Here is a 115,022-nt window from a genome sequence, read left to right as displayed (position 1 = left end):
CCTCGACCGATCCTCCATGGGTGTCTCCTTGTGGGAGCAACTCATCGCCTCGCCTTCGACCCACGACGCACTGATCGACGATCTCTACGCCATGGAGCTGCAGCGCATCGCGCTGAACATGCAGATCAGCCTCACCCACAGCATTGCCCGCCAGGCCCTGGACTGTGCCGGGAAGATGAGACAGGCCGAAGCGGCCTATCAGCGGCGGACCCAGGGACACGCCATCACTACGGAGTCACACTCATGAGTACGCACTTCTACGGCGAGGGCAATATCGGCTCTGCGCCAGAATACCGGGCTTTCAACAACGGCAATGATGAACCCCGTCGGCTGCTGCGACTGAACGTCTATTTCGACAACCCCATTCCGGCCAAGGAGGGATTCGAGGATCGCGGTGGCTTCTGGGCGCCGGTGGAGCTGTGGCACCGTGATGCCGAACACTGGCAGACGTTGTACCAGAAGGGCATGCGCGTGCTGGTGGAAGGCCGGACGGTGCGTGACGAATGGGAGGACGCCGAGGAGAACGAACGCGTGACCTTCAAGATCGAGGCACGTCGCATCGGCATCCTGCCCTATCGCATCAAGCAAGTGACTCTGGTACCCAGGGAGCCATCCGCTGAATCACCGGCTGATGAGTAAGCAGGGCCGTGAGCGGCTGCACCAACCCTCAGCCGCTCATTTTGCGCCAGCGATGGCTATACCATTGGTATAGCGCCACCGAGGTCCATCGAGGTCCACTCATCCCACCCCGCATGTCGGATCATAAATCCGGAATTCAGCCATAACGGGTTATGTGCAGCCAAGCCATTCACCAGCCGTCATGCTGTCACCTATTTGATCACTGGGCCAACCCATGACACCCGAGGAGGAACAGCGTGCGGGTCTATCTGTGCGAGAAGCCTTCGCAGGGCAAGGACATCGCCCGTGTGTTGGGTGCCCAGCAACGCGGTAACGGATGCTTTACTGGATCAGGCATCACGGTGACCTGGTGCATCGGCCACCTGCTCGAAACCGCACCGCCGGAAGCCTATGGTGAGCAATACAAGCGCTGGTCAATAGAACAGTTGCCCATTATTCCCGAGCGCTGGCGCAACGAGGTCAAAGCCTCGACCCAGGCGCAGTTCCAGATCGTCAAGCGACTCATCGGCCAGGCGAGCGAACTGGTGATCGCCACCGACGCCGATCGCGAAGGCGAGATGATCGCCCGCGAGATCCTCGACCTGTGCGGCTACCGTGGGCCAATCCACCGGCTCTGGCTGTCGGCACTGAATGATGCGTCCATCCGCAAGGCGTTGGATGCCCTCAAACCGGGAGCGGAGACCTTGCCCCTGTACCACTCGGCACTGGCACGTTCACGGGCAGACTGGTTGATCGGTATGAACCTGAGTCGTCTGTTCACCCTGCTGGGCCAGCAGTCCGGTTATGGTGGTGTGCTCTCGGTCGGTCGGGTACAAACGCCTACGCTGAAACTGGTGGTGGATCGTGATCGGGCGATAGCGAGTTTCGTGGCCATGCCCTATTGGGACATCGAGGTGATGCTTGGCCACGACGGTCAATCCTTCAAGGCCAACTGGGCACCCCCAGATGGCAGTACGGACGACGCCGGTCGCTGCCTGCAGGAAACCGTGGCACAACATGCTGCCGCTGCACTACGCCAGACCCGTGACGCCACCGTGATCCACGTGAATACGGAGCGCATGCGTGAAGCGCCGCCACTGCCATTCGATCTGGGCACCCTGCAGGAAGTCTGCTCCCGGCAGCTTGGGTTTGACGTGCAGGAAACGCTGAATATCGCTCAGTCGCTCTACGAGACCCACAAGGCGACGACCTATCCTCGCAGTGACTCCGGCTACCTGCCTGAGAGCATGCTGCCCGAAGTGCCAACCGTGCTCGACGCGCTGCTGACCACCGATCCCAGTCTGCGACCATTGATCGAGCGGCTCGACAGGTCACAGCGCTCGCGTGTCTGGAACGACAGTAAGGTGACGGCACACCACGGCATCATTCCCACATTGGAGCCCACAAAGCTCTCGGCCATGTCGGAGAAGGAACGGGCGGTGTACGCGCTGATCCGGGCGCACTACCTGGCACAGTTCCTGCCGCACCATGAATTCGACCGCACCGAGGCCCAACTCACGGCGGCCAGTCAGTCACTTCACGCCGTGGGCAAACAGGTGATCCAACCCGGATGGCACCGGGCGATGCCCCGCCACGAGCAGGACGAGGAACAGAAGGATATTCAGAGCCAGCAACTGCCGTCGCTTGAAACCGGCACTGTGTGCACACTGGAACAGGTCGAGTTGAAGGCACTCAAGACCAAGCCGCCCCGGCCCTACACCCAGGGTGAACTGATCAAGGCCATGAAGGGTGTGGCCAAGCTGGTGACCGACCCACGGCTCAAACAGACACTGAAGGAGACCACCGGCATCGGCACCGAAGCGACCCGCGCCGGTATCATCAATGGCCTGCTGACACGTGGTTTCATCGCTCGCAAGGGCAAAGCGATTCGGGCTACCGAGGCAGCCTTTACGTTGATCGACGCCGTGCCTGGCGCGATTGCCAATCCGGGCACCACCGCGATCTGGGAACAGGCCTTGGATCGGATCGCATCGGGCCAGATGACGCTGGATGGCTTTATCGACAAGCAATCCGCCTGGGTGGCACAACTGGTGCAGCAGTACCGGGGCGCGTCCCTGGCGATCAGCCAACCGGAAGGACCTGCCTGTCCGCTATGCGGTGCCGTCACGCGACAACGACGTGGCAAGCACGGGGCGTTCTGGGCCTGTTCTCGGTATCCGGAGTGCAAGGGTGCCCAGCCGCTCAAGCAGGGAAAATCCCGTGCACGCGGCCGCAGGGCCAAAACCTGAAATCGCACGAACACCCGCACCCCGCGTGGTGCCCCAGCACGCCCTACCTTCTGTCACGGTGTGCGCGCCCGGCCATTCTGGCCGTCGGCGAGAAGGTCTTTGTTCATCGATTCCGGCATCTACGGATTCACCCCATCATCAGTATTCGCTGCTCGCGTAGGGTTTCCTGACGGTTTGTGGCAGGCCATGCCGATCATACGAACCGTCAGGAAACCCTACGGGGTCAGCCGTATTCGGTGCCGGTGCCCGCCGGCGAAACAACGGGCTCCCTTTGTGCGCGGATGTGTGCCAGAGGATACCGGCCCCAGCCACGACACGGGCCGGGTGTGCATGCTTAAACAGCGCCAGGTTCCACCCACGACCCGGCTCTGTGCAGCCCACGGGTGGTAGTTTCTTCCGCGCCGAAGGCAAGGACCTTCGGCTATTTTTCCCTTGCTGCACTACCCGCCACTTACCCTGAAAAACAGGGTGCTTTCCATTGCGGTTTTCCCGTCGCCGACACCTCTGAAACACCGGAACCTTACCCCATGCGTCGCTGATTCCGGTCAGCACCATGCCCAGGCAGCTCCGGTCCTCAAGGCTGCATCCTGGTATGCCAGGACGACCGATCCAGTCCGCTCCGCATCGCCTCGCGGACGATCGCCCCAACCGGGCGACGATGCTTCATCCATCTACGGGAATCCCCATGCCCCGTTGGGATGTGGCGCTTCCCACCAAGCCTTTCATCAACGTAGGGAGAGTTCCATGTCCATTCAAAACCTCATCGACAAGCCAGTCACAGAGGCCGGTGCCCTGGCACTGAACTACACCGGTAAGCGCCTGCCGCTTCAGGTACTGCACAGTGCCACCGGTTACTACCTCGGCACCTTTGACAACGGCACCGAAGGCGGCCCCGTTTCCCGCGAGTCCGTCGAATATTTCCCTTCTCACGAGGCTGCCAGCCATGCCTTACAAACCGGCGCATGGACACAGCGGCCCCAGCCATGATTCTCGGTCATCAGGAGCAACGAACATGCATACGATGAACAATCAGGCAATGCTGGAACAGATTGCCATCAATGAACACCACTTCTCGCAAGCCCCCGAGGCTTTCTTCCGGGCGTGGAAGAGTGGCGTCCAACTGCTCAGTCCGACGCTGTTTGGCTTGGGCACCAAGGCCCATGTCGATCAAGCAGAGGACAAGTGGGAGTTGTGCCCCAACCTGGAAGTCATCGACCAGGCCATCGGCGTGATGAGTTCCGGTGAGCGGGTCTTTCTGGCCGCCATGGTCAGCTTCTACAACGCCAACATTGGCGGTGTGCTGCTCAAACGGGTGGGCGTCCATGGTCTGTCCGACCTGGGAGGCCTGGATCTGGAGCACCGTCAAGTCATCGCAGACCTGGTCTTGAACTACACAGGCTGGTGACAGCCATTCGACCGAGCCCCGAGAAGGGGCTCATTTTTGCCAAGAAATTGGGTAAGACATGGATTCCGATTCCCGGTGGCAATCCGACACATTGGAATGCCACCCTGCCCACATGTTCCGCTGATGTATCAGCGACATGCCCAGGTAGCCACGGTCTTCAAGGCTACGGCGCGGTTCCGACCGCGTGACCCAACCCGTTCGCCCCAGCATCCCCAGCGCGAACGACCATCCCTCGGGATGGTGGATGCACAAGCACTACCAGGATCATCCGATCCATCAACCCACGCGGGGGTTATGCCTCCCGACAGGGTGGGTGTGTCTCCGCTCGTTCCTTTATCACGACAGGAGATTCACCATGAACCCTTCATCCGACCTTTCCTACTTCGACCTGCACATCACGGGTCTGGGTTATCTCAACCGCATTCGTGAAGTGCAGCCCCGCAAGGGCGACGCTTTCCTCGCTTGCGACATTGCTGCCTTGAATGGCCCGAGCGATTCACCGGATTACCGCCGTTTCGACGTGCGTGTGTCCGGTAGCGAGGCCCAGCATCTGATCCGCCGTTGCCAACAGGCCGTCGAGGCCGAACGCAAGGTGCTGATCGGTTTTCGCCTGGGTGACCTGTGGGCCGACACCTTCACCTACAGCAAGGGGAAGCGTGCCGGTGAACAGGGCGTCAGCCTGAAGGCGAGACTGCTGTTCGTCAGTTGGATCAAGGTCGACGGTCAGCTCGTCTACAAGGCTGAACCCAAGGCCACTGACGACACGTCGCCTGAGCCTGTATCAGCCGCTGCGGAGGATGCCCCTGCATCCAACGACGTAACCGTCGATTCAAACCAAGACGTGACCGCCTCGGCGAAATCCTTCTGAACTGCATGGCCCCCGACGGGGCCTTGCTTCCTTCTCTCACCATTCAGCACCAGGAGCTGACCATGATTACTCTCTCCGGCCAATTGGCCATCCGAACCATCCACGGCAGGAACGGCGACTTCAATGTTGGCCGCCTCGCCACTTCCATCGGTGAGTTCGTCATCAAGAACGCCGAGCTGGATCAATACCGCGAAGGCAAGTACGAGGGCGATTTCGTCATCACCGAAATTCGCCCGTCTACGTACAACACCAGCGGTCGCATGGTCATCGAGATTCGCGCCCATCTGGGCGGGATGACCCTGTCGAATATCGACCCCCTGAGCACGGACGAAGCCAACCGGCTGAGCCCGCAGGAAGTCGATCCCATCGACGAGGAAGCTCAGCCTCCTGTCCCCACCGCGACGGCAACCACCGACGCGAAGGACGACAAGGCGTCGAGCCATCCCCTGGTCGACACCACGCCGTTCGGCACCACCGCTCCTGGCACATCGGCCAAGCCGACAGTCCAGGACGATGATGCCACCTTGTTCGGCGCGCTGTGGCCGCTGGGTGATGTCGTGAAACTGGATGCCACCGTCGATCGTCGGCAGTTGCGCCAGCAACGCGACCGCCTCGGTGCCCTGGGTTACGAGTTCGCTCCGCTGTCCCAGGACTGGCATCGCATCATCGCTTGATCACACCGTCGCTCAACGCGACGTTCCCACCACCCGCCGGGGTCTCACCTCGCTGGGGAGAGCTCCGGCATTTTTTACAGGAGAACTCCCATGGGCTGGTATTTCTCGCGGCAAACCCGCGCTCAACTCATCCAGGAACTGATCCAACCACAAGAAGGTGAACGCGCCCACTATCACGTCATAGCACACGCTCTGCGTGGCAATGTCATGTGGTCAGTGGTTCGCATCACTGCCAAAGAAAGCGGCATCTTCGGTCTCGATGCAGGTGAGTCGACAGCGTTCATCCGCTGCGATTTGCTGCAAGGGTCTGGTGACGACTGGGGCTACAAGCCTCTGGAAGAAGCCATGCACCCGTACTACTACTCGTGCCCCTTGCGCTACCTCGACATGGCTCCCGAGCAATGTCGGGAATGGCGTGACGGCGTGCGGGCCTATCACGCACGGCGACGTGCGCCAAGGCCAATGGCCTGATCCAAGGAGGTGATGACATGGACCCGATCCTGGCTTTGCTTCCGGCAACACTGCTGCAGTTCGTCGAAGACCAGCTGTCCAACAACGACGTCGCTTCCGACGCGGAGTTGCTCGACGATTTCGTCAGTAGCGGCCTCACCGAAAAGCAGGCACAACAGGCCTTGCGCTATCGCAGTCAGTACCTGTGCAATTTCTATCTGGAAGGCTTTACGCCGATCCTCAAAGGCGCTCAGGCGCGTCACTTCAACCCTTACAGCCGTCAGTTCGAGTCGGACTGATATTGGTTTTCATCCACCCAACAGGGGCACTTGTTCGCCCCGCTGGGCGCTGGTGTCCCTTTTCAATCACGAGGACATCGACATGCCCACACATTCATCCACTCAACCGCTGTTTCGGATCGACGAATGCCCCGACCTGATGGCCGATGGCTGCGTCGCTGACGAACACGGCAATCTGGTCTTTTTGTCTCTCTGGGCGCGTGACACCGCCGTCCAGGAATTCCTGGCCCGCCTGACACTCGGCAGTGCGGAGCAGGGATTGGACCGATTCCATCTCATCACCGACCAGGGTGCATCGGTGCCGATTTTCGTCGGCAACGCCGATCACCTGGACAAGCGCTCCACACGTGCCTTCCGCCGAACCCTGTTCGGTTCCATGGTGCATCTGTGGTTGTTTGATCCACACTGTGTAAAGCCGGACAAGGCCAATGCCAGTGCACTGACCCTGCTGCCAAGGGACAAGTCCGACCACACCGACCGCCTGTGGGCGCTGGTGCGGGAGACCTGCCCCTTGCCTCTGCTCGATCACTGGCGCGACACCGTGCTGGCACTGCTGCAATCCCGGGAGATGCTGGCCCGTCTGCCATTCGCCCTCGGGCGACTGGAGGGCCACCGGCTGACCCTGGACGTCCCGGCGCTGACCACGGCACTGGGCGATTTGATTCGCAACGGCACCCTGGGTATCGAGCAAGACGAACTGGATGACGGCAAACCGCTGCGTCGGGTGGCCTGAACCACTCCCACACTGGGCATGTGCAGACATGCCCACGTTTTTCATATTAGCCAACAGGAGAAACCCATGGCTCTCATGTTTCCGCGCCTTGCGCGCAATTTCATCAAAAACGGCTACTTTCCAACGGACGAACCTACCCTGGAACGTGCCCTGTCCGCGCTGGCCCCCGCCAGCAGATCAATGTCCATTCTCGATCCCTGCGCTGGCGAAGGCGTGGCGATTGCCGAAGCCGCTCATGCCCTCGGGCGTGAACAGGTCAAGGCCTTCGCCGTCGAGTACGACGCAGAGCGCGCCACCCATGCGCGCAAGCTGGTCGACCGCTGTCTGCACGGGGACCTGATGGACACCCTGATCTCCCGGCAGTCCTTCGGTCTGCTGTGGCTCAACCCGCCCTATGGTGACCTGAGCCGTGGTGTCGATGGCAACATCGGCTACCAAGGCAAAGGCCGGGCCAGGCTGGAGAAGCTGTTCTATCAACGCACTCTGCCGCTGTTGCAGTATGACGGCGTGCTGGTGTTCATCATCCCCGGCTATGTACTCGACGCCGAACTGGTGGGCTGGCTGACGCGCCATTTTGCCGACCTGCGTATCTACCGTGCGGTGGATACACAGTTCAAGCAGGTGGTGATCTTCGGTCGGCGCATCCGTCAACGCGAACAGGACAGCGAAGAAGCCAGGGCCGTGCGCAGCCGAATGTTGCTAATCGGTCAAGGTGAGCTCGAAGCCGAGGAGCTGCCAGATGCCTGGCCGTTCCAGCCCTACAGCGTACCGGCCTCGCCCGGCGATCCGGAGCACTTCTATCGCGTCACGCTCGAACCTGAGCAGTTCGCGGACGAAGTGCAGCGCCTGCAGGGACTGTGGCCATCGCTCGACACTCATCTGGGTGCCGTGCATCAGGCACCACGGCCTCCGGCCCGTGCCTTGTCTCACTGGCATCTCGCCCTGGCTCTTGCAGCCGGTGCGATTTCCGGCGTCGTGACCTCCAGAACCGGCAAGGTGCTGGTGGTCAAGGGCGATACCCACAAGGAGAAATCCTTGACCACGGAGTACCAGGAACGGGATGACGGCTCGATTGCCGAGACACGTATCCTCACCGACCGCTTCGTACCCGTGATCCGCGCCTGGGATCTGACACCCGCCTCCGAAACATTGGGGCAGGTGCTGACCATCCGCTGATCGCGTTTCACCGACGGCTCGCCGTCAACTTCATCCATCTGTTTCATTCACCCACCGGGGTCCTGTCACCCCGTCGGGTGCCGTGGCCCCTTCATTTTGAGAGGAAAACACCATGGCACTCGTAACACTGTCCCAACCGCTGTTCCCAGCCGGTGACATCGTCATGACCCAGGGCGTGAGCGACCTGATTCAACGCGGTGCGCTCAATCCCAGTCCCTATCTCCAACGCCATCTGACTGGCGACTGGGGCGATCTGTGCGACGAGGATCGGCGTACCAACGACGCTGCTCTCAAGCACGACGACCGGCTGTTCTCGTCCTATCAGGTCACACCAGCCTTGAAGCTCTGGATCATTACCGAATGGAACCGCAGCGTCACCACGCTGCTGTTGCCAGACGAGTACTGATCCACTTTCTCCCAACCCTGGGGCATGTCATCGCCCCATCGGGGGAGGTGCATGCCCCAATGACATCTGGAGCATCACCATGACCCTCGAAACGTGTTCTGACACCATCTGTTCCGAAAGTACCGCGCAGGGCGACCTGCTCGATAACTCTTCATCCCTGCTCGACATCAGCCTGCAGGACTTCGTGTCCGAGTTCGGCGACGAGCTGCTCGACTCCCTCAACCGCGCCAACCCGCCGGTCTATACCGGTCAGGCAAAGGCGCATCGCCAGATCCTGCTGGCTGGTCTGAAGCGGCAGTTGTTTCCCGCCCAGGCCGATGTGGTCCACGCCGTCACCGAACTGCTGGTCGATCGTGGCGAACGCGCTGCCATCGTCAACGGTGAAATGGGCTGCGGCAAGACGACCGTCGGCATCGCCACGGCCGCCGTGCTCAACGCTGAAGGCTACCGCCGAACGCTGGTGCTCTCGCCACCCCACCTGGTCTATAAGTGGCGGCGGGAAATCCAGGAGACCGTGGCTGGTGCCAAGGTCTGGGTGCTCAACGGCCCGGACACCCTGGTCAAACTCATCAAACTGCGCGAGCAGTTGGGTGTGTCGCCCCAGGGGCAGGAGTTCTTCGTCCTCGGTCGCGTGCGTATGCGCATGGGCTTTCATTGGAAGCCGGTGTTCGTGCGCCGTCGTACCCGTCACGGTGAAGTGGGGGCCTGCCCGCATTGTGGTCAGGTCATCACCAACTTGGACGGCGAGCCGATCAACCCGGTGGAGCTGGAAGCGGAGGAATCCCGCCGCAAATGCAGCCACTGCGCCTCGGCGTTGTGGACGCTGATCCGGCCCAGAGGGCTATCGGCCAACGACCAGTCACAGGCCGTGCTCAAGGCGCTCAAGCGTATTCCCACCATCGGTGAAGTCACCGCCCGCAAGCTGATGAACAAGTTCGGCGAGTCGTTCCTAGCATCCATGCTCGGCGACAACCTGTACGAATTCATCAACCTGATGGACGACGACGGCGAGTTGGTGTTTTCCGACCGCCAGGCCCAGCGCATGGAGCGCGCCATGGCCTCGATGGAGTTCGGCTTCGGTGAAGGCGGTTACCAGCCGTCGGAGTTCGTGAAGCGTTACCTGCCGCAAGGCACGTTCGACCTGCTCATCGCCGACGAGGCGCACGAGTACAAGAACGCGAGCTCTGCCCAGGGGCAAGCCATGGGCGTTCTGGCGTCCAAGGTACGCAAGACGCTGCTGCTCACCGGCACCCTGATGGGTGGCTACGGCGATGATCTCTTTTATCTTCTGTTCCGAGCGTTACCCGGACGCATGATCGAAGACGGTTATCGGCCCAGCCAGCAAGGCAGTCTCACGCCAGCCGCAATGGCGTTCATGCGTGATCACGGCGTGCTCAAGGACATCTACTCCGAGAGCAATGGTTCGGCCCACAAGACCGCCAGGGGCAGCAAGATCACGGTGCGAACCGTGAAAGCCCCCGGTTTTGGTCCCAAAGGCGTGCTGCGCTGCGTATTACCGTTCACGGTGTTCCTGAAGTTGAAGGACATCGGTGGCAATGTGCTGCCGCCCTACGACGAGGAGTTCCGCGAAGTAGCCATGGCCGACGAGCAGGCGCGAGCCTACTCACGACTGGCGGGGCAGTTGACCGCCGAATTGAAGCAGGCCCTGGCGCGCCGCGATACGACCCTTCTGGGCGTGGTCCTCAACGTGCTCCTGGCCTGGCCGGACACATGCTTCCGTGCGGAAACGGTCAAGCATCCGCGAACCCGCAACCTGCTGGCGTTCACCCCTTCGCTGTTCTCCGATCTGGAGGTCATGCCGAAGGAACAGGAGTTGGTCGACATCTGCCGAGAGGAAAAGGCTGCCGGTCGCAAGGTGCTGGCCTACAGCGTCTACACCGGGACACGGGATACCACGTCTCGGCTGAAAGGGCTGCTGGAGCAGGAAGGCTTCAAGGTGGCGGTGCTGCGCGCAAGCGTGGATGCCTCCCGCCGGGAAGACTGGATCGCCGAACAGCTCGATCGCGGCATCGACGTGCTCATCACCAATCCCGAGCTGGTGAAAACCGGCCTGGACCTGTTGGAGTTCCCGACCATCGTGTTCATGCAATCGGGCTACAACGTCTACTCCCTGCAACAGGCCGCCCGTCGCTCCTGGCGTATCGGCCAAAGGCAGCCGGTCAGGGTGATCTACCTCGGCTACGCCGCCACCTCGCAGATGACCTGCCTGGGGCTGATGGCCAGGAAAATCACCGTGTCACAGAGTACGTCGGGAGACGTGCCGGAATCCGGGCTCGACGTCCTAAATCAAGATGGCGACTCGGTGGAAGTGGCGCTGGCGCGGCAGTTGGTGAATTGAGTATTGCTTGATCTTCGACGGCCCCTTAGGGGCCGTATTTTTCTCTACTACTCGTAAATCCAGCAATCATTACGGCGATGAATTGGAGAAAGTCAGCTTTGACTTGGGGTATGTCGTGACGCGATAAAACAGTCTTAACCAAACATGAGGTTCCATCCATGACAACTTCTCAGTCCATCCGCTATAAAGGCTATACCATTGAATCCGCTTGCTTCTTTGACACGGACATTAAGCAATGGCACGTTCGCTGCGTCATCATCAAACCTGATGGGGAACGTTCACAATCCATAGCATGCCCCCGCCCACCTTGGACGAAGACGAACGCGACGCCATAGAGGCAGCAGTGCAGTATGGAAGTTTCCATAGTCCAAAGCGGTGAGTGGTAATAACCTATATCGACTTTGGCACCCCATAGGCGGACGACAATGCTGCCGAGTCGCCCCACTCAAATACGGTAGCCTGGCAGTTCCCATTCTCCACTGAATACGATGGCCTTCCCCTGTGATGCTAGGAGCACACAGCTTCGGGGATGCCATCGTATGCCAACCATCCGCCTTCATGTTCCCGCCAAGAATCTCGCCCTCATAGCAGGTCTGATTCCCGCTATCCTTGGGGCGGGGTGCGCCTCGACCGTCCCTCCTGTTCCCGCTGAACCAGAGGTCGAAACCACACCACCACCAGTACCAAGCAACTGGGTGCCCATCGCTCGCTACGGTCGCTACACGCTGGTGGAACTGAAGCCCCAGGCGGCCCAACACAATCTCCTGTTGCAAGTGGTCGATGTGTCCATGCCGGGACTGCCTGATGTGACGGTAGGCGATGGTCTGCGACATGTGCTGCAACGCTCCAGCTACGCCCTGTGTGACAGCGATCCCCGAGTAGCAGCGCTCTACGATTTGCCCCTTCCGGCTGCCCATCTGCAACTTGGGCCAATGTTCCTCCATGATGCTTTACTGACCCTGGCGGGACCCGCCTGGGAGCTGCAGGTAGATGACCGAGCCCGGCAAGTGTGCTTCACACCGAGTCAGGAGACATCGCCATGACGCTTCGATCCGGCAGGAATTTCACTCGTGGGCAGTTACCGTGGGAGGCTACGGTGAAATCCTGTATACCCGTCGTGCTGCTGGTGCTGATCATTGCTCTTGTCCCGACGCTTACACTTGCCCAAAACGTTCCCGCCACCAGTTCTCGCATAGCCTCCAGCCAGGAGAGCCCGAGCAGTGACACGACACTTGATGAACACAGGGCAAGAGAGTGGGGGCTGCAACCCGAGGAGTGGGCACGGTACCGGCAACTGATGCAAGGATCACTGGGCATCCATTCACCCAACCTGGACCCACTCACAGCGCTGGGTATCGAGGCACGCACCGACGAGGAACGCCGCCACTATGCAGAACTCCAGGTACAGGCCGAAGCTCGCCGCGTCGAGAAAACGCTGGCCTATCAACGGGCCTATGACGCCGCCTGGCAGCGGCTCTACCCCACACTCCAGCGTGTCGATCTGGCGGGAACGAGCAGCACCGGCAACGGAGACCTGTCCTCCGTGCGGCTAGCCGTCTTCGTGAAGGAGGGCTGCCCGCCCTGTGAACAGCGAGTCCGACAGTTGCAGGCCGAAGGCGCGGCGTTCGACCTGTACATGGTCGGCAGCCGCCAGGAAGATGCCCGCATCCGGCAGTGGGCTACGCGGGTGGGAATCGACCCGGACAAGGTTCGGGAGCGCGCCATTACCCTGAACCACGACGGCGGACGCTGGTTGTCCATCGGCGTGCAGGGTGATCTGCCTGCCGTCGTTCGTGAGGTCAACGGACAATGGCTGCGCTTGTGAGACTTCGACATCTGGCTGCCATCTGCCTGTGCGGGCTGCTCGCATCGCCAGCAATGGCGGAGACGGTGAACAAATCGCTGATCCCGCCACCGGCCTACCAACTGGCCGCTCATCATGCCGATGTGCCATCCGCCGTGTTGTATGCCATCGCGCTTCAGGAAAGCGGCATCCACCTGAGAGGCCAGCGCGTTCCCTGGCCGTGGACACTGAATGTCGCTGGCCAGCCACGGCGATTCACGACACGGGCCGCTGCCTGTGGCGAACTGCAAGATGCTCTTGATACGCAGCCGAACCAGCGTATCGACGTAGGGCTCGGGCAGATCAATGTCGGCTACCACGCCCATCGCGTAGCGCACCCCTGTGACCTGCTCGACCCGTATCGCAATCTGCGCATCGCCGCCACCATCCTGCGCGAACAGTACCGACAGGGTGAAGATTGGCTACCGGCGATTGGCCGCTATCACCGTCCAGCCGGTGGCACGCCTGCCGCCCACTACCGCCGCAGCGTTCATCAACACCTGTCGCGTGTCCACGGTGGCCCGGCAATTCTGGCCGCGCCAGGGAGGTCACTACCTTGAAACATCACGTGCATGCACTGTGCTGGCTGTTGGGTATGGCAAGCCTGACTGTCTCTGCCGATGACACCCGACTCATCATCGTCGAGGACCGAGGCGGTGTCTCAGCTCTGCCGTACTACCAGGCACTGGACTTGCCGCCCAAGGGCACGCCCATTGCCCCACCTGCTCATATCGAGGTGCCAGAGGCGCCCTCACAGCCTTTCAGAGAGGCAGACATGCTGCCAGTGAAGTCGGCACTGCTGTCACCGGGCAGAGTGGAACGCCGCTCAATTCAGGCTCCAGGGTTACAGCCGATTTTTCTGGTGGGTGACGACGAACTCTCCCGTACATGGCTGCGCCAGCGTGCAGCCAGTTTGTTGGCACTGAATGCCATAGGTCTGGTGGTCAACGTCGATACCGCCCAGGGGCTGGCCCGGCTACGAGATCTGGCCCCTGGCTTGACCCTGTCACCAGTCTCCGGTGACGACCTGGCCCAACGACTTGGGGTTCGGCACTACCCGACGCTGATCACGCCCACGGGCATCGAGCAGTGACATGGCCCAGCCCCATGCCGTGGAGGTCATGTTGCGACCTGCCGTCGAGTTGTACAGCGTTGGCGTCAGTGTCGGTGCCGCTGCGCTCTGTCTGTTCGCGCCCTGGTCACTGGCCCTTAGCCCCTTGCTGGGACTGGGAGCCGCTGTAGGTTTCCTGACCTTTGCCGTCATCCGCTTTCACGACGCCAGGGTGATCCTGCGCTACCGCCGCAACATCCGCCGCATCCCTCGTTACGTGATGGCCAGCCGCAACGTGCCAGTGAGCCAGCAGCGCTTGTTCGTTGGCCGAGGGTTCCGCTGGGACCAGCGCCATACCCACCGGTTGATGCAAACCTACCGCCCGGAGTTTCGCCATTACGTCGAGCCGACACCGGCCTATCGGCTTGTCCGCCGCCTGGAGGAGCGACTGGAATTTGCGCCGTTTCCATTTCGATGCCTTGGCAGGGTAACCGTCTGGGATCATCCTCTGAATCTGCTCCGTCCGCTGCCACCTGTGGGAGGACTGCCTCGTCTGCACGGCATCGAGCCGCTGGAGACGGACGTATCCCTGCCGCTGGTGGAGCGGGTCGGCCATACCCTGGTACTCGGCACCACACGGGTCGGCAAAACCCGCTTGGCAGAGCTGTGCATCACCCAGGACATCCGCCGCAAGGTCAATGGCGAACACGAGGTGGTAATCGTGTTCGACCCCAAGGGCGATGCCGACCTGCTCAAGCGCATGTACGTGGAAGCCCGGCGTGCCGGGCGAGAGGGCGAGTTCTACGTGTTCCATCTCGGCTGGCCGGATATCTCTGCCCGCTACAACGCAGTGGGCCGCTTTGGACGTATCTCGGAGGTCGCCACGCGCATCGCGGGCCAGCTTTCCGGCGGGGGTAACAGCGCCGCCTTCCGCGAGTTCGCCTGGCGCTTCGTCAACATCATTGCCCGCGCTCTGGTGGAATTGGGACGACGTCCCGATTACCTCCAGATCCAGCGCCACGTCATCAACATCGACGCGCTGTTCATCGAGTACGCCCAGCACTTCTTCTCCAAAACCGAGCCGAAGGCCTGGGAAGTGATCGTGCAGCTCGAAGGGCGGCTGAACGACAAGAACATCCCCCGCCACATGGTCGGACGGGAAAAACGTGTGGTGGCCATCGAGCAGTACCTGTCCCAGGTGCGGGTCTACGATCCGGTGCTCGACGGGCTGCGCTCGGCGGTACGCTACGACCGTACCTACTTCGACAAGATCGTCGCCTCACTGCTACCGCTGCTGGAAAAACTCACCACCGGCAAGATCGCGCAGCTGCTGGCCCCGGATTACGCAGACCTGAACGACCCACGACCGATCTTCGACTGGATGCAGATCATCCGCAAACGCGCCGTGGTCTATGTCGGCCTGGATGCTTTATCGGATGCCGAGGTCGCGGCGGCCGTGGGCAATTCCATGTTCTCCGATCTGGTCTCCGTGGCCGGGCACATCTACAAATTCGGCATCGACGACGGTTTGCCCGATGCCTCCTCTTCTGCTCCAGGCAAAGTCGCCATCAACGTCCATGCTGACGAGTTCAACGAATTGATGGGTGACGAGTTCATCCCCATGGTCAACAAGGGTGGTGGCGCGGGGATTCAGGTGACCGCCTATACCCAGACCTTGAGCGACATCGAGGCCCGCATCGGCAACCGGGCCAAGGCGGGACAGGTGGTGGGCAACTTCAACAACCTGTTCATGCTGCGGGTGCGCGAGACTACCACCGCCGAGTTGCTCACCAAGCAGTTGCCCAAGGTCGAGGTCTACACTACCTCCATCGTCAGTGGGGCCACGGACACCTCCGACCCGCAGGGGCATACGGCCTTCACCTCCAACACCCAGGACCGCATCACCTCCACCAGCGTACCTCTGATCGAACCGGCTCACGTGGTCAACCTTCCCAAGGGCCAGGCCTTCGCACTGCTAGAAGGGGGAAACCTGTGGAAGCTGCGCATGCCGCTGCCCGCCCCTGATCCCGACGAGGCCATGCCGAAGGACTTGCAAGCACTGGCCGACTATATGCGTCAGCACTATCTGGACGCGGGCGAATGGTGGGAAAGCCAGGGCAGACCCGCGCTACAAAGCGAAGGCCTGCCCGATGACCTCTTGGATGACTTCAGGCAGATGACCACCGACGAGACCGATGGTGCCGAAGCATCATGAGCGACCCGGCAGCCACCGCCCAGCGGCAACAGACGCGGCAGCGTAACCTCGTCGGCACGGTGGTCACCCTGCCGTTTCGCCTCTTCGGCGTACTCTGTGGCTCACTGCTGCTCTGCATCCTGGTGGAATGGGTCGGCATGCACCTGTTCTGGCCGGAGGAAGAATGGCGTCATGCCCAGTCCATGGTGCATTACGAACTCGATCAACTCTCCACCCACTTCACCCGCAGCGTGGTAGTACAGGAGCCAGGCCGCACCGCCCATCGGCTGATCGACGGCGCCCATGAATGGATATTCGTCAAAACCGGGCTGATGGACTGGATACAGGGCGCGGCATCTCAGACTCGCTCTGGGGCCGATAGCCCAACCCGCGACTTCCGCTACTACCTGGGTGTGGTCTACGTCCATTTGGAGAGCTACCTGATCGCCGCCGCCTACATCTCGCTGGTCTTCCTGGTGCGTCTGCTGGTGCTGTGCCTGATGCTGCCGCTGTTCTGCATGACCGCCTTCGTGGGGCTGGTGGATGGCCTGGTGCGCCGGGACATCCGCCGGTTCGGCGCGGGACGGGAATCCGGTTTCGTCTACCACCGGGCGAAAGCCGCCGTGATGCCGCTGCTGGTGCTGCCCTGGGTGATCTATCTGGCTCTGCCGGTGAGCGTGAGCCCGTTACTGGTTCTGCTACCCAGTGCTGTGATGCTGGGCGTGGTGGTGGATATTGCGGCGGGGAGCTTCAAGAAGTATTTGTAAATTTGGACGCATACAGGGCAAGATCATCTTACTGCAACCAATATACGTATTGAGGAAAGTTTTGAGCGATAACTGGACTGAAGAAGAACTCCGCGCATCCGTCGATGCCTACATTGAAATGCATCGGCTCGAAAGCAGTGGCAAACCTTTCACCAAGAAACCCTATTACGAATCTCTCGCTAATAGGTTCGGCCGCACTGTAAAGTCATATGAATACCGAATGCAAAACATTTCTTACGTGTACTCGCTTCAAGGTCGCCGGTGGGTTTCCGGCCTGAAACCAGCTCGTAACGTTGGCTCCAACGTCATCCAGAAAATCGAAAAACTCATAGCCGCCAGTGAAGGACAGCAGTTCGGTTCAAATGCAGGCTTCGAGGCTGCAGTTGAAAAGCTCAGTAAAAATCCTCCGGCATCACCACCGAAGGGAAATAAAAAACCATCATCCATTCAATCATCCGTTACCCAATTTGTTAGAGATCCCGCCGTCGTCTCATGGGTCTTGGCTGAAGCGGCTGGCCGTTGCGAGTGCTGTGAAGCTCCTGCACCATTCGTACGTGAGGACGGCTCGCCTTTTTTGGAAGTTCACCACCTACAGCGCTTGGCAGATGGCGGCGAGGACACCACGAACAATGCTGTAGCACTTTGTCCAAATTGCCACCGAGAATTACATTACGGTTCTGAAAAACGGGAATTGGGAGAAAAACTGCGCGCGAAAGTAATCCGACTTCAAAAGGAAAGCGTAAAATAAGTGATCTATCAGATTTCAAAAAAGTCGCAAAATTAATTGGCGTGAATTCAATTTGTAAGTGCAACTCAGAGGGTCGGAACGAGAGGCGAGCTGCGGTAGCATCGGTGCTTTTCGTTCCGGCAAGAATGAGAAGCACTCATGAGACACTACACACAGCTCGCCCGAGAGCAACGATACCAAATTCACGCGCTTTTGAAAGCCGGCCACAACCAGTCTGAGATTGCCATGATTCTGGGTTGCCATAAATCGACGATCAGCCGCGAACTGCGCCGAAACCGCGGTTTGCGTGGCTATCGCCCCAAGCAAGCGGATCAGCTGGCGATGAATCGCCGTGCAGAGAAAGTTAGACCTCGCCTTCAATCTGAGCACTGGGCCTTGGTCAAACGGCTCTTGCGCGAGGACTGGAGCCCCGAGCAAATCAGCCTCTGGTTGGCTAAGGAACGGCGCCTGACTATCAGTCATGAATGGATATACCAGTATGTTCTGGCCGATAAACGCCAAGGCGGCGATCTGTACCGGCATCTGCGTTGCCAGAAGGCCCGCAAAAAGCGCTATGGGGCTTATGAGCGGCGCGGGCAGCTCTCAAACCGTGTCTCCATTGACGAGCGTCCCGCCATCGTTGAGCGACGCTCTCGCATCGGCGACTGGGAGCTCGATACTATTATCGGCAAAAATCATCGCCAGGCACTTGTCTCCCTGACAGAGCGCAAATCGCGATTGACCCTGATTGCCAAAGTGGCCAACAGGGCCGCCGATAGCGTCGAAGACGCCGTCATCTACCTGCTTGGCCCCTTGTCTAACCGTGTTCATACAATCACTTCTGACAATGGTAAAGAATTCGCCAATCACGAGTGCATTGCCGAGGCACTCCGAGCGGCCTTTTATTTCGCCCATCCCTATGCCTCTTGGGAACGCGGTCTCAATGAAAACACGAACGGCCTCATCCGGCAGTACTTCCCTAAGGGCAGCGAATTTGCGTCAATCTCAGAGGACGACTTACAAATGGTGATGGATAAACTCAACAATCGTCCCCGTAAATGCCTTGGCTTGAAAACACCGAATCAGGTATTTTTCGGGATCAACCCACCTGTTGCGCTAGCAAGTTGAATCCGCGACCCTATGCTACAATATATTCGACGAACTTTTGTTAAGGGACACTAGTGACATTCCTGATGAGGCCAAAGCGGTTGAATCAATTAGAAAACTCCTCAGCAATTTAGCAACCGTTGCAAATGGAGTGGCAGAGCTTAGGAACAAATATGGAACCGGTCATGGAAAAGCCGGACAAACGAAAGGGCTGACTCCTCGGCATGCAAAACTTGCTGTTGGAGCCGCATCTACTTTGGCAGTATTTTTGGTCGAAACACATCGGAGCCAGAACGACTGTTAATGAAAGTTTGAAAGAATCCAACTTGCGCTTTACACAGGCGATACTATTCTCGTATCGACCAGCGCACGCAAATGCTCGCCAAGCAGCCGCGGAATATGCCCTCCGGTATGAAGCAAGCCCGCCTCCATATTGCGCTCCATGGCGAAGCCCGTCAGGTTGGCACTGGTGATGAAGCAGGTGTGATCATCGGCGACGGCGACTTTCGCATGCACTCGTCCATTGGTGAAGGACTCGCCTTTGTCGCGCCAGGCATAGAGCTTGGCAGCAGGAACCAAGGCTTTCATCTGACTTATGGCGTCGAAACTTATGCTGCCTCCATGTTCCTCTGACAACTCCAACAACATGGAAATTTCAACACCTCTGTCGTTGGCTGCATTCAACCCTTTTACGATCGACGAGACCTCATAAGCCACGAAACTGGTGACGAACAAGGTGTGCTTCGCGGAGTTGATGACTTGTAGCAAGGCCTGTTCCGTACGGCGCGCCGAAACGTAAGGTGTGGTTGGCCCCGTCCAGACGAGCTCGGTGGATTGTGCAGCGGTATTCTTGGCGTGGACATGACTGGCAGTCAGCAACATCGAGGCAAGCTCATTGGAAGTGACATCGGTGCTTGCCCATGCTTCCAAAAGCTGTGTGAGGCTACTGGAACCAGCAGGGGTACCCACCACTCCCGCCAAGACCATGGGGGCCTTATCAGGCCCTACGTCGCGAATCCGAGCCGCGATGGCTCGGACCTTTTCAGGAGAGACCTGTCTGACCAATGTCGCTACTGCATCGATAATGGCCTCCACGTCACACGACTCCCTTGAAGAAAGCAGCGTCCGCGCGTTCCAGAGTCTGTATCAGCAGCGAGCGGTCCAAGTATCGGTTTCCCTTTTCACAGGAGGTCTCTGCGACCAGGCTGCACGCATGGCAGGCCGCTGCATGGAGAGATCGATCTTGCCGGGGGTCATGCTCCGAACAGAGAGGGTCTGATGAGCAAACCTTGGACCGATTCAGCGCCTGTTCCAGCAACCTTCCCAGGTTTTCTGGTCTGCCAAGGTCGACGAGCCCGCCGAGCGTGCCATCCGAATCTGCCGCTGCCGTGTAGATGAGGATACCTGCTTGAGGGCTATCACCAGAGGTATCGGCATAGATACGCTCGCGTATGCTTGCAGCGTTATACCCACATTCCAGCGCCAACTCCCGGATCAGGAGATGCGAAAGGGTATGGAGCATGGCATATCTGATGCCGGGGTAGCCTTCGTCCGGGTCCAAACGCCGCGAATTCCGCCACCCCTTATGGCCACCTCGAAGCATACCGTCCACTTCCTTGACCGCATCCAGGCTTTCCCATGTTTCGATTGCCTGTTCATCGAACTGGATGAAGATACCTTCCCCGTGTACCTCGCTGGCGGGCACCCAGTCCGGGTTACCTCGGGTCAGACTGGCTCTCTGGGGACGTTCTCCAGGTTCACCTGACTCTTCTGGTGCCTCCACACGAGTGAATCCCAGCAGTGCATTGACCTCCCTCAAACGCTCCAAGAGCAATACTCTGCCGATTTGATCGACAAACGACGAAGGCGCCGCCACTTTCTTACTCATGAAATGCGGATAATCGGTGGGAGGGTCTTTTTCCGTCAGGACGTCCCACTCCGGTGCCTTGATATCAGCCTCGGTCACTATCTCATCACCACCACCGGCACGATGGGATTCGATGGCAGCCCAGATGGCAGAAGCCGGATATTTGTCTATCCCGGGTAAGGCACCTGTCTTCTTGAGAGTCTTGACCGTAACGGCCACCTCTGCCTCCGACTCCAGGTCCTCGAAGAACTCCCAGCCATCCTGCACCAATTGCCCGAGAGGGTCTTTTGTCTGTGGAATGGCGAGTGCAGACAAGGTGATCGGGAACCAACTGTTCGTAGCACCTAGCAGAACCGCGCGGGGCTCTTCATCGCACCCATCCCCAAAGTGATCCAGGTGTGGGTGGCGTCCTCTACAGGCCGGCAAATTCTCTTGTCCTGCCTTCCCGAATGCATGCGCCATGCTGCGCGATGCCCCGCACTCATCGCATTTCACCCACAGGTTTTCGGTCTGAAGTGATGCGCCACTTTCGAAGAAGCGTAAGGTACCCTTACAAGTGCTATTTCCTCCATGCACGAAGTAATGCCACGGAAAATCATCCAGATGCCCATCGCGGCATGCCAACAGGAAACGAGCCGGTACGGCGTCCGCATCCTTGGCCGGGAGATCACCCTTCGATCCTCGACACCCCTTGTGGACGAAACGGGTACGTTCCGGTCTATAGCGATTCTCTTTGATTTCGAATAAGCCTGCGTCAAAGGGAGAGAGCAGGCCGCATTTCACACAACGCAGCCATCGCGGGAACGGTCGTACCGGAACACCAATGTTGGCTTCCGACGACCATGGGTCGACGAGTTCGCTCTTCTGGAAGGGAGGCATCCTCAAGCTTTCGACCTGTGCCCCCAGTTCTTTCCTGACGGCAGCCAGCAAGCGAGCCTCCTGAATCGGCTGACAACGATCCTTTTCCCACCGATCCGTACCAAGTGTCACCACGGAGAGATTCGGCAAATCAATCAGCGAGCCGGGGCCATAGGTCCAGAGCAACTGGCTGGGTCTCACTTCCCCTACGGGAGTCTTATCATTCATCATCACTGATCCTCACCGCCATCCGTACTACGAGGCTTCCATGGGTTCTCGTCTGACAGACGGGAGACATTCATGATCAAGCGAACACCAGGTTCGACCTCCCGCATCGACATGGGCACTGTCCAGTTGTCCCAGGCTTGGACACCGGGTGATTTGATCAATGGCGCAGTCCTGTCTTTATCTGGGCCTCGCTTTTCATAGGCAAGAATACGGCCACCCTTGCTGACTTCTTTGGCCCACTCGTCGGCTCGCTCCTTCAGCTCCTGTTCCGCCAGGTCCTTCGTTCCAGTGGACTCACTCACATTCCACGCTCGCTTTACGAGCACGTCCATGGCTTCGGTGATTTCCGACTGATCCGACTTTTCAAGCTTCCCGGCCCCCTCATTTGGGCTGAATTCATCATTCTCCAAACGCATCAGGCTCAATAGAGAGCCCGTGAGCCCCCTATCCATGGCACGGGGGGAGAATGGCGTCACCGATTGTGCTTCGACATGCTTGTAGAAGGTGGCGTGGTAGTGCTCGAACGTCTCATAGTGAGACAGATCGCGCGGCCTGGCCCAGGTGAGCACCGTACATACCAGCCCCGGGAAGGAACGCCCAACCCGGCTGGTCGCCTGAATGTATTCAGCAGTCCCCTTCGGCTGGCCATTCACCGCCATCAACCCCAGACGGTTGACGTCCACGCCCACCGAAAGCATGTTGGTGGCGAGCACCACATCAATGGCCCGGTCTTCCCCATCTTGCCATTTCGTCACGAACTTACCGGATGCCGGGTCGAATTCAGCCTTGAACCTGACCTCCAGGTTGTCGAGATACTTCGGGATATCCTGGCTGGATACACGAGAAGTCAACTCCCGGATATTGTTCACGCCACGCTGTGCCAGCGCGGGACGGTCGACCATGCTCATCTGGACTCGATAGGAACGCGTCTGCACGTCGTCTTCGGCCAACCGCTTCATTCCCCCTAGTTCACGCAGCGAATTGAAGTACCCCACCATGGTCATGTAAGGGTCGGCTGGTTCCCCGAAGCGATCGAACAGCGCCTGCGCTGCGGTGAGGAAGGCAGTGTAGACACGGATCAACATGGCCGGACGGGAGCTACCCGGAGAACAGACACCCAGATACCGGCGGCCTGGCTTGTCTTCGATGGAACGCTGTATCGAGAAATAGTTGTCTTCGACGTCCAATCCGTGTGGAGGGAACACCGAGACCTGACGCATGAAGACGTTGTTGACCTGCTCCTTGGCCTTACGCACCGTGGCGGTCGATGCGACGATCTTCGGCTTGATATTCTTTCCGTCCAGCTTCCAACCACACAGTTCGTCCACTGCCGATTCGTACAGGCCGACCATGGTGCCGAGTGGCCCACTGATCAAATGGAATTCGTCCTGGATGATCAAATCCGGCGGGCGTATCGGGGAAACGGGTTTGGTCTTAGTTGCTGGAAGCCCTTTACCTGCCTGATGAGTGCCATTGCACTCGGCCCCTTGCCACAGTAGGCCGTGCCGCTCACATTCCTGTCCTACACGACCGAATAGGGTCCGTACCTGACCGCGCCATGCCATCATGGCGAATTTGTCCACGGTGGCGATCATCATGGTCGGAGGGCGATGATAGATCTCTTCGTCGACAGTCAGAACTGGGATGCCGGGGTACGGTTGATTGCTCGACCGACCACGAGAGAATGTGCAACTACTTTTCTTATCGCCGCAGTAAACCACGGTGCGGCCACGCCCTCGATCCACCATCACATCTTTTCCAGGATCGATCTTGGAACCACACCAGGGGCAACTGGTGAGTTGAAGCGGGGAAGTCCGGCCGGCCTTGTTCTTGTTCGTATCCCGCATGTCTTGGACGGCATAGTGACTTTCTTCGGTTGTCCCCGGTGTCACCTTGTTACCCACCCATAGCCCGATGGTGAAAGGCTCCTCTCCGAGCGATTCATCACCTCGTATATGAGCATCCCGCCGAAGCTTTTCCATAGCGCATATCAACGCGGTGGCACGCTGAAACTGTTGTAATGTCAGAAGGCGAAGGGTGTAACGCATGATCACGGCAAGGCCACGGGAGCTATCGTAACCTCCGAGATCACCTTGCAACCGGCGAATGGCCATGGTGAAAGCGGCAACGCCCAGGTAGGCCTCCGTCTTACCGCCGCCCGTAGGGAACCACAGTAAATCGGCGTAGGCCTCGACAGGCCGCACCCTATCAGGGTGTGTGGGGTCGGCCAACGAAGGTATTGAGAGTAATAGAAACGCCAACTGAAACGGGCGCCAACTCCTGTTCTTTGGTACATCGAACTGATCGACAGAGACATTTAGGCCCCGTCGAGTCTCCAGGGCATACTGGCTCCTGATACGTTGAATGGCCATCGCTTGGTTGGCAAACCTGAATGCGGCCAATGCATTTTCATCCCGCTTCAACGCATCTATACCGTCTCGAAGGCGAGCCTGAATCTCCTGGCATCGAACCAATGCCTGTAGTGCCTGGTCATCATAGCCAGTCACATCTTTACGGATTCGGGAGCGTTGTTCCTCGATCCACTCCGCATAGTCATTGGTCAATACGCTCAATGCATCGACCAATGAACCTACGTCGAGAGTGGCGAGACGCTGCATGTCCAGCAGGCCACTAGCCACCATTTCGCGCATGGCGGGACGATCGGACTCATCCAGCCCAGGCGTCTCCGTGACCTGCACCTCATACTCGGGCATGACGGTGGTAGCGATCTCCGTCGCCAGCGTAACGTCCTCCGCCGTCACCGCATGGACAGCGACGCCATGTCCGACGGCGAATTCGACCCGGTTACGATAGATCATTTCCAGAGCTTCACGCTCAGGGTCCATGCCATCGGCATCCAGCACGGGACGACGCCGGAAAATGGCATGATCCACAGCCCCCTCAGCCGAGCGAACGACCAGTTCCGGCTGGAATACCCATGCCACGTCACGGTTGGTATCCGGTTCCTCTTGGGCATTTACCAAGAACAAGGTCACCAGGCGATCCCCATTGGCATTCTTCGGGCGCACCGAGCCCTGAATCCTGACCTCGGGATGCTCGCTATCCGGAGCACGATGAGAGATGGGGCCGTCGACCAGGGGAAGGGTCAACTTGCCGCCACAAGGAATACGTTGCCAGACTTTGACTTTCTGCCCATTCGGTTTGACCAGGTCATGTTCATCATTGGGCAAACGTTCATAACGCCCCCAGCGAGCTTCTACCTCGATGCGATCAGCCTCACCATTGACACAGAAGGTCATACCCAGGCTACTAGGAACCAGGGATTGATTACTGGAGGCGTCGATCTCGTCACTCGCATCCGCCTCAGGCTCGACACGCCCGGTCGACCTCCCAAACTCTGCACCAGGCTCGTGTTGCCCTGGTGCCTTGGGGTCGATGGGTTCTTCAGGTGCCTCATCGGCCATGGCTCCTTCAAGCCCTTCGAGTCCGCCTCGTTCCGCATCCCGGGGGGCCAGTTTGCCGACCAGATAGCGATCCCGAACACTCATGTCGACGATACGCTCATGGGGGCCACCAGCAGGACCGAGCAAGTCATCCATGACCGCCAATTGCAGTAGCTCCCGGATATACGATTGATCTTCGATCAGAGGAATGTCGGCGATCGTCTTTCCCGTGGCCTTGGGAAGAGACTCCACGAAATCGGTCCATTGGATACGACCGATACTTCCCGATGAAGGCGGAGAAAGCGGCATCTCCCCCGGTGAGACGGGCTCATCCAGCAGCAGTACATGGTCAAAATAGAGCCTGGTCTCAACGAGGCTGGACCGTACACCCGATACACGGCCTATACGTGAAATCTCGCCAGAAGTACTCAGTATGACGACCCAATCATTTTCGCCAATGGCCTGGTACAAGGATCGGTCGCCCTTCAAGACGAGCGTGTAAGAGGCTACCCTGCAATCGATAGCAAGGCCGTGGTCCATGGCAACCCATGCGTTGGGCTGGCTGGTCGTACCTGTGTTTGAATCATTATTCATTATCAGTCTCCATACAGGTCCGAGTGATCGACAGATGCCTTCGTACCGTAGGTAATGGGTCCAATGTCGCGATGGGGGACGACGCGAGCGATGTTCTCGGCATCTTCTGTCAACCCAAGCGCCACGGTCAGCCTGCCACCGGTATCGATACGCCGTGCACTTCCAAAAGTCGGACTCAATTCAATGAATCGGAAATGTCTCGACGACCCCGATCGCTTCTCTACTCGTAACTTCAGCTCCGCTTCCACTGCGACCATTGCCTGACGATAGAGGTCACAACTTGATCCGCCACCGGTGACAAATATCGGCAAACCCTCTCTCCAAGCACGACTGCGCGGATCTCCCCGACTGTTGATACGAGTACCATCGATGACACCGGTTATGCAGCGCTCGATTTGTTCTGCGAACTCTCCATCGACAGCAATGACATCTTCCGAAGCTTTACCGTTCCGTTCCCCAAACTCTCCGGCAGATTCAACAGGTGCCGCATCATTCCATGAGAGCTCAAGATCAAGTTTGGAATGACGGTTGTAGTGCAGATAGTGAGTTCCAAGTGGACGCACCGCAGAAAAAAAGATTGGAATACGTGGGGGAGATGTCTGTTCATTCTGCAGGACGACGTTGAACGTAGCGACGTCGAGTGTGGCCGCACCGATGTCGATCAGCGCATGTAGTCCTTCTTTAACCTGTGGAGAAGCCAGATAACCAGCGATATGAGCAACGAACTCTGGCACGACGCCTGGCTCTGTCTCCAGCCCGGTATCGCTTTCATCGGCCACCCACGCGGCCTTGATATCAGATTCCTGCAAGTTTATCCGCGTCGCCAATCTCCAGGCCGTCCGGGCAATGCGGCGAAACATATCAACGACTTCAGGTTTCTCATGCGGTTCCGTGGGACAACCAATATTCAATTCCCAGCGTAACGAGCGCCCCGCGAGTTTTCGCCCAACCTCCGTGTTCCGGTACAAGAAGGCTCTTGCGTACCGAATGACCAGCGCCAGATATGCCACTGTAGAGATAGGGCACTCATCCGATTCTGCCTTCTCGATGACCGAGAGTTTGAGATTCCCTTGGATATCACTCCCTTTTATTCGCTGCCAGCAGTATTCACCATCCGGAGAACGAACGACGAATCCGGGCACGATATAACGGCCCGTTTCAGAGTCGTCACCCGTCACTTCCGACCATTCAACGGGAACGAGGTCGGCACCTGCTCGAATTGCCACTTTCGTAAAAGCGGTCCCAAAATCGACCCCGACTCTGACGGTCATGGGAGGCGATCTTTCTCCTCGATGCTCTGGATGCTGCAATGACCTGCCAGCCGCACTCCACTCCGGCATGACCAATGATGATCCCCCGTTGACAAGGGGCTTGAAGATCGGCGGTGCCGTCCTGTCTGATCGGAGCGACGGCTTGTCGTCTGATGACCCGACAGTGCCTGAGACGGTGGCGCGCTGATCAGAATTTCGGGAAGTCGGGTCGCTTCGATGTTTTCTACCTATTTTCCGGTCATTCGCCTTTGGTGGAGTGATGCGGTCAGAATCGGTGTCCTTCCGTGGGCCACCACCCCCCTTCGGTATCGCCCGGTTGCCCGTCGACCAAGACTCGGGTGGTTCGAATTCAACAGCAGACGGCTTGTCCCCACCTTTTTTGTTTCCTCCTGACCCACGCAATGCGGTTTTGATACCCCGCAGTTGCTCTTTCCAACTCTTCATGAGCACCCTCCCATACTCACCACATCCACGAGCAAAGTGCAGATATCACGCGTTTCAGCCGAAAATCCCTGGCTCTTACGAGTCAGCATCGCTCGGCGGGTATCCATCCGCGCAAGAAAATCACTCATTTTCTTGCGCTCAGCATTCGCCAACCCCTTGCGTCGCTTGCCATCCGGACTACTACCATACAGGGACGCATAGGATTCATGGCTGGCAATCCGATTCTCGAATCCCTCTCGTTTCTTATGAATGTGGTCATCCAATAGCTGCAAAAGCACGTCGGTACGGTCACGGTTTTCTCGCCATTTTTCATCCTTGATCGACTTGTACCTATCCCTGAGGATTTCCTCGCTTCGCTCTGCCGCAGCCGACCCAATCTCCTGAGGCACATCGACAGCGACCGTCGGCCAGTCCCTACCCGACTTCCTGACCGAGTCGAGCAACATTTCCGCTGCTTGATCATCGAGAACGGTTTTACCATCGAGCGACACGGCGGCAACCAGAAGGTGCTCTTCCTCCTTTACCCCCGAAAAGCTTGCCAATCGAGTCGTCAATGCATACCGGCCCGATGCAATGCCCTCATTGGAGACTCTGGCCGAGTAGAGTGGGAAGTGATCATCGCGTCCATCTACCTTGCGCGACAGAAAGCGAATGATCGGATGGAAGCGATGGACTATCTCTTCACCAGGCTTGGGCTTGTCGGTAATTCTGTCAGTGAAACGACAGCGTCTAGTCTGCCCGGAAGCAAGACCAGTTTTCCCAACCAAGTTCTCCCGCCTGATGAACTCATCCAGCTCTGCGGCAAACCCAGGGCTCAGGCCTATGTCGAATGTATCGGCATCCCCATGCGCCGCGACGATCCTACAGCCGGGAATACGCCTCAGACACCCATCGACATAGTGAATCAAGTCATGACGCGTGACGACCTTTCCATCACCTCGCGCAGCTTCGATCTGTGCCAGTAACTGCTGGCCATGCGCCACCAGTTGAATCGCTTCTCGCTCCAGGTCCTCCTGTTTTCTTTTGGCATTTTCGATGGCTAGTGCGACTTCCTCGATCAGACGTGCTTCTTCATCTATGGTCAAATGTTTCGACAATAAAACATCCTCAAGCTTTCTGACCTGACCAAGGATTTCCTCAGTTTCCCCCAGGGCACTTTCGAACACTCCGATGCGCTTGGCCAATCTGCCAAGAATAAGTGCATCGATCGTGTCCTTGTGAACGAAGTTCCACACCAAGATACGCTTGGACTGCTGGCCAATACGATCGATACGCCCGATTCGTTGCTCTATGCGCATTGGGTTCCATGGCAGATCGTAGTTGACGACGAGACGACAGAATTGCAAATCCACGCCCTCTGCAGCCACGTCCGTACAAACCAATACACGGCAGTTCCGATCTTCTCGAAAAGCCGAAACAACAGCCTCCTTGTCGAAATCCGCACCTCCCATCAACAATCCTGCCTCCACGTTCTCAGCAGAAAGTCGTTCCACGAGATAACGCGCAGTTCCTCGAAAAGTAGTGAAGACGATCGCCTTGGCTTCCCTGTCCTCAAGCATGAATCGCTTGAATGCCTCAGAGAATTCGGAAAACTTCGAGTCGTTTCTGCTCATATCAGAAAACTCGAATTGGGACAGCGTTCTGCTCGCCAGCCAGCGCTTGAGGCCTGACGTTCCTTCGATCAACTTCTCTTCGTCCTCGTCACTCTCATCCATCGCCGCCGCCACGGCATCAGCATCGAGCCCGTCATCGCGCCAGGTTCTCAACAAGGCTGCAGGACTCGATGCGACCATGCGCTGTGGCGTAGAGAGCAAGAAGCCATGCTCGATGCCATTGGCCAGTGCATACTCCCGCGTTCCCTCGGTGATTGCCTGATAAAGCTCCCGCTCCACAGGCGACATTTCGGCCTCGAACACGGTCGGGTCACGCAACACCCTGTCGGACTGTACCTCTCGTTTGCGCGTGCGGCTGACGATATGCGCTAGCAAGTTGAGGCGTTCGAGTTTTGCCGCGATATCGATGCGGCTTTCGTTCGTCCAATCCCTGATCGACTCAGCCTCCTCGATCAAACGATCAACGCGTTCAGATCGCTCAAACCATCGTGACACCTCGATTTCTCGTATTGCTGCCATGATTTGCCCAGCATCGCTCGTCGGATCACGCACGACATCACTTGCAGCGATCACCGGGCGATTGGCCAATACGACGTTTCGGAAATCCTCCGGATACTCGAAGTGATCCGGGTCGAGCAATCGCAATATATTGAAAAGGTCATCCGAGCCTAGATTGATCGGCGTAGCAGAAAGCATCAACTGATGTGTACTGACATCCCTCAGCAAGCTACCGGTCCGCCATGCCCCTGTTTCTTGGTTGCGCATGTAATGCGCCTCATCAAAGATCACCAAGTCCAACAGAGGTTCCTGATCGGCGTGGTGGTAGAGCAGGTCCGCCAGACGGGCACGAACCGACCGTTTGGATTCGCCACTCTCTGACGCATCCCAATCACTCGGAGCCCGGATGCCCTGGTAACTGACGATCCATGCCCGCTCGCCATGCTCAGACGAATCCAGTTCCTGCCGTAAAGTTTCCGCATCCACGACACGAGCATCCAGACCAAATCGCGACGAAAGCTCGAACCGCCACTTCTCCCTGAGCATGGCAGGGCATACCACCAGCAATCTCCGCATGTCATAGCGGGCGCGTAGCTCGGTCCAGATCAATCCCGCCTCGATCGTTTTGCCCAGGCCCACTTCATCCGCGATCAACAGCCCGTTGACTGGTGAATCCAGCAAGGTCAGCAATGGCTTGTATTGATGTGGGTAAAAATCGGTCTGGGTCAGCCCCATGGCATAGACGACGTTCGATAGCCGCCCTGCCAGATGAATATGCGTCAGTAGTTGGCGCAGATCATCTACTCGCCCGTAACGTCCCTCACGGATAAGATCCAGGGGATCATCGCTGCCAGCATCGGCCTCGACCAACTCCTCCTCATAGTGCCAGTCCAGTCGACCATTCCAGTTCACACGATACTGAGACCCGGAAGCACGTGCACGGGTCTGATCGGTAACCGTACCGATCTTGGCTGGGTCATCGATATGACGAACGAGTTGTCCTGGGCTCCATGGCATACCTGAAATCCTCACGCATTCCTGATGGAGACCAGCGTCCCCAGGTGGTCCATGTTCTTCTCGCGCGCCATTTTCTTGTATCCCAGCGCGTCACAAACTGCTTCTATCTTCTGGCAAAAGACGTCTGCATTTAGGCGCATCATCCAGAGATCGCCACTAGGCCTATCCCGATTGGTGCTCTGCCACTGCATTTCGTCATTGAGCGGGTGTTCTGGCCGAAATGGGTGGATATTGAAAATTTTGTGGTCGATCTTGGTGATCCACGAAGCCCCCACCTCTGTGATCGCGCCCCATGAAACCTTGGTGTTCTCACTGGTCACGAAAAGCACGAAAATCTTTTGCGTAGAGTAGCTTTCGACGAAGAACTCGCGGAGATAGTCATATACTCCACGCCCTTCCGGAACACGGCACACCTCATCATCGCAGTTGGTATACAAGATATCGTCAGGAGGAACGTTGTTGAAAATCAGCATCTGATAAATGATGTCGGCGAACGGTTTATCCGGATAAGTCTGGCTGACCAGGATTTTTTTCTTTTGAGAATCTACCGCCGACTTAAGTCCGAGATCAGGGCTGTTGGCATTGATCGATTGTGATATGGCGTTTTCCATAGCGTCTCGGGAAGCCTTCACCCCGAGGGCCGCCAATGCGTCTACAGCATCTGCGCTGGCCTTTTTGCGGAAGGCATCTATCGCAGCTTTCAGCTTTGCCTCATCGCCTCTCAACGCATCTTCTTTCTTCTTCTTTTTGTCGGCATTGACGATATCTGTGTATGTCTCACGTCGCTTGAGAATGTCAGCGAGCAAGTCACTACGGACATACTCTCTAACGGCTTCGTAGCGTGGGTCGTCAGACTTATAACCTTGACGATTGCTCAAGGCCATATCCGGGAGTTCCGTCAATTCGAAAAGGTCGACGTGCAACTGGCCGACGACATAGACTTCGTTCAGCTTGTTCTGGCCAACGATAGGGAGAATATTGAACTCACCCATCTTTTCGTTGGCGAATAGAGAAATGAAGTTATCCGGAAAATCAGTCAATTCCGCCTTTCGCCCCCGCGTACTTCTGTACGCCCCGATCCAACCCAGAACTTCCAACGAATACTCGTGCTCTTTACCATCATTAGCCTTCATAGTGATGGGTATCACCTTCATGGCCTGCGCCGCAACCAGATCGGCGCGCCTTTCCGGGTAGCTATCAGTAACGAGATCACAGAGCGGTTTGAACTTGTCGCCAAGTGTGACCAGTGCACATAATTCACCCATGATGCTACGATCGAAGTCCTCGATCGTTATCTCTTCTTTGCCGCGTATGACATGTATCCGAAAGTTCGCATTTACCAGGGGGAAAATTTTGAGGAGATTGCGCTTGACAGCATCCAGAGTCTTGTGAAGCCGATACTGTGGGTTCCTCATAATGATGGCGGAGCCATGATCGGTAATGCGCTCGAAGACGATTTGGTCATCCGGAATGGCTTTCAGATCATGGCCATTCTCTGGTTGACGGGTGAGTACGAATCCAGATTTCTCACCATCGGCAACAGTGAGGACATCTACGTCTTCCGATACCGATAACGCTGCCAGTTTCCCGACGCCCTTGCGCCCCATCTTTCGTCGACCGCCAGACTTCGTAAGTGAATCTGATTCCGTCGTTCGTGACACCCCTGCGACGTTCAAATATTTGGCAATGTCACCTGCCTCATAGGACATGCCGTGCCCATCATCTTCAACGCGGATATCGTCTTTGTTGGAGATGATGTAGACATTCTTGGCATCAGCGTCATACGCATTAGCGATCAGCTCCGCCAAGACGTAATAGATGTTCGTGTAGAGGTTCGGTCCAAGCAATTCAAGAATGCGTGGATCAACGTTCAGCCGATACTCCTTCATATTTCTCCCCCTTCCTGAAATCGATACCGTGCTCCACGCCTCTCACCTTGGCGCTCGACCTTTCCATTCGAAATCAGCTCAGCGATTGAGATGCTCCACTGACCATCTGGGATGCCGATAGTGGCCAGAATGTCAGATTTTGCATGCCAGCCAGGATGGGCTTTCAGGTATTCGACGATGGCAGAGGCTGGATCGACGCGATAGTCGGCTGGTTTCTCAGCAGCCTGGAGGTATTCTCTTTCGTTGGCTGGGGTAGCATCGAATTCGAATGAAGGTTGTCGTTCTGTAGCCTTCGTCGTGGTTTGCGAACGTGGTTTACGTTTGGCCTTACTGGCCTTCTTACTGTGCAAGCCTTGAGCGACTTCCTCCTCGTAACGCTGACGGTTCAACTCCGACAGTCGTCGCAGCACTTCGACGCGCGCCGTCTCCGAGATGGTGAAGCGGATTCGGTCGTTCTCCGGCAGGTACGGAACCTCGTGAAAACCATGTTCGAGATCAAGATCATCCCAGCCATAGGCGCTCGCTACGGCGGTGTCCATTTCGCACTGCAATGAACGTAGCCCTTTGATGCGCGGGTCGCTGTCGGCCTCAGTATGGAAACGGTTGTAGAGCTTGGTCAGGCCGATACGGTCAGCCTGCATGACATCAATGCGCTCTTGGTGCAGTCGCTCGCCAAGGTCAGAGAGGAGGTCATCGGCCAAGGGAAGCGGGAACGTCTCAAAGGCATCGGTCGGGCTATATCGAAGATCGTTTTTTAGCCTTGATGAATGCTGCCAAGCAAATACGCTGTGAATACTCGATTGAAGCAAGGCAAAAAGAGGTGGTTGATCGACCGCAAATAACACGATGGCATCTGAGAAGACCGATGACGTATGCACGAATGAAAATGCAACAGTCTTACTTACACGCGTAATCGCAAGCACCCGGCGCAAGGGTTCTGATGGCGACACCCCATCATCTACTTTGCGGCGCACAAACCAACGGTCGTGGCCAATTGCTCGATAAAGTTCTGGTCGATGTCGCCAATACAGCCACCACATCGACATTATGTTCTGATAGGACTTCTGCGTACTTTTTTCCAATCTTTCGGAATAGACGTGCTCTTTGATCCACTTGTAGGGCTCAATATACGTTTTCGCTCTTTCTTCCGGCCAATCCCAGAAATTTATAACCCAGCGACTCGCGCGCTGATCCGGACTAGAATTCAAGTCTTCTCCGTTTATATATGGAAAAATCACCTCTTCGTTACGAGGGTCGGCATTGAGCATTCGCTGAGCTTCCTCATTTGTCAAAACAAACCCCATGCCGTTGACAAATGAGCCAATGAAAGCTTTCCCATCGTTAGCTTTTAGCTTTTTCGGGCTCCACTCTTCTTGGCCGGACAAAAAAGCTGAAACGAAATGAACCGATTTTCCAGCCAGACTTCTCGCGCCATGCCATTCACCTTTGTGGGTATGAACACGACTGGTTACTACGGCAGCCTGTCCCGGCCATGGTTCGTTCGGGTAAGCTGCATAGATACTTGCGCCATTTCGTGTCATCCATTCCAGCCCTCCTTCTCGGGTATCTCCTTCGGCTATTGAGTTAACAGCCAGAAAACCGAAATCCCCCGCCTTACAGAGCAAATCAAATGCCCGCCGGAAAAAATGAGCAACGAGGTCCATGTTCTTACTTGCGGGCGGATGAATAGCGGCAAGGAACGAGCTGTATGTCGAGCCAAGTACCGTACTGATACGTTTTCCGCCAAGGAAAGGTGGATTGCCGACAAAGGCATCGAATCCAGTATTTTCTTCCGCAAATACTTCCGGAAACTCCAATGGCCAATGGAAAGGCCGACGTATTGGTTTATCTGAAGGGAGATCAATTGAAAGTGTCGTATGAGATCTCCGGAGAATTGACGTGATCAAATCGCGACTACCATCTACGGCTTCTCCAGCTTGGATGGCCAGCGTTGTCAGCGTGCTCTCTAGCTCCACACGATTACTGCTCGCTTCAAACACTTCCCCGATGAACGCATCGGCAATGCATTCTGGCACTTCAAGCTTGCGACGTGCATCAGAATCCAGATGCGCCATAGCTTCGACATCGTGGATGTCACGAATGGGAATCTGGCGTAGGTTTGAACGTAGCTCAATGGCTTCCCTTACAGCCCGTTCTATCTCCTGTCCGAACAAGCGCTGTTGACCTTTGCCCGTAGGAGTCATGGAGAGTTCGGTGAGCTGATCCAACCGATGGATACCGAGAAGGCTGTCACCACAGCGCAGATTGTGATCGAGGAACCCAAAGGGGCGACCCTTTGCGAGGGTAATCAGCCATATGGAAAGCTTGGCCAGTTCCACCGCCAGCGGGTTCAGATCGACGCCATACAGACAGCGCTCGGCTATGAGCCGGCGGGCGATGACGGTACGTGCTTCGATATCGCGAGGTAACGGCTCCCGGTCACTGACTGAATCGAGTACTTCGCCATCCACGCTCACTGATTTGCCACTTTCCTCAGCCTGCGTCCAAGCCTCCACCAATCGCTCGGCCAACCAGCGGCAGGCTTGTACCAGGAAAGCCCCTGAACCCATCGCCGGGTCACACACTTTGAGGTCGAGCAGCTCATCAGGTGACTTCAGTTGCCATTGGTCACGCGGCTTGCCTTCTGCCGGGCCGACATAGGCAACCGGGGTGAGCGTTTCGGCGACGATGGCTTCGGTCAGTGACTTCGGTGTGTAGTGGGTACCGGTCTCGCGACGATCGGAGCCAGTGGTGACGATGAAGGCGCCCGCAGGATAGACCAGTGGATATCCCCATGAGTCGGAGCGAATCAGGTGAGCATAAGGCCGGATGCGGTCACGTAGTTCCGTATCACCATGACAAGCCGCCAACAGGCGATCAGCGAGGGCAGCGTCGACTGGCTTGACAAGGTCGTTACGAATGCGGCTGGGTGAACTCCCGGTGTGCTCACGCAATACTTCTGCCAGTGCCTCGCTACCCTCGTCTCTGACAGCCTCCAACCGAGCCAAGGTAACCCAAGGAGACTTGGCACCCCTTGTCGCATCCAGCTCCAACGTGACCTCGGAAGTCCGTTTCACTGTGCGTTCTAGCAAGCCCTCGTATACATAACCGATCTGTTCCACGTCCAGGGCACGGTAGGAGAGTGTGCGCCCTTGATACTGCTGGATGGCTTCCAGCAACAGGAGGACGGTACGGTTGTCGATCGGCAAGGGTTTCGAGTCGTCGATGCGCCAACTGGAGCCTTTCGACCTGCCTTCGAGGAAGGGGAAGCGATCCGGATCGAACAATGACCCACCGAGTGCAGGAAGACGCAGATTCTCATGCTCTATACCGCCAAACACTGCCCGGAAGATGGCCAGCAATCGCGACCAGGCGTCCCAACGCCGCTCCAGTATCTCTTCGGACTCTGCGCGTAGTTGCATTCTCAGGGTGGAGACCGCGTAGTGGGCCTCGTACTTCTCATCCCCCAGCAATAGCAAGCCACGCTCCTCGGCGGAAAGCAGGAACACCAGCCGCATCATTACCGTGAGCGCCGCCTCGTAGAGTTCGGCTTCCTTCACGTCTCGGAGCAACTCCCGGCCACGATCCTGATCGGCCTTGTCGAGGGCCTGGATCAATACCTCCACCGCGCGACGCACCTGCTCGCCCAGGGCATCGGTGACTTCATCCTGAAATTTCAGGGAGCGATTGAGTAATGCGGGTAATTGCTCCGTTTCATCGACGAAGAATCGACGAATGCCCAGCAGGTGTACGAACGCCTGCAGGGTGGCGGGCTCCTGGCCCCAGATGCGGGCATACCAACTGGCGAAGGTAGTAACCGCACCCACTGGTGCATCCACCAGCACCCAGCGCTCACCATTCGTGACGAGGCCCAGACGGCAACTCCGTGCGCGGCACAATTGGACCATGCGTTCAGCAGGGGTGGCAGCCCAACCATTCTGGTTCGACGTGGCTTCGAGATCCGTATCCTGGGGATAGACGTGGATGAGCATCGATGCACGGTTGCCATTCTGCTCATCCACCACCGCGAAATCCGGTGTCACCGTCACGCCATGCTCAGGAAGCTGGGTACTCAAATTGGACTCACACCAATCCTTACGCTTGAGAACGTCGCCCTTGCCGTCCTCATCCAGCTCCAAACCCCGCGACAAGACTTCTTCGATCCAGGCTGCATGGATGTTGGTGAACTCGGGATCACCCGTATCCAACGCTTCTCGCCACTCATCGTAAGCCTGCCGCAGCCGTTTCCGTTTGAAGCCGTCTAGTTCTTCCAACCCCTGTGGAAACGCCTCCTTCAAAACTGGAACGGCGAGGAACGGGCCAGAAATCTCTATCAGTGAGAGCCAATCGTGGTGCGTGTCATTGCTGCTCATACTGCACCTCCCATCGACTCTGGGACGAGGAAGATGACAGCGACAGGAAAGGTACGGTCATCGAGTTTCGCGTAGCGGGCTTCGATCGCTCTTTCCTCCTGCTCGCGTTCTGTAGGAATCCGCTCCAAGCGTGCTTCCAGTGCCGCAGTATCGCGCCTTAGCTGAGTACGCTCGTCTTCACTGAACAAAGAGAATTGCTCTGGTTGCTCGTCTTTCTGCAATTCACCTCGAATCGCCGTCTCCAACTCATCGAGCACAGCATGGATGTCGGTGACTTCACGCTCCTTACGGGATCGCAGGGTGTTGCCCAGGAACTCCAGACGTTCCTTGGACCGGGATTCGACGGCCCTCAAGATGGATTCATGTGAGCTATCGAAACGCTCCCGCAATGTGTCGAACAATCCGTCACCCGCCGTAACGGGGTGCCCGACATCCAACCATCGTTGTACTCTGGTGACAGCTTCTTCTCGACGGAAGGATCGGTCACGCAGATAACCTCCCGATACCGTCAGTTCCTCATGTAGGCGATGATGATTTCCTCCAGTGACGACCAATCGAGAAACGATGGCCACGGCTGGATCATCGATGAGATCGTCAGGCACCGACCGAACCGTGACTCGATGCAGTTTCTTGACGTCATCCTGCGCCCACACTTCGGCGCGCAACAGCCTCAGACACATCTGAACCAAGCGATGATTGAGATGGACCAACACGACGTCATCTCGTCCACTCGCCACTTCATGATCGAAAGTGATGGGACGTATATGCTGAGTATGGGGGTGTCGTAACCCCTCCAGACAACGTGCCCAGGAACCCGACAAAGACGGCATTCTGAAGACGCGGCCACTCGGGGCATCATCCAGGTCGACCGGTTCCAGCGGAGGGCGACCCGCCAGTGCCAACCCCGTCACTACGGCCATCTGAATATGTTCTGGCGTGAGATGAAAGTCCTGACGGGTTGCGAGTAGACGGTCATGGAGCTTGGCCACTCGTTCTTTCAATTCACGCTCGGCCCGTACGAACCGTCTGGCCTTGGCTATCTTGGCCTCAGCCAGACGCGTATCCAGATCAGTCAGAGAACCTTCTATCAAGCCGGACATCTGGGGAGCGATCACAGGATTTACGCTTCCCATGTCGGCACGCATCGACTCCAGTTTACGGAGCGCCCTCAGGATGTCTTCGCCATGCCCGCCCACCTGCTCATCGCTTCCAGGACCGCCATCGACGGGGTGCCAGATCAGCACCTCTTTTTCTTTCTGGCCGTGACGATCGATACGACCATTGCGCTGTTCCATGACGTTGGGGTTGTATGGTATCTCCAAATGGATGAGGCAATTACAGTGATTCTGCAAGTCGATACCTTCCGAGGCGGCATCGGTAGCGAGCAGGATGCGCACGGGTGATATTTTGGGAGATGCCTGGAACGCCGCTTTCACGGGCTCTCGATCGTCTTGGGAAAGGCCACCATGGAGAATCCCTAGCCGATCTCCACCGAAACCGTGGCTGACCAAGATTTCATGCATCCATTGGTGTGTAGTCCGGTATTCTGTGAAAAGGATCACTCGGCGATCATTCCATTCGCCGTTTGGGCGTAGGTTGGTCGTCAGCCAATCGAGGATGGCTTGGGCTTTGGAGTCTGTCTGGTTCTTGGCTCGCTGCGCCCACTGCCTGAGTTCGTCCAGAATCTGACGCTGCTCGTCACTCAAAGGCTGTGCACGTCGAGAGGCCTCCTCGACGGCCTCGGACTGGGCATTTTCGACTTCTCGATCGTCAGCGTAATCTTCTTCCGCCTTCAGGATGGCTTTGCGTAAGATTCGCTCATCCAGGGCATCATTGCGTTTTTGCCGCGTCTCGTTCGACAATGATTGGAGGTGCTTTTCCAAGGTGGAAGCAAAGGCAGCCGGTGACGAAAACAGACGCTTTTTGAGCAACTGATTGATGAAGGTGGTGCCGAAGGCATTTCCTGACTCGCCATCTTCCCTCTCACGGCTGGCACAGTAATCGATCAACTTGCGATGTATCGCCCGCTCTTCCTCTGTATACGGGATGCTCAGCGCCTGCAATTTGCGCTGGGGATATAGAGGGTTTCCGTCGGCATCGACCAGATCACTCTTCAACCGACGGATCATCACCTGACTGAGTCGTTTTTCGTCTGGAAGGATGTTTCGCGCGAAGCGTTGGTCATCCAACAGTTCCAGGAGAGCCGTGAAAGATTCCGTATACCCGTTGTGGGGGGTTGCCGTCAGGAACAATCGGTGCTGGAAGTGAGGACCGATGGTACGAATGAAGCGTGTACGCTGACTTTCGAGAGCATAGTTGGCACCAGCGGATGGCGCGATGTTGTGAGCTTCGTCGACGATCAAAAGGTCGAATTTTCTCGGATGCCCGACATGCGGTGGTAGTACGTCTCGAATGGTTCGCAGACCTTCGCCACTCTTGGCCCAGTCCATCGAGGTGATGAGACGAGGATGGGACGTCCACGGATTGGCATGTATGCCTCGCTCACGTCTCAGGCGCTTGATGTACGCCGAATCGACCACCCGGAAATCGAGGCCGAACTTCTCCAACATTTCCACCCGCCACTTTTCTTGTAGCGACGCGGGACAAACGATCAGAGTGGTGCGGGCGCGATGCCGAAGGAGTAGTTCCTGTATGACGAGGCCAGCCTCGATGGTCTTACCCAACCCCACGTCATCGGCAATGAGTAGGTTGACACGCGCCATGTCGATGGCACGGACAAGAGGATCGAGTTGGAAGGCTTCGATACTGACGCCGCTGCGAAACGGCGCTTGAAGGAAGCCCCTGTCGGCATTCGTCGCGGCACCCCATCTCACGGCATCCAGGAAAGCATCCAGAGTCGTAGCGTCGTCCTGTCCCGTGATCTCCGGCAAGCCTGCGCGCTCGATGACCTGGGCACCGGGCTCGATCTCCCAAACGACTTCCAGCTCCTCCCCAAGTCCGTCCTCATCGATGGAAGAGAGCGTCACGACGTTCTGCGAGGCCGCGCTCGACTCCAGAGATGATGAAAGGACATCAGACACGACCCATTGACGACGCCGGACTTCTACCAGTTGCCCCGGTTCTGGCTTTGCTCGATATGCTTCGGCCTGCTGCTCATTGGAAGCTGTCATGCGACCCCTTCGGTTCCCCTTCAATTCTTCTCATGCGATGCCCGGCGCGACTTCAATACCTCCACCTCCCGCACCACGATCTCAGCCGCCACCAGAGGTGATTCATGCTCCCAGAATCTCAGCACACGCCATCCGATGCTTCGCAACCTCTCATTCGTGTCGGCATCCCTGGACCGATTGGTTTCGATCTTATGTCGCCAGAAGTCGGCGTTTCGTTTCGGCCAAGTTGCATGCTCCGGGCAGCCATGCCAGAAACAGCCATCGACGAAAACGGCCAGTCGAATACCAGGAAAGGCTATATCGGCTACGCGACGAGGCTTCTTCAACACCTCGAAAGCGACTCGATAGCGCAGCCCCATTTTGTGAAGTTCACGGCGTAGTGCGATCTCTCCACCCGTATCTTTCTGCCTGACCCTCGCCATACGTTGGCTGGTTTCTGGTGTAGTAGGCGAGATACGTGGCATCGAATATTCCTTCACCGTGTCATGTTGCGGCCACTTTGGCGAGATGCATCTTGATGCTGCGAGCGATGGCACGCCCCAGGTCGACGGGAACGGCATTGCCGATCAACCGACCCAATGCTTTGAAGCTGGGCTCTCCTCCTTTGGGAATGAATTCATAGTCACGAGGAAAACTTTGTATGATGGCCGCTTCACGTAAGGTAATCGCGCGATCTTGTTCTGGATGCCCGAATCGACCGTTCCCAAATCCATAACACTGGGTCGTCATCGTCGGTGCAGGTTTGTCCCACTCCATTCGCCCATAAACACCCGGATAGGTACGTCCACTTTCAGCGCGATGGCATTCGGCAACCAGTTCCTCTGGCCAGTCACGCCAAGTACCTCCTGGTTTCGAAGCTCTGATTCGACGCAGGTTTTTTTCCGATAGTGTGGCTGCGGTGTGGAGCTTGTCTCTGGGGGCGGACTCTCCAGCAGCCAAAGGCCGTAGGCGCTTGATCGCCTGACTCACGGTTTTCGGCTTTTTGTGCGTCGGTTCGATCATCTCGATGGTCCCGTGCTTGGAAGCCAGCAAGACCATCCGCCGCCGTGTTTGGGGAACGCCATATTGCGAACTGTCCACGACGTCGTACCAGACGTCGTATCCAGCACGTTTCAGGGCACCGACGAAATCGTGAAAAACTTTATGCTTGGCGACAGAAGGAACATTTTCCATGGTGATGACGTCGGGTTGAGCACCTTTCGCCAAGCGTGCGAATTGATACAGCAGGCCCCACTTTCCATCCTTGCCGTCCGATTCATAGCGTTGGGCATAGGTCGAAAACGGCTGACAAGGCGCGCAACCGGCAAGGATCGTCAGTCCAGCACCTCCAAACAACTCTTTCAGCTCGGCAACTTTGATTTTGCTGACGTCTCGTTCGATGAACTTGGCCTGGTTATTGGCCTCGTAGGGGTGACGGCAAGCTGGGTCCAAGTCGATCCCGGCGACGACCTGCAGCCCTTCCTTGACGAATCCATGAGTCAGCCCACCGGCGCCACAAAACAGATCAACGCAGGCGACCTGCATATCGCCACCATCCCGGTTGACAGAATTGGACAGAGTCATCGTGTCAGCTTTCCTCATTTCTTGTTCCGACCTTCGTCTTCCGCAGCTCCACCCGATTTCACCCATTCATCGACTTCCTGCGACTTGAACTTCCACAGCCGCCCTATTCGGTGGGCCGGCATGCCCCGTCCACGAATCCACGCATAGACGGTGTCCTTGCTCACCCCGAGGTACTCTGCGATCTCTTCGACCGACAGCCAACGCTCTGACATAGTCTTCCTACGTGAAGTCAAAATTCGGGCAGATTGCCAATAATGGCATGAAACATGTGGCAAGCATAGTGTATTGAGTATGATTTAGCATGAGCTGATAGGGTTTGACCTGATTCAAGCGGGCGTATTTCGAGCAACCGTCAAGCCTCACGCCCCACGCCCCACGCCCCACGCCCCACGCCCCACGCCAGTAGCAGTAGATGAAATCCGCCTCCTGAAATGAATCAGGAATCCGGTAACCCCGTCGTTCCTATTCTTTGCGGCGCAATCCGATCCCATACCCCAGCATCATGCCATTCGCCCTGCGAGGAATGGCACGATGGCATACCCCAGAAACCGCAACACTCCATGGCACCGTGCCTTCGTCGCGCTGCTGGTCTTCTCTGTTCTGGCCATCGAACCAGTACTCGCCGGGGACGGCGCCAATGAGCAGGCCCAACTGGCCGCATTGATCCGCCAGCTCGACATGATCGACCGCCTGGCCGAGCACAGTGCCAGCCTGCCTCATCCCGACGGCAGCCGTTATCACTTCGACTACGCCCGCCTGCGCGAGGACATCGAGCGTGTTCGCCAGGGCATCCGCGATTACCTGGTGCCCCAGCGTGCCCAGCCCCGCGACCCTGTTGAGCTGCTTGGTGACTACCGCCAGGCATCCGAGGAGGCGGCCCCGTGAACAGCGCCCAAATCTCCGCTTTTCAGGCCAATGCCGGTTTCTCCGCAGGGGATGTCTCCGTGGTGCTCTTGAGCCTGGTGTTCGCCGTGCTGCTGCTCTGGGGAGTCTGGGCTCTGCGCACTGCTTATGTCGGCTGGGCTGAAGAACGTCTTTCTCAACGTCAGTTTCTCGGGGTCGCGGTGCGCTTCGTCGCGATGTACCTGGTACTGGCTTTCTTTCTGCTGTCTTGACCCGATGAGGACTTCACCATGGTTTCCCGTTTCGCTCCCAACCGTCTGATTCAACGCGCCCGTCTGTCCGCCGCCGTGCTTTCGGTCAGCGCGGTGCCGCAGGTGTACGCCCAGGGGCTGCCGACACTGGAGGACCCATCGCGCGGCACCGGCAGCGGCATCATGGAGACGCTGCGCAACTATGGCTACGACATCGTGTTGCTGGTGGCTCTGCTGGTGGTGGCGTCGATGTTCATTGGCGTCTGCTACCACGCCTACAGCACCTATTCCGAGATTCATACCGGGCGCAAGACCTGGGGGCAGTTCGGCCTGACCGTGGCGGTTGGCGCGATCCTGCTAGTCGTGGGTATCTGGTTGCTGACCGAAGCCACCGGCATCCTGTAAAGGCGTCCCACGATGTCCAGCACCCCTGAACTCAACGAAGACGATACGGTGAGCTTCCTGCCACACCGGCTCAACCGCCAGCCCGTAGTGGTGCGGGGACTGACAGCGGATGAGTTGTGGATTTGCGTGGGCCTGTCGGCTCTAGCGGGATTGCTGCTCGGTCTGCCCCTGGCTTGGCTGACATCTACCATCGCGCTGATACCGTCGATGATCGTCGCCGCCATTGCGTTTGGCATCTTCGTTGGCGGGAGCGCACTGCGACGTCGGAAGCGGGGGCGACCCGACACCTGGCTCTATCGACAGTTGCAGTGGCGCATCGCGCTCAACCATCCTTGGCTCTCTCCCTGGATTCGCGGGGATTCGCTGGTGACGCGCTCTGGGTACTGGACGACCCGAAGGGGTAGCCAATGAGCCGCTTCAAGAATGAGGTCACCCACCTTCAGGCTCATATCCGAACCCTGCGCTTTGGCGTAGCCGCTCTGTTCATCCTTACGCTGGTACTGGGTTTTGGCTGGTGGCAGGCCCCGCGTGATCTAACCATCCATGTGCCCCCGGACTTGCGCTCCGGCAGTGTGCGCAAGTGGTGGGACGTGCCACCGGAGTCGGTTTATGCCTTTACCTTCTACATCTTTCAGCAGCTCAACCGCTGGCCCACCAATGGCGAGGTGGATTACGCACGCAATATCCATGCGTTGTCTGCGTACCTGACCCCAGCCTGCCAGCACTTTCTTCAGCTCGATTACGAGCAACGGCAACGTACCGGTGAACTGCGTCAGCGAGTGCGGGGAATCTATGAGATTCCGGGGCGGGGCTTCGGTGATGACCCCACCCAACGGGTGAAAGTGGTGTCTGAACGCGATTGGATCGTCACCCTGGACATCTCCGCCGACGAGTATTACGGCACCGAGCAGGTCAAGCGCGCCCTGGTGCGCTATCCCCTGAAGGTGGTGCGCCTGGACATCGACCCAGAGCGCAATCCCTTCGGTCTGGCCTTGGATTGCTACGACGGTACGCCACAGCGCATCGCTGCCGAAGCGCCATCCCCCACACCGGATACCCCGTAGAGGACTTGCCATGTTACGACCATTCCGCTTTCTGGCCTGTCTCACCCTGCTCCTCGGCTGGATTCCTATTAGCCATGCGGTGGAAATCCTCAAGTGGGAGCGCATGCCGCTGGCCGTGCCTCTGGTGGTCGGCCACGAGCGCGTGGTTTTTATCGACCGCAACGTGCGCGTCGGCGTTCCTGCATCAATCGGTGATCGCCTTCGGGTGCAAAGCGCGGGTGGAGCTATCTACCTGTTGGCGCACGACACCATCGAACCCACACGGTTGCAGTTGCAGGATGCCGACGACGGCACCTTGATCCTGATCGACATTGCCGCACAGGAAGGCGATGAGCCTCTGGAGCCAGTACGCATCGTCGAAGGTGATGCCGTTGGTCCCCGTTATGGCGGCACCAGCACACAAGCCCCTGGGGTGCCGAGCGCTGCCACCGCGAATCCCGCGCGGGAGACACCGGTGCCGGTGATACTCACGCGCTACGCAGCCCAGCACCTGTACGCACCGCTGCGTACCGTCGAACCCGTGAACGGCCTCTCGCGCGGGAACCTGCACCGCGACCTGGTGTTGGACACGTTGTTGCCCACCTTGCCGATCCGCGCCAATGCTCTGGCCTCCTGGCGGCTGGAGGATCAGTGGGTGACAGCGGTGCGCCTGACCAATACCGCCCATCGGTGGCTCACCCTGGACCCCAGGGCGCTGCAAGGCAATTTCGTGGCGGCGACGTTCCAGCATCCCGACTTGGGACCGACAGGTACGTCACACGACACCACGGTGGTGTACCTGGTGACACGAGGCCATGGTCTGGCGAAAGCGCTGCTGCCGGCCATCAGCCCCATCGATGCCACCCGCAACCTGCCGGCCGCCGCTGCCGCCGGCGACGCGGAGGGAGTGGATCATGCGCAGTAACGGTCTGCTCAAGTGGCTGATGCTCCCGGTAGTGGCGCTGCTGGTGTTCGCCGGTATCCGGCTGTTGTCCGGGGAGCGCGGCCCAGGCACCGTGCCACAGGACGCAGGGACACGCCTGTCCGCCGAGGAGAGGCGTGCCCTCGGTATCGAGGGCGATACACCCAACGATACGGTGGCCACCCTGGTGGCCCAGGTGCGACAGTTCCGGGAGCAACTGGAGACGGCGCTGTCGGACAACCGCGCCCAGCAGGCAGAGAACGACCGCCTGCGCCAGCGTGAACGCTCCATCGAGCAGCGCATCCAGACGGCGCTGGACACGGAGCGTGCACAACTCCGCCAAGATCGAGACCAGGTGGCCAGCGAACGGCAGCAGGCACAGAGTCTGTTGCAAGATTTGCAACGGCAACTCGAAGGCTTGAGTGGAGCGAACGGCCAGGCGGACCTGCCCATCGGCCTCGGGCTCGAACCCGGCGACGGTCAGGGCTTCGGCGACGGTATGCGCTGGATCGAGCCGGACGATGCCCAACCTGCCGACCCGCGCAGCGGCAATAGCAGCGGTTTTACCTTTCCCACTACTTTCGGCCCTGCCCAGGATACCATCGACGCGGCCAGCGAAACCCTGGGGCGGGCCACGGATGGGCAAGTGGGCGCTTCACCACTGAAAGCCGTCTACACCGTGCCCTCCAACGCCATCCTGATGGGGTCGGTGGCCATGACGGCACTGATCGGTCGGGTCCCCGTCGACGGCACGGTGAACGATCCCTATCCGTTCAAGGTAGTGATCGGTCCCGACAACCTCACCGCCAACGGCATCGAGATTCCCGATGTGGCCGGTGCCGTGGTCAGCGGCACGGCCTCGGGGGATTGGACGCTGTCCTGCGTGCGGGGGCAGATTCGGTCGATCACTTTCGTATTCCAGGACGGCACCATCCGCACATTGCCGGAGGAAGACGGCAGCAATACCCGCAGCAACCGAAACGATGTCGACATCCTCGATGGCCTCGGCTGGATCAGCGATCCCTACGGTATCCCCTGTGTGACCGGTGAACGGCGCAGCAATGCCCAGCAGTATCTGGGTACCCAGGCACTGATCACAGCCGCCGGTGCCGGTGCGGCTTCCCTGATCGACTCGGAGAGCGGACGTATGTCCTACGTTGGCAGTGATGGCTCCCTCGGTACGGTTGGCATCAGTGCCAATGAGGCTATGGGCCGTATTCTGGCGGGCGGCGTGCAGGAGATGTCGCAATGGGTCAACCAGCTCTACGGACAGGCCTTCGCGGCGGTCTATGTGGAACCCGGTGCCCAGGTAGCCGTGCATATCGAACAAGCTCTCAACATCGACTACGACGTCAAGGGTCGCCGGGTCGATCATCGCATTGGAGGCTCCCATGCACAGGATCTCGACTGACCTCAAACGGGCCGGATGCACGGCCCTCATGCTTGCCATGCTGGTCCTGGCTGGCTGCGCCACCAGCAAGGATGAACTGCTCACCCACGATGGTCAGACCATGCACGACATCTGGAGTCGTGAAGCCGGCAATGGCGGCCGCGCAGCCCGAGAGCTCTTGGATGCACGCCAGTCCCTGCGTCGACCACTAACCACGGAAGACGTGCAGGCAGCGCCGAGGGAACAGGCCCATTATACCCGCACGGCACACAATGAAATCCTCAGCCAGTTTAAGCGTCTGCCCAATCCGGACCTGGTCATGTACGTCTTCCCGCACCTGGCCGGTACAGACCCCGTACCGGTACCTGGCTACAGCACCGTGTTCCCCCTGTATCAGCGCGTGCAGTACGCCCTGCCGGGCGAACGGGTGGAGGATTATTGATGGCCTGGTCACTGCCTTGGTCAAGACAAGGGCTCATTCGGAATAGAGTCGGAAAAACAAAGGCCTTGCCAGCGCCACCCGATGTCTGGGCGCGTCATGTGGAAAGCCTGCACGACCACGGCATTCCCACGCCGGGTCACCATCGCGACTCTAAACGCTCCGCCGCGACGCAAGCGGACGAACAGCATCTGTATGACGTCAAGCCGTCGTTCGTCGATCTGCTGCCCTGGGTGGAGTACCTGCCGGACTCACAAAGTCTGCTGCTGGATGACGGCGAGTCAGTCGCAGCCTTCTTCGAGTTGACGCCTATCGGCACCGAGGGGCGTGAATCGCAATGGTTGTTGCAAGCTCGTGACGCCTTGGAAAACGCCCTGCAGGACAGCTTCGATGAGTTGGACGAACACCCCTGGGTGGTGCAGCTCTACGCCCAGGACGAAACCGACTGGTCCAGCTACCTGAACACCCTGCGCGACTACATCCAGCCCCGCGCCCAAGGCAGCGCCTTCAGTGAAAGTTATCGGCGTTTTCTGGCTCATCACTTGCGCGCCATCGCCAAACCCGGCGGACTTTTCGAGGACACCACCGTGACCCGACTGCCCTGGCGCGGCCAATGCCGCCGCGTGCGCCTGGTGGTCTACCGCCGTGCGCCGGGCACTGCCCGGCGTCGAAGGCAAACCCCAGAGCACGCGCTGACGACAGTGTGTGATCGCTTGCTGGGAGGGCTGGCCAATGCCGGTGTCGGCGCGCGCCGCATGCAAGCAGCGGACATCCACGCCTGGTTGCTGCGCTGGTTCAATCCGCATCCCAGCCTACTCGGGTCGACAGCGGAGGATAGGGAGCGTTTCTATCAGTTGACGGCTTACCCCAGTGAGTCGGAGCCGGGCGAAGTCGAGCTGGCCAGCGGTACCGATTTCTCGCAGCGGTTGTTCTTCGGCGAGCCACGCTCCGACATGGAGACCGGCACCTGGGTATTCGACGGCATGCCGCACCGGGTCATGGTGCTCGACCGTCTGCGTACACCTCCGGCTACCGGCCATGTCACCGGTGAGACTCGCAAGGGCGGCGATGCCTTCAATGCCCTGTTCGACCAGATGCCCGAAGACACGGTGATGTGTCTGACCCTGGTGGCCACGCCCCAGGACGTGCTCGAAGCGCACCTCAACCACCTGGATCGCAAGGCTGTCGGCGACACCCTGGCCTCCGAGCAGGCGCGTCAGGACGTACAGGAGGCGCGTTCGCTGATCGGCAGTGCCCACAAACTCTATCGCGGTGCGCTGGCGTTTTATCTGCGCGGGCACGACCAGGACGAACTGAACGCACGGGGCCTGCAACTCGCCAACGTGATGCTCAATGCCGGCCTGCAGCCGGTGCGAGAGGAGGATGAGGTCGCGCCACTCAATAGCTACTTGCGCTGGCTACCCGGCGTGTTCGATCCAGCCAAGGATCGCCGCCAGTGGTATACCCAGTTGATGTTCGCCCAGCACGCGGCCAACCTCTCGCCGCTCTGGGGCCGCAACCAGGGCACTGGCCACCCCGGCATCACTTTCTTCAATCGTGGGGGCGACACCATCACCTTCGACCCACTCAACCGGCACGACCGGCAGATGAACGCCCACCTGTTCCTGTTCGGCCCGACCGGCTCCGGCAAGTCCGCCACCCTCAACAACATCCTCAACCAGGTGGTCGCCGTCTACCGGCCACGGCTGTTCATCGTCGAGGCGGGCAACTCCTTCGGTCTGTTTGGGGATTTCGCCAAGCGCCTCGGGCTGAGTGTGCACCGGGTCAAGCTGGCCCCCGGTGCCGGTGTGAGCCTGGCACCGTTCAGCGATGCCTGGCGGTTGGTCGACACCCCCGGCGAGGTCAGCACCCTGGATGCCGATGCTCTGGATGACGACACGGAAAAGACGGCACCCACCTCAGAGGAAGACGAGCAACGTGACGTGCTGGGCGAGTTGGAGATCACCGCGCGACTGATGATCACCGGTGGGGAAGACAAGGAAGAGGCGCGCATGACCCGCGCCGACCGCAGCCTGATCCGACAGTGCATCCTGGATGCAGCCCGCCGCTGCGTCCAGGACGAGCGCACGGTGCTGACCGAGGACGTGCGCGACGCCCTGCGCGAGCACAGCATGGAGTCGACGCTGCCTGAAACCCGGCGGGCGCGCCTGCTGGAAATGGCCGATGCCATGGACATGTTCTGTCAGGGTCTGGACGGCGAGATGTTCAACCGCCCTGGCACGCCCTGGCCCGAGGCCGACATCACCATCGTCGATCTGGCGACCTTTGCCCGCGAGGGCTACAACGCCCAACTCTCCATCGCCTATATCTCCCTGATCAACACGGTCAACAACATCGCCGAACGTGACCAGTTCCTGGGTCGGCCCATCATCAATGTCACCGACGAAGGACACATCATCACCAAGAACCCTTTGCTCGCGCCCTATGTCGTCAAGATCACCAAGATGTGGCGCAAGCTGGGAGCCTGGTTCTGGCTGGCGACCCAGAACCTGGACGACCTGCCCAAGGCTGCCGAGCCCATGCTGTCGATGATCGAGTGGTGGATCTGCCTGTCCATGCCCCCGGACGAGGTGGAGAAGGTGGCGCGCTTTCGGGAACTCAACCCCGCGCAGAAGGCGCTGATGCGCTCGGCCCGCAAGGAGTCCGGCAAGTTCAGCGAAGGCGTGATCCTGTCGAAGTCGATGGAAGTATTGTTCCGCGCCGTGCCGCCAAGCCTCTATCTCGCCATGGCGATGACGGAACCCGAAGAGAAAGCCGAACGTCACCAGTTGATGCGCGAACACGGTATCAGCGAGCTGGAAGCCGCCTTCAAGGTGGCGGAGAAAATCGACCGGGCGCGAGGCATCGAGCCCTTGTCGCCGGACAGTTTCAACTGAGGTGCTCACATGGACAGGTCTTGGCATGCGAACCACAGAACACGAGCCACCATTGGGTTGATACTGGTCACAGCGGCAGTCTCCATTGCCCTTCTGATATGGGTATTCTCGTCACGCGGCCTCAGTTCGCAACACGCTAATGATCCTATCGCCGAACCGATGGGACCACCCTGGTTCTACGGCCACCTCGATGCACGGTTCACCGTGGTCTCCTACGCCGATCTGGAATGCCCGTTTTGCCAGGCCTATTTCCCAATCCTGAGACAGTGGATCGACACCCATCCCGAAGTGAACTGGCAATGGCATCACTTGCCGCTGGCGTTCCATGAACCCGCCGCCACTCAAGGCGCACGCCTGGCGGAATGCGCCGGGGAAGTGCGCGGGCACACCGCGTTCTGGCAGACCATCGCCTGGGTGTATCAGCACACACGTAGTGATGGCCAGGGCGTTCCCAGCGAGGTCCCGATACCCGGTCTGACACCTGAGTTGCAAGCGTGTCTGGATAGCACGAGGCCCGATGCCGCGATTCAGACCCAGGCCACAGAAGCGTCACAGGCTGGAGTGGTCGCCACGCCGACTCTGCGCCTGATCGACAACCATACCGGCACAGATTTGCTGTTACCGGCTGGCCCTATCGAGGGCGATGCGCTGCTGTCCGCCATCGACCTGCTCATGGCCATGGCGAGTGAGACCGCGGAGGAATCGGCCACCACAACAAGCGAAATGCCTGCCGACGTCGTCGGCGACATGCCCAGGTAGCCACGGTCTTCAAGGCTACGGCGTGGTTCCGACCACGTTGATCGACCCGTTCGCTCCGCATCCCTCGCGCGAACGTCCATCGTCTTCGATGGAGGATGCCAACGATCCGGCCCGTATTGCGGGCCTTCCACTGTCCCAGGGGGCCTTGCCCCTTGGGACAGGAGCCTCCGTTCCTATCCAGGAGGTTCCCATGACTCTGTCCAATGCCGTCACCGACGGCACCACTTGCACGCTCGTCGACTATGCGAGCATCCAGGATGACCCACTGATCCGTCAGGCCATCGGCGTCTTGGAAGAACGCCTCTTCAAGCGCGGTGCATCGCTGACCAGTCCTGCCGCCGTACGTGAGTACCTGCGGTTGAAACTTGCCGGTGAAGCACTGGAGGTCTTTGCTGCCGTCTTCCTCGACTCGCAGCATTGCGTGATCGCCTATGAACCGATGTTCCGAGGCACCATCGACGGCGCTGCGGTCTATCCACGTGCCGTGGTCAAACGTGCCATCGAGCACAACTGCGCCGCCGTGGTCTTTGCTCACAATCATCCTTCGGGGTCGACCGAACCGAGTCAGGCCGACAAGGCGATCACGACTCGATTGAAATCGGCTCTCGAACTCGTCGATGTGAGAGTGCTGGATCACTTCATCATTGGTGATGGAATCCCGTTCTCGTTCGCCGAATCGGGTTTGCTGTAATCCCTGTTCTTCATGGAGGCGTCTTCGGACGCCTCCTTTCTTCTCTCCTGCAATAAAACGGTAGGCACTCAATTCGCATTCTTCATGGCGCATGTACCCCAAGGCGATCGACGATCACCCATCATAGATACTGGGGAGCCATGACATGCCATCAGCCACTGCCCGATTCACAAATACCAGCCACCTCCTAGTCACGGCAGTCTTCATGCTGCTGGTTTCGTCCTATGTCCAGGCGGCAGATGTGCTGGTCTTCACCGATCAAAAGCATGCCGTAGTGGCACCGAACGATGTGCCGGTCATTCACCTGGATGCCCCCGCAGAGATCGAAGCGGAACTGGCATCTGAGCTGCCTGCCGATTCCCAGCGAGCAGAGGCCATCGTTCGCCAGCGCCTGGGGGATGGCGGTACTGAGCTTCAAGCCCGTCTTGCCAGCGCTTACCAAGGCGTCGTTGATGCCTGGCATCTGGGTATCACCAAACTTCCCGCCATCGTAGTCGAGAGGCGCTATGTGGTGTATGGCGATGCTGACGTGGCACGGGCCATGGCCGCCATCGAGGCCTACAAGAGGGAGCAGCAATGAGATTACCTCGCCGGAAGCTACGTGCCAGTCTCGCTGTTTGCCTGATGAGCGCAGCCATACCGGCCTTCGCTATCAACACCGTCACCATCACCAGTTCGGTGCTTTCCCCTGACTGCGTCAGCTACCGTGTGAAGGGTATCTGCTACTGGCTGCTCTGCACCTTAACCGGTTGTACCGTGAGGACTTCCGTCAAGGTAGAACACTACGTGCCCGATGCGGTGGTCTCCAGTTATTCCAACACGGGCGAGAACCCCTGGGTGGAAGTGCGGGCGATGAGCATGCCCAACCCCACCGCAGAAGGCGGCGGCGACGGCACCACCAACGAGGAACACGAGAACAACCTGGCCAAGTTCAAGAATGCCGATGTGATCGGCCATCCAGGCTCAACCCTGTTCAGCCAGTTCATCAGCCAGTGGGGGTATTCCTGTGCGGGAGCAGGCACGGCCTTTATGCCCTACCTGCTGAGCACGCTCGATACCGTGGCTTGGCGTTACAACGTGCCGGAATCCCTCTATCCCGAAGCATTGATACCGGGCAGACGTGAGATCGGCACGCGATTGGGGCTGAACCTTTGGGGCAATGTCTATCCCCGTGGCGGTTTCCTTCACCACGTCGATGACTACAAGGCCGCCGCTGTCGTGGCTCAGCGGGCGGGCGATATCGTGACCCGCCGTGGTCAGCTCCATGTCTATCAACCGTTGGTGGCCAATGCCTATGACGGCTACTGGCCAGCCGGTGCGTTGATGGAAAGCGATGCCAGCACGGGCAAGTGGCAGGAACTCACTCCCACACTCAAGAACACCTGCGCGGTCTTCCCTCACAACGAGCGCCGGGTTCAGGCACAACGAGGCGACTACGCCTGGGCACTCTGGCGACCCTATGCCTGCTGCCAGCGTCGGGGCCAGATTTTTCTTGGCAGCGTGGATTTCTATTGAGGGCAGGCCAATGAAGCGACTTATCCGACGATCACTGTTGCCCATAGGGCTTGGCATGATGCTGCTCGGTCAGCCGCTGTTGGCGCAAACCACCATCGACGATTACAACGTTCACCACCGGGGCAGCGTCATCGGTGACGACGTGCTCTACAGCATCGGCGGCGGCCGGGCCGTTTCCATGGGGCCGGTCGGCCAGATGCAGACCCTGGGGGTCGGCATCGGCTGGAACAGCAACCTGATCTGCGGCGACATGAGCCTCACTACCACGCTGCAGAACCAGCTCAACGGCATCACCAATGGCTTTCAGACGATCATGAGCAACGTGATCCAGAACGCCACGTCGGCAGTTGCCTCACTGCCAGCCCTCATCATCCAGCGTGCTGATCCTGGCCTGTACAACCTGCTCACCAACGGCATTCTGCAAGCTAGGCTGGACTTCGATCGCTCGAAGATGACCTGCCGCGCTATCGCCAACCGCATGGCGGACATGGCGGGCGGCCAACTGGGTTGGGATCAACTGGCCGAGGGCATGGTGCTCAAACAGGCGGTGGCCAGTACCGACGCGGTGTCGGCCATCGAGGAGGCGGAAGCCAGCCGTGGGAATGACGGCGTGGCCTGGGTCGGGGGCGGCAATGCCGGTGGTTCGGGGCAGGCTCCCATCCGCGTGGTCGGTGACGTGACCCGTGCTGGTTACAACCTGCTGAACGGCCGCAGCGCTACCGACAGTTCGCCCATCGACAGTGCGACCTGCGGACACCGACTGAGTTGTCAGGCCTGGCCCTCGCCGGATGCCGCTGAAGACTGGGCAACGCGGGTACTGGGTGAGCAGGAACAGCGTACCTGCGATAGTTGTGAGAAGACCCGGACGGTACCGGGCGTTGGCCTGACGCCCATGATTCAGGAGGAATATGAGACTCGCTTCGAGGCACTGCGGGATCTGGTGACCGGAGCCACACCCACCACCTTCGAGAACCTGGCAGAGGCCGGTACCGCTTCATTGCCCATCACCCGTGGCGTGATCGAGGCACTGCGCGATGAGCCAGATCAGGACATCCTCGCTCGTCGCCTGGCCTCCGAGGTCGCGCTGTCCAGCGTGCTGGAGAAAGCGTTACTGCTGCAGCGGACACTGCTCGCCGGACGCAAGGAGCCCAACGTGGCAGCCAACCAGCTCGCACAGGATGCAGTGTCACGCGAGAGTGACCTGCTGGCCCAGGAAATCGACAACCTCAAGACCGAACTGGAATTGCGTCGCGAGCTGGCGGCCAACTCCCCGATGGCAATCATCCAGCGCCACAGCAGTCGCAGCGACGTATCGCGGGGCATCTACCAGGGCGACACCGAGCGCAACCGCCTTGATGCCATCCAGCAGGCACCGAATCAAGGCAATCCACCATGAAACCCGCATGGTTGTTCAACCGTTCATTGGGGAGGGCACTGCTCTGGACAGCATTCGCCGTATTGATGGCAGTGGGCGTCAATCTGGTCGGCATCAGTATTGTTGGTGATGTATCGAACTGGAGCCTCTGGCTCGACGACCACGCTGGCTATTTCTTGGTCTGGCGACTGTGCCTGTACGGCACAATCGGCTACGGCTGGCTGCGGATGCGACGTCGGCTGTCTTGGGATAAAGACACACGCCAACGGCTGCTCCGAGCAGAGATCGGCGCGGTAGTGGCCGTCCTCCTGCTCGAAGTCAGCGTATGGCTGACCTGAGCCCGATTGCCGGAGCCCTAACATGACGCTCTACACCTCGGACTACCTGGAGTACTACCTGACCCTGGTGGCCTGGATCATCAACAACGGCATCTGGGACGTGCTCGTCGCCAGCGGTATTTTCGCTTTGCCGTTTCTGGCCATTGTCGTACAGGAATGGCTGAAGGCTCGCGCGGAAGGCGCAGATGAAGGAAACAAAGGCGTCCTCTCATCTATGCGTATCGAAAACCGCGTGTGGGTGGCCATCGTGGTCATCCTGTTTGCGGGCATCCCCTTCATTCCGGTCGATCTCGGCACACTCCAATTTGATCGCAGCCGTTCCCAGCAGTGCCAGGTCAATGTGCCGGAGCCGTCGGAGACCAACTGGTCGACCTCCTTCACCACCCTCAACAACCAGAGTGCCCACGTCCCGGTTTGGTGGTTCTTTATGCACGCCATCTCCAAAGCCGTCACCGGCGCAGCAGTGGCCGCCATCCCCTGTGGCACCGACCTGCGTCAGATGCGCATGGACATCGATAGCACACGCATCGCCGATCCGCTGTTGGCCCAGGAAGTCGCCGATTTCACCCGCGACTGCTACGGCCCTGCGCGCGCAAAACTGTTCACGAACCGCCCCACACTGAGCAACGCGGAAATGCATGACGTCACCTGGGTCGGTTCGCGTTTCTTCCTGAATACGACCGGTTTTTACGACACTTACCGCTCCCAATCGCCCCGAGATGCCTGGCCCTACAACGACAGTCGCGACGCTGGCTTGGCCGAAGTCGCCAGTGGCGGCGGTTACCCGAATTGCCGACAGTGGTGGTTGGACAGCGGCGACGGTTTGCGCGACCGCCTGCTTGCACAGGTCGATCCCGATCTGCTGACCCGGCTTGGGCAATGGGCAGGCTTTCTCAGCCAAACCGAAGTGGATGACTCGGTGATCCGCGCCATTGCCTCACCTCAGCACCAAGTGATGAACCAGGGACATGTCTACACCGACTACGGTGGCCAGATCGGAGTGACACTTCCCAACGTCACGACCCGCGTTGCATCCGACCTCGGCCTGACAGTAGGCTCACTCGGCTTCTTCCCAGCCATGGACGTGGTGCGTCAGGCACTGCCGATGGTGCTCTCCTTCCTGAAGATGGCCATGGTCATCTGCATTCCGCTGCTGCTCATCTTCGGTACCTATAACCTGCAAACGGTGGTGACGATGACTGCCGTGCAGTTTGCCCTGTTCTTCGTTGATTTCTGGTTCCAGCTAGCCCGTTGGGTGGACTCCACCATCCTCAATGCGCTCTACGGTTGGCAGTCCCCGCACGTCAACTTCAATCCACTGTTTGGGCTCAACAACGCCTTCGGCGACATGCTGTTGAACTTTGTGATGGCAATGATGTTCATCGTCCTTCCGGGCTTTTGGGTCATTGCACTTTCTTGGGCAGGTATCAGGGTTGGTAATGTTCTTGGAGGGTTAACCTTAGCCACTGGTGATGCAAAATCTGCAGGAGGGAGTGGAGCTGGAATTGCCATGAAGGCTGCAACAAAAGGCGCTAAGTAAGAAGGTTCTCTGCCGACATTACGAGGTCACGATGGATCGTCGGGATCACCCATATCGCGACGCCATTCATTTTTATCATACAGACCAAAACCGGAATGACCTTCACGCCATTCAAGTTTTTCCTCATCGTTCAAGTCCGAGTTTTTCAAAATCCAAGCCCCGGCGACACCGAACAAGAGCAACAAGGCAAACCAGAATGCGGCATATAGCAGCAGACCTAATAGGAACAGCTTTACAACCCAAAAAAACACCCGCCCAACCCGTGTGGGAATCCCTTGTGTCGCCAACCAATCAATCGCTCGCACTTCACGATGAGCAACACCACGCCAACCGCGCCCCAGCCAGCGGCCAGTGCGCTCACTTAATTTGACTTTAGGTGCTGCTTTCATCGCTTTACCTCCTCCGGAGGACTATCGTTTCTCCTTCTTCGACCAGTCGGATCGGCTGGCTGCCACCAAGCTTTCCCAATCATCTGGCGGGTTGCCTTTCTTGAGCATCTTCACGAACACCGCGTAGGGATCAGACTTGCTACCGGATGACCGCAGCGTCTGCTCGTCATTGACCCAGGCGAACACGATGGTCTTCGACCTGGAGTCGTAGCGGAAGAACAGCCGAAAACGCCTTCCGATCTTGGCCCGGCGCCAGTGCCGATGCTCCGGCCCTAGCGTATTGCCCTGGCGGTATTCGTCCCGCCCTGGATCACTGGGCACGATCTCCAAGATCAGCTGCGTCAGCGACCTGAATAACTTGACGTTGGCATTACTCTCGTAGCCTTTCGGGTCACTCCGTTGCGCTCGCTCAGTGGCGGCGTGCAGTTTCTGCAACTGTTCCACGATGCAGTCGTGGAACAGCAGTATCCATCCATGGCGCTCCATCAAATAACCACTTCACCTTCGATGTCCTCATCGAGGTCCACCGGATGTCCCAGGTTGGCAAGCATGGCTTGAGCGAGGTCATCCGGCAGGTTGCCGACGTGCTTGCCTTGGCTGATGTCTTTCTCCAGCAAATGAAGGAAGGCGCCAATAGCTGGGTCTTCGTGTTCTGCATCGGCACGGCTGACGATCACGTCGCTGCCACGCAGTTCAAATGACACTTTACCTCCTGTGGTCACACCCAGGGCCTGCCGGATCGCCTTGGGCAAGGTGATCTGCCCCTTGGACGTGAGGGTGGCTTGTTCATGGATGCTTTCATGGACACGGGACATGGTCGATCTCCTGTCGCTGATACTCATATTTACAGGGTAAGGATTATTCCTTACACTGTCAATCCCGGTGTTTCCGGCGCGGCTCTGGCTCTGCATGACCCTCTCCTGCTATCGCTGAAAGCACCGATGGTAGGCGCGACACAGCCAGCCTTCCGCAAACAATACGGAATCTGCCACACCCCATTTCTGGTAGCCCTGGTTCAGGGATTGGCCTATACCCGAGGACTTACCAAGGGCCAAAGGGCTGGGAAGGGGCAAGGGAATGGTGACAAGGGGAAAGGCTCTACCCGAAAAGGCCAAAAGGCCTCGGCCCAGCCACATTGTTCGGGGTTTCAGATGCTCTCTTTGTTCCAGCGCAAAAGCACCTGTCTGACTGCCGGAGCTGGTCAGGCTCCCGGCGCGGAAATGCCCAAAGGGCTGATGCGGCCCAAATCCGCCACAGGTCTGCTGGCGACGCCCCGCCGTCAGAAGCTACTGGAACACATCTGGCAGCGCACCTCGCTGTCCCGCCGGCAATTCAAGACTCTGTACCTGGCTCCATTGGAACGCTATGCCGAACTGGTCCAACTGTTCCCGGCCTCCGAGGGGCACCATCATGCCTATCCTGGCGGCATGTTGGATCATGGCCTGGAGATCGTTGCCTACGCCCTCAAGCTGCGCCAGTCGCACCTGCTACCCGCCGGCATGAAGCCGGAAGAACAGGCAGCACAAGCTGAAGTCTGGACCGCTGGCACGGCCTATGCCGCACTCTTGCATGACATCGGCAAGATTGCCGTCGATCTGCACGTGGAATATGCCGACGGCTCTCTCTGGCACCCCTGGCACGGCCCTTTGCAGCGGCCCTACCGATTTCGCTATCGCATGGGCAGGGAGTACCGATTGCACAGTGCTGCGACTGGACTGCTGTACACCCAACTCCTTGATCGCGGCATTCTGGACTGGCTGTGCCAGTATGCCGATCTGTGGGCTGCCCTGTTGTATGTCCTGGCCGGGCAGTATGAACATGCCGGTGCCCTAGGCGAGCTGGTGGTACAGGCGGACCAAGCCTCGGTTGCCCAGGAGCTGGGAGGTGATCCAGGCAAAGCCATCGCCGCTCCCAAACACAGCTTGCAGAGAAAACTGCTGGATGGTCTACGCTACCTGCTCAGGGAAGAGTTCAAGCTCAACCAACCCCAAGCCTCCGACGGCTGGCTAACTCAGGATGCCCTGTGGCTGGTGAGCAAGACGGTCTCCGACAAGTTACGTGCCTATCTGCTGTCCCAGGGCTTCGAGGGCATCCCATCCAACAACACCGCTCTGTTCAACATTCTGCAGGATCATGGCATTGCGCAGCCCACTCCGGACGACAAAGCCATCTGGAAGGCAACCGTGACCAGCGATGAGGGCTGGTCGCACAGTTTCACCTTTCTGAAGTTGTCTCCGGCTGTCATCTGGGAGGCGACAGAGCGACCACCGGCATTTTCAGGGAGCGTCCAGGTCGATCAGGAAGAGAGTGAGAAAGCTGCCTCCAACGAAGGCAATACCGATCACCGTGAGCCTGATTCCGAGCCTACCCAGCCGATGCCTGAGGCATCCTCCTTGCCTGTTCCGGCGAACCATGGTGTGACTGCGCTGCTCGACCTGCTGGATGACACCGACAAACCAGACTCTGACTGCCAGCCTGACACTCCGGCGGAATCAGAAACCGTTTCCACAGCCGACTCAGTGAAAGAAGATGGCCCACCATCCGGCGAGCATTTCATGGCATGGTTGCGCCAGAGTATCCAGACCCGGAAACTCATCATCAACGATGCCAAGGCGCTGGTACACACCGTGGACGGTACCGTCTACCTCATCAGCCCCGGAGTGTTCCAACGCTATGCCCAGGAACATCTGCAGGTCGCGAAGCTGGCCAAGTCGAAGGAGCTTCCTGGCTGGCAGTGGGTTCAGAAGCGCTTCGAGAAGCTGGGGTTGCACCGCAAACAGGACAATGGACTAAATATCTGGACGTGCGAAGTGAAGGGGCCACGCAAGTCACGGCGGGTGCATGGGTACTTGCTCTCAACTTCCGATGAACTATTCGACCATCCACCAAGCGACAACCCATATCTAAAGCTGTTGTGACAAAGCAGCGCTATTAGCAGGCTTTCACCGACCTGCCCTCATACGGGCAAGTTCATCCACGACCATTTGCATCGGCAGCTCAAAGAAATCGAAAAGTGCATAGAGCGGCGCCAGAAGGGGATGCACTATCTCCGGCAGGTTCGGATCAATCGCCTGAGCATCAACGTGAGTTTCCAGAGTGATCGCGTCCTGACGGGCAACACGCCCTTCCCAAACATGGCGACGGCCGTCCATGCTCACCAACGAACGCCCAGCCAACCCTTCGTAGGTGACAACCAACCTGATCGTTGTCGGCCCTTCGAAGATATTGGCTGCGAGACTACCTGCATGCAGCAGGACTTCACCGACCCTCCAGACTGGGAGGGTAATATCGAAAACAGTCGCGGGAGCTAACGGGGCATGTCCGGGCCGTTGGGCATCCATACCGTCCTCCTGATAGCCACGAAGAAGGAAGGCCAAGCCATCTGGATGGATGCGCCAAAAATCAGAGTGTGCCGCATCCCGAGCTTCCGGAGGAGTTTGGGGATCACCCCCCAACCAGCATTCGACAGCGCCATCTATTGGATAAGGCACGATCCCAGCACGCGTCGGGTACCAGAAGGGTGGCCAGCCAGTGTGCCGAACCACGCTCTCTCTGAGCACTTCAGGGAATCGTGCGGGAGCGATTTGTCGGCGTTCGCCGAGTATTTCATAGGCGACGTGAAAGCGCCCGTGGGGCAAGCGAGGCCCAACACCTTCGGGAAGTTGTTCGACGAGTCCCGTCCAGCGCTCGCAACTGGACCTTATCCATTCATTGAGCCTATCTGATTCAGGCGGCATTTCTACCTGTGGAACTGCCCCCGTGATCAAATCTCTGATCTGACCGAACATCTCGTCTCGCCGATTCCGAAGACATCGAGCCAATAGGTTGTCCCAGTCCTGCGCACTTTGGGGGGACTCGCTACGCGGCCCCGGCTTGCGAACATAGATTGCGTTGTTCTGGATCGTGTTTCCGTTTGGCCCTGCTCTGCGCGCTCGAATAGGCACCCGATGGCCGCCGGGAACGACCACGATGGGAAAGACCGCACCGGCAGGGTTTACAACGATGTGTACCGCACAGTGAAACGGCGGATCGCTGTAGTTTTGCACGATGCCGTTGATCAAGTCCTGGCTGTAACCGTCGAATGTGGCAGGGCGACCCTCGGCTTCTACAATGCCGGTATCGGTTTCAACCAAACCGAGAATGATGAATCCACCACCATGGTTGGCCAAGGCGAGCACCGCCTTTGCGAGGGTCGCCTTGTCATCGTTCGAGCCTTGCAGATCAAGCCAGTTCTTGACCTCGCAATCGAGATCTTCCCGAGGATCAACCAACAGGTCTGAGAGTCGCTCACCGGAAACCGTCATATGATCACCCTCAAACACAGCGTCCAGGCCGCAGGAATGCAGCCTAGATTTATTGGGTAAGCGGATTAAATGGTTGATCTTACCTTTGCATGAGAGTGAGACAGACCGGCATCTCATCGGATTATCTGGTTGATGCTTCACCTACTGCTGGTGCATGTTTCCTTCGCTAATTCCAGCAAGAACCCCACACGCCTCAACTTCCCGGTCATCGTTGCAACTCGCTCTCAGTGAAACGAGCTGTTTTTCAAGCGCCTGTAGAGCGGCTATCTGCGAGCGCACATGAGAGATGTGATCATCGAGCAAGGCATTGACGACGGTACAGGACTGATGAGGGTCGTCCTGATAGCGCTGCAGTTCGTGAATCTCAGCCAGTGACAGGTCCAGGATTCGGCAGCGACGAATAAAAGCCAGCCGCTCACCATGCTTCTCGTTATAAATACGGTAACCGTTCTCCTGCCGATCAGGGGGCGGCAACAAGCCCTGCCGTTCATAGAAACGGATCGTCTGTGTATCGACCCCTACCGACTGTGCCAATTGCCCAATACGCATCGGGTTCCTCCGCAACGGATTCTCTACTCTATTGACCTTATAGCAGATATATAGTTTTAAATGATAGCCCGATCACATTCAAGTGGAGTCATATCATGAGCAAAAACTGCGGAGGCCCCTGTGGCGACGATGTAAAGCCTGCGGCGGATACCGATATGCAGGCCTCCTCCGATGCGTCGGGGGAATGGGTCAGCGTTTATGCCGTGCCGAAGATGGACTGCCCATCAGAAGAGCGCATGATTCGCCTGGCCCTGAACGGCGTTGAGGGGATTCGGGCGCTGTCCTTCGACTTGTCGAACCGCCGGTTGAAGGTCGTGCATGACGGCGCGGTCGAGCCCGTCACCTCGAAACTGAAGACCTTGGGGCTAGGCGCCTCGCTTCAGGAAACCGTCGCTGCAAATCCGGAGACCATCAAGGCCGCCGAGTTTTCGGCAGCTTCTGCTAAGCAAGAATCCGGGACCCTGCGCTGGTTGCTCGGCATCAATGCACTTCTGTTCGTGGTGGAAATGACTGCCGGTCTGATCGCCCAGTCCACCGGCCTGATTGGAGAATCCCTGGACAATTTTGCCGATGCGGCGGTGTACGGGCTTGCCCTTTATGCGGTTGGACATAGCGTGAAAATGCAGGTACGTGCCGCGCATCTTGCTGGTGTACTGCAACTGATCTTGGCTGTGGGCGTGCTCGTAGAGGTGGTGAGACGCTTTGTATTCGGTAGTGAGCCTGAATCGCTGGTGATGATGGCTATCGCATTCGTCGCATTGATTGCCAATACCAGTTGTCTGCTGCTCATATCCAAACATCGGGAAGGCGGGGCGCACATGAAGGCAAGCTGGATATTCTCGGCCAACGACGTGGTGATCAACCTGGGGGTCATCACCGCCGGCGCCCTGGTCGCGTGGACCGGTTCCAATTATCCGGATCTGATTATCGGCACCATCGCGGGGGGCATTGTACTTAACGGTGCCAGACGCATTTTGGCATTGAAGGGTTAAATAATGCTCATTATTGGCAAAAAGCTCTTGGGACGCCACCACACGGCTCCAGGCAGAAGCCGCCCTGGACGAGTGGATAGCCACCATCCCGAAGGGCCAAAAGGAAGTCTGGAGCGATCTGGTCAGGGCAGTGGGAAACTGGCGCGAAGAGACCATGACCTACTTCGAGACGGACATGCCCGTCACCAACGCTTACACGGAGTCCATCAACCGACTGGCCAAGGACAAGAACCGTGAAGGGCGCGGTTACTCCTTCGAGGTGATGCGAGCACGAATGCTCTACACCACGAAGCACAAGAAGAAGGCACCGACTGCGAAGGTCTCTCCTTTCTACAAGAAAACCATCGGTTACGGACTGCCGGACTTCGCAGAGGAACTCAACTACGGAGTCGATCTATCAACCATCTGAGGGTGGTATCAGATTGATGGGGTGAAGGTGCCCCATCAACCATTAAATCCGTATACCCGATTTATTAAGATGTCCAGATTCGACAGTATCTGTTCATTCATCCTATTCGCGCTCGGTAACCCTCAACAAAGCCGTACGCCGCTCGGACAACGGACCAAAATCCTCCATCACTTTGTCCATCGAGTCACCACGAGCCAGGGCATCGAGAATGTCCGCCCAATCCTGCATGATGATCTTCCGCGATGCGATGTACTTGGTGTGATCGTAGGGGGCACGCGACGAATCTTTCTTGCGTCTAGAATGCGCCAACTGCAGATCCACCCGGTTTTCGGGATAGCTCAGCAACCCCAGGAGAGTGGTCGCCGTCGCCCGAAAACCATGCGACGAGAAGCGCCCCAGATATCCCATCCGTTCCAGCGCCTTGTTGAGCGTTGTCGCAGAAATCACCTGACCAGGCTTGCGGAAACTGGGAAACAGAAACTCACCCCCGCCTGTCAGTTTTTGCAGCTCCTCCAACAACTCAATGGCCTGCTTTGACAGAGGTACGATATGTGGCTGCCTCATCTTCATCCGCCCAGCAGGAACCGTCCAGATAGCATTCTTCAAATCAAATTCAGTCCATTTGGCCTTACGTAGCTCAGCCGTGCGAACGTATGTCAGCGCCATTAAGCGCAAGGCAATGACGGTAGCTCGATAGCCCGATTCATCCACCTTGTTCAGAAAGTCTGGAATTTCGTTCCAGGGCAGAGGGGGGTTATGCCGAACCCTGGGGCGTTTGACCGATCGCTTCAGCAACGCGGTGGGGTCTTGGTCACAGAGATCTTCGGCGGAGGCGTAAGCAAAGAGCTGGCTACACCACTGCCTGATCAAGATGGCCACTGTGGGCGCGCCACGCTCAGCAACCCCCTGGATCAGTGGCCGAAGATGCGCCGGCCTGATGGAACTGATTGGCAAGTTGCCAACCTTGGGGAATACATCCTTCTCAAGGTATTTTTTGACTTGATCCGCGTATCCCTCGCTCCATTGGACATTACTCACCATCCACCTACGAGCCACCGATTCGAACGTCGTTTCGTTCACCTCTATCTGAACGGAAACCCTGGTTCGCTTCTCCACTACGGGATGGATTCCCTGATTGACCAAATCTCGCGCACGATCCCTCTCCACCCGAGCAGCCTCAAGGGACACTTCCGGGTATTTGCCAATAGCATAGATCGCGGGTTTGCCGCCTATGCGATAACGAAATCGCCACAGCTTATTTCCGGCCGGAGTAACGTACAAAAAGAGGCTACCGCCATCCTTGAGCCAGAATGGCTGTGACTGGTGTGAGGTGGTCTCGACCTTCCTGGCCGAGAGCAGGTTCATGGCCATGTGTGTATATAGCCTCTCTCCAGGGTGGATATACACAGAAATATACACAATTGAAGAAGATTGCGCCAGAACCCACTAGAACAGCAAAGACAATATATTTATAAAAATCAAAAAGTTATGTTTATTCTATGGACTTCAATGGAACTGAGTGGACGCCAATCGTAGTTGTCGATCATGAGTATTTTTGGCATTGCTAGCCCTCAGGTCCTGGAGCCGCCGTGCCGGAGAGTCATCTGCGATGCCTTGTCACCGGTTCGGCGGCAAGGCGCGGTCACAACCGCAACGACGAGCCGCTTCCTAGGGGAAGCGCCACCACATGGAGACTGTCATCGAAGCGGAACGGGCCATGGCAGACCTTGGTCGTGTTGATAGAAGGCCCGTATTCTAACATGCAGGCCCGGTTTGTCATCCGCCGGCATCGCGCCGGCAAGCGCTTTGCGTGCAGACCGCGGACAAGACCGTCTAGACACCGGGAAAGTGCCCCGGCCGCCAGCGCTCAATCCAGCAACCCCGCGTCCGACAGGGCCCTCTCCAGCACTTCCCTCGCAGCATCATCGAACAACACAAAGCGGATTAGTGTCACCTGCCGCAGTCGCGGCAACGCGGTTTTCAATGCCGCCGCGCAGACGGCGGCAGCAGCCTCCACTGGGTAACCGAAAGCCCCCGTGGAAATCGCGGGGAAGGCGACACTGGCGATACCCCTGCCCTCGGCCAGGTCGAGAGCGTTGCGGTAGCAATCCGCGAGGAGGGTATCAGAGGGCTGGTCCTCCCCATAGACTGGCCCCAGACAGTGGATCACCCACGGGTTGGGCAGCGCGTGACCGGCGGTGATTACCGCCTCTCCCGGGCGAATGGGTGCCAGGGGCTGGCACTCCCGCGCCAGTTCCGGACCCGCCGCCCGATGGATGGCGCCCGCGACGCCGCCGCCGGGCATCAGTCGCGCGTTGGCCGCGTTGACCACGGCATCGATATCCGGCTGCCGGGTAATGTCACCGGTCACACACTCGACACGCACTGTACTCATGTTTTCACCGTCAGACCTGATGTCGCAAAATCAGCATGACATCAGCCCTTCCACTCGCTCAGGCAGGTTTTTCCAGCGCCACCACATCCTGGAAGAAGGCACCCGGCCGTTCCTTCCAGTTGCCGGGCAGCAGATCCCGGACCCGCAGGCCACAGTCCTCGACCAGATTCTGCCAGGCGTCCGAGTCAATGGCGATGGCCTGCTCGGGCACGTCGGCCCAGGCCGGACAACGCCAGCTCGAGGAGCCGTAGGCAGCCCGGTCAAATAGCCAGCGCGCCACGGGCAACCCGTGAAAGCGCGAAGCGACCCCTTCCGGCCGCGGCAGGCTGCGATGGTAGTCGTCGTCCAGCAGGAACAGGGTCACCAGGGCGCGGCCGCCCGGACGCAGGACCCGGGCGAGCTCGGCGAGGTAAAAGCGCGCCTCCTCCTCGCGAAAGTGCGTCCATACCGACAGTGCCGTCACCAGCTCGAAGCTGGCGTCATCCAGCGGCCAGGCCAGCGGCTCGGGCGCCTGCTCCGGTGCGTAGAAAGGGTTGGCGGTGTCCAGGTGCAGGAATTCGCAGGGCTGCCCGGCGTAGTGCTCCCGGCAAAACGCGATCTGGCTGGCGGAGACGTCGATGCCGGTGTAGCGACCCTTGGCGATAAAAGGCTCGCTGGCGATGGCCAGCAGGCCCGACCCGCAGCCGACATCCAGCATCCGCAGGTCCTCCCGCCAGCCACACTGCTGGCCGATGAGAGTCTGGAAAATGCCGATGACATGGGCCCACTCGGCATAGCTGACCTTGCCGCCGCGGCGATGGGGCTCCGCGGGAATCAGCCCCAGGTTGCGGCTGCGCAGGACCCGTTTGCGATCGAGAGGCAGGTAGAGCGCGTCCAGTTCGCTGTAGGGGTCGGCGCTGTCCGAAAACAGCGCCTGCAGCCGCTCCGGGAGGCTCATTCCTGCTCGAGCCCCGCGAGCACCATGGAGGCGGCCCGGAACATGGCCCGGGCCTTGTGGTGGGTCTCCTTCCACTCCAGCCGCGGGATGGAGTCCGCCACCACCCCGGCGCCGACCTGCACATAGAGTGTTTCGTTCTTGATCACCGCAGTGCGAATGGCAATTGCGGTATCCATTTCCCCCGCCCAGGACATATACCCCACAGCACCCCCGTAGACCCCGCGCTTCACCGGTTCCAGCTCGTCGATGATTTCCATGGCGCGTATTTTCGGCGCGCCACTGAGCGTGCCCGCAGGCAGGGTTGCCCGCAGTACGTCGAGGGCCGACCTGCCCGCCTGCAACTGGCCGCAGACGTTGGACACGATGTGCATGACGTGGGAGTAGCGCTCGACCGCCATCTGATCGGACACCACCACACTGCCGGTCTTCGCGATACGCCCGACGTCATTGCGCCCCAGATCGATCAGCATCAGGTGCTCGGCAATTTCCTTGGGATCCGCCAGCAACTCTTCTTCCAGTGCCCGGTCCTCGGCCTCGCTGCGACCGCGGCGCCGGGTCCCCGCCAGGGGGCGCACCGTCACCTCTCCGTGCTGGAGACGGGCCAGGATCTCCGGCGAGGAGCCGACGATATGAAAGTCCCCCAGGTCCAGGTAGTACATATACGGGGAGGGGTTCAGGTTGCGCAGGGCGCGGTAGAGATTCAGCGGTGGCGCCGCGAAGGGCACCTCGAGGCGCTGGGAGGGCACCACCTGCATCACGTCGCCCGCCAGCACGTAGGCCTTGATCCGCTCTACCATGTCGGCGAACTGGGGTTCGGTGAAATGCGAGCTGGCGGCCGCTTCCAGGGCGTCGCTGTCGGCACCGTGCAGGGCCACGTCCGGCAGCGGCGGCATCGGCTCCCGCAGATGCCGGGCCAGTTCAGCCAGGCGTGCCTGGGCCGCAGACAGCGCGTCCGGCACCTCCGGGTCGACGTTGACCACCAGGCGAATGGTCCCCGACAGGTTGTCGAAGACCAGCACCTCTTCGGAGAGCATCAACAGGATGTCCGGATTGCCCAGTTCGTCCGGCGGAGCGCCGTCGCGCAGCCGCGGCTCGACATAGCGCACGGTGTCGTAGCCGAAATAACCCACCAGCCCGCCATGGAAAACCGGCAGGTCCGGCTGCGGCGCCACCCGGTAGCGCTGCTGGAAGGCCTCGACAAAGGCCAGCGGATCCTCCTCCTCGCGCGATTCCGTGACCGTTCCGTCCACCAGCACATCCACCTGGTGGCCAGTGACGCGCAAGAGAGTCCGGCAGGGCAGGCCAATGATGGAGTAGCGGCCCCACTTCTCACCCCCCTGCACCGACTCGAAGAAATAGGAATAGGGCCCCTCGGCCAGCTTGCGATAGGTGCTAACCGGCGTTTCCAGGTCGGCCAGCACCTCGATGCTGATGGGTATGCGGTTGTAGCCCTGGGCCGCCAGGGCGTTGAAGTCGTCCGGGCTCATCGACCCACCTCGGCCAGGGCGCCGCGCATCTGCTCAATGACTGCCTGGTAATTCGGCTGGTTGAAGATGGCCGAACCGGCGACAAAAGTATCCGCGCCCGCCGCGGCGATCTCCGCGATATTCTTCGGCGATACGCCGCCGTCGATTTCCAGGCGAATGTCGTAACCGGAAGCATCGATCAGCGCGCGCGCTTCGCGCAACTTGTCCAGGGTGGCGGGAATGAAAGATTGCCCCCCGAAGCCCGGGTTCACCGACATCAGCAGGATCACGTCCACCTTGTCCATCACGTAGCGCAGGACATCCAGACCCATGTGCGGGTTGAACACCAGGCCGCTCTTGCAGCCGGCGTCCCGGATCATCTGCAGTGAACGATCGACGTGAGTCGATGCATCCGGGTGAAAGGTGATCCAGCTGGCCCCGGCCTCGGCGAAGTCGCCGATCAGCCGGTCCACCGGGTCGACCATCAGGTGCACATCAATCGGCGCGGTGACGCCGTGCTTGCGCAGGGCCTTGCAGACCATCGGCCCGATGGTCAGATTGGGCACATAGTGGTTGTCCATCACGTCGAAGTGCACCACATCGGCACCGGCAGCGAGCACGTTGTCCACTTCCTCGCCCAGGCGGGCAAAATCGGCGGACAGGATGGAGGGAGCGATCAGGTAGTCGCGCATGGCAGCCTCGAATTTCACGCTAGTCAAGGGGCGGCAGTTTACCGGAATGACCGCGTCGCGTCGCCTCCGGCCAGGGCCGCATCCAGGGCCGCCAGCCGCTCGGGGGTGCCGATATCCGCCCACTGCCCCGGGTACCGCTCGCCCTCGAGGCGCCCCTCGGCTATTGCGGCGTCCAGCAGCGGACGCAGCGGCCTCTCACCCGGCGCAAGACCGGCAAAAAAGGCGGGGGTGTACACCCCCAGCCCCGCGTAGGTAAACCCTGCCTGACTCCCGGCGCGCGCCTCGACGCGACCGGACGGGGACAAACGGAAGTCCCCCAGGGGGTGCTGGGGCGGGTTGTCCACCAGGACCAGGTGGGCGCGCCCCGGGGCAAGCCGCCGCCGGTCGCGCAGGCGTGCCAGCGGATAATCGGTCCAGACATCGCCGTTGACCACCAGAAAGGGCGCGTCGCCCAGTAGCGGCAGCGCGCGCTGGATACCACCGGCGGTTTCCAGTGGCCGCTCCTCCCGGGACCACTGGATAGCGACCCCCCAGGCACTGCCGTCACCGCAGAAGGCCTCCACCTGCTCCGCCAAATGCGAGACATTGATCACCACTTCGCGAAAGCCCGCCGCTGACAGTCGCAGGAGATGATGCTCCAGCAACGCCTTGCCCCCGGCCCGCAACAGGGGCTTGGGCGTATGCTCGGTCAGCGGTCGCATGCGCTTGCCCAACCCGGCAGCGAGGATCATCACCTTCATGCGCCGGCCTCGCACCACCAGTGCTGGCGCCGAGCTGAGGGCAGCACACGCCGGACGAACCAGTCCTGGAAGCGGGCCACCGCGGGCTCGTCACCGGCATGGGATTGCAGCACCGCTTCAATATGGCAGAGCACCCGCGGCAGATCCTCCAGGTAAGCGTGTTTGTCATCGCGCAGGGAAAGACGGGCAAAGGTGCCCAGGACCTTGAGATGGCGCTGCAGCCCCATCCAGTCCAGCCAGCGAAGCCAGGTACGGTCATCCACCTGCGGCAGCAGCCCCGCAGCAAAAAGCCGATCGCGATGCTCCAGGGCCCAGGTCGTCACCCGCGCCTCCGGCCAACGCAGGTAGCAGTCGCGCAGCAGGGACACCAGGTCATAGGTGACCGGCCCGACGACGGCGTCCTGAAAATCGATCACGGCGAGACTGTCATCCGCCAGCACCATCAGATTGCGACTGTGGAAATCCCGGTGCACGAATACCCGTGGCTGGGCCAGCGCACTGCCCACCAGCAGGCCATCCAGTTCGTGCAACAGGCGCTGCTCGGCGGGGGACAGCGTCAGGCCCAGCAGACGCTCGCAGAACCATGCAGAAAAGCGCGACAGCTCCTCCAGCAGCAGAGGGCTGCCGTAGTCGGGCAGGTCCAGACTGTCCAGCGGCAGTGCGGCGAAGTGCAGCAGCACCGACCCCGCCCGGGCATACCAGTCATCCACATTGCGCGCATCGAGGCGCGGCAGCAGCAAGCCGTCTCCCAGGTCCTCCAGCAGCAGGTAACCCCGCGACAGGTCCACCGCCTGCAGGGCGGGAACGCGGATCTCCGCATCCGCCAGAAGGCGGCGCACGGACAGGAAGTCGGCATTTTTCTGCGAGTCCGGGGGAGCATCCACCAGCATCACGGAGGCTCCGCCTTCCTGCCGCAGGCGAAAATAGCGGCGGGCACTGGCATCACCGGTCACCGCCTGCACCGCGACCCGGGAGGGCTCCGCGTCCAGATGGGCCAGGGCCCAGGACAGCAGCTCCGGTGACAGCGACGCACTCGACACAATGAACTCCCCCGACAAAAAGTCCCGGACATCGACCGGGTGATGCATTATCATCGCGATTTACGCCAGAAATTGCACCCCCGGCCCAATGACACTGGACCCACCAAGCCTGCCAAGCCCCCCTGTCCCGCCCGGTCGCGGCATGACCGCGCGATGGCGACCGCTTTGTCTCGCCGTCGGCCTCCTGGCCGCCGCACAGGGCAGCGCCCAGAATACCGCCGCGCAACTCGACTGGGTCGACGCCAGCCAACTTCCGGAAGAGAAGCAGGACGCCCGCTGCCGACAGTGCGGCGGCGCCTATGTCGACCCCCTTGCCGACAGCCCGCAGGGACCGCCAGAGGAGTCGGATATCCGTGCCCGCGCCAGCCAGTCCGAATTGCAGGGGGACGACGTCTACCTGCGCGGCAGCGTCAGCGTCGACCAGGGCTACCGTCAGTTGCGCGGAGAAGACGCCTACTTCGATCGCACGGAGCGCGAAGGCAAGGTCAGTGGCGGCATCACGCTGCGCGAGCCCGGCGTCCTGCTGCGCGGCCAGGAGGCCAACTTCTCCGCCGACACCGGTGCCGCCAGCATCCAGGACAGCGAGTTCGTCCTCCACCAGCAGCACCTGCACGGCAGCGCCGCGCAGCTGCGCCGCGACCCCGAGGGTTTGCTCAGCATCGAAGAAGGTGAGCTCTCCTACTGCGCGCCGGACGATGTCGACTGGGCCATCCGCGCGGGGCAGATCGACCTGGACCTGGAAGAGGGCCTGGGCACCGTGCGCCACGCCCGGCTGCTGGTACGCGATGTGCCGGTGCTCTACCTGCCCTGGCTGCGCTTTCCCCTGGACGACCGGCGCCGCACAGGCTTCCTGTGGCCGGATATCAGCTCGGACACCAATGGCGGGCTGGACATCGCCACACCGATCTACTTCAACCTGGCCCCCAACTACGACCTGCTCTACACCCCGCGCTTCATCCAGGAACGCGGCACCAACCACGAGCTGGAGGCGCGCTACCTGCACCCGCGCACCGGCTTCTGGAGCGTCGGCGGCAGCTACATGCCCAGTGACGACCGCTACTCCCGGGACCGACCACTGGCCAGCGACGACGAGGACCGCTGGCTGAGCCTGGTCAGGCACCACGGGCTGTTCGACGGCCGCTGGCGCTCGCGGGTCGATTACAGCCGGGTGAGCGACGTCGACTACTTCCGCGACCTGGACACCTCCAACCTGGACGCCAAGCGCCGCACCAGCCTACTGCAGCTGGGTGCGCTGGACTACCTGGGGGAGGACTGGCTGGTGGGGGTCGAATTCCAGCAATTCCAGTCCCTGGCCGACGACATCAACAACGACTATCAGAAACTGCCCCAGATCACCGCCCGCTACCGCGGCGACAACATGCCCTTCGAGGTCGATCCGATACTGTTCAGCCAGTATTCCTACTTCGACAGCGACGAGGAGCGGGTGACCGGCCAGCGGCTCTACCTCGAGGGGGGCGCCACCTACCCGATGCTGTGGCAGTACGGCTTCCTCAAGCCCACGCTGAAATACCGTTACCTGGAGTACGAACTGCAGGACCTCGAGTCCCCGCAGGACAGCGACAGCCCCTCAGCCGGCTCTGCCCTTGCCAGCCTGGACGGCGGCCTGGTCTTCGAACGCAGCACCGAACTGTTCGACCGCGGCCTGCTGCAGACCCTGGAACCCCGCTTTTACTACCTGGCCAGCGAGTACGACGAACAATCGAGCCTGCCGGATTTCGACAGCGCCGAACTGACATTTACCTACAACCAGCTGTTCCGCGAGACCCGCTTTGCCGGTCGCGACCGTCTGGATGACGCCAATCAGCTGTCCCTCGGCCTGACCACCCGCTATATCTCCGACGAGGACGGCCGCGAGCACCTGAACGCCAGCATCGGCCAGATCTTCTATTTCAAGGACCGCCGGGTGCGCCTGGACCCGCGGGACGCAGCCCTGGATCAGTCCAGCTCGGAAGTTGCCGCGGAAGTGAATTTTACGCCCAACGACCGCCTCACCCTGCGCAACAGCCTGGTCTGGGACTCGGAAAACGGCAAGATGAACTCCGGCAACCTGCTCGCCAGCTACCAGCGGGAGGACGGCGCGGTCTTCAATGCCGGCTACTCCTACCGTCGCCCCCTGACCCTGGTCAACCGGGACCTGGTGACCGAGCAGGCCCACCTCTCCACTTACTATCCCATCAACGAGCGCTGGCGTGTGTTCGCCGCCCTGAACTACAGTGTCGAGGGCTCCACCAGCGTGGAAGACATGGTGGGAATCGAATACGATACCTGCTGCTGGCGCGTACGGTTCCTGCACTTGCGGTATTTTGACACCGCCCCCGGCCAGAATCCCGATTTCAGCGATCCGGATCTGGAACGCAAATACTCCACACAGGTCCAGATAGTGCTCAAGGGCATGGGCGGCTTCGGCAGCCGCGTCACCGGCCTGATGGAAGACATGATTCGAGGTTTTGACGACCGTGACTATTAGACAGCTTCTCTTGCCCCTGCTTGCCGCAGCCACCCTGCTGCTCTCTCTGCAGAGCCGGGCACAGATGGAAATGCTCGACCAGGTGGTGGCCATTGTCGACGATGACGTGATCATGGCCAGCGAGCTGCGCGAGCGCGTGCAATCGATCACCCAGACCCTGCAGACCCGCGGCGCCGAGCTGCCGCCTGAAGATGTGCTGATCCGGGAAACCCTGGACCGCCTGATCCTGGAAAGCCTGCAGCTGCAGCTGGCCCAGCGGGTCGGCGTACGTATCTCCGACGCCCAGCTGAACGCCGCCATGGAACGGGTTGCAGCCCAGAACCGCATGAGCCTGGAGGAATTCCGCCAGGCCCTGGAGGCCCAGGGCGAATCCTTCACTGCCATGCGCGAGCAGGTGCGCCGGGAAATGCTGATCCAGCAGGTGCAGCGGGGCAACGTCAACCAGCGCATCCAGCTCTCCGAACAGGAGGTGGAAAATTTCCTCGAGTCCAGCGAAGGCCAGAAACTGGTCCAGCCGGAGTACCGGGTGCTGCACGCCCTGCTGCCCCTCGACTCGGAGGCCAGTGAGGTCGAGGTCCAGGCAGCCCGGGAACACGTGCAGAGCCTGCTGCGCCGCATCCGTGCCGGCGAGGATTTCGGCGAAGTGGTCTCCGCCAGCGGCGGCGAGTACACCTTCACCGGGGGCGACCTGGGCTGGCGCAAACTGGAAGACATGCCCAGCCTGTTCGCCGATGTTGCGCCGGAACTGGACAAGGGTGAAACCTCCGATCCCATCCGCAGCCCCTCGGGCTGGCACCTGGTGCACATGGCCGACCGACAGGGCGGCGGCGAGCAGATCGTCTCCCAGACCCGCGTCCGCCATATCCTGATCCGCCCCTCGGAGATCCTCACCCCCGAAGAAGCGCGGGAAAAAGTGGCCGAGCTCAAGTCACGCATCGAAGCCGGCGAGGATTTCGCCGAGCTGGCCCGGGAGCACTCCGAGGACATTGGCTCCGCCACCGAGGGCGGCGACCTGGGCTGGACCATGCCGGGGCAGATGGTGCCCGAGTTCGAAGCGGCGATGAATGACACCCCCGTCGGGGAACTCTCCGAGCCGGTGCGCAGCCAGTTCGGCTGGCACCTGCTGGAAGTGCTGGAGCGTCGCGAGCAGGACATGAGCCAGCAGGCCATGAAAAACCGCGCCATGGAAGTCCTGCACCAGCGCAAGTATGAAGAAGAGCTGGATGCCTGGCTGCGCAAGCTGCGCGACGAAGCCTTCGTCGACATCAAGTAAGGCCACCGCGTGAGCCTCCCGCGCATCGCCATCACCGCCGGGGAGCCCGCGGGTATCGGGCCGGAGCTGCTGGGCATGCTGGCCCAGGAGCCCTGGGAGGCCGAACTGGTGGCCATCGGCAATGCGAGGCTCCTGACCGAACGCGCCGCTGCGATCGGCCAGCCCCTGCAGCTGCGCGCCCTCGATCCGGCGTCATCGCCACGCCGGCACCAGCCCGGTCAGCTGCCCTGCCTGGATATCCCCCTCGGCGCGCCTTCGCAGGCCGGGCAGCTGGACCCCGCCAATGCCCCGCATGTATTGCACATGCTGGAGGCGGCAATCGACGGCTGTCTGGCCGGCGATTTTGCCGCCATGGTCACCGCGCCCGTGCAGAAATCCATTATCAACGAGGCCGGCGTCCCCTTCTCCGGCCACACCGAGTTCCTCGCCGAACGCACCCGCACACAGCAAGTGGTCATGCTGCTGGTAGCCGACTCGCTGCGGGTTGCCCTGGCTACCACCCACCTGCCGTTGTCCGAGGTACCCGGGGCCATCAGCGAGAGAAGCCTGGCTCGCACCCTGCACATCCTGCACCGGGACCTGGTGGGCAAGTTCGGCATTGCCGAGCCGCGCATCAGCGTGCTGGGGCTCAATCCCCACGCCGGGGAAGGCGGGCATCTGGGCCGTGAAGAGATCGAGGTCATCACCCCGGTGCTGGAAAGCCTGCGCCGGGAGGGCCTGCTGCTGCGCGGCCCCTTGCCCGCCGACACGGCCTTCAAACCGGACCTGCTGACGCAGACCGACGCCTACCTGGCCATGTTCCACGACCAGGGCCTGCCGGTGCTCAAATATGCCGGATTCGGCAATGCAGTGAATGTCACACTGGGCCTGCCAATTATCCGTACCAGCGTGGACCACGGCACCGCGCTGGAGCTGGCTGGCACCGGACAAGCCAGCATCGGCAGCCTGCGGGCAGCGGTGGACCTGGCCATCAGCCTGGCCGGGAAATCCCCGGGGCGGCCCCGGGAGGAGACTTAGGCGGTCTTTCCCGCCGGCGGCCCGGGCCGGTACTGCTCGAACACCGCTTTCGGTGTTCCCTCGGCTCGCAACTGCCCCCCCTCGATCCAGATCGCCCGGTCACAGAGCTTCTTCACCTGCGCTTCGGCATGGGAGACGAAGACCACGGTCTGGTCCCCGGAAATGCGCGCCTGCATGGCCTGCAGCGCCTTTTCACGGAAGGCAGCGTCACCGACGCTGAGCACCTCATCGATCAGCAGAATATCCACCCGCGTCATCAGTGCAGTGGTAAAGCTCAGACGCGCCCGCATACCCGACGAGTAGGTCTTGACCGGCTCATCGAAGGAATCGCCCAACTCCGAGAAAGCCTGGATCTCCGCCAGGAAGGCCCGAGCTTCCCGCTTGCTGGCCCCCTGCAGCATCGCCGACAGCAGCGCATTGTCGCGACCCGACAGGGAGTCCTGAAAGCCCAGACCGAGACTGAGCAGGGCGCAGCTGCTACCCGGGCGGCGCAACACGCGACCACTGACAGGACGGAAGATACCCGCCATCAGGCGCAACATGGTGGTTTTGCCGGCGCCATTGCGGCCGACGATGGCGAGGGTCTCGCCGCGGCGCAGCTGCAGCGACACCCGGTCCAGGATGTGGTGGACACCGTGATCGAAGCTGTCGCGCCGACTGCTGTAGTGATGGGAGACATCCTGCAATTCCAGCATGATATCGCTGTCAGCAGGCATTGCCCCTCTCTCGCTGGCCAGGCTCATGAGGTCACCACCTTCAGAGCCAGATACTCGCTACTGCGGCGCATCAGGCCAAGCATGAACAGAATGACGGCTATGCTCGCCGCGCCAATCCACAACAGGTGGCCCAGCTCCGGCGACACCCCCGCCATCAGGACCTGTCGATAGGCATCCACGATAAAGGCCAGCGGGTTGAGGGCCAGCACGGTTTCGGTCATGGCGGGGTCCGGAAGATCGCGAGGGTCCCAGAAGATGCCCGATACAAACAGCAGGAATACCATCCCCATGGAGACCAGCACATGGAAGTCGAAGACCAGACATACCAGGTAGGCGGCAATCAGGCTGCCAGCCACAATCATCAGGTAGTTAACCATCACGATCGGCAGCAGCCACGCCCAGCTGTCGGATACCGCATAGCCACTGCCCAGCACCACGACGAACAACAGCGCGAACACCGCGGCCTGCTTGTAGAGCCCCTCTTGGATCACCGCGATGGGAAACAGACTCTTGGGCACACTGATCTTGCCGATCAGGCCCTTGCCGTTGACGATGCTCCGCGAGGCCTGGGTCACCGATTTGGAAAACCAGATAAAGGTCAGCTTGCCGCACATCAGAAATACCAGAAAGTCCTCGCGACGGTTCTGCAGGATCAGCTCAAACACGACGTAGAAGACCAGCACATAGAGCAGCGGCTCGAGGATCCACCAGATGTAGCCGAAAAAATAGCGCGAGGCATCCGCCTTGAGGGAAAGGCGGGCCAGGGTGTCGACCAGGGTCAGGTAATGGCGAAGGGACATGGGAAGGACTGCGGTCGTGGCCAGTTCGGGCAGGGAGTATACCAGCTCTGTCGGCCTGAAATCGGTGCATAGCGCGGTGGACCACCGTACAATGGCGCCATGAAAACCACCCACACCCCCCGCAAGCGCTTCGGCCAGAACTTCCTCCAGGACGCCGGCGTCATAGCCGGCATCGCCAATGCCATTCACCCCCAGGCCGGTGACCACCTGGTCGAGATTGGCCCGGGGCAGGGGGCTCTGACTGCGGCACTGATCCGAGAGGATACCCGCCTGGACGCGATTGAGCTGGATCGCGACCTGCGCACGGGGCTGCTGGCAGCTTTCAGCATCTACCCCGGTTTCCACCTGCACAGCGCGGATGCCCTCAATTTCGATTTCGCCAGCCTGGCTCGGGACGGTGAGCCACTGCGAATCGTCGGCAATCTGCCCTACAACATTTCCACGCCACTGATTTTCCACCTGCTGGAATTCGCGCCGGTGGTGCGCGACATGCATTTCATGCTGCAGCTGGAAGTGGTACAGCGCCTGGCCGCCACCCCGGGCAACAAGCACTGGGGCCGCCTGGGCATCATGGCCCAGTACCATTGCGAGATCGAACACCTGCTGGATGTGCCACCCGAGGCCTTTTTCCCACCCCCCAAGGTGCAGTCGGCCGTTGTGCGCTTGACCCCCAGGCAGCACCGGCCCTGGGCGAATTGCGACGAGGCCCAGCTGGCGCGGGTGGTGCAGGCGGCCTTCGCCCAGCGCCGCAAGACACTGCGCAACAACCTCAAGGGCCTGCTTGACGAAACGCAGTTGCTGGCCATGGGGATCGATCCGGGTGCCCGGGCGGAAACTCTGGACATGCATGCTTTCATTGCCCTCGCCGGGGCACTGGAACAGGAGGAGACCTCGTCGTGAACCGCCCGGCCCCCCAGGACATCGACATACAGGTGGTCACCACCTACCTCCCGCGCCACTCGCGCCCGGATGCCGGCCAACATACCTTTGCCTACACCATTACCATTCACAACCACTGGGACCTGCCGGTACAGCTGCTGTCGCGCCACTGGGTCATTACCGATGCCGACGGCGACGTGCAGGAGGTGCGGGGCGAGGGCGTGGTGGGCGAGCAGCCGATCATCGCACCGGGCAGTTTCTTTCGCTACACCAGCGGAGCTACCCTGCCGACACCGGTTGGCTGCATGGAAGGCAGCTATACCTTCATCGTTGCCGACGACGATGACGTCGACCCGACGGCCCAGCCGGCCTTCGAGATCCCCATCCCGGCCTTTACCCTGGCCATGCCCAATGCCCTGCACTGAGCCCCCTGTGCCCGCCCCCTGTTACATCCCTTCTGCTGGCCTGGTCACCCTGACACCCGCCGGCAACACGACGAAGAGGCCGACATGACCACCTGGGCCGTGGGCGATATCCAGGGCTGCCTGCCCGCTCTGCGCTGCGTGCTCGAGAAGGTCGATTTCCAGCCAGGCCGGGACGTGCTGTGGTCGGTGGGGGACGTGGTCAACCGCGGCAGCGACTGCCTGGGGACCCTGCGTTTTCTGTACGCCATGCGCGACAGCCTGGTGATGGTCCTGGGCAACCACGACCTGCACCTGCTGGCGACTGCGGCCGGTGCACGCGCCATGTCGCCCTCGGATACTCTGCAAGTGGTCCTCGACGCACCGGATCGAGACGCACTACTCTCCTGGGTAGCCGAACGCCCCCTGTTGCACCGGGAACACGGCTACACCCTCGTACACGCCGGCATCCCGCCCCAGTGGTCGGTGCATGAGGCCGCCGCGCGGGCCCGGGAGGTGGAAGAGGCGCTGCGCAGCCCCCGGCGCGACGACTTCCTGCACAACATGTACGGGAACGAACCCGCCCTGTGGCGCGACGACCTCTCGGGAATGGCCCGCCTGCGGGTGATTACCAACTACTTCACCCGCATGCGCTTCTGCACGGCGGAGGGCGAACTGGACCTGACCAGCAAAGGGGACAGCCCCGACCCGCGCCCGCCGGGTGCGCCCGCCGTCGGCCCCTGGTTCAGCCATCCGGGCCGAAAAAGCGCGGGGGAACGGATCATTTTCGGGCACTGGGCAGCCCTGCAGGGCAAGACCGACGACCCGACACTGATCGGGCTAGACACCGGTTGCGTGTGGGGCGGCGCAATGACCCTCTACAACCTGGACACCGGCGAACGCGTCAGCTGCGACTGCTGAGCTAGCGCCTCTTCTGCTGCCGGGCGCCTGCCGCTACACTGCGCGCCATGCAAACCTATCTTGTTGGCGGCGCCGTCCGCGATACCCTGCTGGACTACCCGGTCATTGAGCGCGACTGGGTGGTGGTGGGCGCCACACCCGCCGAGCTGCTTGCACAGGGCTATACCCAGGTGGGCAAGGACTTCCCCGTGTTCCTGCACCCGGAAACGAAGGAGGAGTACGCCCTGGCCCGCACCGAGCGCAAGCGTGGCCACGGCTATACCGGCTTCGAGGTGCACTGCGACCCGGCGGTGACCCTGGAGGAGGACCTGCAGCGCCGCGACCTGACCATCAACGCCATGGCCCGGGATGAGCAGGGCCTTATCATCGACCCCTGGGGCGGGCAGCGCGACCTGGCAGAGCGCCTGCTGCGCCACGTATCCCCGGCCTTCGTGGAGGATCCGCTGCGGGTACTGCGCACCGCTCGCTTCGCCGCGCGCTACGCCCACCTGGGCTTTCGCGTGGCCCCGGAAACCCTCACCCTGATGACGGATATCGTCGCCCAGGGGGAGCTAGCCCACCTGCCCGCGGAACGCATCTGGGTGGAGATGGACAAGGCCCTCGGCGAGCGCAGCCCGGCGGTGTTCGTGCAGGTCCTGCGGGCCTGCGGGGCTCTCACGGCCCTGCTACCGGAGGTGGACGCCCTCTACGGGGTGCCTCAAAGCCCCGAACACCACCCGGAGATCGACACCGGCCTGCACACCGAACTGGTGCTGACCCAGGCCGCACGCTTGTCGCCGGACACCGACGTGCGTTTTTCCGCTCTGCTGCACGACCTCGGCAAGGCTCGCACACCGGAAGCGGAGTGGCCCCGCCATATTGCCCATGAGCGCCGCGGCGTTGCCCTGGTGCGGGAGGTCTGCGCGCGGCTGCGCTGCCCCAATGCCCACCGCGATCTGGCCCTGGCAGTCTGTGAATACCACCTGCTGGTACACCGCGCCCGGGAGCTGCGGGGCAAGACCCTGCTCAAGCTGCTGCGGGCCACCGGCGCCCTGCGCCAGCCGCAACGCTTCGAGGCCTTTTTGCTCGCCTGCGAAGCCGACGCGCGGGGCCGCACCGGCCTGGAAGCGCGCGACTACCCCCAGGGGGATTATCTGCGCGGCGCACTGGCCGAGGCTCAGACTGTCAGCGCCCGGGATTTTCTCGAGCAGGGCCTGCAGGGCAAGGCCCTGGGGCAGGCCATCGAAGCCGAGCAGGTAGGCCGGCTTGAGACCTACCGGCGCAAGCAGGTGCACGAAAAGGCAGACGGGGAGCAGACCGCGACCAATTCCGAGGACACAGCGAAATGATTCAAGCGACGCAGAACCCTGCAAGCCCTCGGCCCACGGCCCTGGTGACCGGCGGCGCCCAGCGCATTGGCGCCGCCATCGTCCGCGAGCTGCACCGGCGCGGCTTCACTATTGCCCTGCACTATCGCAGCTCTGCCGATGCCGCCGAAGCGCTGGCCGACAGCCTCAACCGGGAGCGCCCCGACTCCTGCCGCTGCTACCGCGCCGACCTAGCCAGCCTCGCAGAGATAGAAGCCCTTGCAGCCAAAGCGAGCACTCACTTAAAGACAGGCCTGCAGCTGCTGGTCAACAACGCCTCCGGCTTTGAACCCACGCCCTTCGGCGAAGCCCAGGAGGCGGACTTCGATGCCATGCTGGCAAGCAACCTCAAGGGCCCCTTCTTTCTTACCCAGGCCCTGCTGCCCCTGCTGCGCACAGCTCAGGGCAACATCGTGAACATCATCGACACTCATGTGCAGCGCCCCCTGGCGCGCTACAGCGCCTACTGCGCCGCGAAAGCGGGGCTGGAATCCCTCACCCGCAGCCTGGCCCTGGAGTTGGGGCCCGACATTCGCGTCAACGGCGTCGCTCCCGGCGCCATTCTCTGGCCCGAGGACGACGCCGCCTACGACAGCGCCACCCGCGAAAACATGCTCGCCCGCACGCCTTTGCAACGGCTGGGGGAAGCGGAGGACATTGCCCGCACGGTGGCCTTCCTGGCCACCAAAGCCCCCTTCATCACCGGCCAGGTGATCGCCGTGGATGGCGGCCGGCTGCTTGGCTGACTGACTTCACCCCGATGTCGAGCGGCTCCTGCCGCCAGCGGCCTGTCAGAGCACTTCACCCCGCCACGTCAAACTCACCCGCCGCAGGGGTTGGCTGGACTGGTCGAACGCCCCCCAGATCTCGCGGTAGGTCTGGCCGGTGACGGGGTGCCTCACCTCGGGTGCCAGTTCCGCCAGCGGACGCAACACAAAGGCGTGCTCGAGGATTTCGCCGCGAGGCAACTCCACACCATCGATCAGGCCGGCGAGACGCCCGTAGGTGAGGATGTCGATATCCAGGCGACGCGGTGAGAAGCGCACGGCGTTGGCGGCCCGACCGTGCCGGGTTTCGATCTCGCGCAGACGGGTCGCCAGCTGCGACAGGGACAATGCGGTATCGGCACCCACCACCATGTTCAGGAAAGCATCACCGCTGAAGCCCATGGCCGGCGCGTCGTAGACCGGCGACAGCTTCAGGTCTCCCAGCAGAGCCTGCAGGGCGTCCAATCCCGCTCGCAGGGACGCCTCGCGATCAATATTGCTGCCGAGGCCGAGATAGATCCGCGTCACGGGCAGATCTCGCCACGCTGGATGACCACGCCGACGGCATCGGCTTCCGGCACGGCGCCGGGCTTGGCCAGGGACAAGCGCAACCAGGGGACTCCAAACTCCTCCCGCAGCAGTGCTGCCAGCTGCTCAGCCAGCGTTTCAATCAACAGGCAGCGACTCTCGCCAACGTGCTCCAGCACCCGAGCCGAGACTGCGGCATAGTCCAGCGCACGGGCAAGGTCATCCCCGGCCGCGGCAGGTCGATTGTCCCAGGCCAGCTCCAGGTCCAGCACCAGGGTCTGCCGTACCTCTCGCTCCCAGGCATGTACGCCGATGACGGCATCGGCACGCAGGCCCCTGATAAAGACTGTATCCATGGTGTCTGTTCCCCAGCACGACAGGCAGAGTGGCCGCCGCAGGGCGCATGATACCGAGGCAGCGGGGGGCTGGGCAAAGCCGATTGCGGCTTGCGCGGGGGCGACGATTGTCCTAGCTTTTCCAGCATTGGGCATCCCGCCCCGGGGGCAGGCCATGAACGACAGCGCTTATTACCTCGAATCCGCCCAAAGCCAGGCACAACTGCCCCGGCGCATCGACCTGCGCGCCCTCCCGCTGACGCTGGGGCGCGGCGATGACTGCGGCATTCCCCTGGCCGTGCCGCGGCTGTCGCGCCTGCATGCCCGCTTCGACTGCCGCGACGGCAGCCTCTGGGTGGAAGACCTGGGCAGCACCAATGGCACCTGGGTCAATCACCAGCGCGTGGATACGGCAACCGCGATTCGACCGGGGGACATCCTGCACTTCGCCGACCACGAGTTCCGCCTGCGGCGCGCGCGCAGCGGCACTGCGCCATCGGGCGACCCCTTCAGCCCCGAAACCGAGGTCAGCCAGCAACCTTTGATGACCTCCTTTCCGGTGGAGAGCGCGGCTTTCCTCGAGGTCCTGGAGCAGGGCCTGGTAGAAGCTCACGTACAGCCCCTGGTGCGAGCGGATGGCAGCCTGTTTGGCTACGAACTGCTGGGCCGCTGCACCCACCCGACAGAGCAACTGCACCCGGGCAAACTGTTTGCCCTGGCTGCCTCCACGGGCCGCGAGGTGGAGCTCAGCCGCCTGCTGCGCCGACGATCCTTCGAGCAGGCCAGCGCGGCCGGGCTGCGCGAGCCGCTGTTCTTCAACAATCACCCGGAGGAGTGCCGGGACATGGACGCCCTGCTGGCGGAAATCAGTGACCTGCGCCAGCTGCACCCCGACCTCAAGCTGGTCTTCGAAGTGCACGAGGCAGCTGTTACCGACCTCGAGGAAATGGCCCTCGTCAGGCAGACGCTCCGGGAGCTGGGCATCCAGCTCGCCTACGACGACTTCGGCGCCGGCCAGGCCCGCCTGCTGGAACTGGCGGAGGTCCCGGCGGACTTTCTCAAGTTCGACATGGGTCTGATACAGGGCCTCAACAGCCGCGAGAGCGGCAAGTTTCGGCTGCTGAAGGCCCTGTCGGAACTGGTTCACGGCTTCGGCATCCGCACCCTGGCAGAAGGCATCGAAACGGAAGTGGAAGCCGGGCTGTGCCGCGAGCTGGGAATCCACCTTTACCAGGGGTTCCTGTTCGCCCGTCCACGCCCCATCAGCCCCGCGGGAGAGTAAGCGTTCAGGCGGCCCCGGCCAGGGCCGGCAATTCCTGCATCGGCCAGCGGGCACGCACCTGGGGCGCCTCGCCGTCACGCTCACCCGCGGCCAGGCGGCAGGCCCCGGCGTAGGCAATCATGGCGCCGTTGTCGGTACAGAACTGCGGCGCCGGGTAGTAGACCTGGGCCCCGACCTTGCCCAGGGCCTTGTGCAGGTGGGCCCGCAGGTTGCGGTTGGCACTCACGCCGCCAGCCATCACCAGGGTACTGAGCCCTTCCTGCTCCAGTGCCCGGCGGCACTTGATCACCAGGGTACCCACCACCGCTTCCTCGAAGGCGCGGGCGATGTCGCACTTGTCCTGCTCGGTCAGCCCGCTCTCCTCGCGGCAGGCCGCAACCGTCGTCAGGGTGTGCGTTTTCAGGCCGCTGAAGCTGAAATCCAGGCCCGGGCGATTGACCATGGGGCGGGGAAAGGTGAAGCGATGCGGGTCACCCGACTCGGCCAGGCGGGCGATATGGGGGCCGCCAGGGTAGGGCAGCCCAAGCATCTTGGCCGCCTTGTCAAAAGCTTCCCCGGCGGCGTCGTCCAGGGACTCCCCCAGCATGCGGTACTGGCCGATACCATCCACCCGCACCAGCTGGGTGTGGCCGCCGGAAACCAGCAGTGCAATGAAGGGAAAGGCGGGGCGCTCATCCTCGAGCATCGGCGCCAGCAGGTGGCCCTCCATGTGGTGCACCCCCAGGGCCGGAATCCCCCAGGCCCAGGCCAGGCTGCGGGCCAGGGTTGCGCCCACCATCAACGCCCCGATCAGGCCCGGCCCCGCAGTGTAGGCAATGGCGTCGATATCACTGGCCTGGCAGCCGGCCTCGGCCAGCACCTCACGCAACAGCGGCAACGCCTTGCGGATGTGGTCCCGGGATGCCAGCTCCGGCACCACCCCACCGTACTCCACGTGGATATCCACCTGGCTAAACAGGGCGTGGGCGAGCAGCCCGCGCTCGGTGTCGTATAGCGCCACCCCGGTTTCGTCGCAGGAGGTCTCCAGGCCCAGTATCAGCATGCTTTCTATCTATTCCGAGGAAAAAAGTAGGCGGCATGATACCGCAGAGCCGAGGGGCTTTGCATTGCTCCGCGGTTGGGTATAGAATGCGCGACCTTTTGCAGGCCATGCCTTAACCGAACAGACAGGTAAACGATTAATGCCGCACATCAAAGTGAAGGAAAACGAGCCCTTTGACGTCGCCCTGCGCCGCTTCAAGCGCTCCTGCGAGAAAGCCGGCGTACTGGCAGAAGTACGCAAGCGCGAGCACTACGAAAAGCCCACCACCACCCGCAAGCGCGCTGCCGCCGCGGCCGTGAAGCGCCATCTGAAAAAGCTGGCCCGGGAAAACCGCAAGCGCACCCGCCTGTATTGAGGCGGTCCCGACCGTGAGCAGCTCTCCTCTCGTCGCCCAGATCAAGGACGCCATGAAGGCGGCCATGAAGGCCCGCGACAAGGAGCGCCTCGGCACCATCCGGCTGATCCAGTCGGAGTTCAAGCGGATTGAAGTGGACGAGCGCATCGAGATAGATGATGCGCGCGCCCTCGCCGTGCTCGACAAGATGGTCAAGCAGCGGCGCGACTCTGCCCAGCAGTATCTTGACGCCGGCCGCAACGAGCTGGCCGAGCAGGAAAACCGCGAGATCGCGGTTATCCAGGACTTTCTCCCCCAGCCCCTGAGCGACGACGAGATCGCCGCCATTGTCGACGCAGCCATCGCCAGTACCGGCGCCAGCGGCATGCAGGACATGGGTGCCGTCATGGCGGAAGTGAAGCCCCAGGCCCAGGGTCGGGCCGACATGGGCGCCGTCAGCCGCATCGTCAAGGCGCGCCTGACAGGCTGATCCCACCCGGCGGCACAAGGCCGTCACGCACAACACACCGCTCTTTACCCCGCGCTACCACCACGCCGCGGCTGACGCACGGGCACAAGCGTGGTTCAATAGCCAACCCTGGCTGGCACAACGCTGAATCCCCACATGGCCGGACGCATCCCACAACAGTTCCTCGACGACCTGCTGGATCGCATCGACATTGTCGAGGTGATCGACCGCCGGGTAAAACTGAAGAAAACCGGCAAGAATTACAGCGCCCGCTGCCCCTTCCACGAAGAAAAGACCCCCTCGTTTACCGTCAACCCCGACAAGCAGTTCTACTACTGCTTCGGCTGCGGTGCCGGCGGCAACGCCCTCGGCTTCGTGATGGACTACGAGAACATCGACTTTCCCCGCGCTGTGGATGTGCTGGCGGGTAGCCTCGGCCTGGAGGTACCCCGGGAGCAGAGCGGCCCGGGAGCGCCGCCACCCCGGCGCGAAGAGGCCTACAAGCCGCTCTACGCCATTCTGGAGGAGGCCGCGACCTTCTACCGGCGCCAGCTTCGCGAGCACGCCGGGGCCCCCAGGGCCGTGGACTACCTCAAATCCCGCGGACTGACCGGCGAAATCGCAAAGCAGTTTGACCTCGGCTTCGCGCCCCCCGGCTGGGACAACCTGCTGCAGGCCCTGGGCGGCGACGAGCGGCAACGCAAGCTGCTCCTGGACGCCGGCCTGCTGGTGGAAAACGACGCCGGGCGCACCTACGACCGCTTCCGCGACCGGGTGATCTTCCCGATCCGCGACCAGCGGGGCCGCATCATTGCCTTTGGCGGCCGGGTACTCGGCGACGACAAGCCCAAGTACCTGAACTCGCCGGAAACCCCGGTCTTCGCCAAGGGCCGCGAGCTCTACGGGCTGTATCAGGCGCGCCAGGCCAACCGGCGCCTGGAGCGGGTGGTCGTGGTGGAGGGCTACATGGACGTCATCGCCCTCGCCCAGCACGGCATCACCTGCGCCACCGCGACCCTGGGCACCGCCACCAGCCCAATTCACCTCGAGCGCCTGTTTCGCCAGACCAGCGAAGTGGTGTTCTGTTTTGACGGCGACGATGCGGGCCGGAAGGCAGCGCTGCGAGCCCTGGAATCCACCCTGCCGTCGATGCAGGACGGGCGCCAGGCGCGCTTCCTGTTCCTGCCCGAGGGGGAGGATCCCGACACCCTGGTGCGCGAACAGGGTCCGGAACATTTCCAGCAGTTGATGCGCGAAGCCGCGCCCCTCGAGCGATTTCTGTTCGAGGCCGCCGGCGAGGGGCTGGATACCGCCACCATGGAAGGACGCGCGCGCCTCAGCAAACAGGCGCTGCCCTACCTGCGCCAACTGCCCGACGGCGTGTTCCGCCAGCTGATGTTCCGCGCCCTGGCCGAACGCACCGGCCTCAGCGTGGCGGAATTGATGCAGATCGAGGCACCGCCCCTGCGGCGCCCCCCCGAGCCGGCGCCGGCGCAGCCAGACAGCCCCGCTCCGCCGGCGAGCGAGCCGACCGCCACGGATAACGCACCGCACCCCCGGCAGCGCCACGCCAGCCAGGCCGCCCGCCTCGGGCACTCCAACCTGACCCAGTCCGCCATTGCCCTGCTGCTGCACCGACCGGACATCGCGCGCCTCGCCGACCCGGGCCCGCTGGAACACTTCGAGGGGGAGGATATCAGCCTGTTGCGAGAACTCCTGCAGCTGCTGCAGCGCCGGCCGGAGTCAAACACCGCCATGCTGCTGGGCCACTGGTACGGCACCCCCCAGGGCGAACTACTGAATCGCCTGGCGGGACTGGAGCGACTGATACCCCACGAGGGCATCGAGCAGCAGTTCCTGGACACCATGGCCGCCCTGGAACAGCTGCCGGAACGCAGCAAATTGCGCGATCAGGTCGACAAACTGCGGACCACCAACTACGCTGAACTCAGCGACGCCGACAAGCAGCGCATTCGCGAGCTCATCCGGCACAAACAACGGCTGGACGAAGCCCGCAAGAAAGGGCGCTGACACGGGCACCGAAAAGTTCATTGAACCGAAAGGCTCATTGGACCGAAAGGCTCATTGAAAGGGTCGCTAGAAGGGACCGTTGCAACGACTGCCCTTGCAGTCTGGCGAAACGCCACCATATTTACCAGGGACTCAGGTAGCCACAACCCCGTGCAGCCAGCTATAATAGCCGGCTACGCTTTTTTTGTGCCGATTACAGGCCCACGAACAAAGGTATTCACTGAATGAGTAGTGTCGCCCAACAACAGTCCCGCATCAAAGAGCTGATTGCCCGGGGCAAGGACCAGGGTTATCTGACCTACGCCGAGGTCAACGACCACCTGCCGGAGGATATCTCCGATCCGGATCAGGTGGAAGACATCATTCAGATGATCAACGACATGGGCATCCAGGTCTTTGAAGTGGCCCCGGACGCCGATGAACTGCTGATGACCGAAGGCGACAGCTCCGCCGACGACATCGCCGCCGCCGAGGCCGCCGCGGCACTGGCCGCCGTGGAAACCGAGGCCGGCCGCACCACCGACCCGGTGCGCATGTACATGCGCGAGATGGGCACCGTCGAGCTGCTCACCCGCGAGGGCGAGATTGTCATCGCCAAGCGTATCGAGGAAGGCATCCGCGAGCTGATGGCTGCCATCGCCCACTACCCCGGCTCGGTCCGGCAGGTGCTGGACGAATACGACACCGTGCAGCGCGAGGAGCGCAAGCTGGCCGACGTCCTGATTGGCTACCTCGACCCCGCCGATGAAGTCCCCTCCGCCGCCGAGATCGCCGCCGCGGCCCAGCCCAGCGACAGCGACGAGGAAACCGAGTCCGGCCCCGACCCGGTGGAGGCCAAGAAGCGCTTTACCGCGCTGAAGCGCCAGTACAACAAAGCGGAAAAAGCGATCGCCGACAAGGGTCGCGGGCACAAGGAAGCGGCCCAGGAGCTGGAAAAGCTCGGCGAGCTGTTCAAGTTCCTCAAGCTGACCCCGCGCGTCTTCGACCCCCTGCTGGAACAGCCCCGCAAACTGCTGATGGCCGTGCGCGAGCCCGAGCGCGAAATCATGACCATCGCCATTCGCGACTGCCACATGCCGCGCAAGGATTTCATCACCACCTTCCAGGGCTCTGAGACCGACCTCGGCTGGGTGGAGCGGCAGACCAAGAGCAAGAAGGACTGGGCTACCCGACTCGCCGCGCGCAAGGAAGAAATCCTGCGTCTGCAGCGTCGCCTCATCGCGCTGGAGGAACAGGCCGGTCTCAGTGTGGCGGAAATCAAGGACATCAACCGCCGCATGTCCATGGGCGAGGCCCGCGCGCGCCGCGCCAAAAAGGAAATGGTCGAGGCCAACCTGCGCCTGGTGATCTCGATTGCCAAGAAGTACACCAACCGTGGCCTGCAGTTCCTGGACCTGATCCAGGAGGGCAACATCGGCCTGATGAAAGCGGTGGACAAGTTCGAATACCGCCGCGGCTACAAGTTCTCGACCTACGCCACCTGGTGGATCCGCCAGGCGATCACCCGCTCGATTGCCGACCAGGCGCGCACCATCCGGATACCGGTGCACATGATCGAGACCATCAACAAGCTCAACCGCATCTCCCGCCAGATGCTCCAGGAAATGGGCCGCGAGCCCACCCCCGAGGAGCTGGGCGAACGCATGGACATGCCGGAAGACAAGGTGCGCAAGGTTCTGAAGATCGCCAAGGAGCCGATCTCCATGGAAACCCCGATCGGTGACGACGAGGATTCCCACCTGGGCGACTTTATCGAGGACACCACCATCAGCTCGCCAGTGGACTCGGCGACCGGCCAGGGCCTGACCGAGGCCACCAAGGAAGTACTCTCCGGCCTGACGGCCCGGGAAGCCAAGGTGCTGCGCATGCGCTTCGGCATCGACATGAACACCGACCACACCCTGGAAGAGGTCGGCAAGCAGTTCGATGTCACCCGCGAGCGCATCCGCCAGATCGAAGCCAAGGCCCTGCGCAAGCTGCGCCACCCCAGCCGCTCCGAGTTCCTGCGCAGCTTCCTGGACGAGTAAATATCGCAGCCCCCTGCACCTGGCTGGCCCCACTCCGGGGCTGTGCCGGGGCCGTTTTCTTCTCTATAATCCCGAACTTCCCGGCAGACCCGCAGGTGTGCCGCCCCCTCCCGGGCCCATAGCTCAGTTGGTCAGAGCAGTCGACTCATAATCGATTGGTCGTAGGTTCAAGTCCTACTGGGCCCACCATTATCCAAAGGTGCACTCTGGTCACATAGCTTGCACCTTATTCCGGCACACCGGCCGGTGAGCCACCTCGCATCCGCCCTCATAATCGATTGCTTGGCGATTCACATCCTACTGGGCTCACGATTTTCCAATCAGCAAGCCAGCTGACAGGAGCAGTGGCGCCAACAGCGTCGCAGCTACATGCAGGCCCATGTACGGCAACAGCTGCGCGGGCTCTCGATCGTGCTGCAGGGCGCCACGAGCTGCGCACAGGGCCAGTGGCAACACCGCCAAGGCCAGGCCGGTCCAGGCCGGCAGGCGGCCCAGCAGCAAGCCAAGGAGCAAGGGTACCCAGGCCAGCACCTGCAGCCCCACAAATACGGCAGCTCCAATACGGGGGCCGCAAGCCACCAGAATATGCCGGCGCCCCACGGCGGCATCCGCCTCCCGGTCCGGGAACTGGTTGATCAGCAGCAAGTTGCTGACCAGGCACAGTGGCATCAGCGAGACCCAGGCGACCAGCCAGTGGAACTCCCCGGTCAGGGCAAAGAATCCGCCGTTGACCATCAGCAGACCAAACCCGGCGCCGGGTGCCAGCAGGCACAGCAGGGGCTGGCGGGTCAGGTAACGGGTATAGAGCAGGATAATCCCCAGGCCAGCCAGGCCCAGGGGCAGCAGGGCCGGTCCCCGGCGCCAGAGAAACCAGGCGCCGGTGAGCACCACAAACAGCAGACAGATGGCCAGCAGGCCCCGGGCGCTGGCAGCCAGCTCCGGGTGCGCGGGGAGGGTGCCGCTGCCCCCGCTGAAAGGCGTGCGGCGGGTCTGGTAATCCAGCCCGCTGGCGAAATCCTGCAGCTCATTCAGCACGTTGACCGCGGCGTGGGCCGCCAGGGCCCCGATCAGCAGCAGCCACAGGTCGACAGCGGCAACCCGGTGACCGAGAAACACAGCCAGGGACCAGGAAAGAGTGAGACAGGCGGGCACCAGCAGCAGAAAAGGCGGGCGCAGGGTCTGCAGCACCCGCCAGCCCGGCGCAGCCTGTGCCCGGCTCACCACATCAGATCATCCGGGATCTCGTAGTCCTTGTACCACTCCTGCTCCTCCTCGGTAAGAGCAGCGGCGTCGGACTCGCGGCAGTCGATAACCCGGGCGGGGTCGCGCTGGGCAATCTTGTCGGCGATCGGCGCGGGGAGCACCTCGTACTGGTCTCCCTGCTTGACGATGGCGAGCAAGCCCGAGGCCAGCTGCTTCTGCTGCAGGGCGTTGACGTAGAGCTTCTTGATCGCCTTGCCGTCGGTAAAGTTGAAGGCGATATCGCCGCGAGCGCGATCGACGCGGTGCATCTCCACCAGCTGTCGAATCTGGGCATTGATCGCCTTGCGCAGGGCCTTTTCGTTCATCGCCTGGTTCAGCGCACGGTCCTTCTCGGCTTTCTCCGCCTGGGCGCGCCGCGCCGCCTCCCGGGCCTCGTTTTCCAGAGTCACCCCGGCCCGCCGCGCCACCTTGGCGGCCTTGCGTTTTTCCTTGTCCAGCGCCTTGGCCTTGGAGGCGTCCGCCAGCCCGGCGTTGAGCAACTGGTCCTTGAGTGATCCTGCCATGGGGAAAACCTGTCCTGCTGTGGTCAATCAGCCTGCCATTGTAGCGGTGTCGGGCTCACCCGCGAAACGCCGGCGCAGGGACGGCTTGTCCACCTTGCCGGCCGCGTTCAGCGGCAGCGCATCGACGCGGAAAAAGCGGCGCGGGGTCTTGTAGCCCGCCAGATGGTTGCGACAGTGGTCGCGCAGAGCCTCTTCGCTCGCTTCCGCGTCCAGCACCACCACCCCGGTAACCGCCTCGCCCCAACGGGCATCCGGCAGGCCGATCACCGCACAGTCGCGTACCGCCGGGTGTCGTCGCAGCACGTCCTCCACCTCCCGCGAGGCGACGTTCTCGCCACCGCTGAGGACCATGTCTTTCTTGCGATCGACAATGTAGAGGTAGCCCTCTTCGTCGAAGCGGCCGATATCGCCGGTATGCAGCCAGCCATCGACGAGGGCGGCGGCGGTGGCTTCCGGCTGTCGCCAGTATTCCCGCAGGCACTGCGCTGCGCGAACCACAATCTCCCCCCGCTCTCCCGGTGGCACCGGCTGGTCACGGTCATCCAGCAGTCGCAACTCGGCGGTGGAAAGGGGGCGGCCCACCGAAGCGAGGAGGTGGGGCACCTCACGGGCCGCCCGCCGGTGATCTTCCGGGGTCAGAAAGGCCACGCTGCCGGAGAGCTCGGTCATGCCGTAGCTCTGACACAGGTCGATATCGGCCTCCCGCAGCAGGCGCTGCAGCAGGTCTGCAGGCATTGCGGAGGCGCCGTAGCCAATGCTGCGCACACTGGCCAGATCTTCGCGGCGGTAGCCGGGGTGATCCAGCAGCATGGCGATCATGGTCGGCGCCAGGGACATCGCGGTCACCTTCAACTGCCGGCAAGCGGCCAGCACCTCGCCGGCCTCAAAGCGCGGCAGCAGCACCACGCCGGCCCCCTGCCAGTGCTGCAGCAGGACATTGTGGGCCGCCACATGGAACAGCGGAAAGGGATACAGGAAACGGTCTCCGGGTTGCACCGGCCGCCCGATCAGCGCCGAACGCAGGCCAGCGAGGAAGGAGTGGTGCGTCAGCACGGCGCCCTTGGGGCGCCCCGTGGAGCCCGAGGTGTAGAGGATCCAGACGGGCTGGGTGGGATCGCAGGCGGGCAGGGCCGCCGTCGCGGCCGTGTCGAGCCAGTCATCCACGCGATCGAGGGGCAACACAACGAGCTCCGTCGGCAACACCGCCCCCTGCGCCAGCGGGGCCAGCAGCTCGCTGTCCGCAAACAGCAGGCTCACACCGGCCTCTTCAATTTGCAGCTGCAGTTCCGCCGGCGCGAGACGCGCATTCAGCGGTACCAGCACGCGACCGGCGGCGGGCACCGCGTAAATCAGCGTCAGGAACAGCGGGCAATTCCAGGCCAGCACCCCGATGCGGTCCCCGACCTGACCCGTTCCCGCCAGGGCCCCCGACAGGCGCTCGATCTGTGCCTGCAGCGCCGCATAGCTGGTCGCTTGCCCCTGCCACCAGAGCGCCGGGGCTTGGGGCTGGCGGCGCGCCTGCTCCGCTACCAGCTGCTGCAGAAGCGCCGGGGCTGCAGCCGGCACGTCAGCGACCATCGCGCTGCCCGACAGGCCCGCAGTCCAGCAGCGCCGGATCGCGTATGGAGAAGCTGCCATTGGCCTGATGCAGGAAGCCCACACTCATGCGCGTGGCATTCTCGGGAACCGCGAAACGCAGTTCCGCCGTAAACCAGTCCGTATTGCCCAGGCGCGGCTCCTGCTCCAGGCTGCTGCGATAGACCAGTCGACTGCCGCCCATGACCGGGTCCACCAGCCCCCAGATCAAGACCTGGAGTCCGCCACCGGCCTCCAGGCCCTGGCTCCAACCCTCGCTGTCGAGGTCCAGTTGCAGGTCGGCCCGGAACAGGAGTTCGCGACCCCGCAGCGCGCGTACCGGGGGAAACTGGGCATAGGTGTACCAGGGCTGGGTCGCTACGCGCTCGATGGTCAGGACGCCGTCACTGGCGGAGACATCAAAAGATGGCTCGCCCGCATGCTGAGCGCCGCGCCATGGCGCCCGGCGCTCACCTTCCGTGGGCAAAAAAGCCGGATTCCGCAAGAGGTTTTCGCCACTGTCACAGGCCGCCGCACTGTCGGGCGCGACGGCCGCCTGTCGGTCTGCGTCAGGCCCCGGGCCCTGACAGGCAGTGACAGCAAACACGGCCAGCGCGGCAAACAGCCGCCTGAAAGGCACGGCGCGATCCACCGTACTCACGCTTCACTCACCTTGACGACCAGTTTGCCGACATTACCACCGTCAAACAGCATGTTGACGGCTTCCGGTGCCTGCTCCAGGCCCTCCACAATGGTCTCACGGTGCTTGATCCTGCCTTCCATGACCCACTGGGCAAGTTGCGCCGCGGCCTCGGCGTAGCGATCCAGGAAGTCCATGACGATGAAGCCGCGCACGTCGATACGGCGCATCAGGATCGGCGAGAAGTCTCCGCGCATTGGCTCTTGCTGGTTGTAACCGGAAATCATGCCGCACAGGGGCATGCGGCTGAACAGATTCATGCGACGCATGACCGCCTCCATGATCTCGCCACCGACGTTCTCGAAGTTCACATCAATGCCGTCGGGCGTGGCCGCCGCCAACTGCTCGCGCCAGTCATCGGACTTGTAGTCCACCGCCGCATCAAAGCCAAGCTCCTCGACCAGGTAGCGGCACTTGTCGGGGCCACCGGCGATACCCACCGCCCGGCAGCCCTGGATTTTGGCGATCTGGCCGACCACCGAGCCCACGGCCCCCGCCGCGGCGGAGACCACCACGGTTTCCCCGGCTTGCGGCCGCCCCAGGTCCAGCAGCCCGAAATAGGCGGTAATTCCGGTCATGCCACAGGCGCCCAGCATGGTCGGCAGGGATACCGGCAGGCCCTCGGGCAGCACGGACATGGCATTCTCGCCCTCGTCCGCCAGGCAATAGTCCTGCCAGCCGGTGAGACCGGTCACCAGATCCCCTTCGCGGTAGCGCGATGAACGCGAGGCCTCCACGACACCGATACCTCCGCCGCGCATTACCTCGCCGATCGCCACTGGCGGCATGTACTGGTCCATGTCGCTCATCCAGATGCGATTGGTGGGATCGAGACTCAGATAGAGCACCCGCACGCGCGCCTGACCCTCGCCGGGTTCGGGGGGCGCCTCCTGGCAAAAGTCAAAATGATCCGCGCTGATGCGCCCTTCGGGACGGGATTTCAGGCGAAACTGGCGGTTGCGGGCTGGTGTCATGCTGGCTCTCCTTATGTGTCGACGCTCTGGCAGATCCGCAAGCGGTAACCGGGCTATCGCCCGCTCCACGACCGGCCTGCCTGCTGTTGGCTTCGTCGCCCATGGTAACCCAGGACTCCGGCACAGGTGCTATGCTTGCACTATCTGTCCAGCCCCCGGAGCTCTTCACCATGCGGACATTCAGCCTTGTTGCCGCCCTGCCAGCCCTGCTGCTCGCGCTGGTCGCGCACGCGGAATTCGAACCGGTTGGCACCATCAGCGCGCGGGTGGACGGCGAGGCGCGCACCTGGTTCATCCCGGGTGATGTCACCGGCGACGGCGGTTCCGGGGCGCTCTGGATGCAGGTCGAGCCCGGCATGTCCACGGTGGTGCTGGGGGGCTTTGAATCACGCGATGTACAGTTCCAGCGCAACCCCGAGACGGGGGTACCCAGCGTGAGCGGCGATGGCAGCCAGATTTCACTCTCATTCCAGTTGCCGGAGGGCGCACAGCGCCTCGAGGCCCGGCTGCCCGCGGAAGGTGAGGAAGCCGTCTCCCTCCTCCTGCTGCCGGCTGTCGGGGACTACCGCGTCATGCACGCCCTGGAGGAAGGGCGGCTTTCGGTCACCGGCCTGTCCCTCTCCCGCGAGGGCCCATCGATGATCAGCGGAGAGTTCGAGGGAAAGCTGCGGGACAGCGAGGGCAAACTGGTACATCACTTCGAGCAGGGGCGGTTCTCGGTGGACCGGGCCAGCTTTTTCGCCATTGAGGAAGCCGGGCAGCCCTGAGCGCTGTGCAGGCTGCCATTCCAGCGCGGTGTCGGGTAAAGTGGGCCGCCCGGCACACAAGCCCTGTACCATGGCCCTGAAGTCAACTGTCTACAAACTGCATCTCAATATTGCCGACCTGGACCGCCAGGTTTACGGCGACTTCCCCCTGACGCTCGCACGGCACCCCTCGGAAACAGACCTGCGCATGATGTTGCGGGTACTGGCCTTCGCCCTGCACGCCGACCCGGCACTGGCCTTCGGTCGCGGCATCAGCACGGACGACGAGCCGGACCTGTGGCAACACAGCCTGACAGGCGAGATCGAACACTGGATAGACCTGGGCACGCCGGACCCGGATCGCCTGCGCCGCGCCTGTGGCCGCGCCCGACGCGTCTGGCTGTATGGCTACGGCGACCGTGCCATGCCGGTATGGTGGGACAAGCACGGCCAGACCCTGGCCCGGCATCGTCACTTGAGTGTGCACCAGATCGCGGACCGCGAGGCGCAGGCACTGGCGCAACTGGCAAGACCCGGACTGGAGCTGCAGTGCACCATCAGCGAGGGCGAGGCTCTGTTCAATGCCGAAGGCACTGCCATCAGCTTGGCACCCAGGCTGTTGCAGGACGCATCACCATGAAGCGGCCCGCCCGCCAGCTGCTGCGACTCGGGGTCATCCTGGCCGCGCTGACCCTGTGGCAGTGGTATCAGCACGGCGAAGTCGACTGGCACCAGCGTATCCTGGCCCCGCTCATCGACCGCGAGGAGAACAGCGGCCTGCAGGTCGCGACGCGACAGGTGCAGGCCCTGGGCGACAAGCGGGAGGGCGCGCCGGCACACTTCGACCTGAGCGGCCGGGTGGTGCGCGTCGCCGACGGCGATACCCTGTCCCTGCTTGACGCAGACAATGAGCAGTATCGTGTGCGTCTCTATGGCATTGACGCCCCCGAGCGCGACCAGCACCACGGTCAACGGGCCGCAGGTGCCCTGGCGGCGCGCGTCACCAACCAGCACGTAGACGCAGTGGTCGTGGATACCGATGATTACGGCCGCAAAGTCGCCACCGTCTACCTCGACGGGGAAAACCTCAACCTCTGGCTGGTGGAGCAGGGACACGCCTGGTGGTATCGCTACCATGCCCGCCACGAGCATCGCCTGGAGTCCGCCGAGCAGGCCGCCCGGGCGGCGCAGCGCGGACTGTGGCAGGCCAGTGATCCCCAGCCCCCCTGGGACTGGCGCCGGGATGCACGGTTACCCTGAGATGGACCGGACACCCTCGCCGCCCGGCTTCCATGCGGCGGTGCATCGCGGTCTCGCCGCGCTGTGCCTGATTTTCCTCTGCGCGGTGGCGCCAGTCCCGGGCAATGCCTCGCCGGACCCGGGCGAGCTGTCCAGCGCCCTGACGCGCCTGGAACAGGCTGTTCTCGAGAACCCCTGGCGCGCCTCCCGTGAGCTCGACACCCTGCGCAGCCGACTGGCGAGCGCTCCCGCGCCCCTGCGACTGCGCTATCACTTGCTGCAGGCCAACGCCCTGGTCTGGCTCTACCACCAGGAGCGCCTGCGCGAGGCCCTGCATGCAGCACGCAAGCTGGTGCAACCCGACACACCCCGGTCAACCCAGCTGGAGCTCGCGGTACTCGAAGGTATCGCCGCTCGCCGCGACGTCGACTACGAAAAGTCGGCGCGGGTTCTGGAGCGGGCCCGGGACCGCGCCAGGCAATACGACCAGCCCGAAATGCTGGCCCTGGCTCTGACCGAGCTGGCCTTTACCCGCAGTCTCAACGGCTACCACGATACCGCGCTGACGGAGCTGCAGGAGGCCTGGACCCTGGCCAGCACCCTGAACTCACCCTTCCTGATCGCGGTGATTGAGGAAACCCTGGGGGCCGTCTATGGCTACATTGGCGAATACGACACCTCGGTGCACCACTATCAGAGAGCCCTCGCCACCTACAACGACCTCGGCTATCTCGCCTACCAGGCCGAGGCCATCAATGGCCTGGCCATCACCCATCGCTACGCGGAAAAATGGAATGCAGCGATCGCCTATTTCCAGCGCTATCGGGAGATCACCGAGAACAACCAGAGCGAGCACAACCGCTTCGTCGCCTGGTACGGTCTGGGCATGACCTACGCCGAGAAAGGCGACTGCCCCACGGCCCTGAGCGCCATCGAGAAGGCGCTTGAGGCCGGCGGCCCCGAAGACTTTCGCGCCGAGCTGTACAAGCGCCAGGCCGTCTGCCTGGCAGAGGCGGGCCGGGAAAGCGAGGCCCGGCAGGCGCTGGACCGGGCCCGGCAGATATTCGCCGCACTACCCGAACTCCGGGATACCCAGTGGGCCATCGATGTTCAGCGCGCCGAGGCGCTCACCCTGGAGCGACTGGGGGATCACGAAGCCGCCTTTGACAGGCTGCTGGCCTACCACGAGCAGAGTTCGGCGCTGCAGGCGCGGGAAAGCAGCGAGCGCCTGATGGAGCTGCGCGTCAGCATGGAGAATGCGCGCAAGGACATGGAGATTGATCTGCTGCGCCAACAGGCGCGCACCGACGCACTGGAGTTGACCCAACGGGACCAACGACTGCGGGAGCAGCGCATCCTGACGGGTGGCCTGGCGGCGCTCATCCTGATGGTGGCACTGATTGTTCTGCTCCAGTGGCGCAATGCCCGACGCCTGCATCGCCTCTCGACGCGGGACGAACTGACAGGCCTGCACAATCGTCGCCATGTGTTCTCACTGCTCGAACGCCTGGTGCAGCGCCTGCCCGTCGAGCGCGGCCAGCTGTCCATCATCCTGCTGGACGTGGACGACTTCAAACAGGTCAACGATCGCTACGGCCACCCGGTCGGCGATCGCTGGCTGAAGACCATCGCCGACCTGGCACACCCACTGCTGCGCGGCGGCGACACTATGGCCCGTCTCGGTGGTGAGGAGTTCCTGGTGGTGCTGCCGCGCGCGGACCGCCATCAGGCCCGGACCGTCGCCCAGCGACTGGTGGAGCGCATCCGCGACTTTCGGCTGCCACTCCCGGATGGTACGGCAGTGCGCGTCACGGTCAGTGTCGGCGTCGCCAGCTTCGGCGCCGACTGCGCGGACGTCCAGGCACTCTACAGCGCCGCGGACCGCGCCCTCTACGCCGCCAAGTCCCGCGGCAAGGACCAGGTCGTCATGGCGCCGCTGCCCGCCTGAGCTCCCTCAGGCCAGAAGCGCCCGATACAGCATGCGCAGAGCAACCAGCAACAAGAATCCGCCAAAAAACAGCCGCAGATGCAGCGGGCTGAGCCTATGGGCCAGCCTGACCCCCAGCGGTGCGGTGAGGACGGTCATGGGCGCGATGCACAGCAGGCCCGGCAGACTGACAAACCCAAGGCTGCCCGGCGGCAGGCGCGGGTCGCCCCAACCGGTAACCACATAGGCCAGGGCGCCCGGCAGCGCAATCAGCAATCCGAACAATGCCGAGGTGCCGACCGCCCGGTGCATGGACAGGCCCAGCAGGGACAGGGTGGGCACACTCAGCGTACCGCCACCGATCCCCATGATGCTGGAAACACCGCCGATTCCCAGCGGGAACAGCCGCCCCACGGGCCCCGGAGGGATTGCCCGGACCAGCGCCAGTGTCCCCGCGGGCAGCAGCATGCGCAATGCCATGACCGTGATCACCGCCGCAAAGACCAGCGACATGCCGGCGCTGTGCATGCGCGAGGCCAGCCAGGCGCCCACGATCGAGCCCAGCAGGATGAACAGACCCCAGTCCCGCGCCAGGGCAAAATCAACGCTGCCGCGACGGTGGTGCGAGCGGGTAGAACTGAGGGAGGTGGGGATAATGGTCGCCAGGGACGTGGCCACCGCCACGTGCATGCGGATGGCCGGCTCCACCTGCAGGGTACCGAGAACTGCATCCAGGGCCGGCACGATGACAATGCCACCGCCGACACCGAGCAGGCCCGCCAGCACACCGGCAACCGCGCCGGTGACCAGCATCGCCAGGATCAGGGGTAACAGTTCATGCAGGGCTTCCATGGCCCGGAACACTAACCGCAAACGGCCCGGCGCACAACGCCCGAGACCTGCCACAGCCGGCCACCGCGACAGCATGCCCCATCGCGGCAGTCCTTCCGGCGGCCAGGACGCTTGCCGGCACCGCCGGCGCGCCGTAGCATGGCCGCCAGGATTTCACCGGACCCGGGCATGCCTACCGTCACCTTCGCAAACCGTCAGCTCACGCCCTCGAAACTGGTCTGTGTGGGGCGCAATTATGTTGCCCACATCCACGAGCTGGGCAACGCCATAGCCGACGAAATGGTGGTTTTCCTGAAGCCCAACTCGGCCCTGTCACAGCAGCTGCGCGCCACCTGTGAGGCGGAAACCCTGCACTACGAGGGTGAAATCGCCTTCCTGGTGGAGGGTGGCCGCCTGGCCGGTGTGGGCTTTGCCCTCGACCTCACTCGCCGGGCACTGCAGTCGCAACTGAAAAGCCAGGGCTTGCCCTGGGAGCGGGCCAAGGCCTTCGACGGTGCCGCGGTGTGCAGCGACTTTGTCCCCCTCGACACGTCGATTGATGACCTGTCGCTGACCCTGCACGTCGACGGAGAACTGCGCCAGCAGGGCGATGTCGGGATGATGCTCTACCCCCCCGAAGCCATACTGGAAAGCCTGCAGCGCTGGACCACATTGGAAGATGGCGACCTGATCCTCACCGGCACCCCCGCCGGTGTCGGGCCGGTGCTCCCCGGGCAGCAATTCCGGGGCTGCGTGCTCGCCGCAGGCCGCGAATTGGTCAGCGCCAGCTGGACAGCAGGGGCATAAGCTCCGCGACCACCCGACCCCGGCCCTCGCCGACAGCTACCCGCTCACTTCTGCGCGCGCCGCGCCGCGATTGTGCCCGTCACGTTTTTGCAGTAGCTTGAGGGGCAACCACAGAGAGTGGCGCCCATGCAGCACATCCTGAAACTGGACCTGGCAGGGCAGCCGCGCGGCTGGATGACCGCCCACGAGGCCATTTCCGCCCATGTGCGGGGTGACGTGGTCTACGGCATTGGCGACCCACTGCCGCCGCTGTTTGGCGGTATACAGCGGGTCACCGGCCAGCGCTCGCGGATCGACCTGCAACCGATACTCGCCCTCTCCGGGCGGGTCAGGGCAGGCTTTACCCTGCCCTTGTGTAATCGCACCCTGTTCCGCCGCGACGACCACCGCTGTCTGTACTGCGGGCGCCAGTTCCCCAGGGCTGATCTGACCCGGGACCACGTCCTCCCCACATCGCGGGGTGGCCGCGATCGCTGGGAAAACGTGGTTGCCGCCTGCCGTCGCTGCAACTGGCAAAAGGACAACCAGACACCCGAAGAGGCGGGCATGCCTCTGCTGGCGGTACCCTTCCGGCCGAACGTCTACGAATGGCACTTCCTGGCACGCGAGCGCGTGCTCGCCGACCAGATGGACTACCTCTCCCGGCAGTTCCGCGCCGAGCGCGACTGGGCCAACTAATGGGCTGTGCGGCTAATTCGCTAACCTTCAGCCGCGAAAATAACGCTGGGGCACAAAGGGCAGGCGAGCCACGGTAACCGCCTGTGGCTTGCCTCGCACATCCACGGCCAGTGCAGTGCCCGGTTCCGCGAGGTCACGCGGCACATACGCCATGGCGATAGGCGCCCCGACGGTCGGGCCGAAGCCACCCGAGCAGACCGAGCCCACCGCATTGCCATCGGGCCCCAGCACCACCTGCCCCTCACGGACCGGCCGCTTGCCCTCCACCGCGAGACCGACCCGGCACAAAGCTGGCCGGTTCTGTATCCGCGCGAAAATAATCTCGGCGCCCGGGAAGCCCCCGGCGCGTTCGCCGCCGGGCCGGCGCACCTTGCTGACCGCCCACAATACCCCTGCCTGTACCGGGTCGATATCGGCGTTGAGTTCATGGCCGTAGAGGCACAAGCCAGCCTCCAGGCGCAGGGAGTCCCGCGCCCCCAGCCCCGCTGGCGCCACCCCGGGCACGGCCAGCAGGCGACGGGCAAGGCGCTCGGCAGCCGCCGCGGGCAGTGACAGTTCAAAGCCGTCCTCACCGGTGTAGCCGGAGCAGGTGATATAGACCGACACGCCGTCCAGCTCGGCCTCCAGACCGTGCAGGAAGGGCAGGGTGGCGACGTCGGGACACAACTGCGCGAGCACCTCCCGTGCCGCCGGGCCCTGCAGGGCAAGCAGCGCCTGACCCTCCAGGACTTCCAGCTCACAGCCGGCGAGGTGGCGGCGCAGGTGGGCGATGTCATCGTCCTTGCAGGCGGCATTGACCACCAGGAAAAAGCTGTTTTCCGCCCATCGGGTCACGATCAGGTCATCGCGTACCCCGCCGCGCTCATTGGTCAACAGGGCGTAGGTCTGGCGGTGCCGTCCCAGCCCCGCGATATCCGCGGGAATCAGACTCTCCAGCACCTGGACGGCGCCCTCACCACGGACAATCAGCTGCCCCATGTGGGAGACATCAAAGAGGCTCGCAGCAGAGCGCGTATGCTGGTGTTCGCGAATGATGCCCTCGGGATACTGCACCGGCATATCGTAACCGGCAAAGGGCACCATGCGGGCGCCCAGCTCCCGGTGCAGGGCGTCCAGGGGAGTGTGCTTGAGGGTCATGCCAACCTCGTCTGTGGGGATGCGGGGAAACAGACGCACTCTAACCAGAGCGGCCTGCGCCACGCAAGCGCGTCGCCCGGATGGCGCGTGCGACAGCATCCCGCTCGCGGCTGCGGCATAATGATGACCAGACCAATGAGGGGCCGCATGCAAAGACCACAGACCATCAGCCTGATCGGCATGCCGGGAGCGGGAAAAAGCACCGTCGGGCGCCTGCTGGCACAGCGCACCGGCCTGGAGTTTGTCGACAGCGACCAGCTGATTGAGGCCCGCGCCGGCGCCGGCTTGCAGACGATCGTCGACAGCCGCGGCTTCATGGCCCTGCGCGCCCTGGACGAACAGGTGATACTGGACCTGCCGCTGCGGGGCCGCGTGGTGGCCACCGGCGGCAGCGTCATCTACAGCAGGCGGGCACTGCAGCGCCTGTACAGCGCCGGCCCCGTCATCTGGCTGCGGGTCCCCCTGGAAACCCTGCGCGCGCGCATCGGCACTGCGCCACCTCGGGGTATCGCCAACCCTCCCGACAGCTCCTTGGAACAGATCCACGCCGAGCGCGAACCCCTGTGCGCCGAGGCCGCCGACTTCAGCGTGGATGCCGGCGGGCAGGACCCCGGGGCCGTGGTAGACGCCATTCTGGCCTGGCTGGACGCGTCACAGACGCGTCCGGGGCCCTAAGCGGACACGCCACAGCGCTCACGCCAGGCCATGCTGCAGTCCCGGCTATTCGCCGCCCCCAGCCGGATTCCCTGGAAAAACAGAGACCTGGGTGAGCTCGCTGGCAGAACCGGCAGCCCGAGCGACAAGCTGGCACGCTCCCTGCTACCACCGAAGCGAGGCCCGTGGGCGCCGGCACACGCTTACAGGGACGTGAGAGGACAGCGCAGGGACCCCCTCGGGGGCGCGGGCCGCCTTCCATAAACAAGGCCGTGCACTGGGTAAATCTTGATAAAAATTACTTGTTAATAGTGCAAGAAAATTTTGATTTACTCGCCGATATCGCTGGGTGATATTGCGCCGAAATTTGGGGCTCACACTCACCACGGAGGTGATGTATGACTGAACGCACTCAGGAATCCGCGGCCGGCGACAACATGGACGATATCTACGAGCCGGGCCTGGAGCTGTCCGAGGACGACTTCGAGGAAATGCTGCCGGTCTCCACCGAGAAGCAACGCCTGGCGGAGAAGCGCCGCCGCGCCGAACAGCGCCTTGAGCAGCGCCGTCTGCGCGAAGAGCTCGGCTTCTACGACCTGGAACTCGAAGACTTCTGATCCCCGCCACCCACGGGCTCCGATCGGGAGCCCGTGCCCACCGCGGGCGCAGAACCGCGGTTACAGCTCGACCCCCTGAAAGGCCTCCGCCACCGCCGCGATCAGACCCCGGCGGGGCGTGCTGCTGTGGTGAACCAGGTAGAGCTGACGACTGAAGGAGGGCGCATCCTTTACCGGCAGCAGGCCGGCAAGGCCCAGCTCCTCACGGTCACTGGCCGGCAGGTAGCAGGCACCGCCCTGCTGCTGCACCTGCCGCCGCGCCAGCCCAACCAGGTTGGTCTGCATGCGGGGCAGGCGCTGCTCGCCGAATCGCCGCCCGTGAAAGCGGGCAAAGCCGTCCCCCCAGTCCACCAGCACATAACCCTCCCCCAGCGCCGACTGCAGGCCGGCCTCCCCGTCACTGCTATAGAGCAGCAGCGTCAGTCGGCCCACGACACGACTCTCCAGCTCGGGTATGCCCGAAGGCTCGAAGCCGATCGCCAGATCCAGGGTGCGGTCCACCAGCTTGCGCTCCAGCTCCGCCGACTCGCGGCTCTCGACCCGCAGCGCCAGATCGGGGTCTCCTGCCTGCAGTGCGTGCAGGCGCTGCTGCATCAGCCGGCCCCATAGCCCCGTGCGCACCCCGAGGTAGAGCTGACGACTGGCCGCTTCCTGCAGGCGGACTTCCCGACGCGCCCGCTCCAGCGCCAGCAGTACGGTTTCCGCGTGGGGGACCAGGCGCTCCCCCTCGCTGCTGAGCTGGATGTTATTGCGGTTGCGGATGAACAGCGTCGCGCCGAGCAGCTCCTCCAGCTGACGGATGCGGGCACTGACCGCGGCCTGGGTGATGAAGAGGTTCTCGGCCGCGCGGCCAAAATGGCGGGTATTGCGCACTTCAAGAAACGTCCGCAGCAACTCGGTATCCACACAGGCCCCCTTCTTCTGACACGCCGCTCGCGATAGCATAGCGGCTCACATCTTCTGGAGTGGCTCATCATGCCCGAGATCAAGCGACTGGTCAGGCCCGTCGAAATCAATTACATCTGCGACGCCTGCGGCAAGGGGATGCTGGAAGCCTGCGGGGCGATGGACCCGGAGAATGGCAACATTGAACACCGCTGCCTGATTTGCGACCACCGCCAGACCTTCCAGTGGCGCAGCTACCCCCGCATCGACCACATTGGCGTGGACGAAAAGCCCTGAGCTTCAGCTGGCCGCAACAGCGCGGCCCTGGCGGCTCTCGTACTGCCACTCGAACACGTTCAGTTCGATGAAGATAAAGGCAAACAGCCACAGGGCCGCGTCCCAGAAGTCCAGGAAGTCCCCGGCGACGCCCCAGTAGGCGGCCGCCGCAAACAGCAAGCCGTAGAGCACAAACTTGAGCACCTTGTTCAGGGCCAGGGCCGCGGCGGTCAAGCCGCCGCGCAGCTGCAGGCGGACTTCCACCTCCAACACCACCACTACCAAAATCCACACCCCGGCGTTGACCACATCGGTCCAGGCCAGCCAGCGGGCCGCCTGCAGGGACTCCCCACTGGCCAGCACCTGGCTGAATTCAGTCAGGCTATACACCGGCGCCGTGATGTCGGCACAGTTGCCGGCATCCAGCAGCGCGAAATCGTCCAGATTAAGCAGGACCGACCAGCCTTGCCCCACCAGCGCGCAGGGGTCGCCCATGTAGGGCGCCAAGGCATGCAGCGGCGCCACCTCGCCGTAGTAGCCGAAAAAGGCGTAGACGATGAAGACATAGCACAGCCCACGGATACCGTGCAGGGCCCAGCGCACCCCGCCGCGAATCTGGCTGTCGTCCAGCACCGAGGTTTCCAGCTCGAACAGCAGCAGCAGAATCACCCAGGCGGCAGTGTCGATGGTCGCGGAGAAAGCCTGTACCAGCTGACCCGGCGCCAGTTCACCCAGGGCGACATGCTCCAGGGTCAGCAACTCCTCCTGCAGAAACAGCCAGATGTTGATGCCCAGCAGCAGGTAGGTGAGGTATTTGATGGCAGTGAAGACATGGTAGCGGCGGTCACTGCCAAAAAAGGTCTCCCTCACTGCCACCATGCGGACTCCTAGACCTGTAACAGCAGGTGTTCGCGCTCCCAGGAACTGATCACGCGGTTGAACTCCTCAAACTCGTCGAGCTTGACCGCGGCGTAGGCCCGCAGGAACAGCTCGCCGAAAATGTCCTGCAGCTCCGGAGTGTTATGCAGGTTGCGCAGGCCCTCTTCCAGGGTGCGCGCCACCTCCACATCCTCCTCGTTGGCAGTCCCGTGATGGGGCGGAGTCGGGGTCAGCCCCTGCTGCATGCCCAGGTAGCCGCTGGCCAGGGTCGCCGCAATCGCCAGGTAGGGATTGGCGTCCGCACCCGGGAAACGGTTCTCCACCCGGGTGGCATCGGGTTCGGCGTGGGGCACACGGAAAGCCGTGGTGCGGTTGTCGTAGCCCCAGTTGAGGTTGATTGGCGCGGCAATATCCGGCGCCAGCCTGCGGTAGGAATTTACGTTGGGCAGGTAGAGGCTGATCAGCTCGGGAGTGTAGCGCTGCAGCCCGGCGATGTAGCTCATGAAGGCGGGTGTGTGCTTGCCATCCGCATCGGCGAAAATGTTCTCGCCGGTGTCCCGGCGCACCACGCTCTGGTGGATGTGCATGGCCGAGCCCGGCTCCCGCTGCATCGGCTTGGCCATGAAGGTGGCGTACATGCCGTACTTGTGGGCGGCCTCGCGCACCGTGCGCTTGAACACGAACACCTGGTCCGCCAGGCTCATGGCATCGCCGTGGACAAAATTGATCTCCATCTGCGCGGCGCCGTTCTCGTGGATCAGGGTGTCTACCTGAAGCTTCTGTGCATCGGCGTATTCGTACATGTCCTCGACGAAGTCCTCGAACTCCGCCACGGCATCGATACTGTAGGACAGGCGCGCGGACTCCCGACGGCCGGAGCGCCCCTTGGGGGGCATCAGCTCATAGTCCGGGTCGGTATTCTTGGCCACCAGGTAGAACTCCACCTCGGGGGCAACGACCGGCTGCAGGCCCTGGGCCTCGTAGAGATCGAGCACATTGCGCAGAACATTGCGGGTCGACAGCGGGTGGCGTTCGCCATTGGCCTTGAAGCAGTCGTGGATGATCTGCGCCGTGGGCTCGCGCGCCCAGGGCACCACGCGCAAGGTGCTGCGGTCCGGCTGCAGGATCATGTCGGCGTCGGTCGGCTCGACAAACTCCCAGTGTTCATCGGAGTACTCGCCGGTAACCGTCTGCACCATGATGCTTTCCGGCAGCTTGGGATGACCCAGGGTCAGAAACTGGTGGGCGGGAATGAACTTGCCGCGGGCATTGCCGGTCATGTCGGGCACCAGGCACTCGACTTCCGAGATCCTGTGCTCCTTGAGCCATTCGAAAATCGCTCTGGTGTCGCTGGTGTCGGTATCCATGCAGATCCCCGAAACGGGAAAGCCACGAGTATCCCGACTTTGTCGGCACTGGGCAAGGGGGCCGGCCAAAGGCTTACCCCTAACGTGTTATCCTGGACAGCCCTATTCCGCCCCTATACTGACACCATGCAACCGCAGGACCACATCGATTCCTGGTACGCCGCCACCGCCCGTCCGGCGCTGCGCTTCCCGGTACTGCGCGGGCAACAGCGTGCCGACGTCTGTGTCATCGGGGGTGGCTATACCGGTTTGTCCACCGCCATCCACCTGCGCCGGCGGGGCTACAGCGTCGCCCTGCTGGAAGCCAACCGGGTGGGATGGGGCGCCTCCGGGCGCAACGGCGGGCACGTGGGAACCGGGCAGCGCGCCGATCAGGAGCAGCTGGAAAAGTGGGTGGGCCTGGAGCGCGCCAGACAACTGTGGGACCTCGGCCTCGAGTCCGTGGCCACGGTGCGCGAACTGATCGACACCCACGCCATCAACTGCGAGCTGGGCAGCGGTAATCTGCATGTCGCAGCCAAACCCGGCGACGCGGCCTGGCTGCAGGAGGAAGTTGAGCACCTGAGCACAGCCTACGGCTACGAGGGACGCCGCTGGGTACCACCGGAGGAGCTGCGCGAGATGACCTCCGGGCAGGGCTTCCACGGCGGCGTGCTCGACAGCGACGCGCGCCACCTTCACCCGCTGAACTATGCACTCGGACTGGCGGCCGCCGCCCGGGACCTGGGGGCAGAGATTTACGAGGACAGCCGGGTCACCGGCTACCGGGAGGGTCGCACGATCCGCGTGCGCACCACCCACGGTGAAGTCGAGGCCGATTACCTGGTGCTCGGCTGCAATGGCTACCTGGGGCGTCTGGAGCCGCGCACCGCCGGCTACATCATGCCCATCAACAACTACATGCTGGCGACCGAGCCTCTGCCGGAGGAAACCGCGCGACGCCTGATCCGCGACCGCGTGTCGATGTCGGACACCCTGTTCGTGATCAATTACTGGAAGCTCTCCGCCGACAACCGCCTGCTGTTTGGCGGCGGCGAATCCTACTCCCGGCGTTTCCCCCGCGACATCGCCGGCTTTGTGCGCAAGTACATGCTGCGTATCTATCCAGAGCTGGAACACACGCGCATCGACTACGGCTGGGGCGGCACACTCGCCATCACCCTCAACCGCATGCCCGACTTCGGGCGACTGTCACCGCGTATTCTCTACGCCCACGGCTATTCAGGCCACGGTGTACCCATCGCCACCCTCGCGGGCAAGTTGCTGGCGGAGGCCATTGACGGCCAGCCCGAGCGCTTCGAGCTGATGGCCGGCGTTCCCTCGCGACGTTTTCCCGGGGGCACCCTGCTGCGCTGGCCCGGCCTGGTGGCAGGCATGTTATTCTACAGCCTGCGCGACCGGCTCGGCTGAGCCGCCGCAAAGCCACTGGTCCTGATCACCAGCCCGAGATTCCGGCGGAGCGCATGTTCCAGCACTTCCTTATTACCCGTTTCAATCTGCGCCAGCCCGACTGGACCACCACCAAGTCGCACTCGCGAGTGCTTGACGACGCCTGGCTGGACCATCGCTTCGCGCTGTTTGAACGCTTTTGCCTGCCATCGGTAGCGGCGCAGCACTGCGGCGACTTCCGCTGGCTGGTTTACTTCGACACGGATACCGGCGAGGCCTGGCGGGCCCGTATCGCACGGTGTCGCGAGCACTGCCCGCAGCTGGAGCCGGTCTTCGTCGAGGGCATGGCCGCCTTTCTGCCCGATGTGCAGCAACGTCTCGCGGCCAGCACCGAGGACTGGGTTATGAGCAGCCGGCTGGACAACGACGACTGTCTGCACCCGGGTCACATCGCACTGCTGCAGCAGGCCTTCCAGGCACAGCCCTATCTGCTGCTGGACGTGGTCGATGGCTACACCCTGGAAATCCAGCCGCGCCACCGGCTGGGCCGCGCGCTGGACCCCTGCAACCCCTTCGTCACCCTGATCGAGCGCAACCAGGCGCCCCGCAGCGTGTGGCACCGCAGCCACGGCAGCTGGAAGCGCGAGCCCCGGGTACAGCGCATTCGCGGCCAGCGCAGCTGGCTCTCGGTGATCCACGCGCAGAACAAGACCAACGAATTCCAGGGTTACGGGGACGTGGCGGCCGCCGAGGTCGCGGACTTTTTCCCCGACCCGGCAGTGCAAAGCGAGGTCCTCGCCGGGCTGGAGCCCGTCGCGCGCTGGCGCTGGCGCAGCCTCGCCAACCGTGTGCAGAGCCGGTTGGGCCTGGCGGGACTGTTACTGAAACGACGGCTGGGCATCTATGGCTGACGCGCACCTTATCGCCACCACCCAGGCCCCGAGGGAGTCCTGGCGGGAGGCCATGGCCGACCTGATTAGCTCCGGTGAAGAGTTGCTGGCAAGCCTGGGCCTGGACAGTGAAGCACTGGGGCTGAGTGCCGAGGCCGCGCGCACCTTTCCCCTGCGGGTGCCGCGGGCCTTCGCCGCGCGCATGCGCCGCGGTGACCCGAACGACCCGCTATTGCGGCAGGTACTGGCAGTGCGCGAGGAAACCCTGCCAGCACCGGGCTTTGGCGCCGATCCCACGGGCGAGCAGGGCGATGCCAACCCCCGCCGCGGGGTGATCCACAAATACCATGGCCGACTGCTGCTGGTAGTAACCGGCAGCTGCGCCATTCACTGTCGCTACTGCTTCCGTCGCCACTTCCCCTACGGCGACAACCAGAACAGCCGCAAGGAGTGGGGTGAGGCACTGGATTACATCGCCGCCGACCCGGAAGTTCACGAGGTCATTCTCAGTGGCGGCGACCCCCTGGTCGCAGGTGACAGGGCCCTGGCGGAACTGGTGCAGAGCATTGCCGCGATTCCGCACGTGAAACGACTGCGGGTACATACGCGCCTTCCCGTGGTAATCCCCGAGCGCGTGACAGACGGCCTGCTGCAGGCGCTCGCCGGCACGCGCCTGCCCTGCGTTGTGGTGCTGCACAGCAACCATCACCGGGAGCTGGACGCCGCGGTTGCCGACAGTTGCAGGCAGATGGCCGCTGCCGGTATCACCCTGTTGAACCAGGCGGTACTACTCAGAGGTGTCAACGACAACCTGGACGCGCAACTACAGCTCGCCGAGCGGCTCTTCGAGCTGGGCGTACTCCCCTACTACCTGCACCTGCTGGACAAGGTCGACGGCGCCAGCCATTTCGACATTCCCGAAGCCCTGGCGCTGGAACTGCACCATGCCATGGCTGCCCGGCTGCCTGGCTACCTGCTGCCGCGCCTGGTCCGGGAGGTCGCCGGCGCCCCCGCCAAGATGGCCGTGACCGCCGGCTAGGCGGGATTGAGCGCCAGGGATTTCCCCAGTCGCGCCTCCCATTCCGCCACCGGGGCGGGGTACCCGATGCTGTAACCCTGAAAGCCCTGGCAGCCGAGCGCCTCCAGGGCCTTCAGCTGATTCACGGTTTCGACCCCCTCGGCAATCACGTCGAGCCCCAGACTGCGGCCCATCTGCAGGGTCGAGGCGACGATCACTTCGTCGTTGCGGTCAGTGATCAGGTCTCGGACAAAAGACTGGTCAATCTTCAACTGCGACAGGTGCAATCTTTTGACATAGGCCAGAGACGCGTAGCCGGTGCCAAAATCATCCAGGGAGAAACGCACACCAAGCTCATTCAGCTGTCGCATGCGCCGGGCCACATGCTCGATATCCTGGATCAGCAGGCCCTCGGTAACCTCCAGCAACAGGCTTCCCGGTGCCACCGCATGGACCTCCAGACAACGCTGCACCCGGTGCACGAAATCCGCCTGATGGAACTGCCGCGGGCTGATGTTGACCGCCAGGCTCAGGGTAGACAGCAAGGGGTGGTCGCGCCAGCTCTGCAGCAGCTCACAGGCACGCTCCAGAACCTGCTGACCCAAGGGCACAATGAGGCCGGTCGCTTCGGCCAATGGGATGAATTCCGCCGGCGAGACCCGGCCCAGGTCCGCGTGCTCCCAGCGCAGCAGGACCTCCAGAGCGGTAACACGGTAATCCTGCTGCACCTGTGGCTGCAGGTAAATTTCCAGGGCTTCGCTTTCAATCGCCTGCCGCAGGGCGCTTTCCAGGCGCAGACGGTGGTTCACGCGCTCCTGCATTTGCGGGTCGAAAAAGCTCACCTCGCCAGCGCCCCGGGAGCGGGCCTCGGCCAGAGCCAGATCGGCATTGCGCAGCACGGTCTCCAGGTCCCCGTTGAGATCGGAAAACATGGTGACACCGATATTGGCCCCCACACTCTGCACGGAACTGGCGAGCCGATACGGCTCCGAGAGGGACTGCATCAGCAGGCTGGCGCGACGCCGCGCCTCCATGATGGCGGTTTCCCGGTCCGCGCTGAGGTCTTCGAGCAGAATCACGAAGTCATCCGCACCCAGGCGCGCGGCGAGGTCGGTCTGCGAAAGACAGCGCTCGATCCTCGAAGCCGCCAGCCGCAGAACCTCGTCCCCCGCGGCGTGCCCCTGACTGTCATTGACCAGGCTGAATTCACGCAGGTCGAGAGCCAGCAGAGCTCCCTCGAAACCGGTGCGCGCGTAGCCAGCAATGGCGTGATCGAGCGACTCAAGCAACTTTGAGCGGTTGGCCAGCCCGGTCACCGGGTCGTAATACTGCGCGCGACTCAGGGCCTCCTGGATGCGCAGGTGCTCGGTCAGGTCCGTGGCGATGCCGCTCAGGGCGTAACACTCACCGTCCACGTCATACAAAGGCAACTTCACTGTAAGAAACGTCTTGCGGGTGCCGTCGCGCAGGACATTGTCTTCCTGGGCGGAGATTCTTTCGCCGCCCTCGAACACCCGCAGATCGCCCTGGCGAAGGCGATCTGCGGTCTCGTCGTCAAACAGGTCGCCGTCCGACTTGCCCAGCAGCGCGCTTTCCGGCCGGCCAAACAGCTCTGCGAAGCGGTGATTCACATACTGGTATCGGCCCGACCTATCCTTGATGAAGATACAGGCATCGACACCGTCGAGGATGGTCTCCAGCCGCAGCTCACTCAGGTCGAGACGGTTCAGGGTCTGTTGATGGCGGCGCCGCTGCAGGACGACCACCAGCAAGACGAGGATACCCCCCGCGAATGACAGACCCGCCAACCAGTACAGCGAGGTCGGCAGGGGAAACTCCTCTGCAAAAACGCCCCAGTGCTCCATGGCCCGGTACCAGGGGGAACCCGGCGTGCCCTGCCAATCCCGCAGGTACTCGTCGAGGGTCGACAGCACGCGGGGATCAAGCCCCGGGCGCGCCGCAACGTACAGCGCGGCAGGCTGAAAAATGACGGGCGTCACATGCAGCTTGAGCTCACGCGCCCGGAGGTCGCCGTAAAAGTTGTTCGCAGCCACCACATCCGCTCGGCCACTCTGCACCGCATCGAAACCGCTCTCAAAGGAACTCACCGGCAACCAGTCAACGCGCAGGGCGAAACTGTCCATGAGTTGGCTCAGGTACTGCTGTTGTACCGAATCGCGGACCACCGCGATACGCAGCCCCTCCAGGTCCAGCAGGCTGGTAATATCGTAGCGGCGATCACTGTAGAGCTGCGACCAGCTGCGCAGCACGGGGACCTTGTGGAATTGCAGTTCGCGCTCCCGCGACTGGCTCAGAGCAGTATCGGGCAAGAGGTCCAGCTCTCCCTCCGCCAGTTGCTCCAGGCATTCGTGCCAGACACAGGACACCGGCTCGAGCTGCCATCCCTCGCGCTGGGCGACTGCGTTGATGACATCGCCAAAAATACCAGACAGTCCTCCGCCGGCTTCCAGAACCTTGGGAGGGTTGTGATAGACACCGATGCGCAGCGCCAAGGGGTCCGGGCGAGCGGCGCCGATCAGCGCCGGGAGACCGACCAGGCATAGCGCAACAGCGACCCCCCCCCTGCGTCCTCGCCATCGCATCAGGACCCTGCTCCTTCGCCACCAAGCTGCGCCACCCGGCTCACCCGCGCGATGGGCACATCGTAAATGTGCATGGCCAGACGAGTCAGCCGGTCAAAACGCTCATCGGGCCCGCTATCGAGAAGCTGCAGACCGCGCAAGGTCTGCAGGCGCTGCTGCTCATTATCGGGTAGTGAAGGGGGCTGCATGCATCTCTCCTTCTGCCTTTCTGCAGTATGCACAGGAAGGCGGGATGACGACAACTACTGCCCAGCCAACAGTAGACGCCGCGGAGAAGCCTGCTGTAGGCTTCCGTAAACCCCACAGAGGAGACAATAACAATGACTGCGATTCTCGCCCCCGCCGCCGCACTTGCCGCCTGGTCCCTGGTCATGCTGATCTGGTTGGCTGCAACCCGCTTCCCCGCCATCGCGAAATCCGGCATCGACCTGAGCAAACCCATGCCAGGCGGGCGCCGTGGCGCCGATCTGGAAGGCGTTCTGCCAGACAAGGCCAACTGGCCGGCGCACAACTTTGTACACCTGCACGAGCAGCCGACGGTCTTTTACGCCATCTGCTGCATTCTTGCCATCAGCGGCGGTGCTTCTGGCCTGGATGTGCAACTGGCCTGGGGCTACGTCGGGCTGCGCGTCGTGCACAGCCTGGTACAATCCACCATCAACTACGTCCCCCTGCGCTTTCTCCTGTTCCTGACCAGCGCCATCCTGCTGGCAGTACTGGTGGCCAGCGCTCTGCGGGCGACCCTGTAAACCCAATCGGAAACCCGGCATGGATATCGACACTCTCGCTCGCGAGCTGCAAAAGCTGCAGGACATCAAGGCAATCTGCGAACTCAAATATCGCTACCTGAACGCCTGCGACGAGAAACTCCCCGAACAGGTGAGGGACTGTTTCGCATCCGGTCCCGTTGCCATCGACTTCGGCCATATCGGTCGCTTTGATAACCGCGATGACTTCGTGCAGGTGTTTGTCGAGCTGGGTTGCCACCCGCACATCATCGACATGCACCACGCCCAGAATCCGATCGTGGAGTTGATCGGCGATGACCGCGCCCGCGGCAAGATCGGACTGCGCTTCCACAGCATCAATACACAGGACAAAAGCAGCGTGCAGCTGGGCGGCGCCTACCACGACGAGTATCGCCGCATCGACGGTGAGTGGCGAATCAGCGCCAGCCAGTTCCTGATCCACTCGGTGGAAATGCGCGACTTCTCCGGTGACGCCGACCGCATTGTGTATGTCGGCAGCAGCATGCCGAACGCCGGCTAGAAACCGACGCGGAAAGCGCTTTCGCAGGCCGGGCCCCGCCCGGCTTTTTAACGCCGACAGGGAAAAATCCGAGCGCCCTCGGAATATTTGTGTTTCCTAAATAAAAACAGGCACTTGGCGATATTATTTTGTTCCGAAAACACGAGTTGCGCGGCCCGGGGCATGCGCTATGGTAAGGAACATGAATACACCCGGCCCCTTACAGGCGACTCGCCGCCAGCCCCGACAGGCACGCTCCCGCATGCTGGTAGCCTCCATAAGGCAAGCCTGCCGGCAGATCCTGCAGCAGGGCGATGCCGCCAAGTTGACCGCCCGGCATATCGCCGAAAAGGCCGGCGTCACCATTGGCTCCTTCTACCAGTATTACAGCAACAAGGAGGCGGTGCTGCTGGATGTATTGCTGGAGGATGCTCCCGGGGAAGCCGACCGTCTGGCGGCGGAAACCCGCTACCTGGGGACGCTGCGCTGGCAGTCCCTGGAGGAAACCCTGCGAGAACTGGTCCTGGTAACCTGCCGGCGCCACCAGCGCTTGCTGGAGCAGCACGGCGATATCTACCAGCGCTATCACCGTGACATCCAGTTCGACAACCTCATACAGACCAGCGTCAGCCGTTATGTATCGATCGAGTCACTGCAAGAATGGCTGCAGGAACTCCTGCTACATCACCAGCCCCGGCTCCACCACGATAGCGCCGCCCTGCGGGCCTTCACGATTGCCTCGGCCCTGACCGACATCACCGCCCGCGCCGTCGACGAGCGACCCGAGTGGCTCGCCTCGCCCGAATTCCAGAACGAATTGCAGCGCCTGCTGCTCAACCACGCCACCCTCACAACAGCACCCGATAACAAAGGAAACGTCGCACCATGACCGACTACAGCAACGACCCCAGCATCAACTGGAAAGCCCTCGCACCCCTGGCACCCAACCCGGGGCGCTACCCGATTCTGCCAGACCTGAATCCGCGCCAGGAGCTGGCACTGTTGTGCCGGGTACTGATCCAGGAGGGTTACAACGACCACATCGCCGGGCACATCACCTACCGCCAGGACGACGGCACCCTGCTGGTCAATCCCTGGGAGCTGGCCTGGGACGAAGTCTGTGCCTCCGACATCCTGACCATTGATGAAAGCGGCAAGATTCTCGATGGTCGCTGGAATATCACACCCGCCATCAATGTGCACCGGGACATGCACACGCTGCGGGAGGATGTGCGCGTGGTCATCCACAACCACCCTGAATGGGGCTCCGTATGGGCCGCCTGTAAACGTGTCCCGCCGATCTACGACCAGACCTCGGCACTGGTGGATACCGACCCGGTCGTCTTCGACGAATACCACGGCACCGTAAACGATGAAAAGGAAGGACGCGCCGCCGTGGAGGCCCTCGGCGAGCACAAATGGGCACTGCTGGCCAATCACGGTGTGTTCCTGGTGGCCCGGGACCTGCGCCAGGCCCACCTGCGCGCCATCACCCTGGAATGGCGCTGCCGGCTGGCCTGGCGGGTCGAAGCCCTCGGCGGCGGTCAGCCACTCTCGGCAGAGACCGCTTCCGGTCTGGGCCAGATGACCGATGGGAACGGCTTCCCCTTCCTCTGGGAAGCCATGGCGCGCCGGGAAATCCGCCGGGATCCGCGAGTCCTCGAGTAAGCGGGCCGCACAGGCACTTCTCGCCCACGATCACATCCGACAGAACGCCTATTGCCCATTGAGGACTACTCATGACCCTGACCGTCAAACCCCTGAAGAACATTGGTGCCGAAGTCTGCGGCTTCGACATCAACCAACCGATCGATGATGCCTTGAAGCAGGAGCTGCGCGACCTCTGGTACCAGTACGGCCTGCTGCTGTTTCGCGGCCAGGCCATCAACCCGGAGAATCAGATCGAGTTCAGCCGCGTCTTCGGCCCCCTGGAACTGCACCCCTTGAAGGTAAAGACCTCCGACCAGTATCCCGAGCTCTTCGTGCTCGAAAACGGCACCGAGAAAGACCAGCACATGCTCGCCTATTACAACGGCGAGGCGATCGTCGGACGCCTGGACTGGCACATGGACCTGCACTACACCGCCCGCCCCAATCACGGCGCCGTACTCACCGCGGTGGAGGTGCCCTCCGCGGAGGGCCTGACCGGTTTCGGCGACCTGG

At 61.5% G+C, this 115,022-nt stretch carries 110 protein-coding genes, 1 tRNA gene and 1 pseudogene (2 of these 112 only partly in view); 72 read left to right on the top strand and 40 right to left on the bottom strand.

What is annotated here, in order from left to right; all coding sequences use genetic code 11:
• The 22 genes from ACYVGS_RS13350 to ACYVGS_RS13245 form a co-directional block, all read left to right on the top strand.
• Positions 1-247 carry the 3' end of a DUF3158 family protein gene (locus ACYVGS_RS13350; protein ID WP_233916894.1) on the top strand. Its footprint begins 290 nt before the window's first position, so the window shows 247 of its 537 coding nt (coding positions 291-537); its start codon lies beyond the left edge, outside the window; the stop codon is at positions 245-247.
• The gene (locus tag ACYVGS_RS13345) at positions 244-639 is read left to right on the top strand and encodes a single-stranded DNA-binding protein (protein ID WP_233916893.1); all 396 of its coding nucleotides are present in this window, start codon (positions 244-246) and stop codon (positions 637-639) included. The genes ACYVGS_RS13350 and ACYVGS_RS13345 overlap by 4 nt, the downstream gene beginning before the upstream one ends.
• Before the next feature lie 236 nt (positions 640-875).
• A complete protein-coding gene (locus tag ACYVGS_RS13340) occupies positions 876-2,867 on the top strand; it encodes a DNA topoisomerase 3 (RefSeq protein ID WP_233916892.1) in 1,992 nt (663 codons plus the stop codon).
• Between the two features lie 744 nt (positions 2,868-3,611).
• Positions 3,612-3,854, top strand: coding sequence for a hypothetical protein (locus tag ACYVGS_RS13335; protein WP_233916891.1), 243 nt, complete (start codon positions 3,612-3,614; stop codon positions 3,852-3,854).
• 25 nt (positions 3,855-3,879) lie between these two features.
• Positions 3,880-4,272: a hypothetical protein gene (locus tag ACYVGS_RS13330; protein ID WP_460589149.1), complete on the top strand. Its 393-nt coding sequence runs from the start codon at positions 3,880-3,882 to the stop codon at positions 4,270-4,272.
• Positions 4,273-4,627: 355 nt separating this feature from the next.
• Positions 4,628-5,140 carry an STY4534 family ICE replication protein gene (locus ACYVGS_RS13325; protein ID WP_233916889.1) on the top strand — a complete coding sequence of 171 codons (513 nt, stop codon included), beginning with the start codon at positions 4,628-4,630 and terminating at the stop codon, positions 5,138-5,140.
• Between the two features lie 62 nt (positions 5,141-5,202).
• Positions 5,203-5,814 (top strand): DUF3275 family protein, encoded by a 612-nt coding sequence (locus ACYVGS_RS13320; protein WP_233916888.1) that lies wholly within the window; start codon positions 5,203-5,205, stop codon positions 5,812-5,814.
• A gap of 90 nt (positions 5,815-5,904) precedes the next feature.
• A complete protein-coding gene (locus tag ACYVGS_RS13315) occupies positions 5,905-6,285 on the top strand; it encodes a hypothetical protein (protein ID WP_233916887.1) in 381 nt (126 codons plus the stop codon).
• Between the two features lie 17 nt (positions 6,286-6,302).
• Positions 6,303-6,563 (top strand): hypothetical protein, encoded by a 261-nt coding sequence (locus ACYVGS_RS13310; protein ID WP_233916886.1) that lies wholly within the window; start codon positions 6,303-6,305, stop codon positions 6,561-6,563.
• Between the two features lie 82 nt (positions 6,564-6,645).
• Positions 6,646-7,296 carry a hypothetical protein gene (locus ACYVGS_RS13305; protein WP_233916885.1) on the top strand — a complete coding sequence of 217 codons (651 nt, stop codon included), beginning with the start codon at positions 6,646-6,648 and terminating at the stop codon, positions 7,294-7,296.
• A 66-nt stretch (positions 7,297-7,362) separates the two neighbouring features.
• Positions 7,363-8,472 carry a DUF6094 domain-containing protein gene (locus ACYVGS_RS13300; RefSeq protein WP_233916884.1) on the top strand — a complete coding sequence of 370 codons (1,110 nt, stop codon included), beginning with the start codon at positions 7,363-7,365 and terminating at the stop codon, positions 8,470-8,472.
• Between the two features lie 112 nt (positions 8,473-8,584).
• Positions 8,585-8,878 (top strand): hypothetical protein, encoded by a 294-nt coding sequence (locus ACYVGS_RS13295; RefSeq protein WP_063140606.1) that lies wholly within the window; start codon positions 8,585-8,587, stop codon positions 8,876-8,878.
• A 79-nt stretch (positions 8,879-8,957) separates the two neighbouring features.
• A complete protein-coding gene (locus tag ACYVGS_RS13290; protein WP_460589148.1) occupies positions 8,958-11,237 on the top strand; it encodes a helicase-related protein in 2,280 nt (759 codons plus the stop codon).
• Between the two features lie 695 nt (positions 11,238-11,932).
• Positions 11,933-12,280 (top strand): PilL N-terminal domain-containing protein, encoded by a 348-nt coding sequence (pilL2, locus tag ACYVGS_RS13285; protein ID WP_460589147.1) that lies wholly within the window; start codon positions 11,933-11,935, stop codon positions 12,278-12,280.
• The gene (locus tag ACYVGS_RS13280) at positions 12,277-13,062 is read left to right on the top strand and encodes a TIGR03759 family integrating conjugative element protein (RefSeq protein WP_460589146.1); all 786 of its coding nucleotides are present in this window, start codon (positions 12,277-12,279) and stop codon (positions 13,060-13,062) included. Before pilL2 ends, ACYVGS_RS13280 begins: the two co-directional genes overlap by 4 nt.
• Before the next feature lie 65 nt (positions 13,063-13,127).
• On the top strand, positions 13,128-13,640 hold the full coding sequence (locus ACYVGS_RS13275) for a transglycosylase SLT domain-containing protein (RefSeq protein ID WP_460589145.1): 513 nt from the start codon (positions 13,128-13,130) through the stop codon (positions 13,638-13,640).
• The gene (locus ACYVGS_RS13270) at positions 13,637-14,173 is read left to right on the top strand and encodes an integrating conjugative element protein (RefSeq protein ID WP_460589144.1); all 537 of its coding nucleotides are present in this window, start codon (positions 13,637-13,639) and stop codon (positions 14,171-14,173) included. Before ACYVGS_RS13275 ends, ACYVGS_RS13270 begins: the two co-directional genes overlap by 4 nt.
• A gap of 1 nt (position 14,174) precedes the next feature.
• The gene (gene traD, locus ACYVGS_RS13265; protein WP_233916881.1) at positions 14,175-16,346 is read left to right on the top strand and encodes a type IV conjugative transfer system coupling protein TraD; all 2,172 of its coding nucleotides are present in this window, start codon (positions 14,175-14,177) and stop codon (positions 16,344-16,346) included.
• Positions 16,343-17,092 (top strand): TIGR03747 family integrating conjugative element membrane protein, encoded by a 750-nt coding sequence (locus ACYVGS_RS13260; protein WP_233916880.1) that lies wholly within the window; start codon positions 16,343-16,345, stop codon positions 17,090-17,092. Before traD ends, ACYVGS_RS13260 begins: the two co-directional genes overlap by 4 nt.
• Before the next feature lie 61 nt (positions 17,093-17,153).
• Complete coding sequence (locus tag ACYVGS_RS13255) at positions 17,154-17,840, top strand: HNH endonuclease (protein WP_233916879.1); 687 nt, start codon at positions 17,154-17,156, stop codon at positions 17,838-17,840.
• A gap of 138 nt (positions 17,841-17,978) precedes the next feature.
• A complete protein-coding gene (locus tag ACYVGS_RS13250; protein ID WP_233916878.1) occupies positions 17,979-18,947 on the top strand; it encodes an IS30 family transposase in 969 nt (322 codons plus the stop codon).
• Between the two features lie 37 nt (positions 18,948-18,984).
• A complete protein-coding gene (locus tag ACYVGS_RS13245; RefSeq protein ID WP_420908537.1) occupies positions 18,985-19,230 on the top strand; it encodes an abortive infection family protein in 246 nt (81 codons plus the stop codon).
• Positions 19,231-19,259: 29 nt separating this feature from the next.
• On the opposite strand, the gene drmC is transcribed toward ACYVGS_RS13245, so the two are convergent.
• The 11 genes from drmC to ACYVGS_RS13190 form a co-directional block, all read right to left on the bottom strand.
• Entirely contained in the window at positions 19,260-20,021 is a 762-nt protein-coding gene (gene drmC / locus ACYVGS_RS13240; protein ID WP_233916877.1) for a DISARM system phospholipase D-like protein DrmC, read from the bottom strand.
• A gap of 1 nt (position 20,022) precedes the next feature.
• A complete protein-coding gene (gene drmB / locus ACYVGS_RS13235) occupies positions 20,023-21,882 on the bottom strand; it encodes a DUF1998 domain-containing protein (RefSeq protein ID WP_233916876.1) in 1,860 nt (619 codons plus the stop codon).
• Positions 21,882-25,877: a DISARM system helicase DrmA gene (gene drmA / locus ACYVGS_RS13230; RefSeq protein ID WP_233916875.1), complete on the bottom strand. Its 3,996-nt coding sequence runs from the start codon at positions 25,875-25,877 to the stop codon at positions 21,882-21,884. Before drmA ends, drmB begins: the two co-directional genes overlap by 1 nt.
• 2 nt (positions 25,878-25,879) lie before the next feature.
• Entirely contained in the window at positions 25,880-27,148 is a 1,269-nt protein-coding gene (locus ACYVGS_RS13225; RefSeq protein WP_233916874.1) for a hypothetical protein, read from the bottom strand.
• Between the two features lie 440 nt (positions 27,149-27,588).
• The gene (gene drmD / locus ACYVGS_RS13220) at positions 27,589-30,720 is read right to left on the bottom strand and encodes a DISARM system SNF2-like helicase DrmD (RefSeq protein ID WP_233916873.1); all 3,132 of its coding nucleotides are present in this window, start codon (positions 30,718-30,720) and stop codon (positions 27,589-27,591) included.
• Between the two features lie 11 nt (positions 30,721-30,731).
• On the bottom strand, positions 30,732-32,609 hold the full coding sequence (locus ACYVGS_RS13215; protein WP_233916872.1) for an ATP-binding protein: 1,878 nt from the start codon (positions 32,607-32,609) through the stop codon (positions 30,732-30,734).
• Positions 32,606-36,982 (bottom strand): BREX-1 system adenine-specific DNA-methyltransferase PglX, encoded by a 4,377-nt coding sequence (locus ACYVGS_RS13210; RefSeq protein WP_233916871.1) that lies wholly within the window; start codon positions 36,980-36,982, stop codon positions 32,606-32,608. Before ACYVGS_RS13210 ends, ACYVGS_RS13215 begins: the two co-directional genes overlap by 4 nt.
• Positions 36,979-40,113: a DISARM system SNF2-like helicase DrmD gene (drmD, locus tag ACYVGS_RS13205; RefSeq protein ID WP_460589143.1), complete on the bottom strand. Its 3,135-nt coding sequence runs from the start codon at positions 40,111-40,113 to the stop codon at positions 36,979-36,981. The genes ACYVGS_RS13210 and drmD (ACYVGS_RS13205) overlap by 4 nt, the downstream gene beginning before the upstream one ends.
• A gap of 20 nt (positions 40,114-40,133) precedes the next feature.
• Positions 40,134-40,577: a very short patch repair endonuclease gene (locus ACYVGS_RS13200; protein WP_233916867.1), complete on the bottom strand. Its 444-nt coding sequence runs from the start codon at positions 40,575-40,577 to the stop codon at positions 40,134-40,136.
• A gap of 19 nt (positions 40,578-40,596) precedes the next feature.
• Positions 40,597-41,676 (bottom strand): DNA cytosine methyltransferase, encoded by a 1,080-nt coding sequence (locus tag ACYVGS_RS13195; protein WP_233916866.1) that lies wholly within the window; start codon positions 41,674-41,676, stop codon positions 40,597-40,599.
• 14 nt (positions 41,677-41,690) lie between these two features.
• Positions 41,691-41,888: a helix-turn-helix domain-containing protein gene (locus tag ACYVGS_RS13190; RefSeq protein WP_233916865.1), complete on the bottom strand. Its 198-nt coding sequence runs from the start codon at positions 41,886-41,888 to the stop codon at positions 41,691-41,693.
• A gap of 319 nt (positions 41,889-42,207) precedes the next feature.
• Between ACYVGS_RS13190 and ACYVGS_RS13185 the strand changes: the two genes are divergently transcribed.
• The 16 genes from ACYVGS_RS13185 (at position 42,208) to ACYVGS_RS13110 (ending at position 56,084) form a co-directional block, all read left to right on the top strand.
• On the top strand, positions 42,208-42,561 hold the full coding sequence (locus tag ACYVGS_RS13185; protein WP_233916864.1) for an integrative conjugative element protein, RAQPRD family: 354 nt from the start codon (positions 42,208-42,210) through the stop codon (positions 42,559-42,561).
• Positions 42,558-42,791 carry a TIGR03758 family integrating conjugative element protein gene (locus ACYVGS_RS13180; protein ID WP_233916863.1) on the top strand — a complete coding sequence of 78 codons (234 nt, stop codon included), beginning with the start codon at positions 42,558-42,560 and terminating at the stop codon, positions 42,789-42,791. Before ACYVGS_RS13185 ends, ACYVGS_RS13180 begins: the two co-directional genes overlap by 4 nt.
• An 18-nt stretch (positions 42,792-42,809) precedes the next feature.
• Positions 42,810-43,175, top strand: a complete 366-nt coding sequence (locus ACYVGS_RS13175) for a TIGR03745 family integrating conjugative element membrane protein (protein ID WP_063140599.1) — start codon at positions 42,810-42,812, stop codon at positions 43,173-43,175.
• Between the two features lie 12 nt (positions 43,176-43,187).
• Entirely contained in the window at positions 43,188-43,586 is a 399-nt protein-coding gene (locus ACYVGS_RS13170) for a TIGR03750 family conjugal transfer protein (RefSeq protein WP_063140598.1), read from the top strand.
• Positions 43,583-44,239, top strand: coding sequence for a PFL_4703 family integrating conjugative element protein (locus tag ACYVGS_RS13165; protein ID WP_063140597.1), 657 nt, complete (start codon positions 43,583-43,585; stop codon positions 44,237-44,239). The genes ACYVGS_RS13170 and ACYVGS_RS13165 overlap by 4 nt, the downstream gene beginning before the upstream one ends.
• Positions 44,240-44,249: 10 nt before the next feature.
• Complete coding sequence (locus ACYVGS_RS13160) at positions 44,250-45,143, top strand: TIGR03749 family integrating conjugative element protein (protein ID WP_063140596.1); 894 nt, start codon at positions 44,250-44,252, stop codon at positions 45,141-45,143.
• Positions 45,133-46,551: a TIGR03752 family integrating conjugative element protein gene (locus ACYVGS_RS13155; protein WP_063140595.1), complete on the top strand. Its 1,419-nt coding sequence runs from the start codon at positions 45,133-45,135 to the stop codon at positions 46,549-46,551. Before ACYVGS_RS13160 ends, ACYVGS_RS13155 begins: the two co-directional genes overlap by 11 nt.
• Complete coding sequence (locus tag ACYVGS_RS13150; RefSeq protein ID WP_063140594.1) at positions 46,532-46,972, top strand: TIGR03751 family conjugal transfer lipoprotein; 441 nt, start codon at positions 46,532-46,534, stop codon at positions 46,970-46,972. Before ACYVGS_RS13155 ends, ACYVGS_RS13150 begins: the two co-directional genes overlap by 20 nt.
• Before the next feature lie 65 nt (positions 46,973-47,037).
• Positions 47,038-49,866, top strand: a complete 2,829-nt coding sequence (locus ACYVGS_RS13145) for a conjugative transfer ATPase (protein WP_460589141.1) — start codon at positions 47,038-47,040, stop codon at positions 49,864-49,866.
• Between the two features lie 9 nt (positions 49,867-49,875).
• Complete coding sequence (locus ACYVGS_RS13140) at positions 49,876-50,625, top strand: DsbA family protein (protein WP_063140592.1); 750 nt, start codon at positions 49,876-49,878, stop codon at positions 50,623-50,625.
• Positions 50,626-50,815: 190 nt separating this feature from the next.
• Positions 50,816-51,316 (top strand): RadC family protein, encoded by a 501-nt coding sequence (gene radC / locus ACYVGS_RS13135; RefSeq protein WP_063140591.1) that lies wholly within the window; start codon positions 50,816-50,818, stop codon positions 51,314-51,316.
• A gap of 205 nt (positions 51,317-51,521) precedes the next feature.
• Positions 51,522-51,896, top strand: a complete 375-nt coding sequence (locus ACYVGS_RS13130; protein ID WP_063140620.1) for a TIGR03757 family integrating conjugative element protein — start codon at positions 51,522-51,524, stop codon at positions 51,894-51,896.
• 44 nt (positions 51,897-51,940) lie between these two features.
• Complete coding sequence (locus ACYVGS_RS13125; RefSeq protein WP_416160382.1) at positions 51,941-52,831, top strand: TIGR03756 family integrating conjugative element protein; 891 nt, start codon at positions 51,941-51,943, stop codon at positions 52,829-52,831.
• Between the two features lie 10 nt (positions 52,832-52,841).
• Positions 52,842-54,227: an integrating conjugative element protein gene (locus ACYVGS_RS13120; protein WP_157367576.1), complete on the top strand. Its 1,386-nt coding sequence runs from the start codon at positions 52,842-52,844 to the stop codon at positions 54,225-54,227.
• The gene (locus ACYVGS_RS13115) at positions 54,224-54,544 is read left to right on the top strand and encodes a hypothetical protein (protein ID WP_063140588.1); all 321 of its coding nucleotides are present in this window, start codon (positions 54,224-54,226) and stop codon (positions 54,542-54,544) included. Before ACYVGS_RS13120 ends, ACYVGS_RS13115 begins: the two co-directional genes overlap by 4 nt.
• A gap of 22 nt (positions 54,545-54,566) precedes the next feature.
• A complete protein-coding gene (locus tag ACYVGS_RS13110) occupies positions 54,567-56,084 on the top strand; it encodes a conjugal transfer protein TraG N-terminal domain-containing protein (protein WP_233916861.1) in 1,518 nt (505 codons plus the stop codon).
• A 26-nt stretch (positions 56,085-56,110) separates the two neighbouring features.
• On the opposite strand, the gene ACYVGS_RS13105 is transcribed toward ACYVGS_RS13110, so the two are convergent.
• The 3 genes from ACYVGS_RS13105 to ACYVGS_RS13095 are packed head-to-tail and all read right to left on the bottom strand — an operon-like array spanning position 56,111 to position 57,384.
• Complete coding sequence (locus ACYVGS_RS13105) at positions 56,111-56,473, bottom strand: DUF3742 family protein (RefSeq protein ID WP_460589139.1); 363 nt, start codon at positions 56,471-56,473, stop codon at positions 56,111-56,113.
• Between the two features lie 21 nt (positions 56,474-56,494).
• Positions 56,495-56,959 (bottom strand): type II toxin-antitoxin system YhaV family toxin, encoded by a 465-nt coding sequence (locus ACYVGS_RS13100; RefSeq protein WP_233917059.1) that lies wholly within the window; start codon positions 56,957-56,959, stop codon positions 56,495-56,497.
• The gene (locus ACYVGS_RS13095; RefSeq protein ID WP_460589138.1) at positions 56,959-57,384 is read right to left on the bottom strand and encodes a type II toxin-antitoxin system PrlF family antitoxin; all 426 of its coding nucleotides are present in this window, start codon (positions 57,382-57,384) and stop codon (positions 56,959-56,961) included. The genes ACYVGS_RS13100 and ACYVGS_RS13095 overlap by 1 nt, the downstream gene beginning before the upstream one ends.
• A 240-nt stretch (positions 57,385-57,624) precedes the next feature.
• Here ACYVGS_RS13095 and mobH point away from each other — a divergent pair, with 240 nt between their 5' ends.
• The gene (gene mobH, locus ACYVGS_RS13090; protein ID WP_460589137.1) at positions 57,625-59,391 is read left to right on the top strand and encodes a MobH family relaxase; all 1,767 of its coding nucleotides are present in this window, start codon (positions 57,625-57,627) and stop codon (positions 59,389-59,391) included.
• A 24-nt stretch (positions 59,392-59,415) separates the two neighbouring features.
• Here the strand turns inward: mobH and ACYVGS_RS13085 are convergent, their stop codons facing one another.
• Both ACYVGS_RS13085 and cadR read right to left on the bottom strand, forming a co-directional pair.
• Complete coding sequence (locus ACYVGS_RS13085) at positions 59,416-60,777, bottom strand: AlbA family DNA-binding domain-containing protein (RefSeq protein ID WP_157367573.1); 1,362 nt, start codon at positions 60,775-60,777, stop codon at positions 59,416-59,418.
• A 141-nt stretch (positions 60,778-60,918) separates the two neighbouring features.
• Entirely contained in the window at positions 60,919-61,326 is a 408-nt protein-coding gene (cadR, locus tag ACYVGS_RS13080; RefSeq protein ID WP_063142504.1) for a Cd(II)/Pb(II)-responsive transcriptional regulator, read from the bottom strand.
• Between the two features lie 95 nt (positions 61,327-61,421).
• Here cadR and ACYVGS_RS13075 point away from each other — a divergent pair, with 95 nt between their 5' ends.
• The gene (locus ACYVGS_RS13075) at positions 61,422-62,318 is read left to right on the top strand and encodes a cation transporter (RefSeq protein ID WP_460589135.1); all 897 of its coding nucleotides are present in this window, start codon (positions 61,422-61,424) and stop codon (positions 62,316-62,318) included.
• A 28-nt stretch (positions 62,319-62,346) separates the two neighbouring features.
• Positions 62,347-62,727 (top strand): annotated as a pseudogene (locus tag ACYVGS_RS13070) (transposase); the annotation flags it as partial.
• Between the two features lie 102 nt (positions 62,728-62,829).
• Here ACYVGS_RS13070 and ACYVGS_RS13065 read toward each other — a convergent pair.
• From ACYVGS_RS13065 to ACYVGS_RS13035, 7 genes are all read right to left on the bottom strand, one after another.
• Positions 62,830-64,098, bottom strand: a complete 1,269-nt coding sequence (locus ACYVGS_RS13065; RefSeq protein ID WP_063140263.1) for a tyrosine-type recombinase/integrase — start codon at positions 64,096-64,098, stop codon at positions 62,830-62,832.
• Between the two features lie 496 nt (positions 64,099-64,594).
• Entirely contained in the window at positions 64,595-65,122 is a 528-nt protein-coding gene (locus ACYVGS_RS13060) for a macro domain-containing protein (RefSeq protein ID WP_460589134.1), read from the bottom strand.
• Between the two features lie 58 nt (positions 65,123-65,180).
• Positions 65,181-66,059: a class I SAM-dependent methyltransferase gene (locus tag ACYVGS_RS13055; RefSeq protein WP_460589133.1), complete on the bottom strand. Its 879-nt coding sequence runs from the start codon at positions 66,057-66,059 to the stop codon at positions 65,181-65,183.
• Entirely contained in the window at positions 66,056-67,546 is a 1,491-nt protein-coding gene (gene trpE / locus ACYVGS_RS13050) for an anthranilate synthase component I family protein (RefSeq protein ID WP_460589132.1), read from the bottom strand. The genes ACYVGS_RS13055 and trpE overlap by 4 nt, the downstream gene beginning before the upstream one ends.
• A complete protein-coding gene (gene rpe, locus ACYVGS_RS13045) occupies positions 67,543-68,217 on the bottom strand; it encodes a ribulose-phosphate 3-epimerase (RefSeq protein ID WP_460589262.1) in 675 nt (224 codons plus the stop codon). The genes trpE and rpe overlap by 4 nt, the downstream gene beginning before the upstream one ends.
• A 38-nt stretch (positions 68,218-68,255) precedes the next feature.
• Complete coding sequence (gene murU / locus ACYVGS_RS13040; protein WP_460589131.1) at positions 68,256-68,957, bottom strand: nucleotidyltransferase family protein; 702 nt, start codon at positions 68,955-68,957, stop codon at positions 68,256-68,258.
• On the bottom strand, positions 68,954-69,997 hold the full coding sequence (locus tag ACYVGS_RS13035; RefSeq protein ID WP_460589130.1) for an aminoglycoside phosphotransferase family protein: 1,044 nt from the start codon (positions 69,995-69,997) through the stop codon (positions 68,954-68,956). Before ACYVGS_RS13035 ends, murU begins: the two co-directional genes overlap by 4 nt.
• A 142-nt stretch (positions 69,998-70,139) precedes the next feature.
• Between ACYVGS_RS13035 and ACYVGS_RS13030 the strand changes: the two genes are divergently transcribed.
• The 3 genes from ACYVGS_RS13030 to pdxA are packed head-to-tail and all read left to right on the top strand — an operon-like array spanning position 70,140 to position 74,775.
• Complete coding sequence (locus ACYVGS_RS13030; RefSeq protein ID WP_460589129.1) at positions 70,140-72,485, top strand: LPS-assembly protein LptD; 2,346 nt, start codon at positions 70,140-70,142, stop codon at positions 72,483-72,485.
• Positions 72,475-73,758 carry a peptidylprolyl isomerase gene (locus ACYVGS_RS13025; protein WP_460589128.1) on the top strand — a complete coding sequence of 428 codons (1,284 nt, stop codon included), beginning with the start codon at positions 72,475-72,477 and terminating at the stop codon, positions 73,756-73,758. Before ACYVGS_RS13030 ends, ACYVGS_RS13025 begins: the two co-directional genes overlap by 11 nt.
• A 9-nt stretch (positions 73,759-73,767) precedes the next feature.
• Positions 73,768-74,775, top strand: coding sequence for a PdxA family dehydrogenase (pdxA, locus tag ACYVGS_RS13020; protein ID WP_460589127.1), 1,008 nt, complete (start codon positions 73,768-73,770; stop codon positions 74,773-74,775).
• On the opposite strand, the gene ACYVGS_RS13015 is transcribed toward pdxA, so the two are convergent.
• Together ACYVGS_RS13015 and ACYVGS_RS13010 are read right to left on the bottom strand one after the other, a co-directional pair.
• Positions 74,772-75,491 (bottom strand): ABC transporter ATP-binding protein, encoded by a 720-nt coding sequence (locus ACYVGS_RS13015; protein WP_460589126.1) that lies wholly within the window; start codon positions 75,489-75,491, stop codon positions 74,772-74,774. The two genes, pdxA and ACYVGS_RS13015, sit on opposite strands and share 4 nt — an antisense overlap.
• Before the next feature lie 23 nt (positions 75,492-75,514).
• The gene (locus ACYVGS_RS13010) at positions 75,515-76,291 is read right to left on the bottom strand and encodes an ABC transporter permease (protein ID WP_460589125.1); all 777 of its coding nucleotides are present in this window, start codon (positions 76,289-76,291) and stop codon (positions 75,515-75,517) included.
• A gap of 99 nt (positions 76,292-76,390) precedes the next feature.
• Between ACYVGS_RS13010 and rsmA the strand changes: the two genes are divergently transcribed.
• The 5 genes from rsmA (at position 76,391) to ACYVGS_RS12985 (ending at position 80,584) form a co-directional block, all read left to right on the top strand.
• On the top strand, positions 76,391-77,191 hold the full coding sequence (gene rsmA, locus ACYVGS_RS13005; protein WP_460589124.1) for a ribosomal RNA small subunit methyltransferase A: 801 nt from the start codon (positions 76,391-76,393) through the stop codon (positions 77,189-77,191).
• Positions 77,188-77,595, top strand: coding sequence for a Co(2+)/Mg(2+) efflux protein ApaG (gene apaG / locus ACYVGS_RS13000; protein ID WP_460589123.1), 408 nt, complete (start codon positions 77,188-77,190; stop codon positions 77,593-77,595). The genes rsmA and apaG overlap by 4 nt, the downstream gene beginning before the upstream one ends.
• Before the next feature lie 84 nt (positions 77,596-77,679).
• Positions 77,680-78,492 carry a diadenosine tetraphosphatase gene (locus ACYVGS_RS12995; protein WP_460589122.1) on the top strand — a complete coding sequence of 271 codons (813 nt, stop codon included), beginning with the start codon at positions 77,680-77,682 and terminating at the stop codon, positions 78,490-78,492.
• A 47-nt stretch (positions 78,493-78,539) separates the two neighbouring features.
• On the top strand, positions 78,540-79,820 hold the full coding sequence (locus ACYVGS_RS12990; RefSeq protein ID WP_460589121.1) for a multifunctional CCA addition/repair protein: 1,281 nt from the start codon (positions 78,540-78,542) through the stop codon (positions 79,818-79,820).
• Positions 79,817-80,584 (top strand): Rossmann-fold NAD(P)-binding domain-containing protein, encoded by a 768-nt coding sequence (locus ACYVGS_RS12985; RefSeq protein WP_460589120.1) that lies wholly within the window; start codon positions 79,817-79,819, stop codon positions 80,582-80,584. The genes ACYVGS_RS12990 and ACYVGS_RS12985 overlap by 4 nt, the downstream gene beginning before the upstream one ends.
• Positions 80,585-80,629: 45 nt before the next feature.
• On the opposite strand, the gene folK is transcribed toward ACYVGS_RS12985, so the two are convergent.
• On the bottom strand, positions 80,630-81,133 hold the full coding sequence (folK, locus tag ACYVGS_RS12980; protein ID WP_460589119.1) for a 2-amino-4-hydroxy-6-hydroxymethyldihydropteridine diphosphokinase: 504 nt from the start codon (positions 81,131-81,133) through the stop codon (positions 80,630-80,632).
• Positions 81,130-81,489 carry a dihydroneopterin aldolase gene (folB, locus tag ACYVGS_RS12975; RefSeq protein WP_460589118.1) on the bottom strand — a complete coding sequence of 120 codons (360 nt, stop codon included), beginning with the start codon at positions 81,487-81,489 and terminating at the stop codon, positions 81,130-81,132. Before folB ends, folK begins: the two co-directional genes overlap by 4 nt.
• A gap of 154 nt (positions 81,490-81,643) precedes the next feature.
• Between folB and ACYVGS_RS12970 the strand changes: the two genes are divergently transcribed.
• On the top strand, positions 81,644-82,750 hold the full coding sequence (locus ACYVGS_RS12970) for an EAL domain-containing protein (RefSeq protein ID WP_460589117.1): 1,107 nt from the start codon (positions 81,644-81,646) through the stop codon (positions 82,748-82,750).
• Between the two features lie 4 nt (positions 82,751-82,754).
• Here ACYVGS_RS12970 and tsaD read toward each other — a convergent pair whose 3' ends face one another.
• Positions 82,755-83,792, bottom strand: a complete 1,038-nt coding sequence (gene tsaD / locus ACYVGS_RS12965) for a tRNA (adenosine(37)-N6)-threonylcarbamoyltransferase complex transferase subunit TsaD (protein WP_460589116.1) — start codon at positions 83,790-83,792, stop codon at positions 82,755-82,757.
• A 139-nt stretch (positions 83,793-83,931) separates the two neighbouring features.
• Between tsaD and rpsU the strand changes: the two genes are divergently transcribed.
• From rpsU to ACYVGS_RS12940, 5 genes are all read left to right on the top strand, one after another.
• Positions 83,932-84,147 carry a small ribosomal subunit protein bS21 gene (gene rpsU, locus ACYVGS_RS12960; RefSeq protein WP_460589115.1) on the top strand — a complete coding sequence of 72 codons (216 nt, stop codon included), beginning with the start codon at positions 83,932-83,934 and terminating at the stop codon, positions 84,145-84,147.
• A gap of 13 nt (positions 84,148-84,160) precedes the next feature.
• Entirely contained in the window at positions 84,161-84,616 is a 456-nt protein-coding gene (locus ACYVGS_RS12955; protein WP_460589114.1) for a GatB/YqeY domain-containing protein, read from the top strand.
• Between the two features lie 135 nt (positions 84,617-84,751).
• The gene (gene dnaG, locus ACYVGS_RS12950) at positions 84,752-86,626 is read left to right on the top strand and encodes a DNA primase (RefSeq protein ID WP_460589113.1); all 1,875 of its coding nucleotides are present in this window, start codon (positions 84,752-84,754) and stop codon (positions 86,624-86,626) included.
• Between the two features lie 224 nt (positions 86,627-86,850).
• The gene (gene rpoD / locus ACYVGS_RS12945; protein ID WP_460589112.1) at positions 86,851-88,653 is read left to right on the top strand and encodes an RNA polymerase sigma factor RpoD; all 1,803 of its coding nucleotides are present in this window, start codon (positions 86,851-86,853) and stop codon (positions 88,651-88,653) included.
• Between the two features lie 112 nt (positions 88,654-88,765).
• A tRNA-Ile gene (locus ACYVGS_RS12940) sits at positions 88,766-88,842 on the top strand.
• Positions 88,843-88,959: 117 nt separating this feature from the next.
• Here the strand turns inward: ACYVGS_RS12940 and ACYVGS_RS12935 are convergent.
• The 5 genes from ACYVGS_RS12935 to ACYVGS_RS12915 are packed head-to-tail and all read right to left on the bottom strand — an operon-like array spanning position 88,960 to position 93,668.
• Positions 88,960-89,874 (bottom strand): prenyltransferase, encoded by a 915-nt coding sequence (locus ACYVGS_RS12935; RefSeq protein WP_460589111.1) that lies wholly within the window; start codon positions 89,872-89,874, stop codon positions 88,960-88,962.
• Positions 89,871-90,419 (bottom strand): DUF2058 domain-containing protein, encoded by a 549-nt coding sequence (locus ACYVGS_RS12930; RefSeq protein WP_460589110.1) that lies wholly within the window; start codon positions 90,417-90,419, stop codon positions 89,871-89,873. Before ACYVGS_RS12930 ends, ACYVGS_RS12935 begins: the two co-directional genes overlap by 4 nt.
• Positions 90,420-90,446: 27 nt before the next feature.
• Positions 90,447-91,985, bottom strand: a complete 1,539-nt coding sequence (locus tag ACYVGS_RS12925) for an acyl-CoA synthetase (RefSeq protein WP_460589109.1) — start codon at positions 91,983-91,985, stop codon at positions 90,447-90,449.
• A 1-nt stretch (position 91,986) separates the two neighbouring features.
• Entirely contained in the window at positions 91,987-92,655 is a 669-nt protein-coding gene (locus ACYVGS_RS12920; RefSeq protein WP_460589108.1) for a hypothetical protein, read from the bottom strand.
• Entirely contained in the window at positions 92,652-93,668 is a 1,017-nt protein-coding gene (locus tag ACYVGS_RS12915; RefSeq protein WP_460589107.1) for an NADP-dependent oxidoreductase, read from the bottom strand. Before ACYVGS_RS12915 ends, ACYVGS_RS12920 begins: the two co-directional genes overlap by 4 nt.
• Positions 93,669-93,838: 170 nt before the next feature.
• Here ACYVGS_RS12915 and ACYVGS_RS12910 point away from each other — a divergent pair, with 170 nt between their 5' ends.
• The 4 genes from ACYVGS_RS12910 to ACYVGS_RS12895 all read left to right on the top strand — a co-directional run bounded on the left by ACYVGS_RS12910 (position 93,839) and on the right by ACYVGS_RS12895 (position 97,601).
• Positions 93,839-94,435 carry a hypothetical protein gene (locus ACYVGS_RS12910; RefSeq protein WP_460589106.1) on the top strand — a complete coding sequence of 199 codons (597 nt, stop codon included), beginning with the start codon at positions 93,839-93,841 and terminating at the stop codon, positions 94,433-94,435.
• A gap of 70 nt (positions 94,436-94,505) precedes the next feature.
• Complete coding sequence (locus ACYVGS_RS12905; RefSeq protein WP_460589105.1) at positions 94,506-95,054, top strand: YaeQ family protein; 549 nt, start codon at positions 94,506-94,508, stop codon at positions 95,052-95,054.
• A complete protein-coding gene (locus ACYVGS_RS12900) occupies positions 95,051-95,674 on the top strand; it encodes a thermonuclease family protein (protein ID WP_460589104.1) in 624 nt (207 codons plus the stop codon). Before ACYVGS_RS12905 ends, ACYVGS_RS12900 begins: the two co-directional genes overlap by 4 nt.
• Positions 95,658-97,601 carry a diguanylate cyclase gene (locus ACYVGS_RS12895; protein WP_460589103.1) on the top strand — a complete coding sequence of 648 codons (1,944 nt, stop codon included), beginning with the start codon at positions 95,658-95,660 and terminating at the stop codon, positions 97,599-97,601. The genes ACYVGS_RS12900 and ACYVGS_RS12895 overlap by 17 nt, the downstream gene beginning before the upstream one ends.
• A gap of 6 nt (positions 97,602-97,607) precedes the next feature.
• On the opposite strand, the gene ACYVGS_RS12890 is transcribed toward ACYVGS_RS12895, so the two are convergent.
• Complete coding sequence (locus tag ACYVGS_RS12890; RefSeq protein ID WP_460589102.1) at positions 97,608-98,432, bottom strand: sulfite exporter TauE/SafE family protein; 825 nt, start codon at positions 98,430-98,432, stop codon at positions 97,608-97,610.
• 168 nt (positions 98,433-98,600) lie between these two features.
• Between ACYVGS_RS12890 and ACYVGS_RS12885 the strand changes: the two genes are divergently transcribed.
• A complete protein-coding gene (locus tag ACYVGS_RS12885) occupies positions 98,601-99,218 on the top strand; it encodes a fumarylacetoacetate hydrolase family protein (RefSeq protein ID WP_460589101.1) in 618 nt (205 codons plus the stop codon).
• A 126-nt stretch (positions 99,219-99,344) separates the two neighbouring features.
• On the top strand, positions 99,345-99,896 hold the full coding sequence (locus ACYVGS_RS12880; RefSeq protein ID WP_460589100.1) for an HNH endonuclease: 552 nt from the start codon (positions 99,345-99,347) through the stop codon (positions 99,894-99,896).
• Between the two features lie 27 nt (positions 99,897-99,923).
• Here ACYVGS_RS12880 and gcvT read toward each other — a convergent pair whose 3' ends face one another.
• On the bottom strand, positions 99,924-101,033 hold the full coding sequence (gcvT, locus tag ACYVGS_RS12875; RefSeq protein WP_460589099.1) for a glycine cleavage system aminomethyltransferase GcvT: 1,110 nt from the start codon (positions 101,031-101,033) through the stop codon (positions 99,924-99,926).
• Between the two features lie 147 nt (positions 101,034-101,180).
• Here gcvT and ACYVGS_RS12870 point away from each other — a divergent pair, with 147 nt between their 5' ends.
• Positions 101,181-101,708 carry a shikimate kinase gene (locus tag ACYVGS_RS12870; protein ID WP_460589098.1) on the top strand — a complete coding sequence of 176 codons (528 nt, stop codon included), beginning with the start codon at positions 101,181-101,183 and terminating at the stop codon, positions 101,706-101,708.
• A gap of 377 nt (positions 101,709-102,085) precedes the next feature.
• Positions 102,086-102,304, top strand: coding sequence for a PA3496 family putative envelope integrity protein (locus ACYVGS_RS12865; protein WP_460589097.1), 219 nt, complete (start codon positions 102,086-102,088; stop codon positions 102,302-102,304).
• A gap of 60 nt (positions 102,305-102,364) precedes the next feature.
• Here ACYVGS_RS12865 and ACYVGS_RS12860 read toward each other — a convergent pair whose 3' ends face one another.
• A complete protein-coding gene (locus ACYVGS_RS12860) occupies positions 102,365-103,210 on the bottom strand; it encodes a LysR family transcriptional regulator (RefSeq protein WP_460589096.1) in 846 nt (281 codons plus the stop codon).
• A gap of 69 nt (positions 103,211-103,279) precedes the next feature.
• On the opposite strand from ACYVGS_RS12860, the gene ACYVGS_RS12855 reads away from it, so the two are divergent.
• Positions 103,280-103,486, top strand: a complete 207-nt coding sequence (locus ACYVGS_RS12855) for a type II citrate synthase (protein ID WP_460589095.1) — start codon at positions 103,280-103,282, stop codon at positions 103,484-103,486.
• A gap of 3 nt (positions 103,487-103,489) precedes the next feature.
• On the opposite strand, the gene ACYVGS_RS12850 is transcribed toward ACYVGS_RS12855, so the two are convergent.
• Together ACYVGS_RS12850 and ACYVGS_RS12845 are read right to left on the bottom strand one after the other, a co-directional pair.
• Complete coding sequence (locus ACYVGS_RS12850; protein WP_460589094.1) at positions 103,490-104,344, bottom strand: hypothetical protein; 855 nt, start codon at positions 104,342-104,344, stop codon at positions 103,490-103,492.
• Positions 104,345-104,352: 8 nt separating this feature from the next.
• Positions 104,353-105,711, bottom strand: a complete 1,359-nt coding sequence (locus ACYVGS_RS12845) for a glutamine synthetase family protein (RefSeq protein WP_460589093.1) — start codon at positions 105,709-105,711, stop codon at positions 104,353-104,355.
• Between the two features lie 126 nt (positions 105,712-105,837).
• Between ACYVGS_RS12845 and ACYVGS_RS12840 the strand changes: the two genes are divergently transcribed.
• From ACYVGS_RS12840 to epmB, 3 genes are read left to right on the top strand one after another with little or no spacing between them, the layout of a single operon-like run.
• The gene (locus ACYVGS_RS12840; RefSeq protein WP_460589092.1) at positions 105,838-107,121 is read left to right on the top strand and encodes an NAD(P)/FAD-dependent oxidoreductase; all 1,284 of its coding nucleotides are present in this window, start codon (positions 105,838-105,840) and stop codon (positions 107,119-107,121) included.
• 53 nt (positions 107,122-107,174) lie between these two features.
• Positions 107,175-108,011, top strand: coding sequence for a glycosyltransferase (locus ACYVGS_RS12835; protein WP_460589091.1), 837 nt, complete (start codon positions 107,175-107,177; stop codon positions 108,009-108,011).
• The gene (epmB, locus tag ACYVGS_RS12830; protein WP_460589090.1) at positions 108,004-109,029 is read left to right on the top strand and encodes an EF-P beta-lysylation protein EpmB; all 1,026 of its coding nucleotides are present in this window, start codon (positions 108,004-108,006) and stop codon (positions 109,027-109,029) included. The genes ACYVGS_RS12835 and epmB overlap by 8 nt, the downstream gene beginning before the upstream one ends.
• Here the strand turns inward: epmB and ACYVGS_RS12825 are convergent.
• Together ACYVGS_RS12825 and ACYVGS_RS12820 are read right to left on the bottom strand one after the other, a co-directional pair.
• Entirely contained in the window at positions 109,026-111,611 is a 2,586-nt protein-coding gene (locus tag ACYVGS_RS12825; RefSeq protein ID WP_460589089.1) for an EAL domain-containing protein, read from the bottom strand. The genes epmB and ACYVGS_RS12825 overlap by 4 nt on opposite strands.
• On the bottom strand, positions 111,611-111,799 hold the full coding sequence (locus ACYVGS_RS12820) for a hypothetical protein (RefSeq protein ID WP_460589088.1): 189 nt from the start codon (positions 111,797-111,799) through the stop codon (positions 111,611-111,613). The genes ACYVGS_RS12825 and ACYVGS_RS12820 overlap by 1 nt, the downstream gene beginning before the upstream one ends.
• 132 nt (positions 111,800-111,931) lie before the next feature.
• Between ACYVGS_RS12820 and ACYVGS_RS12815 the strand changes: the two genes are divergently transcribed.
• From ACYVGS_RS12815 to ACYVGS_RS12795, 5 genes are all read left to right on the top strand, one after another.
• Positions 111,932-112,360, top strand: a complete 429-nt coding sequence (locus ACYVGS_RS12815; RefSeq protein ID WP_460589087.1) for an MAPEG family protein — start codon at positions 111,932-111,934, stop codon at positions 112,358-112,360.
• A gap of 19 nt (positions 112,361-112,379) precedes the next feature.
• On the top strand, positions 112,380-112,880 hold the full coding sequence (locus ACYVGS_RS12810; RefSeq protein ID WP_460589086.1) for a nuclear transport factor 2 family protein: 501 nt from the start codon (positions 112,380-112,382) through the stop codon (positions 112,878-112,880).
• A 181-nt stretch (positions 112,881-113,061) separates the two neighbouring features.
• Entirely contained in the window at positions 113,062-113,748 is a 687-nt protein-coding gene (locus ACYVGS_RS12805; RefSeq protein ID WP_460589085.1) for a TetR/AcrR family transcriptional regulator, read from the top strand.
• Positions 113,745-114,527: a class II aldolase/adducin family protein gene (locus ACYVGS_RS12800; protein ID WP_460589084.1), complete on the top strand. Its 783-nt coding sequence runs from the start codon at positions 113,745-113,747 to the stop codon at positions 114,525-114,527. The genes ACYVGS_RS12805 and ACYVGS_RS12800 overlap by 4 nt, the downstream gene beginning before the upstream one ends.
• 71 nt (positions 114,528-114,598) lie before the next feature.
• Positions 114,599-115,022: the start of a TauD/TfdA dioxygenase family protein gene (locus tag ACYVGS_RS12795; protein ID WP_460589083.1), read on the top strand. The gene runs 503 nt beyond the window's last position; 424 of the gene's 927 nt are visible here — the first part of the coding sequence; the start codon lies at positions 114,599-114,601; its stop codon lies beyond the right edge, outside the window.

Source organism: Haliea atlantica (genome assembly GCF_054779855.1).
This window is presented reverse-complemented; position numbering and strand designations above follow the sequence as displayed.

Coding starts and splice junctions, on each gene's coding strand:
- ACYVGS_RS12890 (WP_460589102.1), bottom strand. CDS start 98,432: ATGGAAGCCCTGCATGAACTGTTACCCCTGATCCTGGCGATGCTGGTC.
- ACYVGS_RS13110 (WP_233916861.1), top strand. CDS start 54,567: ATGACGCTCTACACCTCGGACTACCTGGAGTACTACCTGACCCTGGTG.
- ACYVGS_RS12855 (WP_460589095.1), top strand. CDS start 103,280: ATGCCCGAGATCAAGCGACTGGTCAGGCCCGTCGAAATCAATTACATC.
- ACYVGS_RS12815 (WP_460589087.1), top strand. CDS start 111,932: ATGACTGCGATTCTCGCCCCCGCCGCCGCACTTGCCGCCTGGTCCCTG.
- ACYVGS_RS12810 (WP_460589086.1), top strand. CDS start 112,380: ATGGATATCGACACTCTCGCTCGCGAGCTGCAAAAGCTGCAGGACATC.
- mobH (WP_460589137.1), top strand. CDS start 57,625: ATGCTCTCTTTGTTCCAGCGCAAAAGCACCTGTCTGACTGCCGGAGCT.
- ACYVGS_RS13215 (WP_233916872.1), bottom strand. CDS start 32,609: ATGAAGGAGTATCGGCTGAACGTTGATCCACGCATTCTTGAATTGCTT.
- ACYVGS_RS12985 (WP_460589120.1), top strand. CDS start 79,817: ATGATTCAAGCGACGCAGAACCCTGCAAGCCCTCGGCCCACGGCCCTG.
- ACYVGS_RS12835 (WP_460589091.1), top strand. CDS start 107,175: ATGTTCCAGCACTTCCTTATTACCCGTTTCAATCTGCGCCAGCCCGAC.
- folB (WP_460589118.1), bottom strand. CDS start 81,489: ATGGATACAGTCTTTATCAGGGGCCTGCGTGCCGATGCCGTCATCGGC.
- epmB (WP_460589090.1), top strand. CDS start 108,004: ATGGCTGACGCGCACCTTATCGCCACCACCCAGGCCCCGAGGGAGTCC.
- ACYVGS_RS12930 (WP_460589110.1), bottom strand. CDS start 90,419: ATGGCAGGATCACTCAAGGACCAGTTGCTCAACGCCGGGCTGGCGGAC.
- ACYVGS_RS13105 (WP_460589139.1), bottom strand. CDS start 56,473: ATGAAAGCAGCACCTAAAGTCAAATTAAGTGAGCGCACTGGCCGCTGG.
- drmA (WP_233916875.1), bottom strand. CDS start 25,877: ATGAATAATGATTCAAACACAGGTACGACCAGCCAGCCCAACGCATGG.
- ACYVGS_RS13150 (WP_063140594.1), top strand. CDS start 46,532: ATGCACAGGATCTCGACTGACCTCAAACGGGCCGGATGCACGGCCCTC.
- drmD (WP_233916873.1), bottom strand. CDS start 30,720: ATGCCATGGAGCCCAGGACAACTCGTTCGTCATATCGATGACCCAGCC.
- ACYVGS_RS13015 (WP_460589126.1), bottom strand. CDS start 75,491: ATGCCTGCTGACAGCGATATCATGCTGGAATTGCAGGATGTCTCCCAT.
- ACYVGS_RS13280 (WP_460589146.1), top strand. CDS start 12,277: ATGACGCTTCGATCCGGCAGGAATTTCACTCGTGGGCAGTTACCGTGG.
- ACYVGS_RS13320 (WP_233916888.1), top strand. CDS start 5,203: ATGATTACTCTCTCCGGCCAATTGGCCATCCGAACCATCCACGGCAGG.
- ACYVGS_RS13085 (WP_157367573.1), bottom strand. CDS start 60,777: ATGACGGTTTCCGGTGAGCGACTCTCAGACCTGTTGGTTGATCCTCGG.
- rsmA (WP_460589124.1), top strand. CDS start 76,391: ATGAAAACCACCCACACCCCCCGCAAGCGCTTCGGCCAGAACTTCCTC.
- drmB (WP_233916876.1), bottom strand. CDS start 21,882: ATGATGAATGATAAGACTCCCGTAGGGGAAGTGAGACCCAGCCAGTTG.
- ACYVGS_RS13225 (WP_233916874.1), bottom strand. CDS start 27,148: ATGACCGTCAGAGTCGGGGTCGATTTTGGGACCGCTTTTACGAAAGTG.
- ACYVGS_RS13175 (WP_063140599.1), top strand. CDS start 42,810: ATGGTTTCCCGTTTCGCTCCCAACCGTCTGATTCAACGCGCCCGTCTG.
- ACYVGS_RS12880 (WP_460589100.1), top strand. CDS start 99,345: ATGCAGCACATCCTGAAACTGGACCTGGCAGGGCAGCCGCGCGGCTGG.
- ACYVGS_RS13160 (WP_063140596.1), top strand. CDS start 44,250: ATGTTACGACCATTCCGCTTTCTGGCCTGTCTCACCCTGCTCCTCGGC.
- ACYVGS_RS13290 (WP_460589148.1), top strand. CDS start 8,958: ATGACCCTCGAAACGTGTTCTGACACCATCTGTTCCGAAAGTACCGCG.
- ACYVGS_RS13335 (WP_233916891.1), top strand. CDS start 3,612: ATGTCCATTCAAAACCTCATCGACAAGCCAGTCACAGAGGCCGGTGCC.
- ACYVGS_RS12895 (WP_460589103.1), top strand. CDS start 95,658: ATGCACGGTTACCCTGAGATGGACCGGACACCCTCGCCGCCCGGCTTC.
- ACYVGS_RS13165 (WP_063140597.1), top strand. CDS start 43,583: ATGAGCCGCTTCAAGAATGAGGTCACCCACCTTCAGGCTCATATCCGA.
- radC (WP_063140591.1), top strand. CDS start 50,816: ATGACTCTGTCCAATGCCGTCACCGACGGCACCACTTGCACGCTCGTC.
- ACYVGS_RS12900 (WP_460589104.1), top strand. CDS start 95,051: ATGAAGCGGCCCGCCCGCCAGCTGCTGCGACTCGGGGTCATCCTGGCC.
- dnaG (WP_460589113.1), top strand. CDS start 84,752: ATGGCCGGACGCATCCCACAACAGTTCCTCGACGACCTGCTGGATCGC.
- ACYVGS_RS13065 (WP_063140263.1), bottom strand. CDS start 64,098: ATGGCCATGAACCTGCTCTCGGCCAGGAAGGTCGAGACCACCTCACAC.
- ACYVGS_RS13325 (WP_233916889.1), top strand. CDS start 4,628: ATGAACCCTTCATCCGACCTTTCCTACTTCGACCTGCACATCACGGGT.
- cadR (WP_063142504.1), bottom strand. CDS start 61,326: ATGCGTATTGGGCAATTGGCACAGTCGGTAGGGGTCGATACACAGACG.
- ACYVGS_RS12970 (WP_460589117.1), top strand. CDS start 81,644: ATGAACGACAGCGCTTATTACCTCGAATCCGCCCAAAGCCAGGCACAA.
- ACYVGS_RS12995 (WP_460589122.1), top strand. CDS start 77,680: ATGACCACCTGGGCCGTGGGCGATATCCAGGGCTGCCTGCCCGCTCTG.
- ACYVGS_RS12845 (WP_460589093.1), bottom strand. CDS start 105,711: ATGGATACCGACACCAGCGACACCAGAGCGATTTTCGAATGGCTCAAG.
- ACYVGS_RS13125 (WP_416160382.1), top strand. CDS start 51,941: ATGAGCGCAGCCATACCGGCCTTCGCTATCAACACCGTCACCATCACC.
- ACYVGS_RS13250 (WP_233916878.1), top strand. CDS start 17,979: ATGAGACACTACACACAGCTCGCCCGAGAGCAACGATACCAAATTCAC.
- rpsU (WP_460589115.1), top strand. CDS start 83,932: ATGCCGCACATCAAAGTGAAGGAAAACGAGCCCTTTGACGTCGCCCTG.
- ACYVGS_RS12865 (WP_460589097.1), top strand. CDS start 102,086: ATGACTGAACGCACTCAGGAATCCGCGGCCGGCGACAACATGGACGAT.
- ACYVGS_RS13310 (WP_233916886.1), top strand. CDS start 6,303: ATGGACCCGATCCTGGCTTTGCTTCCGGCAACACTGCTGCAGTTCGTC.
- murU (WP_460589131.1), bottom strand. CDS start 68,957: ATGAAGGTGATGATCCTCGCTGCCGGGTTGGGCAAGCGCATGCGACCG.
- ACYVGS_RS13315 (WP_233916887.1), top strand. CDS start 5,905: ATGGGCTGGTATTTCTCGCGGCAAACCCGCGCTCAACTCATCCAGGAA.
- ACYVGS_RS13330 (WP_460589149.1), top strand. CDS start 3,880: ATGCATACGATGAACAATCAGGCAATGCTGGAACAGATTGCCATCAAT.
- ACYVGS_RS13210 (WP_233916871.1), bottom strand. CDS start 36,982: ATGAGCAGCAATGACACGCACCACGATTGGCTCTCACTGATAGAGATT.
- ACYVGS_RS12805 (WP_460589085.1), top strand. CDS start 113,062: ATGAATACACCCGGCCCCTTACAGGCGACTCGCCGCCAGCCCCGACAG.
- ACYVGS_RS13010 (WP_460589125.1), bottom strand. CDS start 76,291: ATGTCCCTTCGCCATTACCTGACCCTGGTCGACACCCTGGCCCGCCTT.
- ACYVGS_RS13055 (WP_460589133.1), bottom strand. CDS start 66,059: ATGAGCCTCCCGGAGCGGCTGCAGGCGCTGTTTTCGGACAGCGCCGAC.
- ACYVGS_RS12910 (WP_460589106.1), top strand. CDS start 93,839: ATGCGGACATTCAGCCTTGTTGCCGCCCTGCCAGCCCTGCTGCTCGCG.
- drmD (WP_460589143.1), bottom strand. CDS start 40,113: ATGACAGCTTCCAATGAGCAGCAGGCCGAAGCATATCGAGCAAAGCCA.
- ACYVGS_RS13200 (WP_233916867.1), bottom strand. CDS start 40,577: ATGCCACGTATCTCGCCTACTACACCAGAAACCAGCCAACGTATGGCG.
- ACYVGS_RS13190 (WP_233916865.1), bottom strand. CDS start 41,888: ATGTCAGAGCGTTGGCTGTCGGTCGAAGAGATCGCAGAGTACCTCGGG.
- ACYVGS_RS12850 (WP_460589094.1), bottom strand. CDS start 104,344: ATGGTGGCAGTGAGGGAGACCTTTTTTGGCAGTGACCGCCGCTACCAT.
- ACYVGS_RS12885 (WP_460589101.1), top strand. CDS start 98,601: ATGCCTACCGTCACCTTCGCAAACCGTCAGCTCACGCCCTCGAAACTG.
- rpoD (WP_460589112.1), top strand. CDS start 86,851: ATGAGTAGTGTCGCCCAACAACAGTCCCGCATCAAAGAGCTGATTGCC.
- traD (WP_233916881.1), top strand. CDS start 14,175: ATGGCCCAGCCCCATGCCGTGGAGGTCATGTTGCGACCTGCCGTCGAG.
- trpE (WP_460589132.1), bottom strand. CDS start 67,546: ATGAGCCCGGACGACTTCAACGCCCTGGCGGCCCAGGGCTACAACCGC.
- ACYVGS_RS13345 (WP_233916893.1), top strand. CDS start 244: ATGAGTACGCACTTCTACGGCGAGGGCAATATCGGCTCTGCGCCAGAA.
- ACYVGS_RS12820 (WP_460589088.1), bottom strand. CDS start 111,799: ATGCAGCCCCCTTCACTACCCGATAATGAGCAGCAGCGCCTGCAGACC.
- ACYVGS_RS13100 (WP_233917059.1), bottom strand. CDS start 56,959: ATGGAGCGCCATGGATGGATACTGCTGTTCCACGACTGCATCGTGGAA.
- ACYVGS_RS13195 (WP_233916866.1), bottom strand. CDS start 41,676: ATGACTCTGTCCAATTCTGTCAACCGGGATGGTGGCGATATGCAGGTC.
- ACYVGS_RS12990 (WP_460589121.1), top strand. CDS start 78,540: ATGCAAACCTATCTTGTTGGCGGCGCCGTCCGCGATACCCTGCTGGAC.
- ACYVGS_RS12825 (WP_460589089.1), bottom strand. CDS start 111,611: ATGCGATGGCGAGGACGCAGGGGGGGGGTCGCTGTTGCGCTATGCCTG.
- ACYVGS_RS13260 (WP_233916880.1), top strand. CDS start 16,343: ATGAGCGACCCGGCAGCCACCGCCCAGCGGCAACAGACGCGGCAGCGT.
- ACYVGS_RS13095 (WP_460589138.1), bottom strand. CDS start 57,384: ATGCAGAGCCAGAGCCGCGCCGGAAACACCGGGATTGACAGTGTAAGG.
- ACYVGS_RS12905 (WP_460589105.1), top strand. CDS start 94,506: ATGGCCCTGAAGTCAACTGTCTACAAACTGCATCTCAATATTGCCGAC.
- ACYVGS_RS13115 (WP_063140588.1), top strand. CDS start 54,224: ATGAAACCCGCATGGTTGTTCAACCGTTCATTGGGGAGGGCACTGCTC.
- ACYVGS_RS13185 (WP_233916864.1), top strand. CDS start 42,208: ATGGCATACCCCAGAAACCGCAACACTCCATGGCACCGTGCCTTCGTC.
- ACYVGS_RS13140 (WP_063140592.1), top strand. CDS start 49,876: ATGGACAGGTCTTGGCATGCGAACCACAGAACACGAGCCACCATTGGG.
- ACYVGS_RS13170 (WP_063140598.1), top strand. CDS start 43,188: ATGTCCAGCACCCCTGAACTCAACGAAGACGATACGGTGAGCTTCCTG.
- ACYVGS_RS13060 (WP_460589134.1), bottom strand. CDS start 65,122: ATGAGTACAGTGCGTGTCGAGTGTGTGACCGGTGACATTACCCGGCAG.
- gcvT (WP_460589099.1), bottom strand. CDS start 101,033: ATGACCCTCAAGCACACTCCCCTGGACGCCCTGCACCGGGAGCTGGGC.
- ACYVGS_RS12915 (WP_460589107.1), bottom strand. CDS start 93,668: ATGACACCAGCCCGCAACCGCCAGTTTCGCCTGAAATCCCGTCCCGAA.
- ACYVGS_RS12870 (WP_460589098.1), top strand. CDS start 101,181: ATGCAAAGACCACAGACCATCAGCCTGATCGGCATGCCGGGAGCGGGA.
- ACYVGS_RS13130 (WP_063140620.1), top strand. CDS start 51,522: ATGCTGCTGGTTTCGTCCTATGTCCAGGCGGCAGATGTGCTGGTCTTC.
- ACYVGS_RS13120 (WP_157367576.1), top strand. CDS start 52,842: ATGAAGCGACTTATCCGACGATCACTGTTGCCCATAGGGCTTGGCATG.
- ACYVGS_RS12840 (WP_460589092.1), top strand. CDS start 105,838: ATGCAACCGCAGGACCACATCGATTCCTGGTACGCCGCCACCGCCCGT.
- tsaD (WP_460589116.1), bottom strand. CDS start 83,792: ATGCTGATACTGGGCCTGGAGACCTCCTGCGACGAAACCGGGGTGGCG.
- ACYVGS_RS13030 (WP_460589129.1), top strand. CDS start 70,140: ATGACCGCGCGATGGCGACCGCTTTGTCTCGCCGTCGGCCTCCTGGCC.
- ACYVGS_RS13295 (WP_063140606.1), top strand. CDS start 8,585: ATGGCACTCGTAACACTGTCCCAACCGCTGTTCCCAGCCGGTGACATC.
- ACYVGS_RS13155 (WP_063140595.1), top strand. CDS start 45,133: ATGCGCAGTAACGGTCTGCTCAAGTGGCTGATGCTCCCGGTAGTGGCG.
- ACYVGS_RS13300 (WP_233916884.1), top strand. CDS start 7,363: ATGGCTCTCATGTTTCCGCGCCTTGCGCGCAATTTCATCAAAAACGGC.
- ACYVGS_RS12800 (WP_460589084.1), top strand. CDS start 113,745: ATGACCGACTACAGCAACGACCCCAGCATCAACTGGAAAGCCCTCGCA.
- ACYVGS_RS13305 (WP_233916885.1), top strand. CDS start 6,646: ATGCCCACACATTCATCCACTCAACCGCTGTTTCGGATCGACGAATGC.
- rpe (WP_460589262.1), bottom strand. CDS start 68,217: ATGCGCGACTACCTGATCGCTCCCTCCATCCTGTCCGCCGATTTTGCC.
- ACYVGS_RS13075 (WP_460589135.1), top strand. CDS start 61,422: ATGAGCAAAAACTGCGGAGGCCCCTGTGGCGACGATGTAAAGCCTGCG.